Source organism: Pseudomonas libanensis, assembly GCF_001439685.1.
Classification (GTDB): domain Bacteria; phylum Pseudomonadota; class Gammaproteobacteria; order Pseudomonadales; family Pseudomonadaceae; genus Aquipseudomonas; species Aquipseudomonas libanensis.
In genome coordinates, this window is sequence record NZ_JYLH01000005.1 from 111420 (window position 1) to 226762 (window position 115343).

General features: G+C 60.4%; 104 protein-coding genes and 1 pseudogene (2 of these 105 cut by a window edge). 40 read left to right on the plus strand and 65 right to left on the minus strand.

What is annotated here, in order from left to right:
- Nucleotides 1–189 carry the 3' end of a COG3650 family protein gene (locus tag TU73_RS09805; RefSeq protein ID WP_057012020.1) on the plus strand. It extends 483 nt beyond the left edge of the window, so the window shows 189 of its 672 coding nt (coding positions 484–672); the start codon falls outside the window, past its left edge; it ends in the stop codon at nt 187–189.
- Between the two features lie 106 nt (nt 190–295).
- Nucleotides 296–1909, plus strand: a complete 1614-nt coding sequence (locus tag TU73_RS09810; protein ID WP_057012021.1) for an NAD(P)/FAD-dependent oxidoreductase — start codon at nt 296–298, stop codon at nt 1907–1909.
- A gap of 132 nt (nt 1910–2041) precedes the next feature.
- Here TU73_RS09810 and TU73_RS09815 read toward each other — a convergent pair whose 3' ends face one another.
- Entirely contained in the window at nt 2042–3136 is a 1095-nt protein-coding gene (locus TU73_RS09815) for a PLP-dependent cysteine synthase family protein (RefSeq protein WP_057012022.1), read from the minus strand.
- 216 nt (nt 3137–3352) lie between these two features.
- On the opposite strand from TU73_RS09815, the gene nhaA reads away from it, so the two are divergent.
- Nucleotides 3353–4528: a Na+/H+ antiporter NhaA gene (gene nhaA / locus TU73_RS09820; protein ID WP_057012023.1), complete on the plus strand. Its 1176-nt coding sequence runs from the start codon at nt 3353–3355 to the stop codon at nt 4526–4528.
- 75 nt (nt 4529–4603) lie between these two features.
- Here the strand turns inward: nhaA and TU73_RS09825 are convergent, their stop codons facing one another.
- The 6 genes from TU73_RS09825 to dinG all read right to left on the minus strand — a co-directional run bounded on the left by TU73_RS09825 (nt 4604) and on the right by dinG (nt 13074).
- Nucleotides 4604–5068, minus strand: coding sequence for an outer membrane lipoprotein (locus TU73_RS09825; RefSeq protein ID WP_003189251.1), 465 nt, complete (start codon nt 5066–5068; stop codon nt 4604–4606).
- A 265-nt stretch (nt 5069–5333) separates the two neighbouring features.
- Nucleotides 5334–5981, minus strand: coding sequence for a pyridoxamine 5'-phosphate oxidase (gene pdxH, locus TU73_RS09830; protein WP_043051583.1), 648 nt, complete (start codon nt 5979–5981; stop codon nt 5334–5336).
- Between the two features lie 27 nt (nt 5982–6008).
- Nucleotides 6009–7172 (minus strand): OmpA family protein, encoded by a 1164-nt coding sequence (locus tag TU73_RS09835; protein ID WP_057012024.1) that lies wholly within the window; start codon nt 7170–7172, stop codon nt 6009–6011.
- Between the two features lie 143 nt (nt 7173–7315).
- Nucleotides 7316–8461: a serine hydrolase domain-containing protein gene (locus TU73_RS09840; RefSeq protein ID WP_057012025.1), complete on the minus strand. Its 1146-nt coding sequence runs from the start codon at nt 8459–8461 to the stop codon at nt 7316–7318.
- Between the two features lie 82 nt (nt 8462–8543).
- On the minus strand, nt 8544–10841 hold the full coding sequence (locus TU73_RS09845; RefSeq protein ID WP_057012026.1) for a beta-galactosidase: 2298 nt from the start codon (nt 10839–10841) through the stop codon (nt 8544–8546).
- Between the two features lie 88 nt (nt 10842–10929).
- A complete protein-coding gene (gene dinG, locus TU73_RS09850; protein WP_057012027.1) occupies nt 10930–13074 on the minus strand; it encodes an ATP-dependent DNA helicase DinG in 2145 nt (714 codons plus the stop codon).
- A 99-nt stretch (nt 13075–13173) separates the two neighbouring features.
- On the opposite strand from dinG, the gene TU73_RS09855 reads away from it, so the two are divergent.
- Nucleotides 13174–13638, plus strand: a complete 465-nt coding sequence (locus TU73_RS09855; protein WP_057012028.1) for a CopD family protein — start codon at nt 13174–13176, stop codon at nt 13636–13638.
- A 160-nt stretch (nt 13639–13798) separates the two neighbouring features.
- On the opposite strand, the gene TU73_RS09860 is transcribed toward TU73_RS09855, so the two are convergent.
- A complete protein-coding gene (locus TU73_RS09860; protein WP_057012029.1) occupies nt 13799–14557 on the minus strand; it encodes a hypothetical protein in 759 nt (252 codons plus the stop codon).
- A 188-nt stretch (nt 14558–14745) separates the two neighbouring features.
- Here TU73_RS09860 and TU73_RS09865 point away from each other — a divergent pair, with 188 nt between their 5' ends.
- The 14 genes from TU73_RS09865 to pdeM all read left to right on the plus strand — a co-directional run bounded on the left by TU73_RS09865 (nt 14746) and on the right by pdeM (nt 29532).
- Nucleotides 14746–15243 (plus strand): DUF6231 family protein, encoded by a 498-nt coding sequence (locus TU73_RS09865; protein WP_057012030.1) that lies wholly within the window; start codon nt 14746–14748, stop codon nt 15241–15243.
- Between the two features lie 4 nt (nt 15244–15247).
- Nucleotides 15248–15718, plus strand: coding sequence for a YchJ family protein (locus TU73_RS09870; RefSeq protein ID WP_057012031.1), 471 nt, complete (start codon nt 15248–15250; stop codon nt 15716–15718).
- Between the two features lie 21 nt (nt 15719–15739).
- Nucleotides 15740–16222 carry an LEA/WHy family protein gene (locus TU73_RS09875; protein ID WP_056847422.1) on the plus strand — a complete coding sequence of 161 codons (483 nt, stop codon included), beginning with the start codon at nt 15740–15742 and terminating at the stop codon, nt 16220–16222.
- Complete coding sequence (locus tag TU73_RS09880; RefSeq protein WP_046071316.1) at nt 16219–16419, plus strand: SEC-C metal-binding domain-containing protein; 201 nt, start codon at nt 16219–16221, stop codon at nt 16417–16419. Before TU73_RS09875 ends, TU73_RS09880 begins: the two co-directional genes overlap by 4 nt.
- Before the next feature lie 220 nt (nt 16420–16639).
- Nucleotides 16640–19081, plus strand: a complete 2442-nt coding sequence (locus TU73_RS09885; protein ID WP_057012032.1) for a penicillin acylase family protein — start codon at nt 16640–16642, stop codon at nt 19079–19081.
- A gap of 200 nt (nt 19082–19281) precedes the next feature.
- Nucleotides 19282–20286 carry a ligase-associated DNA damage response exonuclease gene (locus TU73_RS09890; protein WP_057012033.1) on the plus strand — a complete coding sequence of 335 codons (1005 nt, stop codon included), beginning with the start codon at nt 19282–19284 and terminating at the stop codon, nt 20284–20286.
- Entirely contained in the window at nt 20283–21917 is a 1635-nt protein-coding gene (locus TU73_RS09895) for an ATP-dependent DNA ligase (RefSeq protein ID WP_057012034.1), read from the plus strand. Before TU73_RS09890 ends, TU73_RS09895 begins: the two co-directional genes overlap by 4 nt.
- A gap of 247 nt (nt 21918–22164) precedes the next feature.
- A complete protein-coding gene (locus tag TU73_RS09900; protein WP_043049645.1) occupies nt 22165–22944 on the plus strand; it encodes a transporter substrate-binding domain-containing protein in 780 nt (259 codons plus the stop codon).
- A gap of 57 nt (nt 22945–23001) precedes the next feature.
- Complete coding sequence (locus TU73_RS09905) at nt 23002–23730, plus strand: ABC transporter permease (protein WP_043049644.1); 729 nt, start codon at nt 23002–23004, stop codon at nt 23728–23730.
- Nucleotides 23727–24437, plus strand: a complete 711-nt coding sequence (locus TU73_RS09910) for an ABC transporter permease (RefSeq protein WP_057012035.1) — start codon at nt 23727–23729, stop codon at nt 24435–24437. The genes TU73_RS09905 and TU73_RS09910 overlap by 4 nt, the downstream gene beginning before the upstream one ends.
- Nucleotides 24438–24446: 9 nt before the next feature.
- On the plus strand, nt 24447–25565 hold the full coding sequence (locus tag TU73_RS09915; RefSeq protein WP_057012036.1) for a succinylglutamate desuccinylase/aspartoacylase family protein: 1119 nt from the start codon (nt 24447–24449) through the stop codon (nt 25563–25565).
- 14 nt (nt 25566–25579) lie between these two features.
- Nucleotides 25580–26344, plus strand: coding sequence for an ABC transporter ATP-binding protein (locus TU73_RS09920; RefSeq protein ID WP_046071308.1), 765 nt, complete (start codon nt 25580–25582; stop codon nt 26342–26344).
- A gap of 57 nt (nt 26345–26401) precedes the next feature.
- Nucleotides 26402–28882 carry a ligase-associated DNA damage response DEXH box helicase gene (locus tag TU73_RS09925; protein WP_057012037.1) on the plus strand — a complete coding sequence of 827 codons (2481 nt, stop codon included), beginning with the start codon at nt 26402–26404 and terminating at the stop codon, nt 28880–28882.
- The gene (pdeM, locus tag TU73_RS09930; protein WP_057012038.1) at nt 28882–29532 is read left to right on the plus strand and encodes a ligase-associated DNA damage response endonuclease PdeM; all 651 of its coding nucleotides are present in this window, start codon (nt 28882–28884) and stop codon (nt 29530–29532) included. The genes TU73_RS09925 and pdeM overlap by 1 nt, the downstream gene beginning before the upstream one ends.
- A 23-nt stretch (nt 29533–29555) precedes the next feature.
- Here pdeM and TU73_RS09935 read toward each other — a convergent pair whose 3' ends face one another.
- Nucleotides 29556–29753, minus strand: coding sequence for a hypothetical protein (locus TU73_RS09935; protein WP_057012039.1), 198 nt, complete (start codon nt 29751–29753; stop codon nt 29556–29558).
- 108 nt (nt 29754–29861) lie between these two features.
- Nucleotides 29862–30428, minus strand: coding sequence for a dCTP deaminase (gene dcd / locus TU73_RS09940; RefSeq protein ID WP_003189215.1), 567 nt, complete (start codon nt 30426–30428; stop codon nt 29862–29864).
- A 387-nt stretch (nt 30429–30815) separates the two neighbouring features.
- On the opposite strand from dcd, the gene TU73_RS09945 reads away from it, so the two are divergent.
- A complete protein-coding gene (locus TU73_RS09945; protein WP_002554837.1) occupies nt 30816–31025 on the plus strand; it encodes a cold-shock protein in 210 nt (69 codons plus the stop codon).
- Nucleotides 31026–31245: 220 nt separating this feature from the next.
- On the opposite strand, the gene rpoS is transcribed toward TU73_RS09945, so the two are convergent.
- The 8 genes from rpoS to TU73_RS09985 all read right to left on the minus strand — a co-directional run bounded on the left by rpoS (nt 31246) and on the right by TU73_RS09985 (nt 38368).
- Nucleotides 31246–32253 (minus strand): RNA polymerase sigma factor RpoS, encoded by a 1008-nt coding sequence (rpoS, locus tag TU73_RS09950; protein ID WP_057012040.1) that lies wholly within the window; start codon nt 32251–32253, stop codon nt 31246–31248.
- Nucleotides 32254–32358: 105 nt separating this feature from the next.
- A complete protein-coding gene (locus tag TU73_RS09955; protein ID WP_057012041.1) occupies nt 32359–33195 on the minus strand; it encodes a peptidoglycan DD-metalloendopeptidase family protein in 837 nt (278 codons plus the stop codon).
- A gap of 209 nt (nt 33196–33404) precedes the next feature.
- Entirely contained in the window at nt 33405–34040 is a 636-nt protein-coding gene (locus TU73_RS09960) for a protein-L-isoaspartate(D-aspartate) O-methyltransferase (protein ID WP_169850588.1), read from the minus strand.
- 41 nt (nt 34041–34081) lie between these two features.
- Entirely contained in the window at nt 34082–34831 is a 750-nt protein-coding gene (surE, locus tag TU73_RS09965; RefSeq protein ID WP_046071303.1) for a 5'/3'-nucleotidase SurE, read from the minus strand.
- On the minus strand, nt 34819–35877 hold the full coding sequence (truD, locus tag TU73_RS09970; RefSeq protein ID WP_057012042.1) for a tRNA pseudouridine(13) synthase TruD: 1059 nt from the start codon (nt 35875–35877) through the stop codon (nt 34819–34821). Before truD ends, surE begins: the two co-directional genes overlap by 13 nt.
- Nucleotides 35874–36347: a 2-C-methyl-D-erythritol 2,4-cyclodiphosphate synthase gene (gene ispF, locus TU73_RS09975; RefSeq protein ID WP_057012043.1), complete on the minus strand. Its 474-nt coding sequence runs from the start codon at nt 36345–36347 to the stop codon at nt 35874–35876. Before ispF ends, truD begins: the two co-directional genes overlap by 4 nt.
- A 54-nt stretch (nt 36348–36401) precedes the next feature.
- On the minus strand, nt 36402–37247 hold the full coding sequence (gene fghA / locus TU73_RS09980; RefSeq protein ID WP_057012044.1) for an S-formylglutathione hydrolase: 846 nt from the start codon (nt 37245–37247) through the stop codon (nt 36402–36404).
- 8 nt (nt 37248–37255) lie between these two features.
- Nucleotides 37256–38368 (minus strand): S-(hydroxymethyl)glutathione dehydrogenase/class III alcohol dehydrogenase, encoded by a 1113-nt coding sequence (locus TU73_RS09985; protein WP_057012045.1) that lies wholly within the window; start codon nt 38366–38368, stop codon nt 37256–37258.
- 109 nt (nt 38369–38477) lie between these two features.
- Between TU73_RS09985 and TU73_RS09990 the strand changes: the two genes are divergently transcribed.
- A complete protein-coding gene (locus TU73_RS09990) occupies nt 38478–39374 on the plus strand; it encodes a LysR substrate-binding domain-containing protein (protein ID WP_057012046.1) in 897 nt (298 codons plus the stop codon).
- A 69-nt stretch (nt 39375–39443) separates the two neighbouring features.
- Entirely contained in the window at nt 39444–42470 is a 3027-nt protein-coding gene (locus TU73_RS09995; protein ID WP_057012047.1) for a membrane-targeted effector domain-containing toxin, read from the plus strand.
- Nucleotides 42471–42473: 3 nt separating this feature from the next.
- On the opposite strand, the gene ispD is transcribed toward TU73_RS09995, so the two are convergent.
- From ispD to rpsB, 23 genes and pseudogenes are all read right to left on the minus strand, one after another.
- Entirely contained in the window at nt 42474–43184 is a 711-nt protein-coding gene (ispD, locus tag TU73_RS10000; RefSeq protein WP_057012048.1) for a 2-C-methyl-D-erythritol 4-phosphate cytidylyltransferase, read from the minus strand.
- Entirely contained in the window at nt 43181–43459 is a 279-nt protein-coding gene (gene ftsB, locus TU73_RS10005) for a cell division protein FtsB (RefSeq protein WP_003189195.1), read from the minus strand. The genes ispD and ftsB overlap by 4 nt, the downstream gene beginning before the upstream one ends.
- A gap of 171 nt (nt 43460–43630) precedes the next feature.
- Nucleotides 43631–44920 carry a phosphopyruvate hydratase gene (eno, locus tag TU73_RS10010; RefSeq protein ID WP_057012049.1) on the minus strand — a complete coding sequence of 430 codons (1290 nt, stop codon included), beginning with the start codon at nt 44918–44920 and terminating at the stop codon, nt 43631–43633.
- A gap of 156 nt (nt 44921–45076) precedes the next feature.
- Entirely contained in the window at nt 45077–45922 is an 846-nt protein-coding gene (gene kdsA, locus TU73_RS10015) for a 3-deoxy-8-phosphooctulonate synthase (RefSeq protein ID WP_003189190.1), read from the minus strand.
- Nucleotides 45923–45927: 5 nt separating this feature from the next.
- Nucleotides 45928–47559, minus strand: coding sequence for a CTP synthase (locus TU73_RS10020; RefSeq protein WP_046071295.1), 1632 nt, complete (start codon nt 47557–47559; stop codon nt 45928–45930).
- A gap of 273 nt (nt 47560–47832) precedes the next feature.
- A complete protein-coding gene (tilS, locus tag TU73_RS10025) occupies nt 47833–49152 on the minus strand; it encodes a tRNA lysidine(34) synthetase TilS (protein WP_057012050.1) in 1320 nt (439 codons plus the stop codon).
- 161 nt (nt 49153–49313) lie between these two features.
- Nucleotides 49314–50261 carry an acetyl-CoA carboxylase carboxyltransferase subunit alpha gene (locus TU73_RS10030; RefSeq protein ID WP_003189182.1) on the minus strand — a complete coding sequence of 316 codons (948 nt, stop codon included), beginning with the start codon at nt 50259–50261 and terminating at the stop codon, nt 49314–49316.
- Between the two features lie 128 nt (nt 50262–50389).
- Nucleotides 50390–53911, minus strand: a complete 3522-nt coding sequence (gene dnaE / locus TU73_RS10035) for a DNA polymerase III subunit alpha (protein WP_057012051.1) — start codon at nt 53909–53911, stop codon at nt 50390–50392.
- Nucleotides 53912–53987: 76 nt separating this feature from the next.
- Complete coding sequence (rnhB, locus tag TU73_RS10040) at nt 53988–54620, minus strand: ribonuclease HII (protein ID WP_046071292.1); 633 nt, start codon at nt 54618–54620, stop codon at nt 53988–53990.
- Complete coding sequence (gene lpxB, locus TU73_RS10045; RefSeq protein WP_057012052.1) at nt 54617–55756, minus strand: lipid-A-disaccharide synthase; 1140 nt, start codon at nt 55754–55756, stop codon at nt 54617–54619. The genes rnhB and lpxB overlap by 4 nt, the downstream gene beginning before the upstream one ends.
- A gap of 2 nt (nt 55757–55758) precedes the next feature.
- Nucleotides 55759–56535: an acyl-ACP--UDP-N-acetylglucosamine O-acyltransferase gene (gene lpxA, locus TU73_RS10050; protein WP_043049624.1), complete on the minus strand. Its 777-nt coding sequence runs from the start codon at nt 56533–56535 to the stop codon at nt 55759–55761.
- Nucleotides 56532–56972: a 3-hydroxyacyl-ACP dehydratase FabZ gene (fabZ, locus tag TU73_RS10055; protein ID WP_034118457.1), complete on the minus strand. Its 441-nt coding sequence runs from the start codon at nt 56970–56972 to the stop codon at nt 56532–56534. The genes lpxA and fabZ overlap by 4 nt, the downstream gene beginning before the upstream one ends.
- A 111-nt stretch (nt 56973–57083) precedes the next feature.
- Nucleotides 57084–58139: a UDP-3-O-(3-hydroxymyristoyl)glucosamine N-acyltransferase gene (lpxD, locus tag TU73_RS10060; protein WP_057012053.1), complete on the minus strand. Its 1056-nt coding sequence runs from the start codon at nt 58137–58139 to the stop codon at nt 57084–57086.
- Nucleotides 58140–58142: 3 nt separating this feature from the next.
- Nucleotides 58143–58646 (minus strand): OmpH/Skp family outer membrane protein, encoded by a 504-nt coding sequence (locus tag TU73_RS10065; RefSeq protein WP_003172279.1) that lies wholly within the window; start codon nt 58644–58646, stop codon nt 58143–58145.
- Nucleotides 58647–58691: 45 nt separating this feature from the next.
- Entirely contained in the window at nt 58692–61079 is a 2388-nt protein-coding gene (gene bamA, locus TU73_RS10070; protein WP_057012054.1) for an outer membrane protein assembly factor BamA, read from the minus strand.
- 74 nt (nt 61080–61153) lie between these two features.
- A pseudogene (gene rseP / locus TU73_RS10075) lies at nt 61154–62507 on the minus strand (sigma E protease regulator RseP).
- A 53-nt stretch (nt 62508–62560) separates the two neighbouring features.
- Nucleotides 62561–63751: a 1-deoxy-D-xylulose-5-phosphate reductoisomerase gene (ispC, locus tag TU73_RS10080; protein WP_057012055.1), complete on the minus strand. Its 1191-nt coding sequence runs from the start codon at nt 63749–63751 to the stop codon at nt 62561–62563.
- Nucleotides 63748–64554, minus strand: coding sequence for a phosphatidate cytidylyltransferase (locus TU73_RS10085; RefSeq protein ID WP_057012056.1), 807 nt, complete (start codon nt 64552–64554; stop codon nt 63748–63750). The genes ispC and TU73_RS10085 overlap by 4 nt, the downstream gene beginning before the upstream one ends.
- Nucleotides 64555–65310: a polyprenyl diphosphate synthase gene (gene uppS / locus TU73_RS10090; protein WP_005785713.1), complete on the minus strand. Its 756-nt coding sequence runs from the start codon at nt 65308–65310 to the stop codon at nt 64555–64557.
- A 17-nt stretch (nt 65311–65327) separates the two neighbouring features.
- The gene (gene frr, locus TU73_RS10095; RefSeq protein ID WP_057012057.1) at nt 65328–65885 is read right to left on the minus strand and encodes a ribosome recycling factor; all 558 of its coding nucleotides are present in this window, start codon (nt 65883–65885) and stop codon (nt 65328–65330) included.
- Nucleotides 65882–66625: a UMP kinase gene (pyrH, locus tag TU73_RS10100; protein WP_003189161.1), complete on the minus strand. Its 744-nt coding sequence runs from the start codon at nt 66623–66625 to the stop codon at nt 65882–65884. Before pyrH ends, frr begins: the two co-directional genes overlap by 4 nt.
- Before the next feature lie 212 nt (nt 66626–66837).
- Entirely contained in the window at nt 66838–67701 is an 864-nt protein-coding gene (gene tsf / locus TU73_RS10105; protein WP_003189160.1) for a translation elongation factor Ts, read from the minus strand.
- 191 nt (nt 67702–67892) lie between these two features.
- Nucleotides 67893–68630, minus strand: a complete 738-nt coding sequence (gene rpsB, locus TU73_RS10110; RefSeq protein WP_003219330.1) for a 30S ribosomal protein S2 — start codon at nt 68628–68630, stop codon at nt 67893–67895.
- A 387-nt stretch (nt 68631–69017) separates the two neighbouring features.
- On the opposite strand from rpsB, the gene map reads away from it, so the two are divergent.
- The 3 genes from map to dapC all read left to right on the plus strand — a co-directional run bounded on the left by map (nt 69018) and on the right by dapC (nt 73904).
- Complete coding sequence (map, locus tag TU73_RS10115) at nt 69018–69800, plus strand: type I methionyl aminopeptidase (protein ID WP_043049616.1); 783 nt, start codon at nt 69018–69020, stop codon at nt 69798–69800.
- A 65-nt stretch (nt 69801–69865) separates the two neighbouring features.
- Complete coding sequence (locus TU73_RS10120; RefSeq protein ID WP_057012058.1) at nt 69866–72568, plus strand: [protein-PII] uridylyltransferase; 2703 nt, start codon at nt 69866–69868, stop codon at nt 72566–72568.
- A 136-nt stretch (nt 72569–72704) separates the two neighbouring features.
- Complete coding sequence (gene dapC, locus TU73_RS10125) at nt 72705–73904, plus strand: succinyldiaminopimelate transaminase (RefSeq protein WP_057012059.1); 1200 nt, start codon at nt 72705–72707, stop codon at nt 73902–73904.
- Between the two features lie 14 nt (nt 73905–73918).
- Here the strand turns inward: dapC and TU73_RS10130 are convergent, their stop codons facing one another.
- Nucleotides 73919–75562, minus strand: a complete 1644-nt coding sequence (locus TU73_RS10130) for a Na+/H+ antiporter (protein WP_057012060.1) — start codon at nt 75560–75562, stop codon at nt 73919–73921.
- A 213-nt stretch (nt 75563–75775) separates the two neighbouring features.
- On the opposite strand from TU73_RS10130, the gene TU73_RS10135 reads away from it, so the two are divergent.
- The 4 genes from TU73_RS10135 to TU73_RS10150 all read left to right on the plus strand — a co-directional run bounded on the left by TU73_RS10135 (nt 75776) and on the right by TU73_RS10150 (nt 78887).
- On the plus strand, nt 75776–76138 hold the full coding sequence (locus TU73_RS10135) for an ArsC family reductase (protein WP_017529704.1): 363 nt from the start codon (nt 75776–75778) through the stop codon (nt 76136–76138).
- Between the two features lie 31 nt (nt 76139–76169).
- Nucleotides 76170–77204: a 2,3,4,5-tetrahydropyridine-2,6-dicarboxylate N-succinyltransferase gene (dapD, locus tag TU73_RS10140; protein ID WP_057012061.1), complete on the plus strand. Its 1035-nt coding sequence runs from the start codon at nt 76170–76172 to the stop codon at nt 77202–77204.
- 67 nt (nt 77205–77271) lie between these two features.
- On the plus strand, nt 77272–78477 hold the full coding sequence (locus TU73_RS10145; RefSeq protein ID WP_057012062.1) for an aminotransferase class V-fold PLP-dependent enzyme: 1206 nt from the start codon (nt 77272–77274) through the stop codon (nt 78475–78477).
- Nucleotides 78474–78887 carry a SufE family protein gene (locus TU73_RS10150; protein ID WP_057012063.1) on the plus strand — a complete coding sequence of 138 codons (414 nt, stop codon included), beginning with the start codon at nt 78474–78476 and terminating at the stop codon, nt 78885–78887. Before TU73_RS10145 ends, TU73_RS10150 begins: the two co-directional genes overlap by 4 nt.
- A 117-nt stretch (nt 78888–79004) precedes the next feature.
- Here TU73_RS10150 and tcdA read toward each other — a convergent pair whose 3' ends face one another.
- On the minus strand, nt 79005–79814 hold the full coding sequence (gene tcdA / locus TU73_RS10155; protein ID WP_414860418.1) for a tRNA cyclic N6-threonylcarbamoyladenosine(37) synthase TcdA: 810 nt from the start codon (nt 79812–79814) through the stop codon (nt 79005–79007).
- Nucleotides 79815–80031: 217 nt separating this feature from the next.
- On the opposite strand from tcdA, the gene TU73_RS10160 reads away from it, so the two are divergent.
- The 4 genes from TU73_RS10160 (at nt 80032) to TU73_RS10175 (ending at nt 85127) form a co-directional block, all read left to right on the plus strand.
- Entirely contained in the window at nt 80032–82623 is a 2592-nt protein-coding gene (locus tag TU73_RS10160; protein ID WP_057012065.1) for a glycosyltransferase, read from the plus strand.
- 111 nt (nt 82624–82734) lie between these two features.
- Nucleotides 82735–83886: a succinyl-diaminopimelate desuccinylase gene (gene dapE, locus TU73_RS10165; protein WP_057012066.1), complete on the plus strand. Its 1152-nt coding sequence runs from the start codon at nt 82735–82737 to the stop codon at nt 83884–83886.
- The gene (locus TU73_RS10170) at nt 83886–84695 is read left to right on the plus strand and encodes a putative RNA methyltransferase (RefSeq protein WP_057012067.1); all 810 of its coding nucleotides are present in this window, start codon (nt 83886–83888) and stop codon (nt 84693–84695) included. Before dapE ends, TU73_RS10170 begins: the two co-directional genes overlap by 1 nt.
- Before the next feature lie 54 nt (nt 84696–84749).
- Nucleotides 84750–85127, plus strand: coding sequence for a hypothetical protein (locus tag TU73_RS10175; RefSeq protein ID WP_057012068.1), 378 nt, complete (start codon nt 84750–84752; stop codon nt 85125–85127).
- 137 nt (nt 85128–85264) lie between these two features.
- Here TU73_RS10175 and TU73_RS10180 read toward each other — a convergent pair whose 3' ends face one another.
- Complete coding sequence (locus tag TU73_RS10180; RefSeq protein ID WP_003219353.1) at nt 85265–85474, minus strand: cold-shock protein; 210 nt, start codon at nt 85472–85474, stop codon at nt 85265–85267.
- Between the two features lie 180 nt (nt 85475–85654).
- Here TU73_RS10180 and plsB point away from each other — a divergent pair, with 180 nt between their 5' ends.
- The 3 genes from plsB to TU73_RS10195 are packed head-to-tail and all read left to right on the plus strand — an operon-like array spanning nt 85655 to nt 89344.
- Nucleotides 85655–88174 carry a glycerol-3-phosphate 1-O-acyltransferase PlsB gene (gene plsB / locus TU73_RS10185; protein ID WP_057012069.1) on the plus strand — a complete coding sequence of 840 codons (2520 nt, stop codon included), beginning with the start codon at nt 85655–85657 and terminating at the stop codon, nt 88172–88174.
- Nucleotides 88175–88225: 51 nt separating this feature from the next.
- A complete protein-coding gene (locus TU73_RS10190) occupies nt 88226–88627 on the plus strand; it encodes a YbaY family lipoprotein (RefSeq protein ID WP_057012070.1) in 402 nt (133 codons plus the stop codon).
- A gap of 27 nt (nt 88628–88654) precedes the next feature.
- Nucleotides 88655–89344: a DUF4197 domain-containing protein gene (locus TU73_RS10195; RefSeq protein WP_057012071.1), complete on the plus strand. Its 690-nt coding sequence runs from the start codon at nt 88655–88657 to the stop codon at nt 89342–89344.
- Between the two features lie 600 nt (nt 89345–89944).
- On the opposite strand, the gene TU73_RS10200 is transcribed toward TU73_RS10195, so the two are convergent.
- The 3 genes from TU73_RS10200 to TU73_RS10210 all read right to left on the minus strand — a co-directional run bounded on the left by TU73_RS10200 (nt 89945) and on the right by TU73_RS10210 (nt 94492).
- Nucleotides 89945–90181: a hypothetical protein gene (locus TU73_RS10200; protein WP_057012072.1), complete on the minus strand. Its 237-nt coding sequence runs from the start codon at nt 90179–90181 to the stop codon at nt 89945–89947.
- A 140-nt stretch (nt 90182–90321) separates the two neighbouring features.
- The gene (locus TU73_RS10205) at nt 90322–93387 is read right to left on the minus strand and encodes an efflux RND transporter permease subunit (RefSeq protein ID WP_057012073.1); all 3066 of its coding nucleotides are present in this window, start codon (nt 93385–93387) and stop codon (nt 90322–90324) included.
- Nucleotides 93388–93391: 4 nt separating this feature from the next.
- Nucleotides 93392–94492 carry an efflux RND transporter periplasmic adaptor subunit gene (locus TU73_RS10210; protein ID WP_056847444.1) on the minus strand — a complete coding sequence of 367 codons (1101 nt, stop codon included), beginning with the start codon at nt 94490–94492 and terminating at the stop codon, nt 93392–93394.
- Nucleotides 94493–94585: 93 nt separating this feature from the next.
- Between TU73_RS10210 and TU73_RS10215 the strand changes: the two genes are divergently transcribed.
- The gene (locus tag TU73_RS10215; RefSeq protein ID WP_057012074.1) at nt 94586–95221 is read left to right on the plus strand and encodes a TetR/AcrR family transcriptional regulator; all 636 of its coding nucleotides are present in this window, start codon (nt 94586–94588) and stop codon (nt 95219–95221) included.
- Nucleotides 95222–95260: 39 nt separating this feature from the next.
- Here the strand turns inward: TU73_RS10215 and TU73_RS10220 are convergent, their stop codons facing one another.
- Complete coding sequence (locus TU73_RS10220; RefSeq protein WP_057012075.1) at nt 95261–96043, minus strand: class I SAM-dependent methyltransferase; 783 nt, start codon at nt 96041–96043, stop codon at nt 95261–95263.
- A 96-nt stretch (nt 96044–96139) separates the two neighbouring features.
- On the opposite strand from TU73_RS10220, the gene TU73_RS10225 reads away from it, so the two are divergent.
- On the plus strand, nt 96140–96760 hold the full coding sequence (locus TU73_RS10225; protein WP_057012076.1) for a hypothetical protein: 621 nt from the start codon (nt 96140–96142) through the stop codon (nt 96758–96760).
- A 3-nt stretch (nt 96761–96763) separates the two neighbouring features.
- On the opposite strand, the gene TU73_RS10230 is transcribed toward TU73_RS10225, so the two are convergent.
- From TU73_RS10230 to ppc, 7 genes are all read right to left on the minus strand, one after another.
- Nucleotides 96764–97462 carry an extensin-like domain-containing protein gene (locus TU73_RS10230; RefSeq protein WP_057012077.1) on the minus strand — a complete coding sequence of 233 codons (699 nt, stop codon included), beginning with the start codon at nt 97460–97462 and terminating at the stop codon, nt 96764–96766.
- 3 nt (nt 97463–97465) lie between these two features.
- A complete protein-coding gene (locus tag TU73_RS10235) occupies nt 97466–98293 on the minus strand; it encodes an isocitrate lyase/PEP mutase family protein (RefSeq protein WP_057012078.1) in 828 nt (275 codons plus the stop codon).
- Between the two features lie 27 nt (nt 98294–98320).
- Complete coding sequence (locus tag TU73_RS10240; RefSeq protein WP_057012079.1) at nt 98321–99181, minus strand: DUF72 domain-containing protein; 861 nt, start codon at nt 99179–99181, stop codon at nt 98321–98323.
- Entirely contained in the window at nt 99181–99483 is a 303-nt protein-coding gene (locus TU73_RS10245) for a hypothetical protein (protein WP_057012080.1), read from the minus strand. Before TU73_RS10245 ends, TU73_RS10240 begins: the two co-directional genes overlap by 1 nt.
- 160 nt (nt 99484–99643) lie before the next feature.
- Nucleotides 99644–100330: a tRNA (adenosine(37)-N6)-threonylcarbamoyltransferase complex dimerization subunit type 1 TsaB gene (gene tsaB, locus TU73_RS10250; RefSeq protein WP_057012081.1), complete on the minus strand. Its 687-nt coding sequence runs from the start codon at nt 100328–100330 to the stop codon at nt 99644–99646.
- Nucleotides 100331–100420: 90 nt separating this feature from the next.
- Nucleotides 100421–101068: an adenylate kinase gene (gene adk / locus TU73_RS10255; protein WP_032893225.1), complete on the minus strand. Its 648-nt coding sequence runs from the start codon at nt 101066–101068 to the stop codon at nt 100421–100423.
- A gap of 280 nt (nt 101069–101348) precedes the next feature.
- A complete protein-coding gene (gene ppc, locus TU73_RS10260; protein WP_057012082.1) occupies nt 101349–103976 on the minus strand; it encodes a phosphoenolpyruvate carboxylase in 2628 nt (875 codons plus the stop codon).
- A gap of 196 nt (nt 103977–104172) precedes the next feature.
- On the opposite strand from ppc, the gene TU73_RS10265 reads away from it, so the two are divergent.
- The 3 genes from TU73_RS10265 to lptF all read left to right on the plus strand — a co-directional run bounded on the left by TU73_RS10265 (nt 104173) and on the right by lptF (nt 106065).
- Nucleotides 104173–104517, plus strand: a complete 345-nt coding sequence (locus tag TU73_RS10265) for a hypothetical protein (RefSeq protein WP_043050914.1) — start codon at nt 104173–104175, stop codon at nt 104515–104517.
- A gap of 280 nt (nt 104518–104797) precedes the next feature.
- Nucleotides 104798–105223: a DUF4398 domain-containing protein gene (locus tag TU73_RS10270; protein WP_043050915.1), complete on the plus strand. Its 426-nt coding sequence runs from the start codon at nt 104798–104800 to the stop codon at nt 105221–105223.
- A 56-nt stretch (nt 105224–105279) separates the two neighbouring features.
- On the plus strand, nt 105280–106065 hold the full coding sequence (gene lptF, locus TU73_RS10275; RefSeq protein ID WP_046071257.1) for a lipotoxin F family OmpA-related lipoprotein LptF: 786 nt from the start codon (nt 105280–105282) through the stop codon (nt 106063–106065).
- 408 nt (nt 106066–106473) lie between these two features.
- Here lptF and TU73_RS28215 read toward each other — a convergent pair whose 3' ends face one another.
- The 10 genes from TU73_RS28215 to cheB form a co-directional block, all read right to left on the minus strand.
- On the minus strand, nt 106474–106878 hold the full coding sequence (locus TU73_RS28215) for a type III secretion protein (protein ID WP_156421209.1): 405 nt from the start codon (nt 106876–106878) through the stop codon (nt 106474–106476).
- A gap of 124 nt (nt 106879–107002) precedes the next feature.
- The gene (locus TU73_RS10285; protein WP_043050917.1) at nt 107003–107329 is read right to left on the minus strand and encodes a PA3694 family proteiin; all 327 of its coding nucleotides are present in this window, start codon (nt 107327–107329) and stop codon (nt 107003–107005) included.
- A complete protein-coding gene (locus TU73_RS10290; protein WP_057012084.1) occupies nt 107326–108231 on the minus strand; it encodes an alpha/beta hydrolase in 906 nt (301 codons plus the stop codon). Before TU73_RS10290 ends, TU73_RS10285 begins: the two co-directional genes overlap by 4 nt.
- A gap of 44 nt (nt 108232–108275) precedes the next feature.
- On the minus strand, nt 108276–109553 hold the full coding sequence (locus TU73_RS10295) for a flavohemoglobin expression-modulating QEGLA motif protein (RefSeq protein WP_043050919.1): 1278 nt from the start codon (nt 109551–109553) through the stop codon (nt 108276–108278).
- Between the two features lie 21 nt (nt 109554–109574).
- Nucleotides 109575–110123, minus strand: coding sequence for a hypothetical protein (locus tag TU73_RS10300; protein WP_057012085.1), 549 nt, complete (start codon nt 110121–110123; stop codon nt 109575–109577).
- A gap of 16 nt (nt 110124–110139) precedes the next feature.
- Nucleotides 110140–110856 carry a TetR/AcrR family transcriptional regulator gene (locus tag TU73_RS10305; RefSeq protein ID WP_082642578.1) on the minus strand — a complete coding sequence of 239 codons (717 nt, stop codon included), beginning with the start codon at nt 110854–110856 and terminating at the stop codon, nt 110140–110142.
- 106 nt (nt 110857–110962) lie between these two features.
- Nucleotides 110963–112465, minus strand: coding sequence for a lysine--tRNA ligase (lysS, locus tag TU73_RS10310; protein WP_057012087.1), 1503 nt, complete (start codon nt 112463–112465; stop codon nt 110963–110965).
- A gap of 79 nt (nt 112466–112544) precedes the next feature.
- A protein-coding gene (prfB, locus tag TU73_RS10315; protein WP_108240705.1) for a peptide chain release factor 2 occupies nt 112545–113640 on the minus strand; the annotation gives its coding sequence in 2 pieces (ribosomal slippage) (nt 112545–113567 and nt 113569–113640; 1095 coding nt in all).
- Between the two features lie 237 nt (nt 113641–113877).
- Nucleotides 113878–114879 carry a diguanylate cyclase domain-containing protein gene (locus tag TU73_RS10325; protein WP_057012088.1) on the minus strand — a complete coding sequence of 334 codons (1002 nt, stop codon included), beginning with the start codon at nt 114877–114879 and terminating at the stop codon, nt 113878–113880.
- A 52-nt stretch (nt 114880–114931) separates the two neighbouring features.
- On the minus strand, nt 114932–115343 hold the end of the coding sequence (gene cheB, locus TU73_RS10330; protein ID WP_046071248.1) for a chemotaxis response regulator protein-glutamate methylesterase. Its footprint extends 599 nt past the window's final position; the window shows 412 of its 1011 coding nt (coding positions 600–1011); its start codon lies beyond the right edge, outside the window; the stop codon is at nt 114932–114934.

A 115343-nucleotide genomic window follows, 5' to 3' on the forward strand; every position in this document is an offset into this window, starting at 1 on the left:
GAACAGCTGGGCGACGGCCGCTTCAACCTGATGACCGAAGCCAATAACCAGCACATCGAACTGTGGGTGGCGCCCCAGCGCTGCGTCGACAGCGTGAGCGGCAGCCTGCAACACATGAGCGCCGAGTTGCGGGTCAACGGCCAGGTGCAGCGTGGTTGCGCAGCCTTTGGCGGCTCGCGGGACGACTGATTCGACCCTACGCTGTTTTAACCTGACGGAAAGTCGCCATTGGGGCTTATAATCGCCGGTTTGCAAAACAGCCGGCCTTCTCGCCCGCCGCCTACCGGATCCTGTCATGTTACGAATCACCGAACTCAAGCTGCCCATCGACCATCCCGAAGAAGACCTGCGGCCAGCCATCGTGCAGCGCCTGGGCATCGCCAGTGATGACCTGCTCGATTTCACCCTGTTCAAACGCAGCTACGATGCCCGTAAAAAATCGTCGGAGCTGTGCTTCATCTACACCATCGACTTGAACGTGAAGGGCGAAGCCGCCCTGCTGCTCAAGTTTGCCGACGACCGCAACGTCAACCCGGCCCCCGACATCAGCTACAAGGTGGTGGGCCAGGCGCCGGCAGATCTGGTCGAGCGGCCGATCGTGGTGGGGTTTGGTCCCTGCGGGATCTTCGCCGGGCTGCTGCTGGCACAGATGGGCTTCAAGCCGATCATCCTCGAGCGCGGCAAGGAAGTGCGCCAACGCACCAAGGACACCTGGGGCCTGTGGCGTAAAAGCGTGCTTAACCCCGAATCCAACGTGCAATTCGGTGAAGGCGGCGCCGGCACTTTCTCTGACGGCAAGCTGTACAGCCAGATCAAGGACCCGAAATTCCATGGCCGCAAGGTGCTGCACGAGTTCGTCAAGGCCGGCGCGCCGGAAGAGATCCTCTACGTCAGCAAGCCCCATATCGGCACCTTCCGCCTGACCGGCGTGGTGGAAAACATGCGCGAGCAGATCATCGCCCTCGGCGGTGAAGTGCGCTTCGGGCAACGCGTCACCGATGTGTTGATCGAAGAGGGGCAGTTGAACGGCGTGGTCGTCGACGGCGGCGAGCAGATTCTCTCCAGGCATGTAATTCTTGCCCTGGGCCACAGCGCACGTGACACCTTCCGCATGCTCCATGGCCGCGGCGTGTACATGGAGGCCAAGCCGTTCTCGGTGGGTTTCCGTATCGAACACCCGCAGTCGCTGATCGACGCCGCACGCCTGGGCAAGTACGCTGGCCACCCGAAACTGGGCGCAGCCGACTACAAGCTGGTGCACCACGCCAAGAACGGCCGTTCGGTCTATAGCTTCTGCATGTGCCCGGGCGGCACGGTGGTGGCCGCGACCTCGGAACCCAATCGCGTCGTTACCAACGGCATGAGCCAGTACTCGCGCAACGAGCGCAACGCCAACTCCGGCATTGTGGTCGGCATCACGCCCGACGTGGATTACCCGGGTGGCCCGTTGGCCGGTATCGAGTTGCAGGAGCGCCTGGAGTCCCACGCCTACATCCTCGGCGGCAGCAACTACGAGGCACCGGCGCAGTTGGTGGGCGATTTTATCGCCGGCAAACCGTCCACCGCCTTAGGCAGTGTGGAACCTTCCTACAAGCCCGGCGTATCCCTGGGCGACCTGGCCCTGGCCTTGCCGGACTTCGCCATCGAAGCCATCCGCGAAGCCTTGCCGGCGTTCGAGAAGCAGATCAAAGGGTATTCGCTGCACGATGCAGTGTTGACGGGGATCGAGACCCGCACGTCATCACCGTTGCGCATCACCCGCGATGAGTCGATGCAGAGCCTGAACGTAAAAGGCCTGTTTCCGGCCGGGGAAGGTGCGGGTTATGCCGGTGGGATCCTGTCGGCGGGTGTTGACGGGATTCGGATCGCCGAGGCGTTGGCGCGGGATATGCTGGGTATCGAAGCCTAAAGCACTCTGTCGGCAAGCATAAATCCAATGTGGGAGCTGGCTTGCCTGCGATACGGTGGTCCAGTCGATAAACTTGTCGACTGACATTCCGCTTTCGCAGGCAAGCCAGCTCCCACACTGTTTTGTAGGGTGTCAGATATTAGCGCGCATGATGTTACCGGGTAGCGGTTCACCCTGCTCGACACTCGCCCCAACCGCCGTGATCAGGCTCTGCAGCTCATAGCCCTGCCCCGCCAGCCATGCTTGATCGTAATAGGTTGTGGCATAGCGCTCACCGCCATCGCACAAGATCGCGACAATCGACCCCGACTCCCCCGCCGCTTTCATCTGTTGCGCCGCTATCAAGGCGCCGATCAGGTTGGTCCCGCTGGAACCGCCGACCCGTCGTCCCAAACGCCCAGCCAGGTAATGCATGGCCGCCAATGACAAGGCGTCTGGCACCTTGACCATTGCATCAATCACCGCTGGCAAAAACGAGGCTTCCACCCGCGGGCGACCAATCCCTTCGATCCGTGAGCCACACTCCAGGCGCAGGTTGGCGTCGCCGCTCTGGTAGAAGTCGAAGAACACCGAACGTTCGGCATCGGCACACAGCACGCGGGTGCAATGCTGGCGATAACGCACATAACGGCCCAGGGTCGCGGTAGTGCCGCCAGTGCCGGGGCTGGAAATCAACCAGCTGGGCTCCGGGTGCTGTTCAAAGCGCATCTGCTGGAAAATCGACTCGGCGATGTTGTTGTTCGCCCGCCAGTCGGTAGCACGTTCGGCATAGGTGAACTGGTCCATGAAATGACCGCCACCTTCCTTGGCCAGGCGCTCGGATTCAGCGTAGATCTGCGTCGGATCCTCAACCAGATGGCTCTTGCCACCATAAAAGGCGATCTGGGCGATCTTCTCCTGGGACGTGGTAGCAGGCATGACTGCGATGAACGGCAAGCCCAGCAGGCGAGCGAAGTAGGCTTCGGAGATCGCCGTGGAACCGCTCGATGCTTCAACCACCGGGGCGTCTGGCTTGAGCCAGCCATTGCACAGTGCGTACAGGAACAGTGAGCGGGCCAGACGATGTTTCAGGCTGCCGGTGGGGTGGCTGGACTCGTCCTTGAAGTACAACTCGATGCCTGGCAACCCCGGCAGCGGCAACGGAATCAAGTGGGTGTCGGCGCTCCGCTGGAAGTCCGCTTCAATGATGCGAATGGCTTCGCGGGCCCAGGTACGGTGGTCGCTCATGGTAGGTTCTCTAAAGGTTTTCAGCCTTGATCTTAAGATGTTTCCTACACTCCACACAGATACAGTACCGACTCAATTGGACACACACTTGCTAGTCTTTGGCGCGTCGACAACCCGGCCGGTTTCTTATAACAAATAAGAATATAACTTTTGTTTTAACAACTAACAGTACGGGTTAGGGTACCCACCTATTGAACCTGGAATGGAGAGCATCCCTTGCCTCTGCGTAGCACTTTCACCCGTTTCTTCCAGCTGGAAGCCGCCAGTGGCCTGTTGTTGATCGCCGCTGCCGCCTTGGCGCTGATCATTAACAACTCGCCGTTGTCGCACCTGTACAACGCCTTCCTCGAGACCCCAGTGGTCACGCAGGTGGGAGCGTTGAGCATCGCCAAGCCGGCGCTGCTGTGGATCAACGACGGCCTGATGGCCCTGTTCTTCCTGTTGATCGGCCTGGAGGTCAAGCGCGAACTTCTTGATGGCCACCTGTCCAAGCCTTCCCAAGTAGTACTGCCCGGCGCAGCAGCCATCGGCGGCATGGTGGTGCCGGCACTGATCTACTGGGCGCTGAACAAGGACAACCCCGCCGCCCTCGCCGGCTGGGCGATCCCCATGGCCACGGATATTGCGTTCGCCCTGGGTGTCCTGGCCCTGCTGGGCAAGCGCGTACCGGTGTCGCTGAAGCTGTTCCTGATGACCCTGGCAATCATTGACGACCTCGGTGCCATCATCGTCATTGCGCTGTTCTATTCCGCCGATTTGTCTGGCGCATCCCTGGCTGGCGCGGGGGCGTGCTTGATTGCCTTGATTGCGATGAACCGCCTGGGCGTGATCAAGCTTGGGCCGTACCTCATCGTTGGCTTGATCCTGTGGGTGTGCGTACTCAAGAGCGGTGTGCATGCCACGCTGGCCGGCGTGACCCTGGCGTTCTGCATTCCACTGCATACCAAAAATGCCGAAACCTCACCGCTGTTGACGCTGGAACACGCCCTGCACCCCTGGGTGGCCTACGCCATCCTGCCGCTCTTCGCATTCGCCAATGCTGGCGTCTCCCTCAGCGGCGTCAGCCTGGACAGCTTCACCCACCACGTGCCCATGGGCATCGCGGCCGGCCTGTTGATCGGCAAGACCGTCGGTGTGTTCGGCCTGACTTGGCTGGCGATCAAGACCGGTATCGCGTCACTGCCCAGCGGCGCCAACTGGGGCCAGGTGCTTGGGGTGGCGATCCTGTGCGGTATCGGCTTCACCATGAGCCTGTTTGTCGGCTCCCTGGCGTTTGTGCCGGGTGCCAGTGAGTTTGCTGGTGAGGACCGCATGGGCATTCTGACCGGGTCAATCCTGGCGGCCTTTATCGGGTACGCGGTGACGGCAATGGCGAGTCGCAAAAAAGCCTGACCCTCTGGGAAAACAGTATAAAAAAACCCCAACCGGTCACCCGGCTGGGGTTTTTCTTTGCCTGCTCGCCAGCGCTTAGCGAGTAACGCGGCTGGTACCGTCAACGGTCATGATGCGTACGCGGTCGCCGATGCGGAAGATTTCATTTTCCTGCACGGCTTGTACGTAGGCACGCATGCTGCCGTCGTCTTCGCGAACGGTGATTTCCACGCCCTGGGTACGGGTCAGGCCTTCTTCGGTGGCCGAGCCCAACAGGCCACCAGCGACCGCGCCGATCACCGCGGTGACGATGCTGCCACGGCCGCCACCGATGGCGCTGCCGCCAACGCCGCCGATGACTGCGCCTGCAGCGCCGCCGATTGGGGTCTTGGTGCCTTCGATTTTCACCGGACGCAGGGATTCGATGGTGCCCATGCGCACGGTCTGTACACGACGCGCCTCATCGCGAGAGTACGAATCGCCGGTCAGACTCGAGGCGCAGCCACCCAGGAGCAACGACAGGGTGGTAAAGCAGGCAACTAGTAAAACGGACTTACGCATAGCATCAACTCCAAAGGACAGGTATTCATTAAACGCTCTGGTTTGGCGCCTGTCACGGCAAGCCAGGCAAAAAATTGTTTTCATTCAGCCTGAGTACAGACTGCCAGCACCGGAAAACTCGACGAACGGTAACCACGGTTATGGCGCCGAACGATGCCATAACCTGTTTGATCAGTGTAGCCGCGCAGCCGAAAGCGCCGAGGTCTCTTGATCAGGGACTCCAGCGCAATAGCTTTGATTCAGGCGGGATGACGAAAGGTGACGCTCAGGGCGCCAGGCGCTCGCGGGACCATTGAGCCCCTTGCAGGCGATAGTTGAGGCGGTCATGCAGGCGGCTGGCGCGGCCTTGCCAGAACTCGATGCGCTCGGGCAGCAAACGGTACCCACCCCAATGCTCAGGGCAGTCGGGCTGGGTATCGCTGAAACGCTGTTCAGTGGCCTTGAGCAGTTCCTGCAGTTCCTCGCGGTCACGGATGACCTGGCTCTGCGGAGAAGCCCAAGCCCCCAGGCGGCTGCCCAAAGGACGCACCTGGTAATAGGCGTCCGACTCTTCAGGGGTGACCTTGACCACACGCCCTTCAATGCGCACCTGGCGTTCCAGGGTCGGCCAGAAGAAGGTCATGGCCGCGAACGGCCGCGCCGCGAGTTGTTCACCCTTGGCGCTTTGATAGTTGGTGAAGAAGGTAAAGCCCTGTGCATCCAGGCCCTTGAGCAACAGGATACGACAGTGCGGACGACCGTCCTGGTCGACCGTCGCCAGGGTCATGGCATTGGCCTCCACCGGTGGCTGTTCGGTTTTCACCGCATCGCCAAACCATTGGTGGAACAACGCAAACGGTTCATCCGGGGCCTGGGCCTCGCTCAAACCGTCCCGTGTGTAGTCACGGCGCATATCGGCCAGTGCCTGGGTCATGCGGCTTTATCCTCGTGGTTCAACGGCTCAGTTCTTCGCCTGGTCGTTCGAAGCGGGTGCAGCAGCCTTGGCTTTGGCGGCAGCGGGTTTCTTCGCAGCCGGTTTGGCCGCAGCCTTTTTAGCCGCGGGCTTGGCGGCAGCTTTCTTGGCCGGGGCCTTTTTGGCTGGCGCTTTTGCCTTTGCCGCGGGTGCCGGGGCTGGAACGTCCTGCACGGCCACCATTTCAGCAACAGGTGGGGTCTTGCCCGAGTTGTACTTGCTCAGCAGTGCCAACATCGTTGTACGCTGAGTGAACATGATTTCCATGCGACGATTCAGCGCACGGCCTTGATTGCTGTCGTTGGCGGCACGTGGCATAAGGTCGCCCATGCCACGCAGCATCAGGCGGTCCTGCTTCAAACCACTGAGGCTGAAAATCGAAGCAATCGACTGCGCACGCTCCTTGCTCAACGCCTGGCTCGCCGGCGCGCTGCCGGTGGCGTCGACGTGACCCAGGACCAGTACGGCGGTCTTTGGATCAGCCTCTACAGCCTTGGCCACACGGGTGAACGGGCCCAGGGTCACCGGCAGCAACATCGCCGGGCGCTTCGGGTTGTAGGAACCGTCGACCGGGGCAATCACCACCAGCACGTTGTCGCGACGTTCCAGTTGCAGGCTGCTGCCCTTGATGGCCTCCCGCAGGCGTGGCTCGTAGTCGTCCAGCCAGGCTTGGGTGATTTTCGGGTCAGGCATCTGCACGTTGGTTACGTCGACCTTGGCCAAGGGCTTTGGCTTGCTTTCGAACGGCCACCACCAGTGAGGCTCGGTGTTGGTCTTGGCGACCACAGGCGCCGCGTCCGACGTCGGGGTGGCGGCCTTGAGGTCGGCTTTCAGGTCAGCCTTGGCATCGGCGGCCTTCTCTTCAGCACTCTTGGTGGAGAACGGCCACCAGCTGTAACCGGTATCAGCCTTGGCGGCCGGAGCCGGTGCAGCAGCAGCGGCGACGGGCTCAACAGGCTTGGCGCCCGCGGCAGGCTTGGCATCGGGCTTGGCATCGGGCTTGGCGTCGGTTTGGGCCACTGCGTCCTTGGTCGCAGTCTTGTCCGATCCGAATGACCACCAATGCCCACCTTCGGCATCATTTTGTGGAGTTTGTGCGCAACCTGTAATAGTGAGGCACAGCGCCAGTGCCAAGGACTTGTTCGATAACATGAGATATCCACAAAATGAGAAAAAACCAGGGGGTCTCGTGACCCGTTAAACCGACGCTTAAAGAACATTCAAGTTACAACGTGTCGTTCAGCATCTTTCTTATACTTGCCTTTGTAACAAAAAATTGTGAAACAGCAAGGGGTTTATAGACAACCGGCCAATATTCCGACCAACTTCTGCGCACGCGGGTCCATAAGTACGTAGGGGCCCAGGGTATTAGTCACAAAACCGAATGCGACATCATGTTCAGGGTCGGCAAACCCGACTGAGCCGCCTGCCCCGGGATGCCCGAATGCGCGTGGCCCCAGGCCGAACGTGGCATTGGGCAACTGCGGTTGATCCAACATGCAGCCCAGGCCGAAGCGGGTTTGGGTCAATAAGGTTTTGTCCAGCCCGATACTGTGTTCACGGGTCAATTGTTCGAGCATGTCGCTTTCCAGCAAACTACCGTCCAACAACCCGCTATAAAACCCGGCCAGGCTGCGTGCATTACCATGACCATTAGCCGCGGGCTGCTGCATGCGTCGCCATTCAGGCTTGTTAGTGCTGGTCAGAATAGACGGTGGATTGGCAAATGCACGTGTGGTCATTGCCTCAGGTTCGCGCATCATTACTTGAAGTAACCGTTGTGCCGCTTCATCGCCCATATTGCCTTTACTGCGGGCTATATGGGCAACACGATAAAACTCTTCATCCGCCAGGCCCACATGAAAATCCAGCCCCAAGGGCCGTGCGACCCGCGCCACGATGGACTCCCCCGGCCCGCGCCCATCGGCACGGCGCAGCAATTCGCCGACCAGCCAACCGTAAGTGATCGCCTCATAGCCATGCCCCTCGCCCGGTGCCCACCAGGGAGCCTCGGCCGCCAGGGTATCGACCATCAATTGCCAGTCGTAGAGGGCCTCGGTAGGCAGCATTTCGCGGATGGCCGGCAGCCCGGCCTGGTGACAGAGCAACTGGCGCAGCGTAATCGCTTCCTTGCCCGCCGCGGCAAATTCCGGCCAGTAATCGGCCACAGGCGCATCGAGCTTGAGCTTACCTTCGGCGACCAGTTGCAGGGCGGTAACGGCCGTGAAGGTCTTGGTGCAGGAGAACAGGTTAACGATAGTGTCGCTGTGCCAGGCTTCGGCCCCGTCCTTGTCGGCAGTACCGGCCCACAGGTCGACGACGGTTTGCCCGCCGATCTGGATGCACAACCCGGCACCACGCTCCTGGGGGTCATCGAACAGTGCGGCGAAGGCTTCGCGTACCGCTTCGAACTGGAGCTCGTAATGACCCTGAATCTGCACCTAAGCCGCCTTTGAAAATACTGTAGGAAATGGTCGACATTGTTCCAGTCATTGTCGGTTTTGTGAACCCGTCAACGATGAATCAATGGCCATTTCCAGAGTGCCCACCGGCCTGTCCGGCGCCCTGCCCCGCGCCTTTGCCCGCCTGGGCGGATCGGCCACCTTCGTGCTCACGCACGGCACCGGCCGCCTTGGCTTTTTCGGCCGCCTTGCCCAATTGGTCGACTGCCGCAAGATTGCTTTTACGGACGCTGTCGACGAAGCCCTGGAACGGCACATCGGTGATGCCGACAAGGCCGAAGTGGCCGTTTTCGCCATCCAGCAGACGCCCTGTCACCGGCTGGTCGAGGTACTGGAACCAGTGCACGCCGACAATCGACGGCTCGGCCATGGCCTGCTTGAGAAAGGCGCTGTACGCCGTGCCGCGGTCTTCTTCGCGGGCCAGCTGTGTCACGCCGCCCCAGAACGGGCCACGGTCGGCGGAGCCAAAGTTGAATTCGGTGATCAGTACCGGTTTGTCCAATGCGCGCAGGGCGGCGAAGTCATAACCGTCCTGGGGCTTGAGGGTGTACATGTTAAAGCTCAACACGTCGCAATACTGTGCGCACGACGCCACCGCTTCCGGCGTGCTCACTGCAAAACGGCCGCCCAGCAACAGCTGGTTGGGCGCGTGCCACTTCAGCGAGTCAGAGAGGGTCTTGAAGTAGGCATCGGCGAACGTCTTCTGGAAATACTTGAAGTCGGCTTCGATTTCCGGGTGCTCCGGGTTGGGCATCGGTGGCTCGAAGCCTGGGTCTTCCATCAGCTCCCAGCCCGCCAAATGAATGCCCCAGGCTTTGGACAGGCCTTCTTCGTTGCGGTATTTGTCGCGCAGTTGCTTGAGGAAGGCGCGCTTGGCCGGCACATCGGTGGTCATGCGCAAGGTGCCGTAGGCCAGGGCGTAGCGGGACTTTGGATCGTCACCGGGACCTGCCCAGGCCAGCTCGTTGTCGGCAAAGAAGCCGATCAACCACGGGTCATCGCGGTGATCGCGCGCGGCGATGGCCACGGCGCGTTCGGTGGCCATGGCAAAGCGCGGGTCGAACGGGTCGGGCATGCCGCCCCACCAGTCAGTGCCGGTGCTGATGCTGGCGTAGTCACCCACAATCGACAGCGGCAAGGTGTACGGCACGCGGTCGGCCGTGGCCAGGTCCGCATCGCTCCAGTTGCCCACAGTGTTGAAACCCCAGGCTTGCAGGCGGTCGAGGGTGTGGGTAACCCAGCGCTTCTGGTCCAGACCTTCACCGCCATAAGTGCGTTGCAGGTTGGCGCCATAGAAATCGTACCAGCGGCCCGAGCCAAAGCCACGTCCTTCGCCGGCACCGTTGCCGCTGCGGTTGTCGCCGCTGCCGTAATACTTGTCGAAAGGTTCGCCGGCCTTGGGCAACGCCGCGAACATCCATTCACGCCCCGCCACGTAGGTCTGGCTGTTGTCCGGCGCCACGGTGTTGACACCCAGGGAATAGAACGGATGACCGTCGGGCGTCACCAGGTACCAGCGGCCGTCACGCTTCTCGGTGCGGAAAAAGCCGCTGGCGTCGAATGCCGGGCCTTTGTTCCAGCCGCCATATGGGTCCAGGGAGGATTTGTCTCGCTCGGCCAGCCAGGTCTTGAGCTGCTGCTGTTCCTTGGCGGCCAAAGCCTTGAGCTGGTCATCGCTGCTGACCTTTTCCGGCCAGCGCGCGCGGGTCGACTGACCATAGGCGTCGACCAATTCGCTATAGGCGGCCTTCAACACTGGCTCGCTGTCCTGCACGCCGAAGCGCTCCAGCAGGATGCTTTGGGCGGCGTTGGGCTTGATCATCGACAGGGTCACCGAGACCACTTGGCTGCGGTCGATCTCCCCGGCGCTGGCGGCCAGTAACACTCGCTGGCCGTCCACCGTCACCGGCATCGGCGGGCCCGCTTTCATGCCCTGGCTCAGCGGCGAGTTGGCTTGCAGCGGAACCAGCAGGGTTTGGGCCGGGCCGGCCGGCAGGTCGACGCGGCTGACCAGGGTCTTGCCGTCAGCGCTCTGCACCTTGATGTACAGGGTCAGCGCCCAGTTCATGGCGCTTTGGATACGCAGGCTCATGGCACTCGATTGCGACCAGTCCCACGCGCCGGTTTGCGGACTGAGCACCAGGCTCGGCTCAGTCGCCGGGTTGAAGGTGATGCGGCGCAGCACCTCGCCTTCGGGCGTTTGTTCAGCGTTGTATTGCGGCAGGCTGGCGTCCTGGGTCGCCACCTTGACCACATCGGCAGGCCGGACAAAGTTGAACAGCGTTTGTTGCCCCGCTGGTGCGGCCATCAACGGCGCAGCGAACAGTAAGGCAAACAGGGCGGGCAGCGTGCGAATCATACGAACAAGGTTCTCCCAGACGGCCGATGAATGGCCTGATGATAGTGATGAGATAGACCACGCAGTGGGCGAATTTGCCCACGGTGGCTTAAGAAATTTCGCGCCTGAACGGCGGCAAGGCATTGAGGATAGCCTTGCCATAGCGCTGGGTGACCAGGCGGCGGTCGAGCAAGGTGATGGTGCCCCGGTCTTCTTCGGTACGCAGCAAGCGCCCGCAGGCCTGCACCAGCTTCAGGGAAGCATCCGGCACCGAGATTTCCATGAACGGGTTACCGCCCCGGGCTTCGATCCATTCGGCCAGTGCGGCCTCGACCGGATCATCAGGCACCGAGAACGGGATCTTGGCGATTACCACGTGTTCGCAGTAGGCGCCGGGCAAGTCCACGCCTTCGGCAAAGCTGGCCAGACCAAACAGCACACTGGAATCACCGCCATCGACCCGCGCCTTGTGCTTGTTCAGGGTTTCCTGCTTGGACAGGTTGCCCTGGATAAACACCTGCTTGCGCCAGTCGCGGTCAAGGCCATCGAACACGTCCTGCATCTGTTTGCGCGACGAGAACAGCACCAGTGTGCCGCGGGAGCCTTCGACCAAGGACGGCAGGTCGCGAATGATAGCCGCGGTGTGCGCCGCCGCATCCCGAGGATCGGCCTTGAGGTCCGGCACCCGCAGCACACCAGCGTCGGCGTGATGAAAGGGGCTTGGCACCACGGCGGTGACGGCCTTTTTCGGCAGGCCGGCGCGCATGCGGAAACGGTCGAAGGTGCCCAGGGCGGTCAGCGTGGCCGAGGTCACCAGGCAGCCGTAGGCCACGTTCCACAGATTGCGGCGCAGCATTTCGGCGGCGAGGATCGGGCTGGCGTTGACCTCGATATCAAACAGCGCACCGCTTTCCGACAGGGTCAGCCAACGGGCCATCGGCGGGTTGTCTTCCGGGTCTTCGGCGGTGAAGGCGGTCCACAGCTCCCAGTTGCCCTGGGAGCGGGACAGCAGGCTGCCGAACAGCGGGTACCATTCTTCGGCCTGGTTGCTGGCGATGCCGATATTGACCTCGCCATCCATGCCTTCCTTGAGCAAATCGGTCAGGCGGGTGAACAGGTCGGTCAGGCGTGAAAAGCCCTTCTTCAACTCGATGCCCATTTCGCGCATGTGCTCGGGAATCATCCCACCGACAAAGCGATGGCGCGGGCGCTCACGGCCCTCGACGTCTTCACCGGGCTTGAAGTCTGCAACCTGTTCGCAGGCGCTGAACATGAACTGCTGCTGGGTCTTGATCTCACGCGCCAGTTCCGGCACCTGCTCGATCAGCTTGCCCAGGTCACCGGGCAGCGGATGCTGGGCCAGCAACTTGGTGAGGTTCTTGGCGGTGGTTTCCAGCCAGTCGGCGGTGGAACGCAGGCGTGTGTAATGGGCGAAGTGGCCGATGGCCTTGTCCGGCAGGTGGTGACCTTCGTCGAATACGTAGAGGGTGTCGCGCGGATCGGGCAACACGGCGCCGCCGCCCAGGGCCAGGTCGGCCAGCACCATGTCGTGGTTGGTGACGATGACGTCAACCTTGCCCATGCCTTCGCGGGCCTTGTAGAAGGCGCACTGGCCGAAGTTGGGGCAATGGCGGTTGGTGCACTGGCTGTGATCGGTGGTCAGGCGCGCCCAATCGGAATCTTCCAAGGCGGTGGGCCAGCTGTCGCGGTCGCCGTCCCATTTGTTGCCGGCCAGTTTCTCGATCATGCTGGTAAACAGCTTCTGGCTGGCCTCGTCCACCTCGATCTTGAAGCCTTCTTCTTCGAACAGCGATGCGGTGGCCGTTTGTGCATGGCCTTCCTGCAGCAATACGTCGAGCTTGGACAAGCACATGTAGCGGCCACGCCCCTTGGCCAGGGCGAAGGTAAAGCTCAGGCCGCTGTTGCGCATCAGGTCGGGCAGGTCTTTGTAGACAATCTGCTCTTGCAGGGCGACGGTGGCGGTGGCGATCACCAGGCGCTTGCCGGCGGCCTTGGCGGTGGGGATCGCGGCGAGGCTATAGGCCACGGTCTTGCCGGTACCGGTGCCGGCCTCGACAGCCACGACCGCGGGTTCGCCTGCGCGGCGACCTTCGTCGTCGGTGTCGATATCTCCGAGGACTTTCGCCACTTCGGCGATCATCAGGCGTTGGCCGTAGCGCGGTTTCAAGCTCTTGGCTTCGAGAAAACGCGAATAGGCGCCCTGGATCGTGGTTTTGAGTTCAGTGCTGATCATGGATAGTCGGGCGCAAAAAACGCTGGATAAATTTTCAGTGGTTCGGATCGGCCGCTATCATACCCCGCTAATTAATCCCGCGCAGAACGGAGTACCACAATGACCGCGTTTAGCTTCGCTTACACCCTGCATGTACTGGCTGCCCTGATCTGGGTCGGCGGTATGTTTTTCGCCTGGATGATCCTGCGCCCCGCCGCTGTGGCGGCCCTTGAGGGCCCCGCCCGACTCAAGCTGTGGGCGAATGTGTTTCAACGTTTTTTCGTATGGGTGTGGGTGACGGTGCTGGTTTTGCCGATCAGCGGCATAGGCCTTTTGCACCTGCGCTTCAACGGATTTGAGACTGCACCGCGCTATGTGCAAGTGATGATGGGTTTGTATCTGGTAATGACGGCGCTGTTTATCCGCATCCAGGCGTTGAAGTTCCCGGAGCTGCGCAAGGCGGTGGCGGCCGAAGATTGGCCGGCGGGCGCGGCTGCGCTGGGTCAGATCCGCAAATTGGTGGGCATTAATTTGATCGTTGGGTTGGTGGTGGTGGCGATTGCTTCGGCTCGACCGATGTTCTGAGGCGGCGCTTATATCGCTATCGGGGCTTAGGTATCTACACAACATCTTGGTCGGCTGTCAGGCCGCCATCGGGGGCAAGCCCCCTCCCACATTTTGGAATGCATTCCAAAATGTGGGAGGGGCGATTCGACTTGCCCGCAATAGCGTCAGACCAGGCGACTCATAGCCGCTGAATAGTCACAGACCCTGCAGGCCCAGCCGGCCCCGGCTGCCCTTCCAACCCGGCCCGGCCCTTGTCGCCGCCATCAGCACGGTACACCAGGCACCCCTTCGACTGCCCACCCTTCCCGGGCTTGCCCGCTATACCCGCCAAGCCGCCAGCACCACCGTCGACCCAGACCTTGATCTTGTCGCCGGGAAAGTCTTGCGGCAACTCCAGCCGCACACTCGCCCCCGAAGCACCCGGCAGGCCGTCGCCGCCGTTATCACCGTTGGCCCCGCGCCCAGCCGAACCCCACGTACATCCCGGGTCCTCGCCATTGGCACCATCGAGCCCCGCATACCCTTGGGCACCGGCACCGCCGCGGGCGTCCACGGACAATTCTTCAGCGCTAAGGTCGTTGATCCGCAAGATCAGGTCACGCCCGGCCTTGGCTGGTTTTTCATGGGTGCCGGGAGCCCCGCGTGAAGTGATCTGGCTACCGTGCTCCAGTTGCGCCTGGCGCACTTGAATTTGCAGTACGGTACTGCCGGGGACAATGGCGATGCGTGCGTCGCGACCCAGGTGCAGCTCATCCACCGTGACCTGGCTGATAGTGGACGGAATCAGCAAAGTGCCGTAGTCCGCCACCTCCAGGCGCTCCAGTTGCAGCACGCTGGTGCTGCTGGGCAGGCGCATCAACGAGTTGGTTTCGACACTGACGCTCTGGGCCAGGGCAACGGGGCTGACCAACAGGGCCAGCAGAAAAACCTTACGCATCATGGGGCTCCTGAGTGTTTTCAAATTTTTCTTTGGATGCACAGTAACGACTTCTACAGGCGATTTGCCAGTGAAGGATCAAAAAACTTCCAGTGAGACGGTTACTGCCAGATGGGTATCGACCGTCGCGCTCTAGGCCCACGCGCTCAGCCGCGCTAGTCTCTACGGTCTTGATGTGAGGATTTGCAATGACCGCTGGAATTTCTTCCCGTACGCCCCAGCAAGCCTTGGCTGCCTTGCTGGATCTTCAAGGGCCAAAGCGCCTGCTGCTAGTGGGTGCCAGCCAATTCCCGGCGCTGGATGCCTTTGCACAGGCCCATCCTGACACCCAGGTTTTCCGGGCAGCCCCAGGGCCGTTACCGCCGGAACTGGCGGCGCAGCGTTTTGACCTGGCGTTGGTGGTCGACTGCCTGGAGCACCTGTCAAAAGCGCAGGGCCTGACCTTGCTCGGCGGCATTCGCAACCTCAATGCCAGCCGCATTGCCGTGCTGGTCGACCTGGGCGCCTGCGACTGGAAGGAAACCGATTTCTTCTCCCTGGCCTTGCAAGCCGGCGAGCGCTTCCAGCGCGACGAGCAGGTCCTGACGCTGTTTACCTATGATCTGCTTGACTATAAACAGGTGCCGGACTGGCTCAACGCCCGCTTCTGGGCCAACCCGGAAAATTTCGGAAAGTATTGGTGGTAACCCGATGAGTACATCCATTTGCCCGTGCGGCAGCGGCAATCTGCTGGATGCCTGCTGCGGCCACTATCACGCCGGCCACCCGGCACCCTGCGCGAGCGCGTTGATGCGCTCGCGCTACAGCGCCTATGTGCTGGGCCTGGTCGATTACCTGATAGCCACTACCCTGCCCGCGCAACAGGCCGGGCTGAACCGTGACGCCATCGCCGCCTGGAGTGCCCAGAGCACCTGGTTGGGCCTTGAGGTGGAAAGCTCAGAAGTGTTCGGCGGCCAGCCGGAACACGCCTTCGTCACCTTTACCGCGCGCTGGCATGACAGCAGCGGCGAACACAGCCACCGTGAGCAATCATCTTTCGTACAGAATGATGGGCGCTGGTACTTCATCGACCCGACGGTGGTCGTGACGATCGGACGTAATGATGTATGTTTGTGTGGCAGTGGGCAGAAATTCAAGAAGTGTTGCTCCAGCTACCTCTAATCACTCGAAAGGGATAACGCCATGCTTCGGATGTACAGCTTGATGCTGGCGTTGACCCTGGGCCTCACCGGCTGCGCATCCTGGTTCGAAGACGATTCGCCTGCGCCCCACGTATCCCTGGTCAAGGTCGAAGTGGTGCGGGCCAAGCTGCTGGAGCAGAAGTTCAAGCTGTACTTTCGCGTGGACAACCGCGACGACGCCGACCTGACGGTGCGTGGCCTGGTCTATAAGATCAGCCTGGGCAACCTGCTGCTGACCGAGGGCGAGTCCAACGAATGGCTGACCGTACCGCCGCGCAGTCATAAGTTCTTCCGGGTTTCGGTACGCACCAACCTCTGGCCGCAGGTACGTGACGTGGTACAGATGCTGAAAAACCCCGACCAGCCGGTGCCTTATCGCCTGGAAGGCGAGTTGAAAACCGGATTATTCATCGGTAATGACGTGCAGGTCGCGCACAATGGCGAGATAATCCCCGGCGATTTTATTCCGGAGCAACATCGATGACTCAGCAACCCCATGTCCATGGTCCCGACTGCAACCACGATCATGAACACCATGACCACGACCACGGCCATGTCCACGGCCCGAACTGCGGCCACGCTCACCAGGAGCCCGTGCGCAATGCCTTGAAGGATGTGGGTCGTAACGATCCTTGCCCGTGCGGCAGCGCGAAGAAATTCAAGAAGTGCCATGGTGCATAAGCCACACTGAAGACCAAAATGTGGGAGGGGGCTTGCTCCCGATTGCAGTGTCAGCTACAGATGAGCTGACTGATTCACCGCAATCGGGAGCAAGCCCCCTCCCACATTGATTTGCACATAGCTTGAGCGCTCACGCAATTACACAACTCCTGCTTGCGTCGTATCGCCGCGCTCACTAACGTAGCGCCTTTACTGACGCTACCCCCGCAGGAGCTTTGCCATGGCCTCGCCAGCCCTCTTACAATTTCTTCCCCGGTTCGGCGTTGCCGCGGCAGTGGCCAGTGCCTTGGGCCTGGCCGGTTGCCAGCTCCAGAGCACCCAGGACACCCTTCCCCCCGTTGCAGGCGTGCAGCCGATCAAGGGCCTGGCACAGAATGTGTCGGTGCGCCGCAATGCCCAGGGCATGCCGCTGATCGAAAGCAACACCTTCCATGACGCACTGTTCAGCCTTGGGTATGTGCACGCCAGCGATCACATCACCCAGATGGTCACCCTGCGCCTGCTGGCCCAGGGTCGCCTGGCGGAAATGTCCGGGCCGCAAGTATTGGATGTCGACCGTTTCATGCGTGCGGTCAACCTCAAGAAAAGCGCCGGCGAGCTGTACAACGCTTCGTCGCCACGCCTCAAGCGTTTCTTTGAGGTGTATGCCCGGGGCATCAATGCCTACCTGTTCCGCTATCGCGACAAGCTGCCGGCGGACCTGGCCCAGAGCGGCTACAAACCGGAGTACTGGAAGCCGGAAGATTCGGCGCTGCTGTTCTGCCTGCTGAATTTCAGTCAGTCGGGCAACTTGCAGGAAGAAATTTCATCCCTGGTGCTGGCGCAAAAAGTCGGCATCGACAAACTCGCCTGGCTCACTCCGAGTGCGCCGGACGAAGCGATCCCGCAGGCAGAAGCCGACAAGCTCAAGGGCGTGAACCTGGGTCAGATCACCGGCCTCGCCGGGCTGGACACGGTCAGCCAGCAATTGAACAGCCTCAACGCGCTGGCGGTCACCACGTCAAGCAACTGGGCCATCGGTCCGCAACGCAGCCGCAGCGGCAAGAGCCTGTTGGCCAATGATATCGCGGCCCAACCGCAAGCGCCGTCACCGTGGGGCTACGTGCAGATTCGTGCACCGAAATACCAGGCCGTCGGGGCTTCGATCGCCGGCCTGCCGACCCTGCTGTCCGGCTTCAACGGCAAGGTTGCGTGGAGCATGAGCGCGGTCAAGGGTGACACCCAGGACCTGTTCCTGGAGAAGGTCAAGCGCCAGGGCAGCGCGTTGTACTACGAGAACAACGGCAAATGGCTGCCGGCTGGCGTGCGTAACGAAACCTTCTTCATCAAGGGTCAGCGCTCGATTCGCGAAGTGGTGTACGAAACACGCCACGGCGTGCTGCTCAACAGCAGCCAGGCGCTCACCAGCGGGCTTGGCCTGGCCTTGCAAACCGCCGATTTCAAGGACGACAAGAGCCTGGATGCGCTCTTCGACCTGTCCCGTGCGCAAAACGCCGGCAAGGCGTCGGATGCCACCCGTGAAATCCGCGCCATCGCGTTGAACATGATCTTCGCCGACGCCAGCAATATCGGCTGGCAGGTCACCGGCCGCTTCCCCAACCGCCGCGAAGGCGAAGGCCTGTTGCCGTCGCCGGGCTGGGATACGCGCTTTGACTGGGACGGCTACGCCGATGCGATGCTGCATCCCTACGACCAGGACCCGGCCCAAGGCTGGATCGGCACCGCCAACCAGCGTACTGCGCCGCGTGGCTACGGCATGCAGTTGTCCAACTCCTGGGACGCACCGGAACGCAGCGAACGCCTGGCGCAACTGGCCAATGCCGGCAAGCATGACAGCCGCAGCCTGATCGCCATGCAATACGACCAGACCACCACTTTCGCCGCCAAGCTCAAGGGCATGTTCCAGGCGCCAGGCATGGCCCAGCCGCTCAAGCAGGCCATCGAAGCCCTCCCGGCGGCGGATCGCGCCAAGGCTCGCGAAGCACTGGACCGCCTGCTGGCCTTCGATGGCCGTCTTGCGCCTGCTTCGGCTGACGCAGCGATCTACGAACTGTTCCTGCAGGAAAGTGCCAAACAGATCTTCCTCGACAAACTCGGCCCGCAGAACAGCGCCAGCTGGAACGCCTTCGTCAGTAATACCAGCCTGTCCTACTCGGCCATCGCCGATCATTTGCTGGGGCGTGAAGACAGCCCATTCTGGGATGACACGCGCACACCGCAAAAAGAAGACAAACCCGCGATCCTGGCCCGTACTCTTGCCGCAGCCATCAGCGCTGGCGACAGTCAATTGGGTGCCGACCACAAGGCCTGGCAGTGGGGCAAGCTGCACAGCACCACGTGGAAAAATACCAGCGGTCAGGTCATCCGCGGCCCCCTTGCCAGCGGTGGCGACCACAACACCCTGAACCCGGCGCCATACAGCTGGGGCCAGGATTTCAACACCACCCAGGTGCCGGCGCTGCGCATGATCATCGACTTCGGCCTGGCGGAACCGATGATGGGCCAGGGCGGCATCGGCCAATCCGGCAACCCGGCCAGCCCGAACTTTGCCAACGGCATCGACCCGTCGCTGAAGGCGCAGTACTTGAGTTTCCCGATGCAGCCGCAGAACTTTGAGAGGGTGTACGGGAAGGCCAGGCTGACCCTGACGCCCGGCAAGTAACCCGGTTTCCCCTGACGAAACCGGATAAACCTGTGGGAGCTGGCTTGCCTGCGATAGCGGTGTATCAGTCACTGAACGGCTGACTGGCACACCGCTATCGCAGGCAAGCCAGCTCCCACCTTTGCACGGCCTGCATTCAGATAGAACTTCTGCGCCCAGCCCCGCCTCATAAGTAACAAGCCCACCGCCCCGGCAACCCCATGGACCTCGTCATCGCCCGCCCTGAAGGCCTTTACTGCCCTGCCGGTGATTTTTATATCGACCCTTGGCGCCCAGTGGAACGTGCGGTCATTACCCACGCCCACGGCGACCATGCGCGCACCGGCAATCAGCATTACCTGGCCGCCGCGCCCGGCGAAGGTATCCTGCGCTGGCGCCTGGGCCAGGACATCAACCTGCAAACCCTGGCCTACGGCGAACGCCTGGTACATCACGGCGTGACCTTGAGCTTTCATCCGGCCGGGCATGTGCTCGGTTCGGCCCAGGTCCGCCTGGAATACCAGGGCGAAGTCTGGGTAGCCTCCGGCGACTACAAGGTTGAACCCGATGGCACCTGTGCGCCGTTTGAACCGGTGCGTTGCCATACCTTTATCACCGAATCCACGTTCGGCCTGCCGATCTACCGCTGGCAGCCCCAGGCGCAGATTTTCGCGGGGATCAACGACTGGTGGCGGGCCAATATCGCCAACGGCAAGGCGAGCGTGTTGTTCTGTTATTCCTTCGGCAAGGCCCAGCGCATTCTCCATGGCCTCGACGCCAGCATCGGCCCGATCCTCAGTCACGGCGCAGTCGAGCCCTTGAATCGGGTCTACCGTGAAGCCGGCGTCTACATTCCCGAGACGCTGTATGCCGGCGATTTCAAGAAGACCGACCCGCTGTTGCGCCAAGCACTGATCATCGCCCCGCCCTCCGCCGGCGGCAGCACCTGGATGCGCCGCTTCGGCGACTACAGCGACGCCTTCGCCAGTGGCTGGATGCGTCTGCGTGGTACCCGTCGGCGGCGTGGCGTGGACCGTGGCTTTGTGCTGTCGGACCACGCCGATTGGCCCGGGCTGTTGTGGGCCATCGAACAAACCGGTGCCGAACGGGTAATGGTGACCCACGGCTCGGTCGGCGTACTGGTGCGCCACCTGCGTGAAAAGGGCTTGGATGCCCAGGGTTTCAGCACCGAGTACGGTGATGACGAAGAAGAGGCTACGGCATGAAAGCCTTCGCCGAGTTGTACGCCAACCTCGACGCCACTACTTCCAGCAATGCCAAGCTCGCGGCGCTGCAGGCCTACTTTCTGCAAGCGCCGCCAGCAGATGCTGCATGGGCGGTGTACTTCCTCTCCGGTGGACGGCCGCGGCAACTGGTGCCCACGCGCTTGCTCAGGGATATGGCGACTGAGGCGGCGAACATCGAGCCGTGGTTGTTCGAAGAGAGCTACCAGTCCGTAGGCGACCTCGCCGAAACCATCTCCCTGCTGCTCCCCGAATCGACCTACAGCTCTGAAGACGGGCTTGCCGTGTGGCTGGAAGAAAAACTGCTGCCCCTGCGCGGTCTTTCGCCCATGGACCTTGCCGAGCGCCTGCCGGCGTTATGGGCGCAACTGGATCAACCGAGCCTGATGGTGTGCATCAAGTTGATCACCGGCAGCTTTCGTGTCGGCGTCTCCAAGCTGCTGGTTACCCGCGCCCTTGCCGCCATGGCCAATCTGGATAGCAAGCGCGTGGCCCAGCGGTTGGTGGGCTACACCGACTTGTCTAATCGCCCGACGGCCGAGGGTTATCTCAAGCTGATCGCTGCCGAATCGTCCGACGAGCATGCGCAACGAGGTGGGCAGCCGTATCCATTTTTTCTTGCCCATGGCTTGGCGCAACCGGTGGAGCAATTCGACACCCTGCTCGGCTCCCCCGCCGACTGGCAGGTGGAATGGAAGTTTGATGGCATTCGCGCGCAACTGGTCAAGCGCGAGGGGCGCCTGTGGATCTGGTCCCGGGGTGAAGAGTTGGTGACTGAGCGTTTCCCCGAGCTGCACAGCCTGGTGAGTGGCCTGCCCGACGGCACGGTGATCGATGGCGAAATCGTGGTATGGAAAGACTCGGTGCAACCCTTTGCATTGCTGCAACAGAGAATTGGCCGCAAGACCCTGAGCAAAAAAGTCCTGGAGGACGCGCCGGTTGCAGTGCTCGCCTATGACCTGCTGGAATTTCAGGGCGATGACTGGCGCAACCATATCCAGGCTGAGCGTCGCATACAGCTGGAGCGCGTGATCGCTGAGTGCAACCAACCCGTGTTGCTGCCCTCACCGTTGCTCGAGGGGCCGACCTGGGCAGCGTTGGCCGAGCAACGCGAGGCCTCGCGCAGCCTCGGTGTCGAGGGCATGATGCTCAAGGATCGCCAGGGCCTCTATGGCGTGGGCCGCACCAAGGATATGGGCCTGTGGTGGAAGTGGAAAGTCGACCCCTTCAGCGTCGACGCCGTGTTGATCTACGCCCAGCGCGGCCATGGCCGGCGCGCCAGCCTGTACAGCGACTACACGTTCGCGGTGTGGGATGGCCCGCCAGGCAGCGAACGCACCCTGGTGCCGTTCGCCAAGGCGTACTCCGGGTTGACCGACGAGGAAATGCGCAAGGTGGACGCCATCGTGCGCAAAACCACGGTGGAAAAATTCGGCCCGGTCAGCAGTGTGACGCCAAGCATGGTGTTCGAACTGGGCTTTGAGGGTATCGCCCTGTCCAAGCGGCACAAGAGCGGGATTGCGGTGCGGTTTCCGCGGATGTTGCGCTGGCGGCAGGACAAGACGGTGGAAGAGGCTGACAACCTCGCCACACTGCAGGACTTGCTGGCCTGACACTGAGCAATGTGGCAGGGGCTTGTCCCCTCCCACATTGGAATCTCCACACGACCTGAAATAGTGCGCTCATTTTCAGATGCCCATTTTCGGGCATCTCCTACACTCCGACTTGCCTTTTCCCACCTTTTAAAAAGCCCATCCGGAACTATGGTGCAGAAATTGCTACTTGTGATCCGTCTGACACCGCTCAGTAACAGTCCTAAACGCGCCAAAAGCGCTTATCTTGGTTTCCAGGGATTACCTAATGAAAAAAGCATTGCTGACCCTTTCTGCACTGGCTCTGTGCATGGCTGCTGGTGTTGCCAGCGCCAAGGAATACAAGGAACTGCGTTTTGGTGTCGACCCTTCCTACGCACCGTTCGAATCCAAAGCCGCCGACGGCAGCCTTGTGGGCTTCGATATCGACCTGGGCAATGCGATCTGTGCGGAGCTGAAGGTCAAGTGCAAGTGGGTCGAAAGCGACTTCGACGGCATGATTCCGGGTCTGAAAGCTAACAAGTTCGACGGTGTGATTTCGTCCATGACCGTGACGCCAGTGCGCGAGAAGGCGATCGACTTCTCCAGCGAATTGTTCTCCGGCCCGACTTCGCTGGTGTTCAAGAAAGGCGCAGGGTATTCGACACCTGAATCCCTCAAGGGCAAGTCCGTAGGCTACGAGCAAGGCACCATCCAGGAAGCCTACGCTAAAGCCGTGCTGGATAAAGCCGGTGTGACCACCAAGGCCTATGCCAACCAGGACCAGGTTTACGCTGACCTGACCTCCGGGCGCCTCGATGCTTCCGTGCAGGACATGCTGCAAGCTGAACTGGGCTTTCTCAAGTCGCCAGCCGGTGCCGGCTACGAAGTCAGCGCTGCCATCGACGATCCGTTGCTGCCGTCGAAAACCGCCATCGGTATCAAAAAAGGTAACACTGAGCTGAAGGCCCTTTTGGATAAAGGTATCAAAGCGTTACACGATGATGGCACCTACGCCACCATCCAGAAAAAACACTTTGGCGATCTGAACCTGTACAGCGGCAAATAATGCCTGGGGCGCCCTTCCTCGGGAGGGGCGCTTTTCTATCGCCATAGGTCCTGATTTATGTTCGAAGATCTGTTGCAAACCCTCGGGCTGGGCGCGTTCAGCTTGAAGGGTTTCGGCCCGCTGTTGCTGCAAGGCACCTGGATGACCCTCAAGTTGTCGGTGCTGTCCCTGGCCGTCAGCGTCTTGCTGGGCCTGCTCGGCGCCAGCGCCAAACTGTCCAGCCTGCCCTTCCTGCGCATTCCCGCCCAGCTCTACACCACGTTGATTCGCGGGGTGCCGGACCTGGTGCTGATGCTATTGATTTTCTACAGCCTGCAAACCTGGCTCAGCGGCTTTACCGACTTCATGGAATGGGAATACATCGAGATTGATCCGTTCAGCGCCGGGGTGATTACCCTGGGTTTTATCTACGGCGCCTATTTTACCGAAACATTCCGCGGCGCGATCCTCGCGGTGCCCCGCGGCCAGCTGGAAGCCGCCACCGCCTACGGGCTCAAGCGCGGCCAGCGGTTTCGCTACGTGACCTTCCCGCAGATGATGCGCTTTGCCCTGCCGGGTATTGGCAATAACTGGATGGTGATGCTCAAGGCCACCGCGCTGGTGTCGATCATCGGTCTGGCAGACTTGGTGAAAGCGGCCCAGGACGCGGGCAAGAGCACCTATCAACTGTTCTATTTCCTCGTACTCGCCGCGCTGATCTACCTGTTGATCACCAGCGCCTCCAATTTTGTCTTGCGCCGGCTTGAGCACCGCTACTCCGCAGGCGCCCGGGAGGCAGTGCGATGATCGAACTGTTGCAGCAATACTGGCGCCCCTTTCTTTACAGCGACGGCCAGCACATCACCGGCCTGGCCATGACGATGTGGTTGCTCAGCGCCGCCCTCGTCATCGGTTTCCTGGTGTCGATCCCGCTGTCCATCGCCCGCGTCTCGCGCAAGCGCCTGGTGCGTTGGCCGGTGCAGTTCTACACCTACCTGTTTCGCGGCACGCCGCTCTATATTCAGTTGCTGATCTGCTATACCGGCATCTACAGCCTCGCCGCAGTACGCGCACAACCGGTGCTGGACGCGTTCTTTCGCGATGCGATGAACTGCACCATCCTGGCGTTTGCGCTCAACACCTGCGCCTACACCACGGAGATTTTCGCCGGGGCGATCCGCAGCATGGCCCATGGCGAAGTCGAGGCGGCCAAGGCCTACGGCCTCAGCGGCTGGAAGCTGTACGCCTACGTGATCATGCCGTCGGCGCTGCGTCGCGCGTTGCCCTACTACAGCAACGAAGTGATCCTGATGCTGCACTCGACCACGGTGGCGTTTACCGCAACGATCCCGGACATCCTCAAGGTGGCACGGGACGCCAACTCCGCCACCTTCATGACCTTTCAATCGTTCGGCATCGCCGCGCTGATCTACCTCGCGGTGACCTTTGCCCTGGTCGGCCTGTTTCGCCTGGCGGAGCGCCGCTGGCTGGCCTTCCTCGGGCCGAGCCACTAAGGAGCCTGCATGCGACATCAGCAACATGACCTGATCGCGCCGGTGCCGGGCACGGCGCGGCAACTGCACAGTTTTCACTTCGGCCCGGAACAGGCCGTGGGCAAGGTTTATATCCAGTCCTCCCTGCATGCCGATGAACTGCCGGGCATGCTGGTGGCCTGGCACCTCAAGGCGCGCCTGGCAGAGCTGGCGGCAACCGGACGCTTGCGCAGCGAAATCGTACTGGTGCCTGTCGCCAATCCGGTGGGCCTCGAACAAGTGTTGATGGACATCCCCTTGGGCCGCTACGAACTGGAAAGCGGGCAGAATTTCAATCGTCTGTTTGTCGACCTCAGCGAAGCGGTCGGCGACCAAGTTGAAGAGCGCCTGGGCGATGATCCCCAACACAATATCCACTTGATCCGCACAGCCTTGTCCAACGCCCTGGCCGCGCAGACGCCCCAGACCCAGCTGCAATCCCAACGCCTGGTGCTGCAACGCCTGGCCTGTGATGCCGACTTGGTGCTCGACCTGCACTGCGACTTCGAAGCCGTGGCGCACCTGTACACCACGCCCCAGGGCTGGCCGCGAGTGGAACCCCTGGCGCGCTACCTCGGCTCGCAGGCCAGTTTGCTGGCCACCGACTCTGGCGGGCAATCCTTTGATGAGTGTTTCACCCTGGTGTGGTGGCAGTTGCAGCAACGCTTCGGCGAGCGCTTCCCGATCCCCATGGGCAGCTTGGCAGTGACCGTCGAGTTGCGCGGCCAAGGCGATGTCACCCATGGCCTCGCTGCGTCGGACTGCCAGGCCATCATCGATTACCTGATCCACTTCGGCGCCATCAGCGGCGACGTAGCGCCATTGCCCGCCCTGGCCTACCCGGCGACTCCATTGGCAGGTGTGGAACCGGTCATCTCCCCGGTGGGCGGCTTGCTGGTGTTCAGTGCCTTGCCGGGTGACTACCTGGAGGCCGGGCAGTTGGTCGCCGACATCATCGACCCCATTACCGACCGTGTGACACCCGTGCACTGTCAGCACGCGGGCCTGCTTTACGCCCGCTCACTACGCCGCATGGCCACTGCCGGAATGGTGATCGGCCATGTCGCCGGCACGCAGGCCTACCGCAGCGGCTATCTACTTTCGCCTTGAGGATGCACGCCACCATGTACAAACTGACCGTTGAAGGCCTGCATAAAAGCTATGGCGACAATGAAGTGCTCAAAGGCGTGTCGCTCAAGGCCAGGACCGGTGATGTGATCAGCCTGATCGGCGCCAGTGGCTCGGGCAAGAGCACCTTCCTGCGCTGTATCAACTTCCTGGAAACCCCCAACGATGGCGCCATGACCCTGGACGGCCAGACGATCCGCATGGTCAGCGACCGCCACGGTATGCGCGTAGCCGACGATGCCGAGCTGCAACGCCTGCGCACACGGTTGGCGATGGTATTCCAGCACTTCAACCTGTGGAGCCATATGAGCGTGCTGGAAAATATCACCATGGCCCCGCGCCGCGTGCTGGGGTGCAGCAAGAAAGACGCCGAAGACCGCGCCCGTCGCTACCTGGACAAGGTCGGGCTGCCGGCACGTGTAGCCGATCAATACCCGGCGTTCCTGTCCGGCGGCCAGCAACAGCGGGTAGCCATCGCCCGCGCTCTGGCCATGGAGCCGGAGGTGATGCTGTTCGATGAGCCCACCTCGGCCCTCGACCCGGAACTGGTGGGTGAAGTGTTGAAGGTGATCCAGGGCCTGGCCGAGGAAGGCCGCACCATGATTATGGTGACCCACGAGATGAGCTTTGCGCGCAAGGTCTCAAGCCAGGTGCTGTTCTTGCACAAGGGCCTGGTGGAAGAGCAAGGCACCCCGGAGGACGTGCTGGGCAATCCGAAAAGCGAGCGTTTGCAGCAATTTCTAAGTGGCAATTTGAAGTAAACCTTTGTGACGCCTGGAGGGTCTCTGCAATAGAGCCTCCAGAGCGTCCGCTGCCGCATGGCAAAAAACCACGATTTCGCAAAACAATGGTTTGCCGCCAAAGACTGGAAACCGTTCGCCTTTCAGAAACACGTATGGGCAGCGGTCAAGGCCGGCCAGTCGGGGTTGCTGCATGCCAGCACCGGCGCAGGTAAAACCTATGCCTTGTGGTTTGCCGCCCTCAACCGTTTCGCCATCACCCGCCCGCCCGCTACCGGAAAGCGCAAACCACCCGCTGAGCCGCTGACGGTGCTGTGGATCACGCCGATGCGTGCCTTGGCCGCCGACTCCGCACGCGCCCTGCAGGCACCGCTGGAGGCCCTGCAAATTCCCTGGAGCGTGGGCCTGCGTACTGGCGACACCAGCAGCAGTGAACGCGCACGCCAGACCCGCCGCCAACCCACCGCTCTGGTCACCACCCCGGAAAGCCTGACGCTGATGCTCGCACGGGCCGACAGCGAAACCAGCCTGGCGCACCTGCGCATGGTGATCGTGGATGAATGGCACGAGCTGATCGGCAATAAGCGCGGCGTGCAATTGCAACTGGCGCTGGCACGCTTGCGGCGCTGGCACCCTGAGCTGATGGTGTGGGGCATTTCGGCGACCTTGGGTAATCAGGCCCACGCGTTGGAGGTGCTGGTCCCACAGGGTGGCGGGGTCAATGTACAGGGGCAAACGGCCAAGGAGCTGAGGGTCGACACCTTGCTGCCGCCCGTCACCGAGCGCTTTCCCTGGGCCGGGCATATTGGCTTGAAGATGTTGCCGCAGGTGGTGGCACAGGTGGAGGCCAGCAGCAGTTGCCTGGTGTTTACCAATACCCGGGCGCAATCGGAGATCTGGTATCAGGCGATACTCGACGCCCGCCCGGATTGGGCAGGATTGATTGCCCTGCACCACGGCTCGTTATCCCGGGAAACCCGGGACTGGGTGGAGCGTGCCTTAAAAGACGGTCAGCTCAAGGCGGTGGTGTGTACCTCAAGCCTGGACCTGGGGGTAGACTTCCTGCCAGTGGAGCGGGTATTGCAGATCGGCTCTGCCAAAGGCGTGGCGCGGCTGATGCAGCGCGCCGGGCGCTCCGGCCATGCGCCCGGGCGGCCATCACGGGTGACGCTGGTGCCGACCCACAGCCTGGAGCTGGTGGAAGCCGCGGCGGCCCAGGAGGCGATTGCCCAACGGCGCATCGAAGCGCGGGAATCGCCGCACAAGCCGCTGGATGTGCTTGTACAACACCTGGTCAGCATGGCCCTGGGCGGCGGATTTACCCCAGATGCATTGCTGGCGGAAGTGCGCGGCGCCTGGGCCTATCGCGACCTCACCGACGCGGATTGGGCCTGGGCCCTGGGGTTCGTGCGCCACGGCGGCCTGTCACTCACCGCCTACCCGGATTACCGCCGTGTAGAGCCCGACGAGCACGGCATCTGGCGTGTCCCGGATGCACGCTTGGCGCGTCGCCATCGCATGAGCGTGGGGACCATCGTCAGCGATGCCAGTATCCAGCTGAAATTCTGGAGCAAAGGCGGCGGCGGCAAGCACCTGGGCAGTGTCGAGGAGGGCTTTATTGCCCGGCTCAAGCCCGGGGATGGCTTCTTGTTCGCCGGGCGCTTGCTGGAGTTGGTACGGGTGGAAAACATGACCGCCTATGTGCGCCGCAGTAACGCCAAAAAAGCCGCCGTGCCCCGCTGGAATGGCGGGCGCATGCCGCTTTCAAACGAGCTGGCCCAGGCGGTGATCGAGCGTTTTGACGCCGCGGCGCAGGGGCACTTCGAGGGCCCGGAGATGCAGGCGGTACAACCGTTGCTGCAAACCCAGCTGCGCTGGTCCGGCCTGCCGACACGCGAGAATTTGCTGGCTGAAAGCCTGCAATCGCGGGAGGGCTGGCACCTATTTCTCTATCCCTTCGCCGGGCGCCAGGTGCACTTGGGGTTGGCGAGCTTGCTGGCGTGGCGCGTCAGTCAACAGCAGCCGCTGACCTTTTCGATTGCCGTGAATGATTATGGCCTGGAGCTATTGAGCGCTACCGAGGTGCACTGGTCAAAGTTGCTGAATGCAGCATTGCTGAGCCCCGAGCACTTGCTCAACGACGTGGCCGCCAGCCTTAATGCCGGCGAGCTGGCCCTGCGCCGCTTTCGCGAGATTGCGCGGATCGCCGGGCTGGTATTTGCCGGCCATCCCGGCGCACCGAAGAGTACGCGGCAGGTGCAAGCGTCCAGCGGTCTGTTCTTTGAAGTGTTCAAGCAATATGACCCACAGAACCTGCTGCTGGCCCAGGCCGGGGAAGAAGTGCTGCGCGATGAGTTGGATATTCGTCGGCTGGAGCAGACCTTAAGCCATTTATCGGCGCTGAAGCTGGATCTGCACCTGGTCCAGCGGCCTACGCCCCTGGCCTTCCCGCTGCTGGTGGAACGTATGCGCGAGAGCATGAGTTCGGAAAAACTCTCGGAGCGCATTGCGCGGATGGTCAAGGACCTGGAAAAAGTCGCAGACAAAGGAACAGGTTGATGCATCGCGCACTGACATTGGAAGGCGAAGAGCTGTGGTTATTGGCGGCCAAGGCCGTGTACTGGCCCGCCCGTCAGTGCCTGCTGGTTGCCGATGCGCATTTTGGCAAGGCATCGGCCTACCGCAGCCTCGGGCAACCTGTGCCCCAGGGCACCACCACGGCCAATCTGGAACGCCTGGACAAACTGTTAGCGGCCCTGCCTTGCACACAGTTGATCTTTCTCGGTGACTTCCTCCACGGACCTGGCTCCCACGCCAGCGGCACCCTCAGCGCGATCCGAGCCTGGCGTGCACGCAATCCGACCCTGGTCATGACCCTGATTCGCGGCAATCACGATAAACGTGCGGGTGACCCGCCTATGGACTTGAGGATTGAGGTGGTGCCTGAGCCGCTGCTGATGGGCCCTTTCGCCCTGCAACATGAACCGGCCGACCATCCCACCCATCACGTACTGGCGGGACATGTGCACCCTGTGTATCACCTGCGCGGCAAAGGGCGCCAGCGTCTGCGCCTACCGTGCTTCCAGATCGGCCGACGGGTCAGCCTGCTGCCAGCGTTTGGCGCATTTACGGGCGGGTATGCCGTGGAGCAGGACGATGACCGCCAAATATTCGTGATCGGCGATCACGCGGTCTGGCCGATTCAGTGAAGTGCTGACCGGCCATCCAGATATCAGGCGACAGGTGCCGGTGGCGGCTCGTCTGGCAGGGTCGGCTCACCGGGTTCGGCGGGCTGTGGATAATCGGGTTCGGGCTGGCCGGGAATGCCGCCGGCATGGGCGGGATTGGCCATCAGGGACCAGGCCAGAACGCCAATCTGGTTGGGTTCAAGCCGGGCAAGTTCTGCGCTGATTCGCGGGTCGATCTTCATAAGGTACTCCTCAAGCGTGGCCCGGCGCGTTTTGCACGCGCCGAGGCAGTACACCTAGATAGAGTCACTTTATGCAGACTAATTCCCTTTACCAGCAGGAGCTTTCGATCAAGCGCGTGGAAGCGTAACGCCACGCTGGCCCTGATACTTGCCGGCGCGGTCTTTGTAGGACACTTCGCACGCTTCGTCGGACTGCAGGAACAGCATCTGCGCCACGCCTTCGTTGGCGTAGATTTTCGCCGGCAACGTCGTGGTGTTGGAGAATTCCAGGGTCACATGGCCTTCCCATTCCGGCTCAAGCGGCGTCACGTTGACAATAATGCCGCAGCGCGCGTAGGTGCTTTTACCCAGGCAGATGGTCAACACGTCACGGGGAATACGGAAGAACTCCACGGTACGCGCCAGGGCGAAGGAGTTTGGCGGGATGATGCACACGTCGCTCTTGACGTCGACAAAGCTCTTTTCATCGAAGTTCTTTGGGTCGACGATGGCCGAATTGATGTTGGTGAACACCTTGAATTCATCGGCGCACCGCACGTCGTAGCCATAGCTGGAAACCCCGTACGAAATCACCCGCTCGTCGCCTTCGCCACGAATCTGGCGCTCGACGAACGGCTCGATCATGCCGTGTTCCTGCGCCATGCGGCGAATCCACTTGTCCGATTTGATGCTCATGGCGGTGTCCTGAATAGCGAGGTAGAAAAAACTGTGGGCCATCTTACCGGGGCCGGCGTTGGGGTTCAAAGGCCGCAGGGGTTTTCTTGCTGAATGTGCTGCCGTCTGTACGCCGTAGCCAGCGGGGCCGGGTCCCGAATCGCTGCCAAGGGTGACGGTAAATACCACCGCCAGTCACGAAAATAGAGAAACCTTCGGAAATACCATTGGCACGTTCCGGAAAAAGGGTTAAGGTGGCGCCACTGTGCTGCTTGTGTCACTGAGAATCTCTACACGATATGTTGAATTTCGATCCAACCATCTCCAAGAATTTTTCCTGCTCTTTGCACTCAGTCTCGGCCAGGGCTTTTCCTGAGTCGCAGTTAACTTTGTCCAAGGAGATACACCATGTCTAATCGCCAAACTGGTACCGTTAAGTGGTTCAACGATGAAAAAGGCTTCGGCTTCATCACTCCACAATCCGGTGACGACCTGTTCGTTCACTTCAAAGCTATCCAATCCGACGGCTTCAAAAGCCTGAAAGAAGGCCAACAGGTTTCTTTCATCGCTACCCGCGGTCAGAAAGGCATGCAAGCTGAAGAAGTTCAAGTTATCTAACTTGTACTGACTTAGTCGAAAAAACCCCGCCCTCAAAAGCGGGGTTTTTTTATGCCTGGAATTTGGCACTAGTGCGAGCCTGATGCCTGGCACAAAAAAATGTGGGAGGGGGCTTGCTCCCGATTGCGGCAGCCCAGTCGATGCATCTGGCGACTGTTCCACTGTAATCGGGGGCAAGCCCCCTTCCACATTCAAGCGTTCAAGCGTTCAAGCAGGATCGTTATTGGAACAACGACTCGCTCGACAAGCCATTCTTCTCCAGGATCTCACGCAAGCGCTTGAGGCCCTCCACCTGGATCTGCCGCACCCGCTCACGGGTCAGGCCAATCTCCAGGCCCACATCTTCCAGGGTGCTGCTCTCATGGCCGCGCAGGCCGAAGCGGCGAATCACCACCTCACGCTGCTTGTCGGTGAGCTCCGACAGCCATTGGTCAATACTTTGGGAAAGATCATCGTCCTGCAACAGCTCACAAGGATCTGTCGGACGATCATCTGTCAGGGTGTCCAGCAGGGTTTTATCCGAATCCGGCCCCAGCGAGACATCAACCGAAGATACGCGCTCATTGAGGCCCAGCATGCGCTTGACCTCCCCTACCGGCTTTTCCAGCAGGTTGGCGATCTCTTCGGGTGAAGGTTCATGATCGAGTTTTTGCGTCAGCTCACGGGCCGCCCGCAGGTAGACGTTGAGCTCCTTGACCACGTGGATCGGCAACCGGATCGTGCGGGTCTGATTCATGATCGCCCGTTCGATGGTCTGGCGAATCCACCAGGTGGCATAGGTTGAAAAGCGGAAGCCCCGCTCAGGGTCGAACTTCTCCACCGCCCGGATCAAGCCCAGGTTACCTTCCTCGATCAGGTCCAGCAGCGACAGCCCACGATTGACATAGCGTCGGGCGATTTTCACCACCAGGCGCAGGTTGCTTTCAATCATGCGTTTACGCCCAGCCGGATCACCCTTTTGCGAAAGGCGCGCAAAATGGACTTCTTCTTCGGGGGTCAGCAGAGGGGAAAAACCGATTTCATTGAGGTACAGCTGGGTAGCATCGAGCGCCCGCGTGTAATCAATGTATTTGTGTTGCTTCAACGCGGTGGAGTTCTTGGATTTGGTGCGAACTGAAGGTGGTGTCGCTCCTTCATTATCTGACATCGAATCCATATCGATACCGGCCTCCATAAGGAGAACCTCATCGTCGATGTCAAACTCCGGCGCTTCTTTACTGAGAGCCATTGTTATAGTCCTTTGGTGAGTTCGACCTCAAGCTCAAGCGACGCCTTTATCCTTGGCAACGCTGGAGCCTGTTCCTTCTACGCTAGGAACAGGCTGTGCAACCTATCAACGACGGGGCAGGAATTGCAGCGGATCTACAGGTTTCCCTTGGCGGCGAATCTCAAAGTGCAGTTTCACCCGGTCTGTACCCGTTGAACCCATTTCGGCAATTGTCTGTCCGACCTTGACCTGCTGCCCCTCCCGAACCAACAGCCTGCGGTTATGACCGTAGGCACTGACGTAGGTATCACTGTGTTTGATGATGACCAGCTCGCCGTAGCCCCGCAAACCACTCCCGGCGTATACAACTGTCCCATCAGACGCAGCTAAAACAGGCTGTCCCAAATCCCCGGCGATATCAATGCCTTTATTCAAACTACCGTTTGAAGAGAATTTTCCAATCAACACTCCGTTTGAAGGCCACCCCCAACCTGTCGGCGCAGGCCCGGCAGGTGGCAATGGCGCGGGTGGCGACTTGCTCGCAACCGTAGGCGCAGCGCTGCCGGCCGGCCGGGTTATGACGGTGGTTTTGCTCGAAGACGATGGCGAGGAACCGGACTTTGTCACAACTGCCGTGGGTGCCGACCCGCTGCGACCATCGAAACGGATGGTTTGCCCCGGGTGTATGGTATAGGGCACAGGAATGTTGTTACGGGCGGCCAATGCCTTGTAGTCCCAGCCGTAGCGGAAGGCAATCGAAAACAGGGTGTCGCCTTTGCGCACCACGTATTGGCCGGTGGTCACCGTTGGTCTTTGCGGTGCGGCGTTGGTGCGGTCAACGACACGCGCACCGCCGGATGGCGTGCTCGAACAAGCCGCCAATAAGGAACTCAAGACAAGGCCAAGCACCAGTCGCTGAAAGCTTGTTTTACTCATTCGCTGCGCAGGACCTGTGAGACTCACCCGCCGCTCCCTTTGTGGTGGCTGAACATTAACGCCTGTATCAGGCTTGAAATATGACGCAAGTATAACTGGGCATTGGCCTTTTACTGGCACATGACTGAAACGAAAAATTCATCATGTTTAATACCGATCGCCAAGCATGTTGATTCAATAGACCCCGCCGTAAGACACATACCCGCCAACAGAATTCACTGTTTGCAAATAAATGATCAGGCCAGCGGACCATTGAGCAACGGCACGAAGCGCACCGCACCCAGCACATGCCGGGAAAAACCTTCGTCTTCACGGATGATAAGCATCAACTGTTGCACTTCGCCGGAGCCCACTGGGATGACCAGCCGCCCGCCAGGTGCCAATTGATCCAGCAAGGCTTGCGGAACATCAGTGGCCACTGCAGTGACGATGATACCGTTGTACGGCGCCAACGCCGGCCAGCCTTCCCAACCGTCGCCCCACCGGAACACCACGTTGCGCAGGTTCAGCTCGACCAGACGTTCCTTGGCCCGGTCCTGCAGCACCTTGATGCGCTCCACCGAAAACACCCGCTCCACCAGTTGCGACAGCACGGCCGTCTGGTAGCCGGAACCGGTACCAATCTCCAACACCTTGTCCAGCGGCCCCGCCGCCAGCAGCAGCTCGCTCATGCGCGCAACCATGTAGGGCTGGGAAATGGTCTGGTTATGGCCGATGGGCAACGCCGTATCTTCATAGGCGCGGTGCGCCAAGGCCTCATCGACAAACAGATGCCGCGGCGTACGCCGGATGACTTCCAGCACCTGGGCGTTGGACAGGCCTTCTTCATAAAGACGCTGGATCAATCGCTCCCGGGTGCGCTGGGAAGTCATGCCGATGCCACGGCGCAGCAGGTCGTCTTGTTCACGAGCCATCAACGCAGTCCCTCCAGCCAGCCATCGAGACCACTGAAGGCATCACTGAAGGTGCGATCAAACTGCAACGGGGTAATGGATACATAACCTTGCATCACCGCATGAAAGTCCGTCCCCTCGCCCCCATCCTCGGCATCACCGGCCGCGGCGATCCAATAGCCTTCCTTGCCCCGCGGATCGACCACCTTCAAGGGCGCCTTCGCACGGGCGCGATGGCCCAGGCGCGTCAACTGGATACCGCGGATATGGTCGAGGGGCAAGTTGGGGATATTGACGTTGAGCACAGTACGCGGCGGCAGGTCCAGGGAACCATGGGCCTCCACCAGCTTGCGTGCGAAATAGGCCGCCGTCGGCAGGTTATCCAACTGCCGCGAGGCAAAGGAAAAAGCGAACGCAGTGCGCCCGAGAAAGCGCCCCTCGAGAGCTGCCGCCACGGTGCCGGAATACAGCACGTCATCGCCCAGGTTGGCGCCCAGGTTGATACCCGAGACCACCAGGTCCGGCTGATGCTCCAGCAAGCTGTTGATCGCCAGGTGCACGCAGTCGGTGGGAGTACCGTTCACGCTGATAAAGCCATTGGCCAGGACCTGCGGGTGCAGCGGACGGTGGAGCGTCAGCGAACTGCTGGCGCCGCTCTTGTCCTGGTCGGGGGCAACCACCACGCACTCGGCATAATCTTGCAGCGCAGCATAGAGCGCGGCAAGACCGGGTGCGGTGGCACCGTCATCGTTTGATATCAGAATACGCATGGGCTGTCCGTCTGCCCCACCGGCACCAGATCAACAAGCTCGCGCACCAAGACAGTGGCGAAGCATCCGGCCGGCAGGACGAATTCCAATTGCAGAATGTCAGGCCCGGGATAATGCCACGTCAACCCGCCAATGGGCAGTCGCAGAATGCGACGTTCCTGGCTCATGCCCGCATTCACCAGCCAATCACGCAGGTCGGCTTCGCTGGCGGCGACAGATTGTTCCAGTTCATGTGTAAGACCTGTCGCTGGCGAATCACCTTCGCCCCATTGCGGACCGGTCGGATGCAAGTCCAGGATCGCCAGGCGCGGGTCGCTGCATTCAGCCTCCCCGGCCGGGAAAAAACTGCGACTGTCGGTAAACGCCAGCAGGTCACCCACCTGGGCACGTTGCCAGGAGCCGTCGGCGACACGCGCCGCCAAGACTTTGTTGAACAAGTAGCTACGGGCAGTGGACAGCAGCCGCGAGCGCACATTGCGTTGCTCCGGCAGGGCCTTGCGCGCCGCCCATTCGCGGGCATCCACCACATTGCCGCCATTGTGGCCGAAACGCTGGGCGCCAAAATAATTGGGTATGCCGTGCTGGGCAATCAACTGCAAACGTGCGTCGATGGCGGCGGTATCGCCGGCCAGTTGGGTCAGGCGCAAGGTAAAGCCATTGGCCGAATGCGCGCCACGCTGCAACTTGCGCTTATGACGGGTGGTTCTGAGGATCTTGAGGGTGTCGTTTTCCGCGCTGCTCAGGTCCGGGTCGGCCTTGCCGGGCAACTGCACACTGAACCACTGGCGGGTCAGGGCCTGACGGTCCTTGAGCCCGGCATAGCTGACGGTGCGCAACGGCACGCCGGCAGCCTTGGCGATACGCCGCGCGGCTTCTTCGGTATTCAGGCCGCGCTTTTCCACCCACAGCCACAGGTGCTCGCCCTCGCCCGTCAGCGGGATATCCAGCACCTCATCCACCTGGAAATCCTCAGCCGTCGCTTTCAGCACCGCGCTGCCCAAGGCCTCGCCGTAGGCCCGTGGGCCAAGCAGTTGCAGGTCGTTCATGCGCGCAGCAACAAGGCGACGGAGTGCACCGCGATGCCCTCTTCGCGACCGGTAAACCCGAGCTTTTCGGTGGTGGTGGCTTTCACGTTGACTTGATCCAATTCAATTTGCAGGTCCGCGGCAATCAGTGCGCGCATCGTCTCGATATGCGGGGCCATTTTCGGTGCCTGGGCCACGATGGTGTTATCCACATTGCCGACCTTCCAGCCCTTGGCGTGGATCAAGCCGACCACATGGCGCAGCAATACTCGGCTGTCCGCGCCCTTGAAACTGGGGTCGGTGTCCGGAAAGTGCTTGCCGATATCGCCCAACGCCGCCGCGCCGAGCAAGGCATCGCTCAAGGCATGCAAGACAACGTCGCCGTCGGAATGGGCCAGCAACCCATGATGGTGTGCAATGCGCACGCCGCCCAAGGTGATGAAATCGCCTTCAGCGAAACGGTGCACATCGTAGCCGTGGCCAATACGCATAAAAAAACGCCCCGATTTAATTCAGGGCGTGATTCTACCTACTTTTGCCTCACATTAACCGAGCAAAGCGCGAGCATGATGTCGCAAATGGTCTTCGATGAAGCTGGCGATAAAGAAGTAGCTGTGGTCGTAGCCGGGTTGCAGGCGCAATTCCAGCGGATGGTTGGCCGCCTTGGCCGCTTGCACCAGGGCCTGCGGCTTGAGCTGAGCCTCGAGGAAGTCGTCACGATCTCCCTGATCCACCAGCAGCGCCAGCTTTTGCGAGGCTTCGCTGATCAGCACACAGGCGTCCCATTCACGCCACTTCGAACGCTCTTCGCCGAGGTAACGGGAAAAGGCTTTCTGGCCCCACGGACAGTCCATCGGATTAGTGATCGGCGAAAACGCCGATACCGACTGGTATCGCCCCGGGTTACGCAGCGCACACACCAGCGCACCGTGCCCACCCATGGAATGACCGCTGATGCCGCGTTTTTCCGACGCCGGGAAATGCGCCTCCACCAGTGCCGGCAATTCCTGCACCACGTAGTCATGCATCCGATAGTGCTTGGCCCAGGGTTCCTGGGTGGCATTCAGATAGAAACCGGCACCGAGGCCGAAGTCCCAGGCGTTGTCCGGATCGTCCGGTACACCCGGACCACGAGGGCTGGTATCCGGTGCGACGATGATCAGGCCCAGCTCGGCAGCCATGCGCTGGGCGCCGGCCTTCTGCATGAAGTTTTCATCGGTGCAGGTCAAGCCGGACAGCCAGTACAGCACCGGCAACTTGCCACCCTGCTCCGCTTGCGGCGGCAGGTAGACGGCGAAGGTCATGTCGCAACCGAGCACGTCGGAATGATGCTTGTAGCGTTTATGCCAGCCGCCGAAGCTCTTCTGGCATGAAAGGTTTTCCAGACTCATGGCCGACCTCAGAAGTGGATGACGGTACGAATGCTCTTGCCTTCGTGCATCAGGTCAAACGCTTTGTTGATGTCTTCCAGGCCCATGGTGTGGGTAATAAAGGTATCCAGCGGAATTTCGCCGGTCTGGGCCATTTCCACATAGCTTGGCAATTCGGTACGCCCACGCACGCCGCCGAACGCCGAACCGCGCCAGACGCGCCCGGTGACCAGCTGGAACGGACGCGTGGAGATCTCCTGGCCAGCACCGGCCACACCGATGATCACCGATTCGCCCCAGCCCTTGTGGCAGCACTCGAGGGCCGCACGCATCAGCTGCACATTGCCGATGCACTCGAAGGAAAAGTCCACGCCGCCGTCAGTCAGGTCGACAATCACGTCCTGGATCGGGCGGTCGTAGTCTTTCGGGTTGATGCAATCGGTAGCGCCCAGTTGCCTGGCGATTTCGAACTTGGCCGGGTTGATATCGATGGCGATGATGCGCCCGGCCTTGGCCTTGACCGCACCAATCACAGCCGACAGGCCGATACCGCCGAGGCCGAAGATAGCTACGGTATCGCCAGGCTTGACCTTGGCGGTGTTGAGCACCGCGCCGATGCCGGTGGTGACGCCGCAACCGAGCAGGCAGACTTTTTCCAGTGGTGCTTCTTTAGGAATCTTGGCCACGGAGATTTCCGGCAACACGGTGTACTCGGAGAAGGTCGAGGTGCCCATGTAGTGGAAAATCGGTTGGCCCTTGTAGGAGAAACGCGTGGTGCCATCCGGCATCAGGCCTTTGCCTTGGGTAGAACGGATGGCCTGGCACAGGTTGGTCTTGCCCGACAGGCAGAATTTGCACTTGCCGCATTCCGGGGTGTACAGCGGAATCACATGATCGCCGACTGCGACCGATGTCACGCCTTCGCCGATGGCTTCCACCACTGCACCGCCTTCATGGCCAAGGATCGACGGGAAAATGCCTTCCGGGTCTGCGCCCGACAACGTATAGGCATCGGTATGGCACACGCCGGACGCCACCACCCGCAACAGCACCTCGCCGGCCTTGGGCATGGCGACATCCACTTCAACAATCTCAAGGGGTTTCTTGGCTTCGAAGGCTACGGCGGCACGGGACTTGATCATCCGGGTTTCTCCATCGGGTTGAAAATTAAGAGGTGCAGTGTAAAACATAGCCCAATGATGAATAATCCGGGCAAAAGCAAAACATTATTGCTGTACAGGGACAATCACAATGTTGGAGAACCGCTGGGAAGGCATCGATGAGTTCGTTGCGGTGGCCGAATGCAGCCAGTTCACGGCGGCAGCGGAGCGGCTGGGGGTATCGTCCTCCCATATCAGCCGGCAAGTGGCACGCCTGGAAGAACGCCTGCAAACCCGCCTTTTGTACCGCAGCACCCGCAAGGTGACGCTGACCGAAGCCGGACAGACCTTCCTGCAGCACTGCCAGCGCCTGCAGGACGGGCGCGAAGAAGCCTTGCGTGCAGTGGGCGACCTCGCCAGCGAACCCAAGGGCATGTTGCGCATGACCTGCGCCGTAGCGTACGGCGAGCGGTTTATCGTGCCCTTGGTCACCCGGTTCATGGCGCTGTACCCGCAGTTGCGCGTGGATATCGAGCTGACCAATCGCCCGCTGGACCTGGTCCATGAGGGGCTCGACCTGGCCATTCGCCTGGGGCGCCTGCAAGACTCGCGCATGGTCGCCAGCCGCCTGGCGCCGCGGCGCATGTACCTGTGTGCCTCGCCTTCCTACCTTGAACGTTATGGTCGGCCACATAGTCTGTCGGAACTGAGTCGACATAATTGCCTGATTGGCAGTTCGGATATCTGGCAACTGGCCCAGGACGGGCGGGAATTTTCCCAGCGCGTGCAGGGCAACTGGCGCTGCAACAGTGGGCAAGCGGTACTGGATGCTGTCTTGCTGGGCGTGGGTTTGTGCCAGTTGCCGGACTATTACGTGCTGGAGCATTTGCACAGCGGCGCGCTGGTGTCGTTGCTGGAGGCCCACCAACCGCCAAATACGGCGGTGTGGGCGCTGTATCCGCAGCAGCGGCATTTGTCGCCGAAGGTCAGGAAGCTGGTGGATTTTCTCAAAGACGGCTTGGGTGACCACCCCGTCTATCGAGCATAAACAGCTACCGCCCGCGCATTGCCTGGTTACCGGTAAATAGCCGTTTCCACTGCAAAACCAGGCAAGCCCATGACCTCCAATGCCCAACAACTCCAGCATATCAATCATTTTGTCCGTAAGGTCCTCGCCGACTTTCCGGTGCCCAGCGCTATCGCCGCCCAATTGCTTTGCGAGCATTTGCAACCGTTCAGCCAGGAACCGGTGGACCCGGACACCACGCTGCTGACCACCCTTGAATACAACATCGACAACCCCAACGCAGCCTACAGCGCACAGATCGTCCAATCCATGAGCCTGACCGAGGCCATGATCTGCAATGCACCCCACGCCCCTGGCGGCATAATCAACACCACGGGCTTTTCCACCACCGCGCCGTATTTCAATATCGTTGATGAATTACCGCGCCTGATGGATAACCGCATTGCGCAAATGTTCAACGAAGAGTTTATTACTTCCGGCTGGATCCCGCCCAGGCGGTATGAGGCGCTCTACCGGCAAAGCGAACCCCAGGTCTACGACCCGACCACCCAATTGGAGATCGCGCCTGCCGTTCTCAGAAAGGTCATTGACTCAAGCAACTTCGAACAAACCTACGACAAGGCCATCACACTGTTCTGGGGCGAGCATCGGGACAATTACACCACCCTGATGCGCATCGCGTTCACAAAGGCTTACCTCAATCAGTACGAGGAATTCACCCTCACCCAAGCAGAACGGCAATTGGCCGCCCGGGCGGCAGGTATCGGCATCGACAAGAACGCCAGCAACCTGACCCTTGAAGACTTCCAGGCGCCCTATTCACCCGACGCAAACCTGTCGGTGCGCATGCTGCGCATTCATCAATCCGAAGCCACCGACATCCTCACGATTACCGACAACCAGAGCCAGATCACCCTGCTATACATCCCGGGAAATTCCTCGCCCATCCACGGTTTCAATACCCCGACGGACATGCGCAATGCACTGGTGAAAGTGGCCAGGAACCCGACGCAGCGCAAAGCCCTGACCAACCACTTCGAACCCGACACGATCGACTCGGGCCTGCTCTACAGTGGTGTCGAGGAAGCATTGATCGGCATGGCGATGTACCCGGAATCTTCCAGCCCTCCCGGTTTTTTCAATAGTTTGTTGCACAACGGTTACTGGGACCCCGAGCAATACATCAATAACCCAATGTATCCGGCGCTCAGAAGTAACCCGTTTGCGTTTATCACGCGGCAGATCCGCGCTCGCATTGCAAAAATGGCGGCAAAAACCATTGTCTCGCCCTTGGATACGTTCAAGGCTGACACCCTCGACGCGTTGGAAAAAGCCTGCCTGCTGGCGATCCCCGTGGCGCTGACCATGGGCACGGCATTGCTGGCGGAGTTTTGCTTCGTGACCTCGGGCTTGGCCGGAATGGCTATCGGCGTCGATGACGTGCTCAAAGACAAACCCCACGCCGTTGAGCGCATCGTGTTCGGCGCCCTGAACGCGCTTCCGGTGGTTATCCACGGCATCAGCAAAGGCGTGAGCAGACTTGAGGCGTTGCGCCCTGCGCTTGGCCAGGCCACGCGTGCAGAGGAGGGTCAGATCAATGCCAGGGTCATCACTCAGGCCCCCGCGTCGGTCCAAACTGAAACTCGCCCCCTGGTCGCTACGACAGCCCCCAGCGGCTTGCAGACCATCAAGCTACAGGGCGAGACCTTCCTGACCTACAAACAACCGAATGACTGGGGCTTTTTTGAACTCTTTGTGAACAATCCAGAAGCCCCCGGGACGCTCCAATCCACTGGCCTCTATGCTATCCAGAGCAGCGACCTGCAATGGCGGCGTGCCGGCTTGGCCGGAGGTGGGGCATTTCGCAATGCCTGGCAACGGGTTTACAAACTGTTCGGCGGCACCGAGCAGTCGAGTTTCTTCATCGCCTACCAGATGCCAGCGCCGGTGCGCGAGACCCTGGTGCAGATGCTCACCGATACCAGCTCATTTTCGGAAGACTTCGAACCCTTCGGCGTGGGCGCACAATCGATCAAAAACGCCCGGGAACTGTTTTTTGAGAAAAGAAGCCAATTAAACCAGGATTCGGCGATCTTCTTTCACCACCTGCCCTATTCGCCCCTGCAGCCGGTACTCCCTCGCTTGAGCTTGAACGAAACACAGCAAAACATTATCGAGAAATTGCTACGTGCCAGTGACGGCCTCGTGATCGGCGAAAGCCACAGCGCCGAATCGAGCAAAGCCTTTCTGATCAACAACATGCAGCTACTCGCCAGCCAAGGCGTCAAGCGCATCTACTTCGAACACCTGCTGACGGATGTGCATATTCCGATGTTGAAGGCTTTTTACCGGTCGAAGAGCGCACCCATGGCCGAGGAGCTGACAAACTTCCTGAACGGGATCTACCCACTGGCCCGAAACCACTATTACTCATTCACAAACGTCGTGACCAAAGCCCGAGACGCCGGGATCAAGATCCAGCCGATCGACTGCACCGTAAGCTACATACTTCGCGATATGCGCGACAACGCGGGGACCCTGCGCCAGCAGATGATGAACTATTACGCCACCGAGGTGATTCAATGGATCCAGACTACCAAGCGCCAACCAGGTAAATGGGTCGCACTGGTGGGCGATACCCATACCAATACCTTCAAGGGCATCCCCGGGATTGCCGAACTCACTAGCAGCATCGGCCTGCGGATAGAAGATAGAGTGGGCGCCCAACCCTTGGGCATCGAAGTCGATCCGGGGCGCACAGCCAGCCTGGGACTCAATAAAGGGGAAGGTACGGTCAAGGCCAACCTGGTCTTGCGCGTTGATCCTGCTGCCTTGCAGCAATCAATGGAACCACAGCCCGGCCCTTCGCACAGTCGAGTAGTGAAGTCGGCCCAGACACTGCTGACACGGCCGGGCCAATTCATGCTCACCGAGGCTACCCACATTGACTATCGGTCCCGACGTGGGGACCTGCGCAGTTTCAGGATCAACAGCCAGGAGGGCCGCTACCTTATCAACGTGGCCGGCTGGCCTATTGATGAGAAGCCATTCGACAGCATTGAGGCATTGGTGAGCGAGCTGAAAACCCTGCCCGGGTTAGAGCAAGTCTACGGCTGAGGGTCAGGACGCGTGATAAGCCCGGCGCTGACGCAGCCATTCGAGGTCTTCGGGGCGGGTGACCTTGATGTTGTCCGCACGCCCTTCGATCAGGCGCGGCGCCTGGCCGGACCATTCCATCGCCGAAGCCTCGTCGGTGATCACCGCATCGGCTACCAGGCTGTCGGCCAAGGCGCGGTGCAAGGCCCCGAGGCGGAACATCTGCGGCGTATAAGCCTGCCAGATCAGGCTGCGGTCGATGGTTTCCACCACGCGGCCATGCTTGTCGACGCGCTTGAGCGTGTCGCGAGCCTGCACCGCCAGCAGACCGCCCACCGGGTCGTCCGCCAGTTCAGCCAAGAGTTTGTCAAGGTCATCACGGCCCAGGTTGGGCCGCGCAGCGTCGTGCACCAGCACCCAGTCGTCATCGCTGGCGCCCAGGGCATTAAGGTGCAGCAGCGCATTAAGCACCGAGCCCGAGCGCTCCGAGCCACCGTCCGCACGCTGGATACGCGGGTCAGTGGCGCACGCCAGGGTGGGCCAATAAGGGTCATCAACAGCGAGGCTGACCACCAGGCCCTTGAGCGATGGATGGCCGAGAAAACAGCCGAGGCTGTGTTCGAGAATAGTGCGCCCGCCCAGTTGCAGGTATTGCTTGGGACGGTCCGCAGCCATACGGGCACCAACGCCCGCGGCAGGAATCACGGCCCAGAAGGCCGGTAAATCACCGTTCATTGGGCCAACTGGTAGAGGGTCTCGCCCTCCTTGACCATGCCCAACTCATGGCGAGCCCGCTCTTCAACGGTCTCGGTACCTTTCTTCAGCTCAAGCACTTCGGCGTCGAGGACGCGGTTGCGCTCCAGCAGGCGTTCGTTTTCGGCACGCTGGTCGGCAATTTGCTGGGTCAGCTCTTCCACCTGCGCAAAGCTGCCATTACCGACCCATAGGCGGTACTGCAGGCCAGCCAGCAACAAGAGCAAGACGAGGAACAACCAATTGGGACTGCGCATCGAAATCCGGGTATCCAGTGAAAAAAGACAGTCATGCAAACCTTTTGCAGCAACTGATAGCACAAAGCCTGGATACACCAGGCTTGCGCTTGTCAGTCAGCAGATTAGCGCCGAAATTCACACTTTCGTGAGATTTCCGACGCAATCCGCCGACTTTTTACCATTTACTGCTTAGCCGCGAAACTCAGCGCGACCGTTGTACTTGGCTTTACCCGCCAATTGCTCTTCGATGCGCAGCAATTGGTTGTACTTGGAAACGCGATCGGAACGGCACAGGGAGCCCGTCTTGATCTGGCCCGCCGAAGTACCCACGGCCAGGTCGGCAATGGTGGAGTCTTCGGTTTCGCCGGAGCGGTGGGAGATCACCGCGGTGTAACCGGCGGCCTTGGCCATCTGGATGGCTTCCAGGGTTTCGGTCAGGGTGCCGATCTGGTTGAACTTGATCAGGATCGAGTTGGCGATCTTCTTGTCGATGCCCTCTTTCAGGATCTTGGTGTTGGTCACGAACAGGTCGTCGCCCACCAGCTGGATTTTCTCGCCGATTTTGTCGGTGAGGATTTTCCAGCCGTCCCAATCGGACTCGTCCAGGCCGTCTTCGATCGAAATGATCGGGTAGCGCTGGGTCAGGCCCTTGAGGTATTCAGCGAAACCTTCGGAGCTGAACACCTGGCCTTCGCCGGACAGGTTGTACTTGCCATCCTCAAAGAACTCGCTGGCAGCGCAGTCCAGAGCCAGGGTCACGTCGGTGCCCAGTTTATAGCCAGCGTTGGCCACCGCTTCGGAAATGACTTTCAGTGCGTCTTCGTTGGAGGCCAGGTTCGGTGCAAAACCACCTTCGTCACCCACGGCGGTGCTCAGGCCACGGGCCTTCAGTACAGCCTTGAGGTGATGGAAGATCTCGGTGCCCATGCGCAGGCCTTCGGAGAAGGACTTGGCGCCAACAGGCTGCACCATGAATTCCTGGATGTCGACGTTGTTATCAGCGTGCTCGCCACCGTTGATGATGTTCATCATCGGCACCGGCATCGAGTAGACGCCCGGGGTACCGTTCAGGTTGGCGATGTGTGCGTAGAGTGGCAGGTCCTGGTCCTGGGCGGCAGCCTTGGCGGCAGCCAGGGACACGGCGAGGATGGCGTTGGCGCCCAGGCTGCCTTTGTTTTCGGTGCCGTCGAGCTTGATCATCGCGTGGTCCAGGGCTTTCTGGTCCAGCGGGTCCTTGCCCAGCAACAGGTCACGAATCGGACCGTTGATGTTGGCTACAGCCTTGAGTACACCCTTGCCCAGGTAACGGCTCTTGTCGCCATCACGCAGTTCCAGCGCTTCGCGCGAACCGGTGGAGGCACCGGACGGTGCGCAGGCGCTGCCGATGATGCCGTTATCGAGAAGCACGTCGGCTTCGACGGTGGGGTTGCCACGGGAGTCGAGAACTTCACGACCTTTGATGTCGACGATTTTTGCCATTGTTGTAAACACTCCAAAGTTGACGAAAACGACGCAGCTGAAGGAAATCTTTGACCGACCGCAAGGGTGGAACAACGGGGCAGGCTTGCAGAGGGCAAGGCCCAGGCCCGTGGGCCTGAGCGTAAAGCGTGGGAAATTCTACCGGAGAAATGGCAGTTACGCGGTCTCTACCGTCGGAAAACTCTTGACCAGTTCGTCCAACTGCTTGAGCTGGGCCAGGAATGGCTCCAGCTTGTCCAGGCGCAGGGCGCATGGGCCGTCGCACTTGGCGTTGTCCGGGTCCGGGTGCGCTTCGAGGAACAGGCCGGCCAGGGACTGGCTCATGCCCGCCTTGGCCAGGTCGGTGACCTGGGCACGGCGACCGCCGGCAGAGTCCGAGCGACCACCGGGCATTTGCAGCGCGTGGGTCACGTCGAAGAATACCGGGTATTCGAACTGCTTCATGATGCCAAAACCGAGCATGTCCACCACGAGGTTGTTGTAGCCGAAGCTCGAACCACGCTCGCACAGGATCAACTGGTCGTTACCCGCTTCCACGCACTTGCTCAGGATATGTTTCATTTCCTGGGGTGCGAGGAACTGGGCTTTCTTGATATTGATCACAGCGCCGGTCTTGGCCATCGCGACCACAAGGTCGGTCTGGCGCGACAGGAAGGCCGGCAACTGGATGATGTCGCACACCTCGGCGACCACGGCAGCCTGCTCAGGCTCGTGGACGTCGGTGATGATCGGCACGCCGAAGGCTTGCTTGATGTCCTGGAAGATCCGCATGCCTTCTTCAAGGCCCGGGCCACGATAGGAGGTCACGGAGGAACGGTTGGCCTTGTCGAAGCTGGCCTTGAATACATAAGGGATACCCAGTTTCTGGGTAACCCGCACGTACTCTTCACAGACCTGCATCGCCATGTCGCGGCTTTCCAGCACATTCATGCCGCCGAACAGCACCATGGGCTTGTCGTTGGCAATCTCGATGTCGCCTACGCGAATGATCTTCTGGGCCATCAGGTTTACGCCTTCTTCTGATGTTGCGTCAGTGCTGCTTTGACGAAACCGCTGAACAACGGGTGACCGTCGCGCGGCGTCGAGGTGAACTCAGGGTGGAACTGGCAGGCCACGAACCACGGATGATCCGGCGCCTCGACCACTTCAACCAGCTTGCCATCACCGGAGCGACCGGAAATTTTCAGGCCAGCTTCTTTGATCTGCGGCAGCAGGTTGTTGTTCACTTCGTAGCGGTGACGGTGACGCTCGACGATCACGTCCTTGCCGTAGCAGTCGTGCACCAGAGAACCTGCTTCCAACAGGCAATCCTGTGCGCCAAGGCGCATGGTGCCGCCCAGGTCGGAGCTTTCGGTACGGGTTTCAACCGCGCCGGTGGCGTCTTCCCACTCGGTGATCAGGCCCACGACCGGGTGGCCGCTGCTGTGATCGAACTCGGTGGAGTTGGCGTCTTTCCAGCCCAGCACGTTGCGGGCGAACTCGATGACGGCCACTTGCATGCCCAGGCAGATGCCCAGGTACGGCACCTTGTTTTCACGGGCGTATTGCACCGCGGTGATCTTGCCTTCCACGCCACGCAGGCCGAAACCGCCGGGAACCAGGATCGCATCTACGCCTTCAAGCAGCGCGGTGCCCTGATTCTCGATGTCTTCGGAATCGATATAGCGCAGGTTGACCTTGGTACGGTTGCTGATACCGGCGTGGCTCATCGCTTCGATCAGCGACTTGTACGCATCCAGCAACTCCATGTACTTACCGACCATGGCGATGGTGACTTCATGCTCAGGGTTGAGCTTGGCGTCGACCACGGCTTCCCACTCGGACAGGTCCGCGCCATTGCACTGCAGGCCGAAACGCTCGACCACGAAATCATCCAGCCCCTGGGAATGCAGGATGCCCGGGATCTTGTAGATGGTGTCGGCGTCTTCGAGAGCGATCACCGCACGCTCTTCAACGTTGGTGAATTGCGCGATCTTGCGGCGCGAGGAAATGTCGATCGGGTGATCGGAGCGGCACACCAGCACGTCCGGCTGCAGGCCGATGGAACGCAGTTCCTTGACCGAGTGCTGGGTGGGCTTGGTCTTGGTTTCGCCGGCGGTGGCGATGTACGGCACCAGTGTCAGGTGCATCAGCATCGCGCGCTTGGCGCCGACTTCGAAGCGCAACTGGCGGATGGCTTCAAGGAACGGTTGGGATTCGATGTCACCCACGGTGCCGCCGATCTCGACCATCGCCACGTCGGCATCGCCTGCACCCTTGATGATGCGGCGCTTGATTTCGTCGGTGATGTGCGGGATCACCTGGATGGTTGCACCCAGGTAGTCACCACGGCGCTCCTTGCGCAGCACGTGCTCGTAGACACGGCCGGTGGTGAAGTTGTTGTTCTGGGTCATGGTCGTGCGGATGAACCGCTCGTAGTGGCCCAGGTCCAGGTCGGTCTCGGCGCCGTCGTGGGTGACGAACACTTCACCGTGCTGGAACGGGCTCATGGTGCCCGGGTCAACGTTGATGTACGGGTCCAGCTTGAGCATGGTGACCTTAAGTCCCCGCGCCTCCAGGATGGCCGCCAATGAAGCGGAGGCAATGCCTTTCCCCAATGAAGAAACAACACCGCCCGTGACGAATATGTAGCGCGTCATGAAAAACCCTAGAAGTCTGCGTTAAAGCGGTCCGAGCCGCCGGGGAAAGCGAAGGAAGGCCGAAGCCCCCGATCACCTGCATTAATCACAGTGCACCTTTCAAAAAAACCGCCGCGTTGTGACAGACCAGCAATGGAACACCGGTACGTTGATCGCTACACATTTTTTGGAATCGCCCAGCAAAGACTGCTTGGTAATCGGCAACTGCTGCGATTCAGTCGAATCCACAGAAGTTGTATCAAGAAGGGAGCGTAGTCTACCGGAAAGGCTCTATCAGCTCAAACCTTGATCGCAGGTCTGTGGCAACCAATGTAATTGCCAGTCATCCAGCGGGCTGGCCCAAAGCCCCGCAAGCGTCGGCACAGCCAGCAATTGCTCGCCCCGATAGACCAGCGGCAATCTGCCACGGACGAAGCCCGGCATACCACTTTCATTCAGCAGGCGCTTAAGATCACGCCGGCCTCGACCTGGCACTTCGACGATTTCGCCACCCTGGCGATAACGAATCGACAAAGGCCCTTCGGGAGCCTTGCCGGCAAACATCAGTTGGCCGTTCCCGGTTAACTCTAGTGGATTTCGCGGATCGGGCCAGCCCACCGGCGCGTCGGAAAATTCCGACCAAATGGTAGGCAGCCACCAAATGCGTTCGCCGCAACGATGAAGCTGACCGTCTGCCAGGCGCCATAACGGCTGTGCGTCCGCCTTGGCATCGCGCAGGGCGTACCAGTTGGCCCAGTGGTCACTGTCGGGCAGTCGAGTCAGCGGATTCAACCAGTGACGCAAGGCATTGCGCTGGCGAGCATCGGAAAGATCGCGCAACGGAGCAAGGGCCAGGGACGGCAAAGGCAACCACGAAAACGTTGAAGGCTGATCGGCGGCGGTCAGATCCATGTGCGCCAGCTCATCGAGCAGGCTCTGGGCTTCACTCAGGTGCTCGGCAGTGCGGGCCAGGCTCGAGACTGCCTGTGGCCAGCGTTGCGTCAGCGCTGGAAAGACCTGATGGCGCAGGTAATTACGCGAGAACCGTGGATCGCCGTTCGAAGGGTCTTCAATCCACTTCAATTGGTGTTCGTGGGTGTAGGCTTCCAGCGCTTCCCGGGAGACTGCCAGCAGTGGCCGCACCAAGTGCCCCGTCGCCAACGGGCGACACTCGGGCATCGCCGCCAACCCACGCACTCCGGCGCCGCGCAACAGGCGGAACAGCAGGGTTTCGGCCTGATCGTCGCGATGCTGGGCGGTGAGCAGCACCTCCCCTGCCCCGATCACCTCGGTAAACGCCTGGTAACGTGCGTTACGCGCGGCCCGCTCCTGGCTGGCACCGGGTTGCACCTGTACACGCAAGACCTGCAAAGGTATGCCCAGGCTGTCACATAACGCTTGGCAATGACTGGGCCAGGCGTCAGCGGCCGCTTGCAGGCCATGATGGACATGCACAGCGCTGATGGGCGGCAGGCTTTCGGTGTTTGCCAGGGAGGCCAGAAGGTGCAGCAGGACGGTGGAATCGAGGCCACCGGAGAATGCGATATGCCAGGCAGGTGCATTGCGCCAGGGGGCCAGGGTTTTCAGGAGTCTGGCGGGTAGAGCCGGTTTCATCAGATGTCACCGCCACAAATCTGGAATACATAGGCCGAGCATACACAAAGCAAATGTGGGAGGGGGCTTGCTCCCGATAGCGGTGGATCAGTCAGCAGATACAGTGACTGACACCCAGCAATCGGGGGCAAGCCCCCTCCCACATTGGTACTGCTGCGACTTTAGAGACCGTAGCTCATCAGGCGCTCATAACGACGAGCCAGCAGCGCTTCGTTATCGAGCTTCTTGAGCATCGCCAATTGCGAGCCCAATTCTGCACGGATGGTCGCAGCAGCGGCAGCCGGATCACGGTGGGCGCCGCCCAGTGGCTCGGCGATGACCTTGTCCACGATCCCCAGGCCCTTGAGGCGATCGGCGGTGATGCCCATGGCTTCAGCCGCATCCGGTGCCTTCTCTGCGGTTTTCCACAGGATCGAGGCGCAACCTTCCGGGGAGATCACCGCGTAGGTCGAGTATTGCAGCATGTTCAGCTGGTCGCAGACGCCGATGGCCAGTGCACCGCCGGAACCACCCTCACCGATCACGGTGGCGATGATCGGGGTTTTCAGGCGCGCCATGACTCGCAGGTTCCAGGCAATCGCTTCGCTCTGGTTACGCTCTTCGGCATCGATGCCCGGGTAGGCGCCCGGGGTGTCGATGAAGGTCAGGATCGGCATCTTGAAGCGCTCGGCCATTTCCATCAGGCGACACGCCTTGCGGTAGCCTTCCGGACGCGGCATGCCGAAGTTGCGGCGCACCTTCTCGCGCACTTCACGGCCTTTCTGGTGACCGATCACCATCACTGGCTGGTCGTCCAGGCGAGCGATACCGCCCACGATGGCTGCGTCATCGGAAAAATGGCGGTCGCCGTGCAGCTCGTCGAACTCGGTGAAGATGTGCTCGATGTAGTCCAGGGTGTACGGACGGCGCGGGTGGCGAGCCAGGCGCGCGATCTGCCAGCTGGTCAGCTTGCCGAAAATGTCTTCGGTGAGCGTGCTGCTCTTGTCTTGCAGGCGAGCGATCTCATCGCCGATATTCAGCGAATTGTCATTGCCGACCAGGCGCAGCTCTTCGATCTTGGCTTGCAGGTCAGCGATCGGCTGTTCGAAATCAAGAAAATTCGGGTTCATAAGCGTCCGTCTTGGGTCGACGGCCAAGGAGTGCCTGGCCAGCCGGTTGTCTATTCGCGCCCTACCTTAAGGGAGAGGCGCGTTTAGGTCGAGATTAAATGTTCAGCCGAGGTCAGGGGTGCTGACCGTCAACGGTATTGGAGGAAGACGTTGTCTCGCCCGAACTGGTCACGCAATGCTTGAATCAAGCCATCGGCGGGATCAATCCGCCACGTCTCGCCAAACTGCAACATGGCCTTGGCGTCGCTGCCGGTGTACTCCATGGTCACCGGGCACGCGCCGCGGTGACGTTTGAGCAGGTCACCCAACCAGCGTAGCTGATCGCCCTTGAGCGCTTCGGTCTTGACCTTCAGGCGCAGGCTCTCGGCGAGATTGGTACGGGCATCTTCCATGCTCATCACCCGCTTGACACGCAGGCGCAGGCCACCGGAGAAGTCATCATTGCTGACCTCCCCTTCCACCACCACCATGGCGTCGGTCTGCAGCAGCGACTGGGCGGAGTGAAACGCGTCGGCAAACAATGACGCTTCGATGCGGCCCGAGCGGTCATCGAGGGTGATGAAGCCCATCTTGTCGCCCTTCTTATTTTTCATCACCCGCAGGGCGATGATCATACCGGCGACGGTCTGGGTATCGCGCGCCGGTTTCAGGTCGATGATGCGCTGGCGGGCGAAACGCCGGATCTCGCCTTCGTATTCGTCAATCGGATGACCGGTCAGGTACAGGCCCAGGGTGTCTTTCTCCCCCTTGAGACGTTCCTTGAGCGTGAGCTCCTTGGCCTTGCGATGGTTGGCGTAGACATCGGCATCTTCTTCGACAAACAGCCCGCCAAACAGGTCGGCGTGGCCGCTGTCATGGGTGCGGGCGGTCTGTTCGGCGGCCTTGATTGCCTCCTCCATGGCGGTGAGCAGCACTGCACGGTTGCGATCGATATTGGCCTGGTAAGCCTTGGGCTCATCATGGAAATACGGGCCGAGCCGGTCGAGTGCGCCGCTGCGGATCAAGCCATCGAGGGTACGTTTGTTGATGCGCTTGAGGTCAACCCGTGCGCAAAAATCGAACAGGTCCTTGAACGGCCCGTCCTGGCGCGCCTCGGTGATGGCTTCCACCGGGCCTTCGCCCACGCCCTTGATCGCGCCGAGGCCATAGATGATGCGGCCTTCGTCGTTCACCGTGAACTTGAACTCCGAAGCGTTCACGTCCGGCGCGTCGAGGCGCAGCTTCATGGTGCGCACTTCCTCGATCAAGGTCACGACCTTGTCGGTGTTGTGCATATCCGCCGAGAGTACCGCCGCCATGAACGGCGCTGGGTAATGGGCTTTCAGCCAGGCGGTCTGGTATGACACCAGGCCGTAGGCGGCGGAGTGGGATTTGTTGAAGCCATAACCGGCGAATTTCTCCACCAGGTCGAAGATGTTACCCGCCAGATCGGCGTCGATATTGTTAGTTGCGCAGCCTTCAATGAAACCGCCACGCTGCTTGGCCATTTCCTCGGGCTTTTTCTTACCCATGGCGCGACGCAGCATGTCCGCTCCACCAAGGGTGTAGCCCGCCATCACCTGGGCGATCTGCATCACCTGTTCCTGGTACAGGATGATGCCGTAGGTCGGCGCCAATACGGGCTTGAGACCCTCGTACTGGTAGTCGGAGTGCGGGTACGCCAGTTCGGCGCGGCCGTGCTTACGGTTGATGAAGTCGTCCACCATGCCCGATTGCAGCGGGCCCGGACGGAACAGGGCCACCAGTGCGATCAAGTCTTCCAGGCAGTCGGGCTTAAGCTTTTTGATCAGCTCCTTCATGCCCCGGGATTCAAGCTGGAACACCGCCGTGGTTTCAGCTTTTTGCAACAGGCTGTAGGTCGGTTTGTCATCCAGCGGGATAAACGCGATATCCAGCGGTTCTTCGCCGACCTTGGCACGGTCGCGGTTGATGGTCTTGAGCGCCCAGTCGATGATGGTCAGGGTGCGCAGGCCGAGGAAGTCGAACTTCACCAGGCCGGCCGCCTCCACGTCATCCTTGTCGAACTGGGTCACCAGGCCGTCGCCTTCTTCATCGCAATAGATCGGCGAAAAGTCGGTCAGTTTGGTGGGCGCGATCACCACGCCACCGGCGTGCTTACCGACGTTACGCACCACGCCTTCAAGCTTGCGCGCCATCTCCCAGATTTCCGCGGCTTCTTCATCGACCTTGATGAAGTCGCGCAGGATCTCTTCCTGCTCGTAGGCTTTTTCCAGGGTCATGCCGACTTCGAACGGGATCATCTTCGACAGGCGATCCGCCAAACCGTAGGACTTGCCTTGCACCCGCGCCACGTCACGGATTACCGCCTTGGCGGCCATGGAACCGAAGGTGATGATCTGGCTTACCGCGTTGCGGCCATATTTCTCGGCCACGTACTCGATGACCCGATCGCGGCCGTCCATGCAGAAGTCGACGTCGAAGTCGGGCATGGATACCCGTTCCGGGTTCAGGAACCGTTCGAACAGCAGGTCATATTCCAGCGGGTCAAGATCGGTAATTTTCTGCACATAGGCCACCAGCGAGCCAGCGCCTGACCCCCGGCCCGGACCGACCGGCACGCCGTTGTTCTTGGCCCACTGGATAAAGTCCATCACGATCAGGAAGTAACCGGGGAACCCCATCTGGATGATGATATCCAGCTCGAAATTCAACCGGTCGACATACACCTGGCGCTTGGCTTCATAGTCTTCGGTGGTGTCCTTGGGCAGCAGGACGCTGAGGCGCTCTTCCAGGCCATCGAACGACACCTTGCGAAAGTACTCATCGATGGTCATGCCATCGGGAATCGGGAAGTTGGGCAGGAAGTGCTTGCCCAGCTTCACTTCAATGTTGCAGCGCTTGGCGATCTCGACGGAGTTTTCCAGGGCCTCAGGCAAATCGCTGAACAACTGCGCCATTTCTTCGGCGCTTTTGAGGTACTGCTCTTCGCTGTAGTTTTTCGAGCGGCGCGGGTCATCCAGGGCTCGGCCTTCGCCGATGCACACGCGGGTTTCGTGGGCCTCGAAATCTTCTTTCTTGATAAAGCGCACATCGTTGGTCGCCACCAGTGGCGCGCCCAGCTTGTCGGCCAGGGCCACGGCGGCATGCAGGTGCTCTTCATCATTGGGACGGTTGGTACGTTGGACTTCCAGGTAGAAACGGTCCGGAAAAACCTGCATCCACTCGCGGGCCAGCACTTCGGCTTCCTGGGGATTACCGCCCAGCAGCGCGATACCGATTTCGCCTTCCTTGGCCGCCGAGAGCATGATCACGCCTTCGCTGGCTTCGGCCACCCACTCGCGCTCGATAATAATCGAGCCGTTGCGCTGGCCGTCGATAAAACCACGGGAAATCAGCTCGGTAAGGTTGCGATAACCCACGCCGTTCATCGCCAGCAGGCTGATGCGGCTAAGGGGGTTATCCGGGTCTTTGTTGGACAGCCACAGGTCGACACCGCAGATCGGCTTGATGCCGGCGCCCATGGCATTCTTGTAGAACTTGACCAGGGAGCACATGTTGTTCTGATCGGTAACCGCCACCGCAGGCATGTTCATGCCCACCAGGGTTTTGACCAGTGGCTTGATTCGTACCAGGCCGTCGACCAGGGAGTATTCAGTGTGCAGGCGCAGGTGAACGAATGAAGCCGGCATAGTGATCCTGTCTTGATACATGGAAACAACAAGGCCCGGATTGTACCGGGCCTTGGTAAAAACATCAGCCTTGGCGCTAAACCTCGATCAGGCTCTCACGCGCCTCATAAGCCTGGCGCACCGGGGCAAAGGAACGACGATGGATAGGCGTTGGGCCGAGGCGGGCCAGGGCTTCCAGATGAACGGGCGTCGGATAGCCCTTATGCCCACCCATGCCATAGCCGGGGTAGATCAAATCGAACGCAGCCATTTCGCGGTCACGACTGACCTTGGCCAGGATCGACGCCGCAGCAATGGCCGGAACCTTGCCATCGCCCTGGACCACGGCTTCAGCGCGCATCGCCAGTTTCGGGCAACGGTTGCCGTCGATCATCGCCAATTTCGGGGTGATATGCAGGCCTTCCACCGCACGCTGCATGGCCAGCATGGTAGCGTGCAGGATGTTCAATTCGTCGATTTCTTCCACTTCTGCCCGGGCAATATGCCAGCTCAGGGCTTTCTCACAGATTTCGTCGAAGAGTTTTTCACGACGGGCTTCAGTAAGTTTTTTCGAATCATTGAGGCCCAGGATCGGACGGTTCGGGTCAAGGATCACCGCTGCCGTGACCACGGCACCGCACAACGGACCGCGCCCTACTTCGTCAACGCCGGCCACCAGCTCATGGGCTTGGGCAACCAGGCTGAAATCCAGGCCCATTTGCGTGATCATAAGGCTCCCTGTTTTTGGCCGATCAAGGTCAACACGGCGTCGGCCGCCTGGTTCGAGGCATCACGACGCAGGGTACGGTGAATATCGTCGAAACCACGGGTCTGCTCTTCGCCACCGTCGATCAAGGGTAGTAGAGTTTGCGCGAGCGCTTCGGGCGTTGCATTGTCCTGCAATAACTCCGGCACCAGCAGGCGCTGGGCCAGCAGGTTGGGCAGGGAGATGTAGGGGCTCTTGACCATGCGCTTGAGGATCCAGAAGGTCAGCGGCGCCAGGCGATAGGCCACGACCATGGGGCGCTTGTACAGCAAGGCTTCCAGGGTGGCAGTACCCGACGCGATCAGCACGGCATCGCAGGCTGCCAGGGCCAGGTGGGACTGGCCGTCGAGCAGGGTCAGCGGCAGGTCGCGACCTTCGAGCAAGGTTTCGATCTGCACGCGACGTTGCGGGCTGGCGCATGGCAATACAAAACGAACGCCCGGTTTTTGCGCTTGCAGACGTTCGGCGGCGTCAAAAAACAGCGCACCCAAGCGCCCGACTTCACCGCCACGACTGCCCGGCATCAACGCCACCAATGGGCCGTCGGGCAAGCCCAATTCGGCACGCGCCGCAGCACGGTCAGCGTGCAAGGGAATGGCATCGGCCAGGGTATGGCCGACAAACCGTACCGGCACGCCCTGCTCTTCGTAGAACCGCGCCTCGAATGGCAACAGGGTCAACATCAGGTCGCAGCCTTCGCGAATCTTCAACACGCGCTTCTGTCGCCACGCCCACACGGACGGGCTGACGTAGTGCACGGTCTTGATTCCAGCCTGACGCAGCTTGAGTTCGATATTGAGGGTGAAATCCGGTGCATCGATACCGATAAACACATCGGGCTTTTCTTCAATGAGCGTCTTGATCAGCAGTTTGCGACGAGCGAGAAGCTCGCGCAGGCGTCCCAATACCTCCACCAGGCCCATGACCGACAGACGCTCCATGGGAAAATAGGAGGCAAGCCCTTCGGCCTGCATCAAGGGGCCACCCACCCCGATAAATTCCACCGCGGGATGCTGGGCCTTGAGGGCACGCATCAGGCCAGCACCCAGGATATCGCCGGAAGCTTCACCGGCCACTAGCGCAATACGCAGGTTGGCCATGATCAGCGGGTGATGCCGCGAGTCGACGCCTGGATCGAGTCACGGAACACCGCGACTTCCGGGAACAGCGTAGCCGGCTCGGTCAGTTCGGTCAGGGCCTGCTCAACCGTCAGTCCTTGGCGGTAAACGGTCTTGTAGGCGCGGCGCAGGGCGTGGATCGCATCCTCGCTGAAACCTCGGCGGCGCATGCCTTCGAAGTTCATGCTACGGGCTTCGGCAGGATTGCCGAACACCGTAACGAATGCCGGAACATCTTTGCCGATCGCAGTGCCCATGCCGGAAAAGCTGTGGGCGCCGATATGACAATACTGATGCACAAGGGTGAATCCGGACAGGATCGCCCAGTCGTCAACGTGCACGTGGCCTGCCAGCGCGGTGTTATTGACCAGGATGCAATGGTTGCCGATCACGCTGTCATGGCCGATATGCGCATAGGCCATGACGAGGTTGTGATCACCCAAGGTGGTTTCGGCACGATCCTGCACAGTCCCGCGGTGAATGGTGACGCCTTCACGGATGATGTTGTGGTCACCGATTACCAGGCGTGTTTCTTCACCCTTGTACTTCATGTCCGGGGTGTCTTCGCCTACCGAAGAAAACTGGTAGATACGATTGTGTTTGCCAATGCGGGTCGGACCCTTGAGGATCACGTGCGGCCCGATGACAGTCCCCTCGCCGATTTCCACACCTGCGCCGACGATCGACCAAGGGCCGACCTCAACGTCGGCGGCCAGTACGGCCGACGGATCGATGATTGCGCGAGGGTCAATCAAACTCATAGTTTGCGTTCCGCACAGATGATCTCGGCAGAGCACACCGGCTTGCCATCTACCGAGGCCTGGCATTCGAACTTCCAGATCTGGCGCTTGCAGCTGATGAACTTGGCTTCCAGGATCAACTGGTCACCCGGAGTGACCGGGCTGCGAAAACGCAGTTTGTCGGAACCCACGAAATAGTAAAGCGTACCGTCGGCAGGCTTGAGGTCGAGCATTTTAAAACCAAGGATACCGGCAGCCTGGGCCATCGCCTCGATGATCAACACACCCGGCATGATTGGATGCGCAGGAAAGTGACCGTTGAAGAATGGTTCGTTGATGCTGACATTCTTGTAGGCACGAATGCGCTTTTCCTCGACGTTGAGGTCCACTACGCGATCCACCAGCAGGAACGGGTAACGGTGAGGCAGGTATTCGCGAATCTCGTTGATGTCCATCATTTCGGGGGGAAGCCTGTAATAAAGATTGGGGGCGGGCGGACTAAGCGCACGCCCCGCTAGCAAATCAAGGGAGCAGTCTAGCGGCTGTGCACACTTGATATGGAAATGGTATCAGCCTTCTGATGAAGCATTACCGCCAGGGGTCACGTCCCCAACACGCTTTTCCAGCTGTTTGATGCGTCGTGCCATGTCGTCGATCTTCCTCAACCGCGCCGCACTCTTGCGCCATTCAGCCGCAGGTTGCATGGCGGTACCGGAAGAATAGGCCCCAGGCTCGGTAATCGAGTGGGTCACCATGGTCATGCCGGTGATGAAGACGTTGTCGCAAATGTCGATATGCCCGACCAGCCCGACACCACCGGCGAGCATGCAATGCTTGCCGATCCTGGTGCTGCCGGAGATGCCCACGCAGGCCGCCATGGCGGTGTGATCGCCAATCTGTACGTTGTGGGCGATCTGGATCTGGTTATCGAGCTTCACGCCGTTGCCGATCACGGTATCGGCCAGGGCCCCGCGATCAACAGCGGTGTTCACGCCGATCTCCACATCGTCGCCGATCAATACGCCGCCGACCTGGGCGATCTTGTGCCAGACACCCTTGGAGTTGGCAAAACCGAACCCTTCACCGCCGATCACCGCACCCGACTGAATGACCACACGCTGACCAATACGCACATCGTGGTAGAGAGTCACACGGGGAGCCAGCCAGCCATCGGCACCGATTTCACAGCGCGCACCGATAAAGCAGTGGGCGCCCACGGTCACGCCTGCACCGATACGCGCGCCACTCTCGATCACGGCAAACGCACCAATGCTGGCCGAAGGGTCAACCTGGGCATCCGTGGCGATCACGGCTGATGGATGAATACCACCGGCCGCCTTAGGCTTTGGATCGAACAGGTGTGACGCCTTGGCGTACGACAGGTACGGGTCGGCCACCACCAACGCATCCCCGACAAAGCCTTCGGCGTCAGCGGCCTTCAGCAACACGGCTGCGGCCTGGCAATCGACCAGGTACTTACGGTATTGGGGGTTTGCAAGGAAGCTCAACTGAGCTGGGCCAGCCTCCTGCAAGGTGGCTAGCCCAGTGATTTCTTTCTCCGGGGAGCCACGCAAGGTGGCTCCCAGGAACTCGGCCAACTCGCCGAGCCTGATAGTCGCGGTCATGGGTTACTTCAGCTGGTTCATGCGCTCGATCACCTGGCGGGTGATGTCGTATTGAGGCTTGACGTCAATCACGGCGCCGCGCTCGAACACCAGGTCGAAGGCACCCTTCTTGATGACTTCTTCCACGGCGCTATCGAGCTTGGGCTTGAGCTGCTTGAGCATCTCACGGTCAGCCACAGCCTTGGCTTCGTTCAGCTCCTTGGACTGGAACTGGTAGTCACGGGCCTTTTGCTTGAATTCAAGCTCCAGACGCTCGCGCTCGCCTTGCTGCATCTTGTCGCCACCGGCTACCAGGCGATCCTGGATGCCCTTGGCGCTGCTTTCCAACGTTTTGAGCTTGGTCAGTTGCGGACCGAACTTCTTCTCTGCATCCACGGCGTACTTCTTGGCCGCGTCGGATTCCAGCAGGGCCATCTGATAGTTCAGTACGGCGATTTTCATTTCGGCGAAGGCCGGGGTGGTTACCAGCACAGTGGCCAGCAGGACCAATTGAGTCAACTTACGCACGATGTACTCCTACAGAATCCGTTGTCGTTATCTTAGGTCAGACGCTTAGAACGTCTGGCCGAGGGAGAATTGGAAAATCTGGGTTTCAGCGTTATCCGGTTTCTTGATCGGCATGGCCAGAGCAAAGCTCAACGGGCCCAGCGCCGTCACCCAGGTCACACCCACGCCCACGGAGCTCGCCAGGTTGCTGAGGCTCACGTCGTTGCATTGGGTGTTGGACCGCGAACCGTTCGGGTTGGTGATTTGTTCACACTTGGAGTCGAACACGTTACCCACGTCCCAGAAGACCGAGGTGCGCAGCGAACGCTGGTCCTTGACGAATGGCAGCGGGAACAGGATCTCTGCACCACCCTGGATCAGCACGTTACCACCGAATGGCAGCGGATCGTTGTCGTCGTCACGTCGAGTTCCGACGTTACCGGTGTCAGCAAAACCACGGCTTGGGGTACCACGCGGGCCCAAGGTGCTGTCCTTGAAGCCACGTACCGAGTTGAAACCACCTGCATAGTAGTTTTCATAGAACGGCAAGCCATCAGTGGAACCGTAACCGTCGCCATAACCCAGCTCAGTGTGCAGGCGCATGGTGTAGTTATCGCTCAACGGCTGGAACAGCTGGCCGCGGTAGTCGAGCTTGAAGAACGACAGATCGCTGCCCGGCGTGGTGACTTCTGCAGTCAGGCTTTGGGAATGGCCACGGGTTGCCAGCACACCTTTGTTCAGGGTCGACTCGGACCAGCCGGCAGACGCCTTGAAGTTCAGGAACTTGTCGCCTTCACGACGGGTGAAGTCAAAGATCTCATCCACGGTGTACACACCGGTCTTGATCTCATCCTGTTGCGCAGTGATGCCAAAGGTCAGACGCGAGGTCTCGCTGATCGGGTAACCGATGTTGGCGCCCACGCCCAGGCTGTCGATCGCATAGCTTGCAACGTCAACGTCGAGGTCTTTGTAGTCGGTGGTGCGGTAGAAGGCGTTGTAGCCCAGACTCACACCGTCAGCTGTCCAGTAGGGGTCGACATAACCGAAGTTATAGCGGCTCTGGTATTCGCTGCGGGTCAGGCCGATGGACACCTTGTTACCGGTACCGAGGAAGTTGTTCTGGGTGATCGAGCCACCGAGGATCAGGCCGGCACTCTGTGCGAAGCCGACGCTGGCGGTGATCGAACCCGAGGCTTGTTCTTCAACGGCGTAGTTCACGTCAACCTGGTCATCCACACCCGGTACGGCCGGGGTTTCGACGTTGACTTCCTTGAAGAAGCCCAGGCGCTCAAGACGGGTCTTGGACTGGTCGATCAGGTAGGTCGAAGCCCAGCCACCTTCCATCTGGCGCATCTCACGACGCAGCACTTCGTCGGCCGACTTGGTGTTGCCGCGGAAGTTGATGCGGTTGACGTAGGCACGCTTGCCCGGGTCGACGACGAAGGTGATGTCCACGGTGTGGTCTTCATCATTCGGGGTCGGCACACCGTTGACGTTGGCGAAGGTATAGCCTTCGTTACCCAGGCGACGGGTGATCAGTTCGGAGGTGGTGGTCATCAGCTTGCGCGAGAAGACCTGGTCCTTCTGCACCAGCAGCAGGGACTTGACCTGGTCTTCAGGGACTTTCAGGTCGCCGCTGAGCTTGACGTCACGAACCTTGTACTTCTCGCCTTCGTTGACGTTGACGGTGATATAGACGTGCTTCTTGTCCGGGGTGATGGACACCTGGGTCGAAGCAATGTCCATGTTGATGTAGCCACGGTCCAGGTAGTAGGAGCGCAGGCGTTCCAGGTCGCCGGAGAGTTTTTCACGGGCGTACTTGTCATCGTTCTTGAAGAACGACAACCAGTTGGTGGTCTTGAGTTCGAACAGGTCGACCAGGTCGTCATCAGCGAACTTGGTGTTGCCCACCACGTTGATGTGCTGGATGGCCGCCACGGTGCCTTCGTTGATGTTGACCTTGAGGCCCACACGGTTACGAGGCTGCGGGATCACTTCGGTTTCCACGGTCGCGGAGTAGCGGCCCTGAGCAACGTACTGGCGTTGCAGCTCGTTACGCACACCTTCAAGGGTAGCGCGCTGGAAGATCTCGCCCTCGGCCAGGCCGGATTGCTTGAGGCCCTTCATCAGGTCTTCAGTGGAGATGGCCTTGTTACCCTCGATCGCGATACTGGCGACGGAAGGTCGCTCGACGACCGTGATAACCAGGACGTTGCCTTCGCGACCCAGCTGGATATCTTGAAAGAACCCGGTTTTGAACAGCGCACGAGTGGATTCCACCAGGCGACGATCATCCGCCTGTTCCCCGACGTTCAACGGCAAGGCACCAAAGACGCTACCGGCGGATACCCGCTGGAGGCCGTTGACACGAATATCGGAGATAGTGAAGGACTCGGCGTGAACTTCGGCGATCATCAATACGGTGAGAACCGCAGTTAGCAGCAGACGTTTCATGAAGTCCTTTCTTATTCCAACTGGCAATAAACAAACTGCCGCAAAATGCGGCAGATTCGCAATTCAGCGAAGCGTTACAGTCGTCCCAGATCGTTGACCAGAGCTAACAACATCACTCCGACCACCAAACTGATACCGATCTGTATCCCCCAACCCTGCACCCGATCCGACAAGGGGCGACCACGCACCCACTCGACCAGATAAAACAACAGATGCCCCCCATCCAATACTGGAATGGGCAGCAAATTCAGAACCCCAAGGCTAATACTCAGATAAGCCAGGAAATTCAGGAAATCCGCGACACCCGACTGGGCAGAAGCGCCCGCCACTTTAGCAATGGTTATCGGTCCACTCAAGTTTTTTACCGAGAGCTCACCGAACAACATTTTCTTGAGGGATTCGAGGGTCAGCACGCTCATGGTCCAGGTGCGTTTCGCGCCCTCGCCAATCGCGGCCAAAGGCCCGAAGCTGACCTCTCGCACCATCGATGGCGGCCACTCGACACCTTTGACGCCGGCCCCCAGGTACCCCCCCGGCCGCCTTGGCCTCGCCACGAACCGACAAGGTCACAGGCACATCGATCTGAGCACCGTCTCGCTCAACTTTCAGCACAATCCTGGTATCAGGACGTACACGCACCAGGTCGACCACTTGCTGCCAGTCACCCAGCGCCTGGCCATCGAGGGCCAACAGGCGATCACCGGCTTTCAGGCCCGCGGCCTGGGCCGGGCCTTTCGGATCAAGCTCAGCCAGCACCGGCGGCAATGCCGGGCGCCAAGGGCGAATCCCCAGGGATTTGATCGGATCCGGCTCGTCGGCCCCCTTGAGCCAATGATCCAGCGCCAATGCCCGCGGGGTTTCGGCGCTGGAATCCTGGTCACGCACCACCACATTGACGGTGCCGCTTTCACCGAGGCGACGCACCAACTGCAAATTGACCGCGCCCCAACCCATGGTTGGCTCGCCATCAATGGAAACAATTTCCTGCCCAGCGATGAGGCCGGCCTTGGCCGCGATGCTGTCCGCCTCGACCGCGCCGATAACTGGACGCACCTGCTGGCTGCCTATCATGGCCAGCACCCAGAAGAACACCATCGCCAACAGGAAGTTGGCGATCGGGCCCGCTGCAACAATCGCGATACGCTGACGAACGGTCCTGCGATTGAACGATTGGTCCAACTGATCGGCGGGCACTTCGCCTTCACGCTCATCGAGCATCTTGACGTAGCCACCCAGCGGGATAGCGGCGATCACAAACTCGGTGCCACGGCGATCATGCCAGCGCAACAACGGCATGCCGAAACCGACGGAAAAGCGCAATACCTTGACGCCGCAACGACGCGCCACCCAGAAGTGGCCAAATTCGTGGAAGGTAACCAGCACACCCAGAGCAACCAGGGTGCCGACAATCATGTAGAGCGCACTCATCTAATTTCTCCGCATTTCAATCCAATGCCTGAAGGCTCGAACCCACCCACAGCCTAACGCGTATTGCGGCCCAGCCATTGTCCGGCCAGGGCTCGCGCCTTGGTATCCGCCTCAAACACGGCCCCCAGGTCATTCACCGCCACGACAGGCTCAAGACCCAGGACGTCCTCGATGATACTCGCGATCTGTGGAAAGCGGATGCGCCGTTCGAGAAACGCCGCCACGGCCACTTCATTGGCCGCATTCAGCATCGCCGGCGCTGTGCCGCCCGCCTCGGCCGCCTGCCGCGCCAGGCGCAGGCAGGGAAAGCGCTGCTCGTCCGGCGCTTCGAAGTCCAGGCGCGCCACTGCAAACAGATCCAGTGGCGCTACACCGGAGTCAATCCGTTGCGGCCAGGCCAAGGCGTTGGCGATCGGTGTACGCATATCCGGATTACCCAGCTGCGCCAACACCGAACCGTCCACATAATCGACCAGGGAATGGATCACGCTTTGCGGGTGAATCACCACTTCGACCTGGTCAGGCCGCGCATCGAACAACCAGCAAGCCTCGATCAACTCCAGACCCTTGTTCATCATGCTCGCCGAATCCACGGAGATTTTGCGCCCCATGGACCAGTTCGGGTGAGCGCAGGCCTGATCGGGCGACACATGTTCCAGCTCGGCCAACGGAGTCTGCCGGAATGGACCACCAGACGCCGTCAGCAGAATCCGGCGCACGCCGACCTGGCTCAAGCCACGGGCAAAATCCCCTGGCATGCACTGGAAAATTGCGTTGTGCTCGCTGTCGAGTGGCAGCAGCACCGCACCGCTCTTGCGCACCGCCTGCATAAAGAGCGCGCCGGACATGACCAGGGCTTCCTTATTGGCCAGCAGAATCTTCTTGCCGGCATCGACTGCAGCGAGGGTCGGGCGCAAACCCGCCGCGCCGACAATCGCCGCCACGACGGTATCAACCTGCGTATCGGCCGACACCTGGCACAGCCCCGCCTCACCCACCAGGACTTGCGTGGCCAGCCCGGCAGCCCGCAGGTCATCCTGAAGGCTACGGGCTGCCGCGGCCTCAGGCACCACGGCAAAGCGCGGCGCGTGGCGCACACACAAGGCCAGCAACTCGCTCAAGCGCGTGAAGCCGGTCAGGGCGAAAACCTGATAGCGATCAGGATGACGGGCAATGACGTCCAGGGTACTTAGCCCGACCGAGCCGGTCGCCCCCAGTACGGTGACCTGTTGCAGGCGGCTCACGAAGCGATCATCCACAGCAGCACGGCGAAGATCGGCAGCGCCGCAGTCAGGCTGTCGATACGATCCAGCACACCACCATGCCCCGGCAGCAGGTTACTGCTGTCCTTGATCCCGGCCTGGCGCTTGAACATGCTTTCGGTGAGGTCACCCACCACCGAGATGAACACGACGATAGCCGTGCCCAGCAAGGCCAGGAAAATCTCCTTCACCGACCAGCCGCGTACCACACCGACTACCAGCGTGATCAGCAGCGTCAATGCCAAGCCGCCGTATACGCCTTCCCAGCTTTTGCCGGGGCTGACGGCCGGGGCCAGCTTGCGCTTGCCGAAGGCACGGCCGGAGAAGTAGGCGCCAATATCTGCGCCCCACACCAGCACCATCACCGCCAGGATCAATTCGTTACCGAGGGGGTAACGCTTGATTTCCACCAGCCCTTGCCAGGCCGGGAGCAGGATCAGCAGGCCAATCACCAGCTTGCAGGCCACGCTCGACCATTGACTACTGGTGCGCGGGTAAGTCAGCACCAGGAATGTCGCCAACGCCCACCACAGCACTGCAGCACCCAGTACCCAAGGCGCAATGTCCGGCAGGATGTACATCAGGAACAACAGCACTGCGACTACTGCCGCATACGCCATACGCGGCAATTGGCTGCTGAAACCCGCCAGGCGCGCCCACTCCCAGGCTCCCAGCGTCACGACCAGGCCGATAAACAGCGCAAAGCCGGAACCTTCAAGCAGGAAAAAACCACACAAGGCAATCGGCAGCAGGATCAGCGCCGTGATGATTCGTTGTTTTAACATTTAAACCCGGGCTCCAGCTTCGATCTGTTCGCTCGTTTTACCGAAGCGACGTTGACGGGAAGCGAAATCAGCCAGCGCATTACGCATGGCATCGTGTTTGAAGTCCGGCCAGAACAGGTCGGAGAAGTACAACTCGGTGTATGCCAGCTGCCACAGCAGGAAATTGCTGATGCGATGCTCGCCACCGGTACGAATGCACAAGTCCGGCAACGGCAGGTCGCCAGTCACCAGGCAGGTTTGCAACAGTTCAGGCGTGATGTCGTCCGGTCGCAGGTGACCGGCCTGCACTTCGCGGGCCAGCCGCTGCGCTGCCTGGGCGATATCCCACTGACCACCGTAGTTGGCTGCGATCTGCAGCACAAAGCGGTTACTGCCTGCGGTAATAGCCTCGGCTTCGCGCATGGCGGCTTGCAGTTCCGGGTGGAACCGCGAGCGGTCACCAATGATGCGCAGACTGATGTTGTTGTCATTGAGGCGCTTAGCCTCTCGACGCAGCGCCTTGAAGAACAGGTCCATCAAGGCGCTGACTTCATCGGCGGGCCGCTGCCAGTTTTCACTGGAGAAGGCGAACAAGGTCAACACTTCGACCTTGGCCTCAGCGCATACCTCAATCACCGCCCTTACCGCGTCAACACCCGCTTTATGCCCGGCAACACCCGGCATAAAGCGTTTTTTCGCCCAGCGATTATTCCCATCCATGATGATCGCGACATGGCGCGGCACCACGGAGGGCACAGTCTGCTTGGTCTTTTCCATGAAGGCGTCCTGACCCCTTATACGGCCATCAGGTCCTTTTCTTTTTCTTCGGTCGCCTTGGTGATCTGGGCTTCCGCGTCCTTGGTCAGCTTGTCGATATCAGCGACGGCACGACGCTCTTCGTCTTCGCTGATTTCCTTGTCCTTGACCAGCTTCTTCAGGTCACCCAATGCATCGCGGCGGATGTTGCGCACGGCGACGCGTGCATCTTCAGCGGCACTGCGTGCCTGCTTGGTGAAGCCTTTACGGGTTTCTTCGGTCAGGGCAGGCATGGAGATCAGCAACAACTCGCCCAGGTTGGTCGGGTTGAGGTTCAGGCCGGCGCTCTGGATCGCTTTGTCCACAGCAGCAAGCATGTTGCGCTCGAAGGCCACGACTTGCAGGGTGCGCGAATCTTTTACGGTAATGTTGGCCACTTGGGTGATGGACGTGTCTGCGCCGTAGTACGGCACCATCACGCTACCCAGAATGCTGGGGTGAGCCTTGCCTGTACGAATCTGACCAAATGCATGGTTCAGGGAGTCCAGGGATTTTTGCATACGCGCCTGGGCGTCTTTCTTGATTTCATTGATCATTGTTGGCCTTCCTCGATCAGAGTCCCTTCTGCGCCGCCGTGTACGATGTTCAGCAGGGCGCCGGGCTTGTTCATGTTAAATACGCGCAACGGCATCTTGTGGTCGCGGCACAGGCAGATAGCCGTCAGGTCCATCACACCCAGCTTGCGATCCAGCACTTCATCGTAGGTCAGATGATCGAACTTCTCGGCATGCGGGTCTTTGAATGGGTCTGCAGTGTATACGCCGTCTACCTTGGTCGCCTTCAGCACCACGTCGGCATCGATTTCGATCGCGCGCAGGCACGCAGCCGAGTCGGTGGTGAAGAATGGGTTACCAGTGCCGGCAGCAAAGATCACCACTTCCTTGGAATTCAGGTGGCGCATGGCTTTGCGTCGATCATAGTGATCAGTCACGCCAACCATGGAAATAGCCGACATCACGATGGCCGAGATGTTGGCGCGCTCCAGGGCGTCGCGCATGGCCAGGGCGTTCATCACAGTGGCCAGCATGCCCATGTGGTCGCCAGTGACCCGATCCATGCCAGCCGCACTCAGCGCCGCACCGCGGAACAGGTTGCCACCACCAATCACCAGGCCGACCTGCACACCGATACCGACCAGTTGGCCGACTTCCAGCGCCATGCGATCAAGCACCTTGGGGTCGATCCCGAACTCTTCCGAGCCCATCAGGGCCTCGCCGCTGAGCTTGAGTAGAATGCGTTTATAGCGAGCCTGATAACCACTGCCCTGCTGAGCCATTGCGAATCTCTCCTGCGGCGTATTTTTTTAAAAAATTCTTGGCGAGCCGTTTACGGCTTGCGTTCACTCTAGCTGGACGCTATCACAGCGCCATCAGAACACGGCTTTGTAAGCCAGTTCCGAGAGGAAACCAAATAAAATTGGTCTTCCCATTTGAAAAGAGGCTGCGCGCGTGAGCGGGCAGCCTCTTTCGGCGACAGTCTTAAACTGTCTTATTGCTTGGCGGCAGCCAGCTGGGCAGCAACTTCTTCAGCGAAGTTGTCGACCGGCTTCTCGATGCCTTCGCCTACTTTGAAGTAAGTGAAGGAAACGATTTCAGCACCAGCTTTCTTGGCCAGCTCGCCAACCTTGATTTCAGGGTTCTTGACGAACGCCTGCTCAACCAGGCTTGCTTCAGCCAGGAACTTGCTGATACGGCCTTTGATCATGTTTTCAACGATGTTCTCTGGCTTGCCGGCGATCTTGTCGGCGTTGAGGCTCAGAAACACAGCTTTTTCACGTTCGATTGCGTCGGCAGACACTTCCGAAGGCAGCAGGAACTCAGGGTTGCTTGCAGCAACGTGCATTGCGATGTCTTTAGCCAGCTCAACGTCGCCGCCTTTCAGAACAACTGCAACACCGATCTTGTTGCCGTGCAGGTAACCACCAACCACATCACCTTCAACGCGAACCAGGCGACGGATGTTGACGTTTTCGCCAACCTTGCCGACCAGTACCAGGCGATCAGCTTCTTGAGCTTCGATCAGCGGGGCGGCGTCAGTCATTTTCTCGGCGAACGCTTTTTCAACGCTGGCAGCAACGAATGCCTTGAAGTCGTCCTGCAGAGCCAGGAAGTCGGTCTGGGAGTTCACTTCCAGCAGAACGGCGGACTTGCCGTCTTCTTTCAGAGCGATAGCGCCTTCAGCAGCCACGTTGCCTGCTTTCTTGGCAGCCTTGATGGCGCCGGAAGCACGCATGTCATCAATGGCTTTTTCGATGTCGCCGCCGGCCTTGGTCAAGGCCTTTTTGCAATCCATCATGCCTTCGCCGGTACGCTCACGCAGTTCTTTAACCAACGCTGCAGTAATCTCTGCCATTTCAAAATCCTCTTGGATAGGTTTTCAACCATTCCACCCGATCAAACGGGCGATCAATTCTTCCCGAATCTCCGTTGTAGGCCGCTGCACGTTACAAATAATGTAGCTGCGCTGCCGACAAATGGTTTTCGAGGTGGCAAAAAGGGGGCCAAGCCCCCTTTTTGCTTACTGAGTCAACGCCAGGGCGTCAGTTACTCAGCGGCAGCTACCGGAGCTTCTTCAACGAACTGCTCGGTACCACCAGCAACGTGGTTGCGGCCACGGATTACAGCGTCAGCCATCGAACCCATGTACAGCTGGATAGCGCGGATTGCGTCATCGTTGCCTGGGATGATGTAGTCAACGCCTTCCGGGCTGCTGTTGGTATCGACTACGCCGATAACCGGGATGCCCAGCTTGTTGGCTTCGGTGATCGCGATGCGCTCGTGATCAACGTCGATAACGAACAGTGCGTCAGGCAGACCGCCCATGTCCTTGATACCACCCAGGGAACGATCGAGCTTTTCCAGGTCACGAGTGCGCATCAGCGCTTCTTTCTTGGTCAGCTTGGCGAAAGTACCGTCTTCGGCCTGCACTTCAAGGTCACGCAGACGCTTGATGGAAGCACGGATGGTTTTGAAGTTGGTCAGCATGCCGCCCAACCAGCGGTGATCGACGTACGGCGAACCGCAACGTGCTGCTTCTTCAGCAACGATCTTGCCAGCGGAACGCTTGGTGCCGACGAACAGGATCTTGTTTTTGCCCTGGGCCAGGCGCTCTACGAAAGTCAGCGCTTCGTTGAACATTGGCAGGGTTTTTTCAAGGTTGATAATGTGGATCTTGTTACGCGCGCCGAAAATGTACTTACCCATTTTCGGGTTCCAGTAACGGGTCTGGTGACCGAAGTGCACACCGGCCTTCAGCATATCGCGCATGTTGACTTGGGACATGATAGTTCCTTAATAAGTCGGGTTTGGCCTCCACGTATCCCAATGACCAACCAGCGGCATCAAGGCCTCCGGCACCCAGGTCATCGTGTCGACACGTGTGTGGATTTAAGCTTCGCGGGGTATCCCCGGAAAGCGGCGCATTTTATACCACAGCATCGACAAAAACGGAACCCGCAATCACATTTGCCCCCGCTGCCTTTAGCCAAACCCTTGAATAGAGCCACCCTGGCGCTACCTTGATAGAGAGAAGCGATCACCAGACGCTCATGATTTGACACCATCGTCTGTTAGAATCGCGTTTTTTGGGACTTGCGCGAACGCTTCACCCCTTTGTCGCGCCCCCTTGAACCGTATTGATTTCAGCGCGTCGCGCTAGAGAGAGCCTGTATGACCGTTACCTTGAAAACCGCCGAAGACATCGCAGGCATGCGCGTTGCCGGCAAACTGGCTGCCGACGTGCTGGAAATGATTGCCGAACACGTCAAGCCCGGTGTCACCACCGAAGCGCTGGACCGTATCTGCCACGACTATATAGTCAACGTGCAAAAGGCCATCCCTGCCCCGCTGAACTACAAAGGCTTCCCCAAGTCGATCTGCACCTCGATCAACCACGTGGTCTGCCACGGGATTCCCGGTGACAAGCCGCTGAAGGATGGCGACACCCTGAACATCGACGTCACCGTGATCAAGGATGGCTACCACGGCGACACCAGCCGCATGTTCCACGTCGGCAACGTGCCGGTGTGGGCCGAGCGCCTGTCCCAGGTCACCCAGGAATGCATGTACAAGGCCATCGAGATCGTCAAGCCTGGCTGCCGCCTGGGTGACATCGGCGAAGTGATCCAGAAGCACGCGGAAAAGAACGGGTTCTCGGTCGTGCGCGAATTCTGTGGCCACGGCATCGGCAAGGTGTTCCACGAAGAACCGCAGATCCTGCACTACGGCAAGGCCGGCACCGGCATGGAACTCAAGGCCGGCATGACCTTCACCATCGAGCCGATGATCAACCAGGGCAAGGCCGACACCAAGGTGCTGGGCGACGGCTGGACCGCCATCACCAAGGACCGCAAGCTCTCGGCCCAGTGGGAACACACGCTGCTGGTCACCGACACCGGCTACGAGATCTTCACCCTGCGCGCCGACGACACAATCCCTCGCGTCTCTGCGTAAAAAGCTGTGTTGGTTTTCCCACGCCGTGCTGTGACTGACTATTAGATAGAAAGGAAAGCCGATCGATGCCCCAGGTGGATCCCGAACTCTTCGACCGCGGCCAGTTCCAGGCCGAGCTGGCACTGAAGGCGAGCCCCATCGCCGCCTTCAAGAAGGCCATCCGTCAAGCCCGCGAGGTGCTCGACGCGCGCTTTCGCAGCGGTCGGGACATCCGTCGCCTGATCGAGGATCGCGCCTGGTTCGTCGATAACATCCTGCAAAAGGCCTGGGAACAGTTCAGCTGGAGTGCAAACGCCGATATCGCCCTGGTGGCGGTCGGCGGCTACGGTCGCGGCGAACTGCACCCCTACTCCGACATCGATCTGCTGATCCTGCTGGACAACGCCGACCATGAGATCTTTCGCGATTCCATCGAGCGTTTTCTGACGTTGCTGTGGGACATCGGCCTGGAGGTCGGCCAGAGTGTGCGCTCGGTGGCCGAGTGCGCCGAAGAAGCCCGCGCCGACCTGACGGTGATCACCAACCTGATGGAAAGCCGCACCATCGCCGGCCCCGAGCGCCTGCGCCAACGCATGCTCGAAGTCACCAGCACTGCACACATGTGGCCGAGCAAGGATTTCTTCCTGGCCAAGCGCGCCGAACAGAAGGCGCGGCACCACAAGTACAACGACACCGAGTACAACCTGGAACCCAACGTCAAAGGCTCCCCGGGCGGACTGCGGGATATCCAGACGATTTTGTGGGTGGCGCGCCGCCAATATGGCACGCTGAACCTGCGCGCCCTGGCCGGCGAGGGCTTCCTGGTGGAAAGCGAAAACACCTTGCTGGCCTCGTCCCAGGAGTTCCTGTGGAAGGTGCGCTACGCCCTGCACATGCTTGCCGGGCGTTCCGAAGACCGCCTGCTGTTCGATCACCAGCGCGCCATCGCCACCCTGCTGGGTTTTGAAGGCGAAGACGCGAAGACCAGCATCGAAAGCTTCATGCAGCAGTATTACCGGGTGGTCATGAGCATCGCCCAGCTCAGTGACCTGATTATCCAGCACTTCGAAGAGGTGATTCTGGCTCCCGAAGACGAAGCGCCGCCACAGCCGATCAATGCGCGCTTCCAGCTGCACGATGGCTATATCGAGGCACGCAACGACAACGTGTTCCGCCGCACTCCGTTCGCCATGCTGGAAATCTTCGTGCTGATGGCCCAGCAGCCGGACATCAAAGGCGTGCGCGCCGACACCATTCGCCTGCTGCGGGAAAACCGCCACCTGATCGACGACGAATTTCGCAACGACATCCGCAACACCAGCCTGTTCATCGAGCTGTTCAAGTGCCGCATCGGCATCCACCGCAACCTGCGGCGCATGAACCGCTACGGCATTCTCGGGCGCTATCTGCCGGAGTTCGGCTTTATCGTCGGGCAAATGCAACACGATCTGTTCCACATCTATACCGTCGACGCCCACACCCTGAACCTGATCAAGCATCTACGTAAGTTGCAGTACACCCAGGTGTCAGAGAAATTCCCTCTGGCCAGTAAGCTGATGGCCAAGCTGCCCAAGCCCGAGCTGATCTACCTGGCCGGCCTGTATCACGACATCGGCAAGGGCCGGCATGGCGACCACTCGGAAATCGGCGCGGTGGACGCCGAAGCCTTCTGCCAGCGCCACCAGCTGCCCCTGTGGGACAGCCGCCTGATTGTCTGGCTGGTGCAAAACCACCTGGTGATGTCGACCACTGCCCAGCGCAAGGATTTATCCGACCCGCAGGTGATCCACGATTTCGCGGGAGTCGTCGGCGATGAAACCCGCCTCGACTACCTGTATGTGCTGACGGTCTCCGACATCAACGCCACCAACCCCACACTGTGGAACTCCTGGCGTGCCAGCCTGTTGCGCCAGTTGTACACCGAGACCAAGCGCGCCCTGCGCCGCGGCCTGGAGAACCCGGTGGATCGTGAAGAACAGATCCGTCGCACCCAGAGCGCGGCCCTGGATATCCTGGTGCGCGGTGGCAACGACCCGGACGACGTCGAGCAACTATGGTCGCAACTGGGTGACGATTACTTCCTGCGTCACACCGCCGGCGACGTGGCCTGGCACAGCGACGCGATCCTGCAGCAACCCGCCGATGGCGGCCCTTTGGTGCTGATCAAGGAAACCACCCAGCGCGAATTCGAAGGCGGCACGCAGATCTTCATCTACGCGCCGGACCAGCACGATTTCTTCGCCGTGACCGTGGCCGCCATGGACCAGCTCAACCTGAACATCCATGACGCCCGGGTCATCACCTCCAGCAGCCAGTTCACCCTCGACACCTACATCGTGCTCGACACCGACGGCGACTCGATTGGCGACAACCCGGCGCGGGTGAAAAAGATCCGCGAGGGCCTGACCGAAGCCCTGCGCAACCCTGACGATTACCCGACCATCATCCAACGCCGGGTGCCGCGCCAGCTCAAGCATTTTGCCTTTGCGCCCCAGGTGACCATTTCCAACGATGCCCAGCGCCCGGTAACGGTGCTGGAGCTCAGCGCGCCAGATCGCCCGGGGTTGCTGGCACGCATCGGCGGGATCTTCCTGGAATTCGACCTCTCATTGCAGAACGCCAAGATTGCGACTCTCGGCGAACGGGTGGAAGACGTGTTCTTTATTACTGATGCCGACAACCAGCCACTGTCCGACCCGGAGCTGTGCCGACGCTTGCAGGACGCCATCGTCCAGCAATTGAGCGTGACCCAGGAACCCGGTGTTGAGCTGACCAGACTGACTATTTGAATTCTTAACTTTGTGAACACGAGTCATGTGGGAGCTGGCTTGCCTGCGATGCAGACACCTCGGCCCGTCCGATCGACAGCAGATCGCAGGCAAGCCAGCTCCCACAGGGTCCGCGCTCACCGTGATAGAGGCTTATATGAACAACGCCCTTAACCAGTTGCAGCCCTACCCCTTCGAGAAACTACGCGCCCTGCTCGGCAGCGTGACGCCGAACCCGGACAAACGCCCGATCGCGCTGTCCATCGGCGAGCCCAAGCACACGTCGCCAGCATTCGTTGCCGAGGCATTGAGCAACAATCTCGACCAGATGGCGGTGTACCCCACCACCCTGGGTATCCCGGCACTGCGCGAAGCCATCGGTGCCTGGTGCGAACGCCGCTTCAACGTGCCTAAGGGCTGGTTGGACCCGGCGCGTAACATCCTGCCGGTCAACGGCACCCGTGAAGCCCTGTTCGCCTTCACCCAGACCGTGGTCAACCGCGGCGATGATGCGCTGGTGGTCAGCCCGAACCCGTTCTACCAAATATACGAAGGCGCTGCGTTCCTGGCCGGCGCCAAGCCGCACTACCTGCCGTGCCTGGATGCCAACGGCTTCAATCCGGATTTCGAGGCAGTTCCGCCGGATATCTGGAAACGCTGCCAGGTCCTGTTCCTGTGCTCGCCAGGCAACCCGACCGGCGCGCTGATCCCGGTGGGCACCCTGAAAAAACTCATCGCCCTGGCCGACGAACATGACTTCGTGATCGCCGCCGACGAGTGCTACAGCGAGCTGTACTTCGACGAACAAACCCCGCCGCCGGGCCTGCTCAGTGCCTGCGTCGAACTGGGGCGCCAGGACTTCAAGCGTTGCGTGGTGTTCCACAGCCTGTCCAAGCGTTCCAATCTGCCGGGCCTGCGTTCGGGCTTTGTGGCCGGCGATGCCGACATTCTCAAGAGCTTCCTGCTGTACCGCACCTACCACGGCTGCGCGATGCCGGTGCAAACCCAACTGGCGAGCATTGCCGCCTGGCAGGACGAAGCCCACGTACAGGCCAACCGTGACCTGTATCGAGAGAAGTTCGACGCGGTGCTGGAAATCCTCGAACCCGTGATGGATGTGCAGAGCCCGGACGGCGGTTTTTATTTGTGGCCGAACGTGAATGGTGACGATGCCGCCTTCTGCCGCGATTTGTTCGTAGAGGAACACGTGACCGTGGTGCCGGGCTCTTACCTGTCGCGGGAAGTGGATGGCGTCAACCCAGGCGCCGGGCGTGTGCGCATGGCGTTGGTGGCACCGCTAGCTGAATGCGTGGAAGCGGCCGAGCGGATTCGCGACTTTATCCAACGGCGCCGATAAAGGCAGCCCATGGGTCACTTCATGTGACCCAGGTTCGCCTCACTCATATCCAATTCTGCCAGCACTTCCCTCAAAACGTCATCGCCAATCTGGTGATGGCGGCTCAAACTATATAGCTCCAGGCGTTGTGCACGCAGGGCCTTGAGCCGCAGTTTGCGCTCCAGCTGATCCATCTGTTGCGCCAGCGCCTGGGCTTCGGCCGAATCATTGAAGACCTCCAGTTGGTGGCGGTATTCCGACATCAGCCGGGCCTTCAGCTCCGTAGCCAATGCAGCCTGGGCCGCATCCGACGGTTCGGCCTCTGCGGGCTCCTCGGCCTCGAGCGCATGAATTGCCGCCACCGCAGTCTTTTTCCATGCCTCACGCACCTCGTTATGGCGCTTTTCATCCGGGCTCTTTTCTACACCGCGCAACAGCAGCGGCAGCGCAATGCAGGCAGCAACCAGCGACAACAGAATCACCCCCGCCGCAATAAAGATCAGCAAGTCGCGCTCAGGAAACTGCTGCCCAGGCGCCAACAGCAGCGGCACCGACATGACGCCGGCCAAGGTCACCGCCCCGCGGACACCGCCGACGGTCAACAACCAGCAGGAACGGGCAGTTGGCACCAGGGTGAGCGCACTTTTCCCACGCAACCTTCGGAGCAGGCCCGACAGGCGCCAAATGCTTTGCACCCAGATAAAACGTAATACCACCAGCACCAGGAAGATCGCCACCACATCCAGGCAGCGATACAACAGGGTGGGCCACAGCGTGGTTTCGTGACTCACCACCGCCTTGATGATGTCCGGCAGTTGCAAGCCGAGCAGCAGGAAAATCAGGCCGTTGAAGGCAAATTCCAGCAACGACCAGACACTGCGATTGAGCAAGCGCGTACTGGTCTGGCGTGGCAGCAGGTCCAGCCAGCTCTGCATCATGCCCGCCGCCACCGCCGACAAAATGCCCGAAGCGCCCAGGCGCTCGGCCAGCACGTAGGCAGCAAAGGGCAGCAACAGCATGAACACCACATGGGTCGCCGGATCATCCCAGCCCCGCGCGATCATCCAGGCACGCAGGCGACCAACCAGCCAGCTCAACGCCACGCCAACCGCCAGGCCGCCCACGGCGACCAACACAAACGTCAGACTGGCATCCGCCAAGGAAAACACCCCGGTCAACGCCGCCGCCAGGGCGAACTTGAAGGTCACCAGGCCCGAGGCGTCGTTCATCAGCGCCTCGCCTTGGAGCATATGCATCAATGGCTTGGGCAAACGGTTCTGGGAAATGGCCGACACTGCCACAGCATCCGTCGGTGATAAAACTGCTGCCAGGGCGAAGGCCACCGGCAACGGAATCGTCGGCAATATCCAGTGAATGAAATACCCGGCGCCGACCACGGTGAACAACACCAGCCCTACCGCCAGCGTCAGGATCGGCCCGCGCAGACGCCACAATTCGCGCTTGGGCATGCGCCAGCCATCCGAAAACAGCAGCGGCGGCAGAAACAGAAACAGGAACAGCTCCGGGTCCAGGGCCACATGCAGCCCCAGCGTGGGCCAGGCCAACAAGGCTCCGGCGGCAATCTGCACCAGCGGCAGGGGCAGAGGAATGACACGCCCGACAAGGCGCGAAACGCTGACCAGCATCAGCAGGATAAGAACGGTATAGGCGGTTTGCATAACGCGGGTTTCCCGGGAAATCGACTTGCAACGACACACGTGAGGCAACAACTGGCCGTTGAAGTGCCATATTACCCGGCTATGTTACCCGCTCATGCCACGTGCAGGCTTTTGCACAAAAGTCGCAGAGTGTTGACGAGCGGCGCCGAAACTCGCTGGTCGTGGCATAATCCGTGACCTTTCATTTTCGTACGTCCAAAGGGGGGCAATTCCTTGACCGCTTCAAGCAAAACCTTGCACCTTTTCGGCATCAAAGCCTGCGACACCATGAAAAAGGCGCGCACCTGGCTCGATGAGCACGCGGTGAGCTATGAGTTCCATGACTACAAAACGGCCGGTATCGACCGCGAACACTTGACCCAATGGTGCAACGAGCACGGTTGGCAGGTGGTTTTGAACCGTGCGGGCACCACCTTTCGCAAACTCGAAGACGAACGCAAAGCCGATCTCGATCAGTCGAAAGCCATTGAATTGATGCTCGCACAACCCTCGATGATCAAGCGCCCGGTGCTCGATCTCGGCGACAGAACCCTGATTGGCTTCAAGCCAGAAAGTTATTCGGCGGCCCTCAAGTAGGCCAGCCTTCCATTTTTGTAGAGGTAACAGCATGTCCAATTCCCTGTTCAGCCTGGGCTTCGGCGTCGGCACTCAGAACCGCCAAGGTGCTTGGCTGGAAGTGTTTTACGCACAACCGTTGCTCAACCCGTCGGCCGAGATCGTTGCCGCCATTGCGCCGATCCTGGGTTACACCGATGGCAACCAGGCGATCACGTTCACCATCAGCCAAGCGCTGCAACTGGCCGATGCACTCAAGAACGTTGACGCCACCCAAGCCGCGCTGCTGAATCGCCTGGCTGAAAGCCACACCCCACTGGTTGCCACACTGCTGGCCGAAGACGCCGCGCTGACCTCCACGCCTGAGGCCTACCTCAAGCTGCACCTGCTGTCCCATCGCCTGGTCAAGCCTCACGGGCTGAACCTGGTCGGCGTGTTCCCGCAGTTGCCGAACGTGGCCTGGACCAGCCAGGGTGCCATCGATATCAACGAGCTGGCCGAACGCCAACTCGAAGCGCGCCTGCGTGGTGAGCTGCTGGAAGTGTTCTCGGTGGACAAGTTCCCGAAAATGACCGACTACGTAGTACCGGCCGGCGTGCGTATCGCCGATGCCGCGCGTATCCGCCTGGGCGCCTACGTGGGCGAAGGCACCACGGTGATGCACGAAGGCTTCGTCAACTTCAACGCCGGCACCGAAGGCCCGGGCATGATCGAAGGCCGTGTATCGGCCGGTGTGTTCGTCGGCAAAGGCTCGGACCTGGGCGGCGGTTGCTCCACCATGGGCACCCTGTCGGGCGGCGGCAATATCGTGATCAAGGTGGGCGAAGGCTGCCTGATTGGCGCCAACGCCGGTACCGGTATCCCGTTGGGCGATCGCAACACCGTGGAATCGGGCCTGTACATCACCGCCGGCACCAAGGTTGCCCTGCTTGACGAGCAGAACCACCTGGTCAAGGTGGTCAAGGCGCGTGAATTGGCCGGCCAGCCGGACCTGCTGTTCCGCCGCAACTCCGAGACCGGTGCCGTGGAGTGCAAAACCCACAAATCGGCCATCGAACTGAACGAAGCGCTGCACGCTCACAACTAAGCAGCCACTCGATGCCACTAGCGGGCCGCACCTTCGGGGCGGCCCGCTTATACGAGTCTTGATCACCATGCTTGTGCCCTCCCCCTGGCGCGCCGATTTCCCGGCCATCGCCACCCTGCAACGGCAGGACCAGACCTACCTGGACAACGCCGCCACCACGCAAAAACCCCAGGCCCTGCTGGACGCGATCAGCCATTACTACGCCAATGGCGCCGCCAATGTGCACCGCGCCCAACATTTGCCCGGCGCCCATGCGACCCAGGCCTTTGAAGACAGTCGCAGCAAGGTCGCGCAGTGGTTGAACGCAGGTGACAGCGGGCAGATCGTGTTCACCCACGGAGCGACCTCTGCGCTGAATCTCCTGGCCTATGGCCTGGAGCACTTATTCAATGCGGGCGATGAGATTGTCGTCAGTGCCCTGGAACACCACGCCAACCTGTTGCCCTGGCAGCAACTGGCCAAGCGTCGCGCGCTCACACTGGTGGTACTGCCCCTGGGTGATGACGGAGTGATCGATCTTGCGGCCGCCGCCGACTTGATCGGCCCGCGCACGCGCCTGCTCGCCGTAAGCCAGTTATCCAACGTGCTCGGCGCCTGGCAGCCGTTGGAAGCCTTACTGGCGATGGCCAAAGCAAACGGCGCCTTGACCGCGGTGGATGGCGCCCAAGGCATCGTCCATGGCCGCCACGATGTTCAGGCCTTGGGCTGCGACTTCTATGTATTTTCCAGCCACAAACTCTACGGCCCGGATGGCGTAGGCGTGCTATTTGGCCGCAATGAAGCCCTGCACCACCTGCGTCATTGGCAATTCGGCGGCGAGATGGTGCAACAGGCGGATTACCAGAGCGCCAGTTTCCGCCCCGCGCCCTTGGGCTTCGAGGCTGGCACGCCGCCGATTGCCAGCGTGATCGGCTTGGGGGCGACCCTCGATTACCTGAGTTCCCTGGATCAGCCCGCCGTTATCGCCCATGAAGCGGCGTTGCACGACTACCTGTTACGTGGGCTCAAGGCACGCAATGGCGTACGCGTACTCGGATCGCCGCACGTGGCGCTGGTCAGCTTTGTGGTGGACGGCGTGCACAATGCCGACCTCGCCCATCTCCTGACCGAGCAAGGCATTGCCGTGCGCGCCGGTCATCATTGCGCCATGCCATTGCTCAAGGCGATGCAGTTGTCCGGGGCCATTCGCGTCTCCATCGCGCTGTACAACGATTCCGATGACCTGGAGCGCTTGTTTGAAGCGCTGGACCAGGCGCTGGACATGTTGCGATGAACTTGCCAGTGGACGCGATGGCCGCGCTGGAGGCATTCCAGGCCGTCGGCAGTTGGGAACAGCGCGCGCGGATGCTGATGCAATGGGGCGAACGCTTGCCCGTCTTGGCTGATGACGAAAAGGTCGACGCCAACCTGGTGCAAGGTTGTGAAAGCCTAGTGTGGTTGGTGGGCCGCCTGCAGGACGGTCATTGGCAGTTTGCCGCCAGCGGCGAGGCGCGCATGATCCGTGGGTTGGTAGCGTTGCTGCTGGCGCGGGTCAATGGGTTGTCGGCTGATCAATTGCAAGCGGTCGACCTGCCTGGCTGGTTCAATCAACTGGGCCTGTCGCGCCAATTATCGCCATCGCGCAGCAATGGCTTGAATGCCGTACTGCAACGCATGCGAGACCTGACGCGTACACAGAAATAATGTGGGAGCTGGCTTGCCTGCGATGGCGGCGAATCAGTCAGTATTTTCAGTGGCTGACACACCGCTATCGCAGGCAAGCCAGCTCCCACAATTTGGATCTATGTTCGGCAGTGAGATTTAGCTGGGTTTGATGCGCTCTGAGGGACGGCGCACTCCCGCCACAATCTTATCCACCGCCTTGGTCGCCGCGACCATGCCGAACGAAGCGGTCACCATCATCACCGCGCCAAACCCTCCAGCGCAGTCCAGCTTGACCCCATCCCCGACAAAACTCTTCTGCAAACAGATACTGCCATCGGGTTTGGGATAGCGCAGCTGCTCGGTGGAGAACACGCAGGGCACGCTGTAATGGCGGGTCACCGTGCGCGAAAAGCCATAGTCGCGGCGCAGGGTGGAGCGCACTTTCGAGGCCAGGGGGTCATTAAAGGTACGGTTCAGGTCGCACACCTGGATCAACGTCGGGTCAATCTGCCCGCCGGCGCCGCCGGTGGTGATGATCTGGATCTTGCGGCGCTTGCACCAGGCGATCAGCGCCGCCTTGGCGTTGACGGCGTCGATGCAGTCGATCACGCAGTCGATGTTCGGGGTGATGTACTCGGCCATGGTGTCGCGAGTGACGAAATCCGCCACGGCATGCACGGTGCAATCCGGGTTGATGCCTCGCAGGCGCTCGGCCATTACCTCGACCTTGGGCTTGCCCACGGTGCTGTCCAGGGCATGCAGCTGCCGGTTGCTATTGCTGACACAGACGTCGTCCAGGTCAAACAGTGAAATCTCGCCCACCCCGCAACGGGCAATAGCTTCCGCCGCCCAGGAGCCCACGCCGCCGACGCCGACAATTGCCACATGGGCCGCTTTCAAGCGTTCCAGGCCCTCAATGCCGTACAAGCGGGCGACGCCTGCAAACCGCGGATCTTCTGTACTCATGATCATTACCCCAAAAACCGGCGCGCATTATGGACTACAGAGCGACAAGTTCGAAGCTTCCAGCTACAAGTAAAGAACTTAGGTGAACTTTCGCAGACTAACGTCCGGCTTTTCCTTGTCTGCTATACGCTCAGGGAGGGGCCGGTGTAGGATGCGCGCCGTTCGGCGTAGGCCGACACCTCTTTTCGTTCCACACCTTTTGGAACCCGAAATCGCCATGTCATCGCGTAAATTTGGACTCAACCTGGTGGTAGTGCTGGCAATTGCCGCGCTGTTCACCGGCTTCTGGGCGCTGATCAACCGCCCGGTCACTACCCCCAACTGGCCTGAACAGATCTCCGGGTTTTCCTACTCGCCGTTCCAGCAGGGCCAGTACCCGCAGAAGAACCAGTTCCCCACTGACGAACAGATGCGTCAAGACCTGGCGATCATGAGCAAGCTGACGGACAACATCCGTACCTACTCGGTCGACGGCACCCTGGGTGACATCCCCAAGCTGGCCGAAGAGTTCGGCCTGCGCGTGACCTTGGGGATCTGGATCAGCCCGGATCTTGAACGCAACGAGCGTGAAATCCAGCGCGCCATCGAAATCGCCAACACCTCGCGCAGTGTTGTACGCGTGGTGGTCGGCAACGAAGCGTTGTTCCGTGAAGAAATCACCGCCGAAGACCTGATCGTACTGCTGGACCGCGTACGCGCCGCCGTGAAAGTGCCGGTGACCACTTCCGAGCAATGGCACATCTGGGAAAAGAACCCGCAACTGGCCAAGCACGTTGACCTGATTGCCGCGCACATCCTGCCATTCTGGGAATACATCCCGATGGACAAGGCCGGCCAATACGTGATCGACCGCGCCAAAGACCTGAAGAAAGCCTTCCCGAAAAAACCGCTGCTGCTGTCGGAAGTTGGCTGGCCGAGCAACGGCCGTATGCGCGGTGGCAATGAATCGTCCCCGGCCGACCAGGCGATTTACCTGCGCACGCTGGTGAACAAGCTCAATCGCCAGGGTTACAACTACTTCGTGATCGAAGCCTTTGACCAGCCTTGGAAGGTCAGCGACGAAGGTTCGGCGGGCGCCTACTGGGGCGTGTTCAACGCCGCACGCCAGCAGAAATTCAATTTTGAAGGCCCGGTGGTAGCGATCCCGCAATGGCGCGTGCTGGCCATCGGCTCGGTGGTGCTTGCATTGCTGTCCCTGACCCTGTTGATGATCGACGGTTCGGCCCTGCGCCAGCGTGGTCGTACCTTCCTGACCTTTATCGCGTTCCTGTGTGGGTCGGTGCTGGTCTGGATCGGCTACGACTACAGCCAGCAATACAGCACCTGGTTCAGCGTCACCGTGGGCATCCTCCTCGCTCTGGGCGCCCTCGGTGTGTTTATCGTGTTGCTGACCGAAGCCCACGAACTGGCAGAAGCGGTGTGGACCCACAAGCGTCGGCGTGAATTCCTGCCGGTGATCGGGGATTCGCACTACCGCCCGAAAGTGTCGATCCATGTGCCGTGCTACAACGAGCCGCCGGAGATGGTCAAACAGACCCTCGACGCCCTGGCCGCCCTCGATTACCCGGACTACGAAGTCCTGATCATCGACAACAACACCAAGGACCCTGCGGTGTGGGAACCGGTGCGTGACTACTGCGAAACCCTGGGCCCGCGCTTCAAGTTCTTCCACGTCGCCCCTCTGGCTGGTTTCAAGGGTGGCGCGCTGAACTACCTGATCCCGCACACCGCCAAGGACGCCGAAGTGATCGCAGTGATCGACTCGGACTACTGCGTGTCGCCGAACTGGCTCAAGCACATGGTGCCGCACTTCGCCGACCCGAAAATCGCCGTGGTGCAGTCGCCCCAGGATTACCGCGACCAGAACGAAAGCACCTTCAAGAAGCTCTGCTACGCCGAATACAAGGGTTTCTTCCATATCGGCATGGTCACCCGCAACGACCGCGACGCGATCATCCAGCACGGCACCATGACCATGACCCGGCGCTCAGTGCTTGAAGAACTGGGATGGGCCGACTGGTGCATCTGTGAAGACGCCGAACTGGGCCTGCGCGTGTTCGAGAAAGGCCTGTCAGCGGCTTATTACCACGACAGCTACGGCAAGGGCCTGATGCCGGATACCTTTATCGACTTCAAGAAACAGCGTTTCCGCTGGGCCTATGGTGCGATCCAGATCATCAAGCGTCATACCGCCAGCCTGTTGCGCGGCAAGGACACCGAGCTGACCCGTGGCCAGCGCTACCACTTCCTCGCCGGCTGGCTGCCGTGGGTGGCCGATGGCATGAACATCTTCTTTACCGTCGGCGCGCTGTTGTGGTCGGCGGCAATGATCATCGTGCCGACGCGGGTCGACCCGCCGTTGCTGATTTTCGCCATCCCGCCCTTGGCGTTGTTTGTGTTCAAGGTCGGCAAGATCATCTTCCTCTACCGTCGTGCGGTAGGTGTGAACTTGAAAGATGCGTTCTGCGCGGCGCTGGCTGGGTTGGCGCTGTCCCACACCATCGCCAAGGCGGTGCTGTATGGCTTCTTCACCACCAGTATTCCGTTCTTTCGTACGCCGAAAAACGCGGATAACCACGGCTTCTGGGTGGCGATCTCCGAAGCCCGCGAAGAAATGTTCATCATGCTACTGCTGTGGGGCGCGGCGCTGGGGATCTACCTGGTGCAGGGTTTGCCTAGCAATGACATACGCTTCTGGGTAGTGATGCTGCTGGTGCAATCGCTGCCGTACGTAGCGGCGCTGATCATGGCGTTCCTGTCGTCGCTGCCCAAGCCGGCACCGAAGGCAGAGTCTGTGCCTGCGGTGTAAAAACTTGCGCGATGCACTAAACGGCGGCCTCTGGCCGCCGTTTTGCTATAAGATAACGGCCCTTTTGTGTGCCCGCCCCGCTCTTCCAAATACGCTTTCCGGAGTTTCCCCATGACGGCCCATGCCGACCTTTCGCCGACCCTTCAACTTGCCATCGACCTGATCCGTCGCCCATCGGTCACGCCGGTCGATGCCGATTGCCAGAAGCTGATGATGCAGCGCCTGGGCGACGCCGGTTTTGCACTTGAACCGATGCGCATCTTCGACGTGGACAACTTCTGGGCCACCCACGGCAAGCATGAGGGCCCGGTGTTGTGCTTCGCCGGTCACACCGACGTAGTACCGACCGGCCCGGTGCAGGCCTGGCAGAACGACCCGTTCGATGCGTTGATCGATGAAAATGGCATGCTCTGCGGGCGTGGCGCGGCGGACATGAAAGGCAGCCTGGCGGCGATGCTGGTGGCGGCGGAACGCTTCGTCAGCGACTACCCGGACCACAAGGGTTCGGTGGCCTTCCTGATCACCAGCGATGAAGAAGGCCCGGCACACCACGGCACCAAGGCCGTGATCGAACGCCTGGCGGCACGCAAGGAGCGCCTGGACTGGTGCATCGTCGGCGAACCGTCGAGCACCACCCTGGTGGGCGACGTGGTCAAGAATGGCCGTCGCGGCTCCCTCGGCGCCACCCTGACCGTACGCGGTGTACAGGGCCACGTGGCCTACCCGCACCTGGCGAAGAACCCGATCCACCTCGCCGCGCCGGCCCTGGCGGAACTCGCTGCCGAGCACTGGGATGACGGCAACACCTTCTTCCCGCCGACCAGCTTCCAGATTTCCAACCTCAATTCCGGTACCGGCGCCACCAACGTGATCCCCGGTGACCTGACGGCGGTGTTCAACTTCCGCTTCTCCACCGAATCCACCGTCGAGGGCCTGCAACAACGGGTCGCGGCGATCCTGGATAAACATGGCCTGGACTGGCACGTGGACTGGGCGCTGTCGGGCCTGCCGTTCCTCACCGAGCCGGGGGCTCTGTTGGATGCGGTATCCGCCAGCATCAAGGCGATCACCGGGCGTGAGACCAAGGCGTCCACCAGCGGCGGTACCTCCGATGGGCGCTTTATTGCCACCCTGGGTACCCAAGTGGTCGAACTGGGCCCGGTCAACGCGACGATCCACCAGGTCAACGAGCGCATTCTCGCCAGCGACCTGGATGTACTGACCGAAATCTATTACCAGACCCTGATCAAGTTGCTCGCCTGATGCTTGCCTGCCCGATTTGCAGCGCACCGCTCAACGCAGTGGACAATGGCGTGGCCTGCCCGGCCGGGCACCGTTTCGACCGCGCGCGCCAGGGTTACCTGAACCTGTTGCCGGTGCAGCACAAGAACAGCCGCGACCCGGGCGACAACCTGGCCATGGTCGAGGCACGCCGCGACTTCCTTAACGCCGGGCACTATGCGCCAGTGGCCAGGCGCCTGGCCGAACTGGCCGCCGAGCGCGCACCGCAGCGCTGGGTGGACATTGGCTGCGGCGAGGGCTACTACACCGCGCAAATCGCCCAGGCTCTGCCCGGTGCCGATGGCTATGCGCTGGATATCTCCAAGGAAGCGGTCAAGCGCGCCTGCAAACGCAGCCCGGCACTGACCTGGTTGATCGCCAGCATGGCCCGCGTGCCCTTGGCCGACGCCAGCTGCCAGTTCCTCGCCAGTGTGTTCAGCCCCCTGGACTGGCAAGAGGCCAAGCGCCTGCTCAGCCCCGGCGGCGGCTTGATGAAAGTCGGCCCCACCAGCGGCCATTTGATGGAACTGCGCGAACGCCTGTATGACGAAGTGCGCGAATACACCGACGACAAACACCTGGCCCTGGTTCCGGACGGCATGAGCCTTGCGCACAGTGAAACCCTGGAGTTCACCCTGAGCCTGGCCGCCCCCAAGGACCGCGCCAACCTGCTGGCGATGACGCCCCACGGCTGGCGCGCCAGTGCCGAGCGTCGCAGCGAGGTGATCGAGGCGGTTGAGCCGCTGCTGGTCACTGTGTCGATGCGCTACGATTATTTCGTGCTTCAATAACCGCCTTTCAAGCATCCGCGAATGGATTTTCGAATCCCGCAACGAGGAACATCCATGCGCCAACCCGATATTGAGATTTACCTGAAAGACGCCGACGTCGATCACAAGGCCATCGCCGCCTGGCTCGGCGCCGCCCTGGGCCCGTGCACCGAGTGGGTCCAGAAAGGCCAGACCTACAAGTGCAAGGCCGGCAGCGTGCCGGTCACCTGGCTGCCGAAAGCCGTCGGCAAGTGGAACAGCCTGTACCTGGAAAGCGACCAGACCCCGTGGGAAGACGACATCGCCTGCGCCCGCGCTGCGTTCGCCGCGCTGAACGTCGAAGTGCGCTGTGCACCGGGGACGTGGGTTGAGGAGGAGGGTGAGGAAAGTGCCGACACCTGGATTCGCATCAGCGTAGACGGTGAAGAACAAATCACTTGGAAAACAGCCTGACAGCGGATTGCTAACCCAATCAATGTGGGAGCTGGCTTGCCTGCGATGCAGACACCTTGGTCTATCAGTCAGACCACAGTGATGCTATCGCAGGCAAGCCAGCTCCCACAATTGATTGGGTTAGCAAAACAAAGTTGTTACAGGCCCACCACATCCTCCGCCTGCAAGCCCTTCTCACCCGTCACCACGGCATACTCCACCTGCTGGCCCTCGGCCAACGAACGGTGGCCTTCACCTCGAATGGCGCGATAGTGCACAAACACATCCTTGCCATCTTCACGCTGGATAAAGCCGTAGCCCTTTGCATCGTTGAACCACTTCACATTGCCGGTTTCGCGCGTTGCCATCAGTTCACTCCCACTTGGTTTTTATTGTTGAGTCGTTGCATTGAACTGCCGAGTATAAGACAGGCTCAAAAACCATCAACTCAAGTTTACATCGCTGCTTTTTTGCCGATTTTCGGCGAATACGGCACACTACCCGCCCGAGCGCCTGCTCGGTTTTTTTCCACTTGAAGCAGTTCGCCTATGACCCGCTCCCCGTTCCGCCGTCTGGTGTTTGGCACCTTGCGCCGACTGTTGTACCTCTGGGTTCGCTCGGAGACGATCAACCAGTCGTCCCTAACCCTTAACCTGGACCGCAGCCGGCCGGTTTTCTACGTCCTGCAATCACCCTCCCTCACCGAGTTGGCCGTGGTCGATGCCGAGTGCACCAAGGCCGGCCTGCCGCGCCCGGTGCTGCCGGTCTCGGTGGGGCCGCTGCTGGAGCCCGCGGCGTTTTTCTACCTCACGCCGGATCCGGACTGGCTCGGCCGCCAGGACAAGCGCGGTACGCCGCCTGCCCTGACGCGCCTGGTCAACACCCTCACCGCGCACGCCGAAGAGAATGCACAAATCATTCCGGTCAGCGTGTTCTGGGGCCAATCCCCCGAAAGCGAGTCCAGCCCGTGGAAGCTGTTATTCGCCGATAGCTGGGCGGTCACCGGGCGCCTACGCCGGTTGTTGAGCATCCTGATCCTGGGGCGCAAGACCCGCGTGCAATTCTCCGCGCCCATCAACCTGCGTGAATTGATCGAGCACAATAAAGGCCACGAACGCACCGTGCGCATGGCCCAGCGCATCCTGCGTGTGCACTTTCGTAACCTGAAGACGGCGGTGATCGGTCCCGATCTGTCCCACCGTCGTAATCTGGTGAAGGGCCTGGTCAATATGCCGCTGGTACGCCAAGCCATCCTGGATGAGGCCGAACGCGAAAAGATCTCCCCGGAAAAAGCCAAGGGCCTGGCTCTGCGCTATGGCAACGAGATTGCCTCGGACTACACCTATACCGCGATCCGCTTCCTGGAAGTGGTACTGAGCTGGTTCTGGAACAAGATCTACGACGGCATCAAGGTCAACAACATCGAAGGCGTGCAGAAGGTCGCCCAAGGCTACGAGGTGATCTACGTACCTTGCCACCGCAGCCATATCGACTACCTGCTGCTGTCTTACCTGCTGTTCAAGAATGGCCTGACCCCGCCGCACATCGCCGCCGGGATCAACCTCAACATGCCGGTGATCGGCAGCCTGCTGCGCCGTGGCGGGGCGTTTTTCATGCGCCGCACCTTCAAGGGCAACCCGCTGTACACCTCAGTGTTCAATGAATACCTGCATACCCTGTTCACCAAGGGTTTCCCGGTGGAGTATTTCGTCGAAGGCGGCCGTTCGCGCACTGGGCGCATGCTGCAACCGAAAACCGGGATGCTGGCGATTACCCTGCGCAGCTTCCTGCGCTCCTCGCGCATGCCGATCGTGTTCGTGCCGGTGTATATCGGCTATGAGCGTGTGCTCGAAGGCCGCACCTACCTGGGCGAACTGCGTGGCGCGAGCAAGAAGAAAGAATCGATCTTCGATATTTTCAAAGTGGTCGGCGCCCTCAAGCAGCGCTTTGGCCAAGTGGCGGTCAACTTTGGCGAACCGATCAAGCTGGCCGAATTCCTCGACGCCGAGCAACCGGATTGGCGCGCCCAGGAACTGGGCCCGAACTACAAGCCGGCCTGGCTCAACGAAACCACCAACCGCCTCGGCGAGCAGGTGGCGCGGCACTTGAACGAAGCTGCAGCGATCAACCCGGTGAACCTGGTGGCCCTGGCACTGCTGTCGACCACCCGCCTGGCCCTGGATGAGCAAGCCATGGCGCGCCAGTTGGACCTGTACCTGGCGCTGTTGCGCCGCGTGCCCTACTCGCCCCATACCACCCTGCCGGAAGGCGATGGCCTGGCGCTGATCAAGCACGTCAAGGACATGAAGCTGCTGTCGGAACAGAGCGACGCCCTGGGCAAGATCGTCTACCTGGACGAACAGAACGCCGTCCTGATGACCTACTACCGCAACAACGTGCTGCACATTTTTGCCCTGCCGGCGTTGCTCGCGAGCTTCTTCCAGAGCAGCTCGCGGATGAGCCGCGAACAGATCCTGCGCTACACCCGCGCACTCTACCCGTACCTGCAATCGGAGCTGTTCATCCGCTGGTCGCTGGAGGAGTTGGACACAGTGGTCGACCAATGGCTGGACGCGTTCGTCGAACAAGGCCTGCTGCGCTTCGAAAACAACGTGTACCTGCGCCCGGCCCCGAGTTCGAGGCAGTTTGTGCTGCTGACGCTACTGTCCAAGAGCATCGCCCAGACCCTGCAGCGCTTCTACATGGCGATCTCGCTGCTACTCAACAGTGGCCAGAACAGCATCAGCGCCGAAGAGTTGGAAGACCTGTGCACGATCATGGCCCAGCGCCTGTCGATCCTGCACGGCCTCAACGCCCCGGAATTCTTCGACAAGAGTCTTTTCCGACATTTCATCCAGACGTTGCTGGAGCAAGATGTGCTGCGCCGCGATGAAGCGGGCAAACTGAGCTATCACGACCTGCTTGGCGAGCTGGCCGAAGGCGCGGCGAAACGCGTGCTGCCGGCCGATATCCGCCTGTCGATCCGCCAGGTCGCCTTGCACCGCGTGGATGGCGCCGCCGAGACACCGGCCGAAGCGGATGCGGTGCCCCCTACAGAAAGCCGCTAGATTGACTGAGGCGCCGGGCGGATTCCGGCGCCGTTGAAAAGGAGCTGCACCATGAAAAAGATCATCCTCCTTGGCCTGACAGCCCTGCTCGGAGCCTGCCACTCGATGACGCCAACCCCGAAGGCCAGCCTCGACGGCGAAGTGTTCTACCTGCAACGCATTGCCTTGCCGCCTGCCGCCACACTGAGCGTCAGCCTGCAAGACGTGTCCCTGATGGACGCTCCGGCCGTGACCCTCGCCGAACAGAAAGGCCCGGTCAAAGGCCAGGTGCCGCTGCCGTTTCACCTGAGCTATGACCCGGCCCAGGTCAAGCCCGGCCACACCTACTCGGTGAGCGCTCGCATCGAGCTGGACGGCAAGCTACTGTTTATCACCACCGAGCGGCACGCCGTGCAGCTCAATGGCCAGGATCCCCAACCGCTGCGCCTGCGGGTTGATGCGGTCGCACGCTGATCATTCCCACGTCATAAGGAAGCGCCCATGCTTCGTAAAACTCTTCGCCTTACCGCCCTGTGCGCCGGACTGATGTTCGGTGCCAACGCCATGGCCCTGGATCTCGGTAGCCTGTCCCAGGGCGACGCCAGCGGTGGCCTCAAGGATGCCCTGACTCAGGGTGCGCAGATCGCCGTGAAGCAACTGGGTAAACCCGGTGGTTTCAGCGACAACCCGCAAGTGAAAATCGGCCTGCCGGGCAAGCTCGGCAAAGTCGCCGACAAGCTGAAAATGTTTGGCATGGGTGACCAGGTCACGCAGCTGGAAACCAGCATGAACGCGGCGGCTGAAACCGCCGTGACCCAGGCCCAGCCGATTCTGGTCAACGCCGTGAAGAAGATGAGTGTGACCGACGCCAAGGGCATCCTCAGCGGTGGCCAGGACTCCGCCACTCAATACCTGAACAAAAGCAGCCGAGAGGAAATCCGCGCCAAGTTCCTGCCCATCGTCAAAGCCGCCACCGACAAGGTCGGCGTGGCCCAGCAGTACAACGCCCTGGCCGGCAAGGCCGCAGCTTTCGGCGCCGTGGATGCCAAGAGCGCCAACGTTGAAAACTACGTGACCGAGCAAGCCCTGGATGGTTTGTTCAAAATGATTGCGCAACAGGAAGAGACTATTCGCAAGAACCCGGCTTCTGCAGCCACCAGTCTGGCGAAAAAGGTGTTTGGGGCGCTGTGACCCTCAACTGCACCTGTTTACCACTGCGCCAAGGCCGCTTCTTACGGCCTTGGCGCAGTTGTTTCAGGTAACGCCTACTAATGGCTCAACGAAAAAGCGGGTACAAGGGTCTGTGGGGCGAGTGATAGCCGCTGACCGGTAGGTGATGCTGGTACGTCGTCAGGGGTCGGGTGTGGCTGAAGTGGGGACGGTGATGGCCCGAAGCCCCTTCATCAGGCCTGTAGGGTCGGGTGGTGCCAACGTCATCACGAGGAAAATGATTACCTAGCAAAGCCCCGAGAAACGCCCCTTTGAAAGCTGCAATGGCATTAAAAAACGACATGTAGAACTCCATATACTCATTGAAAACGACCTGGCCGCCAGATGGCGATGCCAAGTCTTCTGCCTGTCCATCAGGCATTTCTGAGTCGGGGAAACAGGCGCAGGCGTTCCAACTGAGCTGCGGGGGTTTGCATCAGCATGTGAATCAGAGCGCTGGGATCAATGAATAACCAGCCAACAGCCTGGGCCTTGGAGCATTGCTTGACCGTAAACGGCAAACACTTCGCGGGGCGCGAAGTGTTTGCGCTTACCCAACGACAAAAAGTGACAAAGGCTCACTCAATGCACTGGGCGTCCCAATTGGGTGTTGCTATTGGCATTGGAATTGGCGTTGGCAATGCTGTTGTTGATTGTGATATTGCCCTTAGGCTGTGAATGATCATATTTGAAGGACGCGAGCGCCTCAGTCAGCTCGCGCCGGCTGACTGAGTCATGATGCAAATGTTTTTGAGGTAGCCCCCCTCCCAGCAGCATGCCGATCCCGGTATAAAAGTTACCCAATGCTTGTAGTAGCATCTCAGTTCCACCTCTATGAATGTTCTGGAAACTTGATCCTGGCGATTAAATCGACTGGATAAATACCTGCCTGACAGGTAACCATATGTGGCAAGCGTGAAAAAAAGGTTCCCGCCCGGCTTACCAAAACATTCGCAGATTTACACCCCATCCTTCCTGATTCTGAACCATGCCGCGTAGAGCGCCGGCAAGAACAACAGTGTCAACGCCGTCGCCACAATCAATCCGCCCATGATCGCCACGGCCATCGGCCCGAAGAACACGCTACGCGACAGCGGAATCATCGCCAGCACGGCCGCAAGGGCCGTCAGCACGATGGGCCGGAAGCGTCGGACGGTGGCTTCGATAATCGCCTGCCAGGGCGCCAGGCCGGCCTTGATGTCCTGCTCGATCTGGTCGACCAGGATCACCGAGTTGCGCATGATCATCCCCGACAAGGCGATGGTGCCGAGCATGGCGACAAAACCGAAGGGTTGGCGGAATACCAGCAGAAACAGGGTGACGCCAATCAGCCCCAGCGGCGCAGTAAGGAAGACCATCGCCGTGCGTGAAAAGCTGCGCAACTGCAGCATCAGTAACGTCAGCACCACCACAATAAACAGCGGCACGCCCGCCTTCACCGAGTTCTGCCCACGGGCGGAGTCTTCAACCGTGCCACCCACGTCCAGCAGGTAGCCGTCCGGCAGTTCGGCGCGCACCTGTGCGAGGGTCGGCAGGATCTGCTGGACCAGTGTCGCCGGTTGTTCCTTGCCGTAGATATCGGCGCGCACGGTCACCGTCGGCAGGCGGTTGCGGTGCCAGATAATGCCCTCTTCAAAACCATACTCGAGGGTGGCGATTTGCGAGAGCGCCACGCTTTTACCATTGTCGGTAGGCACCGCCAGGCTTGGCAGCAGCGACAACTCGGTACGCTCATGGACAGTGCCGCGCAGGAGGATTTCGATCAGTTCATTGTCCTCCCGGTATTGGCTGACACTGGAACCGGTCAAGGAACTCTGCAGGAATTTCGACAGGTTGGCGGTGCTCACGCCGAGGGCACGCGCACGGTCCTGGTCGATGTTCAGGTAGACGATTTTGCTCGGTTCTTCCCAATCCAGGTGTACGTTGACCACATGGGCGTTTTCGCGAACCTTGGCCGCCACTTTGCGGGCCAGGGCGCGAACTTCTTCAATGTGCTCGCCAGTCACGCGAAATTGCACCGGGTAACCCACGGGCGGGCCGTTCTCCAGGCGGGTGACCCGCGAGCGCAGGTCGGGGAATTGCTCGTTGAGGGTTTCGATCAGCCAGGTGCGCAGGCTTTCACGTTCCTCAATGGTGTTAGCCAGCACCACGAATTGCGCAAAGCTGGCGGCCGGCAATTGCTGGTCCAAAGGCAGGTAAAAGCGCGGCGAACCTGTGCCCACATAAGCCACGTAGTTATTGATGCCGGCGTGCTCCTTGAGCAACGACTCCAGGCGCTTGACCTGGTCGGCGGTGTTGCTCAGGGAGGCGCCTTCGGCCAATTTCAGATCGACCATCAGCTCCAGGCGCCCGGAGGCCGGGAAGAACTGTTGTGGCACGAAGCGGAACAACGCAACCGAGCCGATGAACAGCAGCAAGGTCAGGACGATGACCGTCTTACGCCGACGTACGCACCACTCCACCAAACGTCTTACGCGCTGGTAGAAAGGCGTGCCGTAGGGATCAGGACCATCGACGCCATGCTTGGCCGCATGAATCTTTGCCAGGTCCGGCAAGAGCTTTTCGCCCAGGTAGGGTACAAACACCACGGCGGCTACCCAGGACGCCAGCAAGGCGATGGTCACCACCTGGAAGATCGAACGGGTGTATTCGCCAGTGCTCGATTGCGCGGTAGCAATCGGCAGGAAGCCCGCCGCCGTGATCAACGTACCGGTGAGCATGGGGAACGCGGTGCTGGTCCAGGCGAAGCTGGCGGCCTTGAGGCGGTCGTAGCCCTGCTCCATTTTGATCGCCATCATTTCCACGGCGATGATCGCGTCATCCACCAGCAAGCCCAGGGCCAGGACCAAGGCGCCGAGGGAAATCTTGTGCAGGCCGATGCCGAGGTAATACATGGTGGCAAAGGTCATCGCCAGTACCAGCGGAATCGCCAGCGCAACCACCATGCCGGTACGCACACCGAGGGAGAAAAAACTCACCAGCAATACAATCGCCAATGCCTCGGCCAGTACCTGGACAAATTCGCCAACGCTGGTCTTCACCGCGGCCGGCTGGTCTGACACCTTGCGCAGCTCCATGCCTGCTGGAAGGTTCTTCTGCAAGCGTGCGAATTCACCTTCCAGGGCTTTGCCCAGTACCAGGATATCCCCACCGTCGCGCATGGCCACCGCCAGGCCGATGGCGTCTGCGCCCATATAACGCATGCGCGGTGCCGGAGGGTCATTGAAGCCACGGTGGATATCGGCCACATCACCGATGCGGAAGGTGCGATCCCCCACACGGATCGGGAAGTTGCGGATTTCCTCCACGGTTTTGAAATTGCCCGATACCCGCAACTGCACGCGCTCGCTCGGGGTTTCAAAGAAACCGGCGGTCGAGACCGCATTTTGTTCCTGCAACGCCTGCTGTACCGCGGCCAATGGCAACCCGAGGGTGGCGAGCTTGAGGTTGGACAGCTCGATCCAGATCTTCTCGTCCTGCAGGCCAAGCAGCTCGACCTTGCCCACGTCCGGTACCCGTTGCAGTTGAATCTGGATGCGGTCGGCGTAGTCCTTGAGCACGGCATAGTCAAAGCCGTCGCCGGTCAGCGCATAGATGTTGCCGAAAGTGGTGCCGAATTCATCGTTGAAAAACGGTCCCTGGATGTCAGGCGGCAAGGTCTGGCGGATGTCGCTGATTTTCTTGCGCACCTGGTACCACAGCTCAGGAATCCGTGCCGAAGGCATCGAATCGCGAGCCATGAAGGTCACCTGTGATTCACCGGGGCGCGAGAAGGACACGATGCGCTCGTACTCACCGGTCTCCATCAGTTTTTTCTCGATGCGCTCGGTGACCTGGCGCGACACTTCCTGGGCCGTGGCACCGGGCCAGTTGGTCTTGATCACCATGGCCTTGAAGGTAAAGGGCGGGTCTTCGCTTTGCCCCAGCTTGGTGTAGGACAAGGTGCCGACCACCGCCAGCAGGATCATCAGGAACAGCACGATCTGGCGATTACGCAACGCCCATTCGGAGAGATTGAAACCCATGGGACTACTCCTTGGCCGCCAGATTCACCACACGGTTGGAGCGATCCACCGGGCGCACTTGCTGACCCTCATGGAGCACATGCACGCCTGCGGCAACCACCCAGTCGGTGGGGGTCAAGCCTTCCAGTACCGGCACGGTTTTTTCACCGAAGGCGCCAATGCGCACCGGGGTGCGCTCAAGCGTGTTGTCCGGCTGTACGCGCCAGACGTAGGACGCGCCATTCTCGGCGCTGAGGGCAGACAGTGGCACCGACAGTGGAATGACACCGTCAGCTTGTATGAACACACGGGCACTTTGGCCCAGCTCGGCGGGGACTTTGCCACCCGTGAAGGCCACGCGAGCGGCGAAGGTGCGTGATTTCGGGTCGGCGGCAGGTGACAGCTCACGAATGCGCCCGGCGAAACGTTGATCCGGCTGGCTCCACAATTCCACCGACACCGCTTGGCCAATCTTGAAACGGCCAAAGCCATGCTCGGGCAGGCTGATCAACACCTCACGCTCGCCATCGGTGGCCAGGGTGAACAGGGTCTGGCCAGCGGAAACCACTTGGCCTACTTCCACTGCACGCTTGGCGACCACCCCGTCCTGGGGGGCACGCAGCACGGCGTAGCCGGCCTGGTTGCTCGAGACCTCGTGCTCGGCCTTGATCTGCTTAAGGCGTGCTTCACCCGCCCGGTAGAGGTTTTCGGAATTGTCGTACTGCGAGCGGCTGACCATCTGACGATCCATCAGGGTCTTGTAGCGATCACGCTCTGCACGCACCAGGCTCAGGTTAGCCTCGGCGGCGGCCACTTGGGCACGGGTGGCTTCCAGTTGCAGGCGCACATCCTGGGGGTCGAGTTCGGCGAGCGGCTGGTTGGCCTTGACCCGCTCCCCCTCCTCCACCAGGCGCTTGCTGACTTTGCCACCGATGCGAAAGGCCAGGTCCGGTTCATAACGGGCACGCACCTCGCCGGGGTAGCTGTCCATCGCCTGCGCGGAGGGTTGCGGTTGTACCACCATGGCTGGGCGGACGCTGGTTTGGGTCGCTTCTTCATGGCCGCAGGCGGCCAACAGGAAGACCAGGCTGACAGGCAAAGCAAGGGGCAGGACGGCGCTGCGCATGCTGAAGGACCTTTCGCAAATAGAGCTGGGAATAATTATACTGGCCGGTATGTTATTAATACCAAACTCGCCAGTCCAGTATTAAAGGTAAAAATGTCCGACAATCCTGTGAACACCGCCAGCCCCGGGCGTCCCAAGGACATGGCAAAACGCCAGGCAATCCTCGAAGCGGCGAAATCCCTGTTCTTGAGCAAGGGTTATGCGAACACCAGCATGGATGCCGTCGCCCTGGCGGCCGGCGTATCGAAACTCACCGTCTACAGCCACTTCACCGACAAGGAGACGCTATTCACCGCCGCGGTGGTGGCCAAGTGTGAAGAGCAATTGCCGGTGATGTACTTCGAGCTACCTGCTGGCATGCCCGTCGAGACTGTGCTGCTGAACATCGCCCGGGGCTTCCATCGGCTGATCAATAGCGAGGAGTCGGTGAACCTGCATCGCCTGATGATGACCACCGGCAGTCAGGACGTGAAACTCTCACAGATCTTCTTTGCAGCCGGGCCCATGCGCATGCTCCAAGGCATGGAGCGCCTGCTCGGCAAGATTGACCAGAGCGGTGCCCTGCGCATCGATAAACCATTCAAGGCAGCCGAACACTTCTTTTGCCTGCTCAAGGGCACGGCGAATTTTCGCTTGTTGTATGGCTGCGGCGGGCAACTGAGCGCCGTAGAGGCCGAGGAACATGTGCAGGAGGTGGTGAGGTTGTTTATGCGCGCGTTCAGGCCCTGACCCCATCGTTCCCACGCCCCTGCGTGGGAACGACCAGCCTCAGGATTTCAGGGCTTTTTTAGCATAGATGTCATAGCGGCTGGATTTACCATCCAATGCATGGCTCGGCTTCGGCCCGTCAATGCAAGGCGCCTTGCGCGGGCGCTTGACCACCACGCGGTGGCTGGCCAGCGCCAGGGCAGCCGCGAGCAATGCCGGTGCATCCGGGTCATCGCCTACCAGCGGCCGGAACAGGCGCATTTCCTTCTTCACTAGGGCAGTTTTCTCACGGTGCGGAAACATCGGATCCAGGTAGATCACCTGCGGTGGCTCACCTTCCCAATTGAGCATCACGTCGATGGAGTTGCCCTTGAGCAGTTGCATGCGCGCCACAATCGGTGCCACTTCAACATCTTGCGCAGCGCGTGCCAGGCCGTCTTCGAGCAAGGCGCCGATCAATGGCTGGCGCTCGATCAGGCTCATCTCGCACCCCAGGCTGGCGAGTACGAACGCGTCCTTGCCCAAGCCAGCCGTGGCGTCCAGCACCCGGGGCCGCACGCCTTGGGCGATGCCCACGGCCTTGGCGATCATTTGCCCGCTGCCACCGCCATATAGACGCCGGTGCGCCGCGCCACCCTCGATAAAGTCGACCCGCACGGGCCCCGGCACATCAGGCCCAAGCTGTTGCAGTTGCAGGCCCTGCTCCCCGACTTGCAGGGCAAAATCCGCATCCGCCACCTGCAGGGGCAAGCCCAACAGCGCAGCCCACTGCTCGGCGCAGGCCTGGAACCTGTCGGCCAACGCCTCGACCTGGATGCGGCTGGCCGCTGGTTGTTCGCTCATCAATCGCTACGCTCGAAAATATTAAGGATCGGCCAAAAACGGCCGATAAAAACAACAGTCAGGTATTTTGCCAGAGCTGAGCGACGACCGAGAAAAATGTCAGACATTCTTCCTCTAACCATCGGTGTACTGCCGACCCACAACCACTACGGCCTGCGCAATACCCAAGCGCTGGCCGGGGTGAGTCATGTGTGGCAGGACTTCTTCGCCCGGGCATTGGCCGAGCAGCTCGGTGAAACATCCGACGCGCTCGCCGCCAAGGCGCCCGCACCGCTGGACCCAGCGGTTGAGCCCAGTGAAGGCGCCGACCTGTTGTCGCAGATCCTCACCCAACGCGAGTGCGAGGTCAAAGACACCGAGATCGCGCCACCCGAGCCGCTGTTCCTGCCGATAGCCGAATTCGAAACCGAGCTACTGCCACCGGCAGCGACACCGTTCCCGGAAGACGAAATCATCGCCCAGCAGCGCCTGCAGGATTTCGACAGTGGCTGGGTACGCCCGATTGTCCTGAACGCCGGCCAACCGCTGCCAGCGCCAGGCCCGGCGCCGCAGCCACGCCCACTGCATTTGCCGATTGCCGAGTTCGAACTGGACCTGTTGCCGCCGGCTGCTGCGCCGTACCCTGAAGAAGAGCTCGTGGCACAACAAAAGGCCTTGGATTTCGACTACTACTGGGCACGCCCGCTGGTTACCCAAAACCTGCGCCTGGCCGCTTAAACCTCAGCGACACACCCACCAGCGTCCCATATCCAGATGAAAATGGTTGCGATGCGCCGCGTTGTAGTCCGGGCTCAATACCACGTTGAAATCACCACAAGCGCCATCGCGTACCTGGCGCAGGAAACGCGCACTGTCACCCTCCCCCGGCCAGTCCTTGAGCACGCTGATGCTGCGCCCATCCGCCAGGCGAAAACCGGCGATGTCCAGGGCATTGGCCGAGGCGTGCTGGCTAAGTCGCCCTTCGGCTCGGTTGTAGACATTGCGACAGGCAAAGCTGCCCAAATGCTCGACGCGGCTCACCCGCTGGCCAAAAATCGCCCGGGCCGCCGGTTGCAGGCTGTGACGCTCGAACAAGGCAAACGCCACGGCCAGCGGGCAACTGGCGAGAAAGCTGCTGCTCAAGGCCACGTCAGCGCCCTGTACCCGCAAGATATTGCGCAAGGGGCACGCCGCATCGGCCGCGGTGTCCGCCTGGCGACTTACCCGCAGGCCGGAGGTTTGCAATACCTGGTCACACAGCGCCGGATCGTCCTGCAAACGGCTAAGCTTGTAGCGCGTCAGCAGGTTCGGGCTGGCGCGCACATCCAAAGGTGCCCAGGGATTCCATTCAGCCGGCATCGGCACCCAGCCCCGCCAGACTCCCAGCGCGAACGCGCACGCCAACAATAGCAACGCACCCAACACTTTTATCCCGCCCACGGCTCAGCCCTTGAAGAATTGAGTGGCCTGGGCATAAGACATCGAACGCTCGGTAAAGGTGAATGTGCCCTGTTCATGGACTTCCCGCGCAGCGCGATAGAACTCGCCATACGCCGCCAACGCCATGGCCGAACCGACGCTGATGCGCTTGACGCCCATCGCGCTCAACTGCGCCACGCTGAGCTTAAGTCCACCGGACATCAACACATTCACGGGTTTGGGCGCCACCGCCTTGACCATCGCCAGCACCTCTTCGGCGCTGCGCAAGCCCGGGGCATAAAGCACGTCGGCACCGGCTTCGGCAAAGGCCTGCAGGCGCCGGAGGGTATCGGGCAGGTCCAGATGACCGTGCAGGAGGTTTTCTGCGCGGGCAGTCAAGGTGAAGGGGAATGGCAAACTGCGGGCAGCGGCGACGGCGGCCTCCACACGTTCAACCGCCAGATCGAAGGGATAGATCGGGTCTACGGCAATGCCCGTGGCATCTTCGATGGAGCCACCAACAATCCCGCTGGCCGCCGCCCGCAAGATGGTCTGGGCGCAGCCTTCGGGGGTATCACTGAAGCCGTTTTCCAAGTCCGCCGCGACCGGCAGGGTGGTGGCGTTGGCGATCATCGCAGCATTGAGCAGGGTGTCCTCGAGGGTCAGGGCGCCCTCCGCATCCGGCCGCCCCAGGCTGAATGCATAACCCGCGCTGGTGGTGGCCAGCGCCTCGAAGCCCAGGCTGGCGAGCATGATCGCCGAGCCCGCATCCCAGGGGTTGGGCATCACAAACGCACGGTCACGCTCATGCAGGGCCTTGAAGGTTTCGGCGCGTAGGGTTTGGGCATCCATGACTGACTCCTGGCGAGAAAAGGAGCCTTAGAGTAACCCCAGTTGCTCCGCTTCGGGCGCTCGATGCAAGGTGGGCAGCGGCGGCAAGCCGGGCAGGCGCGCCATCAGCTTGGCGTGAAAGCGCAGGGCCAGTTGTGCGGCGAGGCGGTTATCCGAGGTGTGCAGGAACATGTAGGGCGTACGCCCCTCTTCGATCCAGCTGGCGATCTTTTCCACCCACGGGATCAGGAACGGGTCGTTGGCCTCAAGCTGCGGATGGCCGATAAAACGCACCTGGGGAAACTGGGTCAGCGCCGCCGGGCGCGGTGGCACCCTGGGCTTTCTTGCCTGGGCATGCAGCACCGCCGCCGAAGTGGAGGTACAGCTGAACAGGGCACGGGGATCCAGGCAGATGCGCTCGACGCCACGGTCACGCAAAAGGCGGTTGAGCATGCGTTCGGCGTCGCCTTTGGCGAAGAACTGCTCATGCCTGACTTCCACGGCCAGCGGACGATCAATGCCATCAAGGAACCCGGCCAGCTCAGCGAGGCGCTGCGGTGTAAAACCCTTGGAAAGTTGCAGCCACAGCGGCGAAACGCGCGCTCCCAAAGGACTCATTAGCCCGACAAAACTTTCGGCAGCCGGCAATTGCTCACGCAAATCGCCGGCGTGGCTGATATCACCGGGGAATTTGGCGGTGAAGCGAAAGTCATCGGGCATGATGTCAGCCCAGCGCTGTACCGTGGCGGCCGAGGGGCGAGCATAGAATGTGGTATTGCCTTCAACAGCGTTGAAGACTTGGGAGTAGAGCCCAAGGTAATCGCCGGAACGAGCATCCAGGGGATACAGGTATTCGCGCCAGGCGTTTTCACTCCAGGATGGGCAGCCGATGTAGTAAGGCAACCCCATCAGATATGGATATCGAGACCCAGAACTTCCATATCCCACTCGACAAAACCGGCAGTGGTCAGGTAACTGGCCAAGGCGGTGGCAACGCTTTTGCTCATGGAGCGGGGGAAGACCATGTCTTGCTGACGGGCGGGAACGCCGCTGGTACGGGCGCCGCCAGCACTTTGGGTGCGGGAGGGCGACTCAGAGTGGACTTCGATGAAGTCCGGCGAATCCTCGACCGAATCATCTACCGTCACGTTCGCCTTGCGCGGCTTACGCTTGAGTGGGTAGGACTGTGAGGAAAAACCGTCTATACGCATACATGCAGACTCGGTATCAATGATGGCAATTTAGCGGCACTTTCCGTAGTGCGCAAATGCTCTGGTGATAACTAGAACACATAATTCGTAAAAGGTTTAAAAACTGCGGCAAATTCTGACGATTGGCGAAATTTGCCACCCAATGCCTGCATTCTTGACGTCAAATAATTCCGCGTTCGGCCTTGGTCTGCGCCACTTTATCGCGCAGGTAAACCGGTGCCGCCTGATCTGCCGCAATGGCCTCGCCGCGCTCGAATGCGAACCGTGCCAATGCCAGCAAATCTTCGGCATGGGGCAACATCGCAGCGTCCCGTCCTGCCAACTGCACCTTGATGCGTTCGCCATAACCCCAGCCCGTGCCGGCACCAAACCAATCTCCACTGGCGTCATCCGGTAATGTCACCGCCTGCGGCGCCTGTACCGCTTCCACACCCACCAGACGCATTTCGCCGGCGGTCTCGCGGTAGCAACCCCAATAGACTTCATCCATGCGCGCATCAATCGCCGCCGCCACTTGCGTGGCACCATGTTCACGCAATGCGCGCTGGGCCAGCACGGCGAGGTTGGACACCGGCAGTACCGGACGCTCCAATGCAAAGGCCAGGCCCTGCACCACGCCGATGGCAATACGCACACCGGTAAAGGCACCGGGGCCACGACCGAAGGCGATGGCATCCACACATGCCAGGGTGGTGCCGGCGTCTTCAAGCAACTGCTTGATCATCGGCAACAGCTTCTGCGCATGCAGGCGCGGGATCACCTCGTAGTGGCTCGTTACCTTGCCATCGTGCAGCAAGGCAACGGAGCAAGCTTCAGTCGCGGTGTCCAGGGCCAGCAGGGTGCTCATCGGTGTAGGTGTCCAAGTCGGAAAAAAGTGCGCCAGTATAAACAACAACGGCCCGCAAGCGGGCCGTTGTACGTAAAGCCGATAACTGGATCAGCTCAATGCTTGCAGCACCTTGGCGGTGATGGCTTCTACCGAGCCCACGCCAGGGATATGGCTGTACTTCGGCTTGCCTTGGGCTGCGGACAGCTTCTGGTAGAAATCCACCAGCGGCTTGGTCTGGGAGTGGTAGACCGACAGGCGATGACGCACGGTTTCTTCGGTGTCGTCTTTACGCTGCACCAGGTCTTCGCCGGTGACATCGTCCTTGCCTTCCACTTTCGGCGGGTTGTAAACGATGTGGTAAACGCGGCCCGAGCCTTCGTGGACACGGCGGCCAGCAATACGCTGGACAATTTCTTCATCTTCAACCGCGATTTCGACCACGGCATCCAGCTCCACACCCGCCTTCACCAGGGCTTCAGCCTGGGGAATGGTGCGTGGGAAACCGTCGAACAGGAAACCGTTCTTGCAATCGTCCTGGCTGATGCGTTCCTTGACCAGGTTGATAATCAGGTCATCGGAGACCAGGCCGCCGCTATCCATCACACTCTTGGCGATCAGGCCCAGCTCGGTGCCAGCCTTGACGGCCGCACGCAGCATGTCGCCGGTGGAGATTTGTGGAATGCCGAATTTTTCAGTGATGAACTTTGCCTGAGTACCTTTACCGGCCCCGGGAGCTCCCAGCAGAATGACGCGCATCGATGTGCTCCTCAATTTTTTATAGAGATGACGCTCGGATTCGCCGCGTGGGGCCAATCTCGTAAAAATGTGGTTCCAGGCCGATCAAACGGCCAAAGGCTGATCAAGATACACAGCAGGCCCTTACCATACAAGCCGCCAAAAGTAGGAGAAACCCACGCCCGGCATGCGTCAGCGACGGGGTGTGCCTGAGCGCAACCCGCCCCCTCAAACGATGACCGCCCTTTTCAGGGCGGTCATCGGGGTTTATCCGCAAGCCGTTGAGAACACGCAAGAAACCTCAACCGGTGTTGCGCAAACCGGCGGCAATACCGGCGACGGACACCAGCAGCGCCTGTTCCAGAGGGCTGTCTTGCGCCGCCTCCTGTTGACGCGAACGTGCCAGTAACTCGGCCTGCAACAAGTGCAAAGGGTCGAGGTAGGTGTTGCGAAGACGGATGAACTCCAGGGTGTCGGGGCTATGGGCCAGCAGCTGAGACTGCCCGGTCAGGCCAAGCACCACGCCACACGCCTGCGACAATAGGTCGCGTAAGTGCGCACCCAATGGCAACAGGTCCGCCTGCACCAGGCGCTCATCATATAGACGGGCAATATCGGCATCCGCCTTGGCCAGCACCATTTCCAGCATGTCGATGCGCGTGCGGAAGAACGGCCACTGCTCGCGCATCTGCCCCAGCAACTCGCCTTCACCGCGCTCCAGCGCTTTGCTCAGTGCCGCTTCCCAGCCGAGCCAGGCGGGCAGCATCAGGCGCGTTTGGGTCCAGCCAAAGATCCACGGGATGGCCCGCAAGCTTTCAATCCCGCCCGCACGGCGTTTGGCCGGACGACTGCCCAGGGGCAAACGGCCCAACTCCTGCTCCGGCGTGGACTGGCGGAAATACTCGACGAACTGCGGATTTTCCCGCACTACGGCACGGTAAGCGCTGACACCGTCTGCCGCCAGTTCGTCCATCAGATGACGCCAGGCAGGCTCGGGAGGCGGTGGCGGTAACAGGGTCGCTTCCAGCACAGCGGCCAGGTAGAGGTTGAGGTTTTGCTCGGCGATATCCGGCAGGCCGAATTTGAAGCGAATCATCTCACCCTGCTCAGTGGTACGGAAACGCCCCGCCACCGAGCCTGGCGGCTGCGACAGGATGGCCGCGTGCGCCGGGCCGCCACCACGGCCGACGGTGCCCCCGCGGCCATGGAACAACAGCAGCTCCACCTGTTGCTCGCGACAGATATCCACCAGGCGTTCCTGCGCCCGGTACTGCGCCCAGGCGGCGGCCGTGGTGCCGGCGTCCTTGGCCGAATCCGAGTAGCCAATCATCACTTCCTGCGGGCCCTGCAAGCGCGCGCGATAACCCGGCAGCTGCAGCAGGCGCTCCATCACCGGCCCGGCATTGTCCAGGTCGGCCAGGGTCTCGAACAACGGCACTACGCGCATCGGCCGTTGAACGCCCGACTCTTTTAACAGCAGCTGCACCGCCAGCACATCCGACGCGGCACCCGCCATGGAGATGACATACGAACCCAATGATGCCGCCGGTGCGGCGGCGATTTCCTTGCAGGTATTCAACACCTCGGCGGTGTCCGCCGACGGTTTGAAGTAGCCCGGCAGCAACGGCCGACGATTGGCCAGCTCCTGGGTCAAGAACTTGATGCGTGCGTCTTCGTCCCAGTCTTCATAACGCCCCAGGCCCAGGTAATCGGTGATTTCAGTCATGGCCGCCGAGTGACGGCTGGAATCCTGACGCACATCCAGGCGCACCAGGAACAGGCCGAACGTCACGGCCCGGCGCAGGCAATCGAGCAGCGGGCCATCGGCGATCACGCCCATGCCGCATTCGTGCAGGGACTGGTAGCACAGCTCCAGCGGGTCCAGCAGGTCGCGGTTGTTCTGCAACACCTCAGCGGGTGCCGGGGTGGTGCTGGTCAACGAGGTGTGGGCCCACTGGCGCGTGGCGCGCAGGCGTTCACGCAACTGCTTGAGCAAGGCACGATAGGGTTCGACGCTGTCGCCGACTTTGGCGTGCAACGCCGGGCTGGCCTGCTGCATCGACAGCTCGGAGGCCAGGTGATCGATGTCGCGCAGATACAAGTCCGCCGCCATCCAACGCGCCAGCAACAGCACTTCGCGGGTGACCGGCGCGGTGACATTCGGGTTGCCGTCACGGTCACCGCCCATCCACGAGGCAAAGCGAATCGGCGCAGCCTCCAGGGGCAGGCGCAGGCCGGTGGCGGCATGCAGGGCCTGGTCGGCCTTGCGCAGGTAATTGGGAATGGCGTGCCACAGCGAATGCTCGATCACCGCAAAGCCCCATTTGGCTTCGTCTACCGGGGTGGGCCGCACGCGACGGATTTCTTCGGTATGCCAGGCTTCGGCGATCAGTCGTTGCAGGCGTGTGCGGATCTGCTCGCGCTCGGCACTGGTGAGGTCGCGGTGATCCTGCAAGGCCAGTTGCGCGGCGATGGCATCGTATTTCTGGATCAGGGTACGGCGGGCCACTTCGGTGGGGTGGGCGGTGAGCACCAGCTCGATGTCCAACCGCGCCAATTGCCGGGCCAGGGACTCATTGCTGTGCCCCTCGCCTTGCAGGCGCGCCAGCAACTCCGGCAAGACCCGGGATTCGAACGGCGCGGGTTGCGATTCATCGCGCCGATGAATCAACTGATATTGCTCGGCAATGTTGGCCAGGTTGAGGAACTGGTTGAAGGCCCGCGCCACGGGCAGCAATTCGTCTTCCTGCAACTGGTTGAGACGGGTGCTCAGTTCATCACCGGCGCCGCGGCGGTCGGCCTTGGCACCTTTGCGGATCTGCTCGATCTTATCGAGGAAATCATCGCCGTACTGCTCTCGAATGGTGTTGCCCAACAGCTCACCCAGCAGGTGAACATCCTCACGCAAGCGTGCATCGATATCACTCATCAGCCAATCTCCAGCCAGAAATCCGGGACGCGCAGGTGTTCCAGAGTGCCGCCCGCGTCGGTATCTGACAAGGCCGAACGCAAACGACTTTAAACCTTGTGGCTGACAGCTAGTCTCAAGAGTGAGCCGCCACGTTATCCACACCGGCGGCTGGTCACTCATCACCGCCTGCCATCGCAGGCTTATTGAGGTTGCCATGAAGATTCGAGAACTGCCCCAGCACTGGGAAGAAACCGCCAAGGGTCGCCTGACCCAGACTGAATACGCGATTCATCTGGATGTGGAGTCCGCGGCACGCTTGGCTGCCCTTGCCGAGATGTATCCCAAGCGCCACACCGAGGAATTGCTCGGCGAGCTGATCGGTGCCGCCCTGGAAGAGCTGGAAGCCAGCTTCCCCTATATCAAGGGCCAGCAGGTGATTGCCACCGACGAGGAAGGTGACCCGCTGTATGAAGACGTTGGGCCCACCCCACGTTTTCTGACCCTGTCGCGCCGTTATCTGCATGATCTGTCAGCCAGTGCCGACGAACAAAAGCACTGATAAACGTCCACAATGCCTATCTGAATCAAGTAATCCGGGCCTCTTAGAGGCTCGGCGTACCTGTGCGAGCGCTGAAAGTTCCATATTTAAACTCTGACCGATCAGTCAGATATTTTTTTAGGCAAATCGCCATCTTCTCTGAACTTTTGAAAAAAGCCGCCGGTCACAGCCAGTAAGCCATCACTTGGAACGGTCGTTTGAAACTGGCGTCATGTGCTTTATCGCCGGGGCCGCAATCGATACGCCAGGATGGATTTTGATGTTTTTCAGGAGTTATCCAATGGAGTTGAAGACGATGAACACCAGCACTGCCAAATCCTCGTTTAACCACCTGCGCGGGCTCAAATTGGCCGCGCTGGCTATCGGCACCAGCTTCGTTCTCGCGGGCTGCGCCGGCAACCCTCCAACCGAGCAGTACGCCGTGACTCAATCGGCTGTCAACAGCGCCGTGAGTGCCGGCGGCACCGAGTATGCCGCCGTGGAAATGAAGGCGGCCCAGGACAAGCTCAAGGAAGCTGAACTGGCCATGCACGACAAGAACTACGACAAGGCTCGTATGTTGGCCGAGCAAGCCGAGTGGGACGCTCGCGTCGCCGAGCGTAAAGCCCAGGCTGCCAAGGCTGAACAGGCGGTGAAGGATTCCCAGAAGGCTGTTGAAGAGCTGCGTAAGGAAGGCATGCGCCCGGCTGCTATCCAGCAGAAGTAAGCCGCAGCCCCTTGACTGCATCGCACCTGATATCGAATTGAAAGGACGACACGACTATGCGCAAACAACTGATGATCCCTGCCCTGCTGGCGATGAGCGTTGCCTTGGCGGCCTGCTCCACCCCGCCGAACGCGAACCTGGAAAATGCACGGACCAACTTCTCGGCCCTGCAAACCAACCCGCAAGCCACCAAGCTGGCAGCCCTGGAAACCAAAGACGCCAGCGAATGGCTGGACAAGGCTGACAAGGCGTACCGCGACAAGGAAGACGAGAAGAAGGTCGACCAACTCGCCTACCTGACCAACCAGCGCGTTGAAGTCGCCAAGGACACCATCGCCCTGCGCGAGAACGAAGCCAAGCTGAAAAACGCCGGCGACGAACGCGCCCGCGCCCTGCTGGACGCCCGCGATGCGCAGATCAAGCAACTGCAAAACAGCTTGAACGCCAAGCAGACCGACCGTGGCACCCTGGTGACTTTCGGTGACGTGCTGTTTGCCACCAACAAGTCCGACCTGAAATCCAGCGGCTTGGTGAACATCACCAAGCTGGCTCAGTTCCTGCGCGATAACCCGGACCGTAAAGTCATCGTTGAAGGCTACACCGACAGCACCGGTTCGGACTCGTACAACCAGAGCCTGTCCGAGCGCCGTGCCGCTTCCGTGCAACGTGCACTGGCTCAACAAGGCGTGGACATCTCGCGTATCGTGACCCAGGGCTACGGCAAGGAATACCCGGTTGCCGACAACGGCAGCGTGTCTGGCCGAGCCATGAACCGTCGCGTTGAAGTCACCATCTCCAACGATAACCAGCCGGTCAAGCCACGGTCTTCCGTTGCTTATTGATCGTTGACGCTGGATAAAAAAACCCACCTTATGGTGGGTTTTTTTTGATCAGGAATACTTGATCGTGCGATCTGTATCTTCATCTGGCGGCGTTATCATTGCTCCACTACGGGAGGTATCGGCCAAATCGTCCGCCCAATTGTTACGCGCCTGCTCTTGCGCGTTTTGCCGCTCCAATGCCTGATGTGCCCTGGCCATGGCCACCATGTTGTGTATCGCATCAATATTAATCACTGCTTCCCGGCCCCGCTCCGTGTAAAAGTTATATGCCCTCTGTGGCTATTTACACAAAACGGTTCCAGATAATTTCGTCACATGCGAGCTTCTGCGTGAAGCCAGGGGATCAATCCGATTCGTCTCTGCACGCATGGAAACCCGCCCATAAGCGGCGGGTTCAACAACCATCAATCAGTAGTTGACCGGACCCTGGCTAGGGGCCCCACCTGCCTGGATCTGGCCACCACCTTGCGTGGCATCCTGACCGCCTTCACCACCTTGGCCGACCTGGGCAAGCAGCTGTTTCAGCTTTTCGAGCAGCTCCTCAAGGCTATCGCCGCCTCCAGCCCCCTGAGCGCCTGCGCCCCCTTGTGAGCCACCGGCCCCTTGACTGCCGCCTCCACCCTGCCCGCCTTGGGCCCCCTCGGCAAGCTTGCTGTCAATTTGATCCCTGAGGTTTTGAATCTGCTGAGCAGGGCTTTGCTGCGCCTCTCCGACATTGCCCTGATTGCCCTGATTGCCTGCGCTCTGTACGCCACTGACACCACCCATAATTGCATGCTCCAGATTAATGAATACGAGGAACTGATCGGCCAAGCCAATCAGTCCACAATCTGTGGCAAGCACGCCAAAGTGGTTCCAGCCTGTAACGGTTCGCAGCAGTCTTAAATGACTAATCGGCATCTATAAGGGAGTTTTCCCACAGAGGCGATGCAGCGCCTCACTGTTGCAACTGCGGGGTTTCCTGCCCCATGCAACGAACGGCCTGCTTCTTGTTGTTCACCAGTACACCGCTCAAGCCTTTCTGTTCGGTATCAAACATCACCAACACACCGTCGACGCACTGCGCCACTTGCGCGGCGGGCGTCAGGGATATTTTGTAATCCTCACCCGGCAAGGTCTTGAGCATGGTGAAGTCGCTGAGCAGCAACGCATCCTCCGGCTTGGCGAAATGCAGATAACCGTAGTACCACAGGCAGCCGACGGTGCCGATGATGGTGCCGATACCGGTGAGGATCAGCGGGATCATGTTGCGTTCTTCACTCATTGCGGGCTCTCTGATGGATCAACTTTAGGCGTTGGATAATTCGGGATTTCGCCCAGGCGACGCAGGCCATTGAAATGCTGTGGATCTTCCAAGTAACGCAGCATCACGGTTTGCCAGGTCTTGTCGGCAAAAGTCTGCACATGGCCGCCACGGGTCAGTTGCAGCACCCTTGGCGGTGGGGCCGCCTGATACAGGCGCAGCCCATTGGACACCGGGACGATCGGGTCATCCAGGCTGTGAAACAGCAGTTTTGGTACGCCGGTCAACTGGGGCATGGTGTTGATCGCACTGTCGGCGTCGGGCACCAACCAAGACAAGGGAACCTGGAACGGCCAGGTTAACCATGAAGTGCTCAGGGCGAATTGTCCTACGTCACGATAACTGGCCGGCACACCGTCCAGCACCAAGGCCTTGAGTTGGCTTTGACGCTCCGGATGGGCTGCCAGGTAATGCACGGCCAGTGCGCCGCCCAGGCTTTGGCCCAACACAATCAGCGGCTGGCCTTGGGTTTGGGGCGCCTTGTCGATCCAGCTGAACGCGGCGTCGATATCCTGATAGATCGCTGGCAACGACGGCTTGCCTTGCGAGAGTCCATAGCCGCGATAGTCCAGCAGCAGCACTTGATAGCCTTGCTCGGGCAACCACCAACTGCCACCCAGGTGCCAGGACAGGTTACCGCCGTTGCCGTGCAGGTGCAGCACCGTGCCCTTGAGCGGCACATCGGGTTTGGCCGGCAGCCACCAGGCGTGGAGCTTGATGCCGTCGGCGGTGGTGATGGTGACGTCGCGGTAGTGCAGGCGGGCTTTTTCCGGCGTAAACGGCAGGCCGGGTTCGGGGTAGAACAGCAAGGAGCTGCAGCCATTGAGTGTAAGTAGCAGGCATAGAATGCCGAGGATTCTCATCCGTTGAAACCTCGCTAACAAATATGAAGTCCCTTGGAGACCCCCTAAAGGATATTGGAGTAATCCGCCTCGATCCGGTCCAGGCTCAGGTGGTTGAGGAAGTTGGAGAAACACATCCACGCCGCCAGCGCGTTCATGTCACGAAACTGATCCGGCAGGTACTTGGGCGGTACCACCAGGCCTTCGTCGACCAATTGGCGCAGGGTACGCATGTCTTCCAGGGTGGTCTTGCCGCAGAACAGCAATGGCACTTGTTCCAGCTTGCCTTTACGCACAGCAAGCTGGATGTAGTTGTAGACCATGATGAAGCCCTTGAGGTAGGACAAATCCTTGGTAAACGGCAGGCCGGTCGGCACCGAGCCACGGAACACCCGGCTGGCGTTGCCATAGCTCTCAGCCATTTCAAAGCCTTGCTCGCGGAAGAACTCGAACACCTGCAGGAAGTCCGCGCCCTCCTCCACCATGTGGATGGCGCGGGTACGGTTGGTCAACTTGCGCAGACGGCTGGGGTAGGAAGCAAACGTGATGATTTCCATCAGGATCGCCAGGCCTTCCTGGGTCACGGTGGATGACGGCGGCCCCTTGGACAGGAATGTGCAGATTGGCTGGTTCTGGCCATTGAGGGTGGTGCCCACATGCACCAGCCCTTCATGCACTTCCAGGGCGCGCACGTCGCGATCGTTGAACATCGCGTCGGCACGGATCTTGATGTAGTCGGCGCCGGCTGCCGCATCGGCGACGATCCCGTCAGACTCGAACACCCGAATGGTTTCCTCCGCTTCACCAAACACCTTGTTCAAGCGGGTTTGCAACAGGCTGACCGCATCCTTGGCCGTGAGGGTCTTGGCTTCGTCTTTGAGGTCGCCACGGCCATCAATATTGTTCAGGTAGTCGGACAGCATCAGGCCCAGGTCCGCCAGGGTCGGGTCGCCGGCGTGGAAGGCATCCGAAGCGGCGCCATACAGCTCCTGTGAGATCAGGCCGAAATCCTCGGTGCCGCGTGCTTCGAGCATGCGCACAACCATGCGGTATTCGCGGCACATGCGGCGCATGATCTGCCCCACCGGGCTGAACTGCCCCAGGCGACGGGTGATGTCGCGCTCGATGTTCTGAAACTCCAGCTTGACCGCACTGGAGTCGAACGACAGCGGCCGGTTCAGGTAGTAATCGCGGTCCACGGCAGGCATGGCCTTGCCCTTGGCCTTGAGAAACCCCTGGCGGATATTCTCGTCCCATTTCACCGCGTCGAGGACGCGGATCGGTGTTTGCGCCAGCACAATGCGATCGGACAAGGTGCGTATCGTCTGCTGGTATTCGTCCACCCGGAGCTTCCTCTTTAAACGTTATTTACCCACGCGCCGGTAGCGCACGGCTTCAACGAACACATCGGCATTGGCCGGGTCATCCAGGTAGGCAAACACCTGGTCCATGGGGCTATCCACCAGCACACCGGCGCCTTCGACGGTGTCTACAGTGCTGCCGTGCAAGGCCTGCTGGCCAATGGCTTGGTGGATCTGTTCGAGGTCGAGGTTGTAGACCACCAGTTCGTGCTTTTCATCAAACTCAAAGCCCGCCAGGATGAAATGCCCGCCCAGTCTTGCAGGCAGCGGCGCCGACATATACCAGCGGCTGCCGTGGCGCGAGACGCTAAACAGATACTCATCGCGCTGGCCCGGCTTGGCTTCAGGGTAGCTCACCGCTTTATAACGATGCTCGCCGGCCCGGGTGATCTGCAGGTTGAGCGGCTCGCCCCACGCATTCCTGCTGGCCCACTTGCCTAGCAGAGCCTCTGGCGCGGCTTCAGCCGTTGGCAATGGTTCCTTGAAAGTCACCAGGCAACCGCTGAGCAACAGGACCAACAAGGCGATTACCGCGACGCGCCAGACTGTCATTGGACATCCCCCGGTGTCAGACCGAAGCCAGCACCAAATGCATGTAACGCTTGAGGATTTCAAGCATTTCTTCCCCGGTCAGCGGCTCCGCGCCACCAAGCAGGCCCTGATATTCCATCCGACTGATAATAGCCGTCAACACTTTGGCATCCTGTTGCGGCTCACGGGAGCCCAATACCTGGAAAAACTGCCCGGTGCCCTGCAACAGGATCTGCTGGTGGGAACGCACCAGCTCGGCCAGGCGCGGGTTTAACAGCGCCTCTTGGCGAAAGGCCTGTTCGGCCATCAGGTATTCGCGACGGTTGGTCAGTTGGCGCAGCACGTAGTCGGCGGTCAGCCGGGCGATGTCATCGGCCAGTTGCGAACGCGACTGTGGGCTGCCATCGCCATAGGCAACCATCTCGCGCAGCAAGCCCTCGTTGCGCACCCACAGCTTGCCCATGAACGCGGCGCTGCGTTCGACGTACTGGGCGAAGGTGTCGGTAAGCAGGTCGTCGATATCCTTGAAATAGTAGGTAGTGGCCGAGAGCGGCACGCCGGCCTCCGCGGCCACGGCCCGATGGCGCACGGCGCGTACGCCTTCGCGCACCACGATGCGCATGGCCGCATCGAGAATGTCCTGGCGGCGTTGCTCGCTGCCCCGGCGACTGGCCTTGCGGCCTTGGTACTGAACGCTTTCAGCCACGGCGGCAGCAATGCCGGCGGCACCTTCTTGAGCCATTACGCGGTTCACCAAACACATCCTTGAATAGATCAAAACCTGGCGCTGTTCGCTTGACGCTTGAATACGCCACATAAAAAAGCCGCCTTATAAAAGGCGGCTTCGGTTTTCGCTACGGTTACGCTTGTGGCCGCATGTGCGGGAACAGGATCACGTCGCGGATCGACGGCGAGTTGGTCAACAACATCACCAGCCGGTCGATACCGATGCCTTCACCGGCGGTGGGCGGCATGCCGTATTCCAGGGCCCGTACAAAGTCGGCGTCGTAGTGCATGGCTTCGTCATCGCCGGCGTCCTTGTCGGCCACCTGGGCCATGAAGCGCTCGGCCTGATCTTCCGCGTCGTTAAGCTCGGAGTAGGCGTTGGCGATTTCACGGCCACCAATGAACAGTTCGAAACGGTCGGTGACGTTCGGGTTGTCGTCGTTGCGACGGGCCAGCGGCGACACTTCGAACGGGTACTGGGTAATGAAGTGCGGCTGTTCCAACTTGTGCTCCACCAGTTCTTCGAAAATCATCACCTGCAACTTGCCCAGGCCTTCGAAACCCAGCACCTTGGCCCCGGCTTTCTTGGCGATGGCGCGGGCCTTGTCGATGTCATTCAGGTCGTCGGCCGTCAGCTCAGGGTTGTACTTGAGGATCGAGTCGAACACCGACAGACGCACAAACGGCTCGCCGAAGTGGAACACCTTGTCGCCGTACGGCACGTCGGTGCTGCCCAGGACCAGCTGTGCCAGCTCGCGGAACAGTTCTTCGGTGAGGTCCATGTTGTCTTCGTAGTCGGCGTAGGCCTGGTAGAACTCCAACATGGTGAATTCAGGGTTGTGACGGGTCGAGACACCTTCGTTACGGAAGTTGCGGTTGATCTCGAACACTTTCTCGAAACCGCCGACAACCAGGCGCTTGAGGTACAGCTCAGGCGCGATGCGCAGGAACATTTCCATGTCCAGGGCGTTATGGTGGGTTTCGAACGGCTTGGCTGCGGCACCACCTGGGATGGTTTGCAGCATCGGCGTTTCCACTTCGAGGAAGTCACGCTGCATCAGGAAGCTGCGGATGTGCGCAATGACTTGCGAACGCACGCGGAACGTCTGGCGCACGTCTTCGTTGACGATCAGGTCGACATAGCGCTGGCGATAACGCTGCTCGGTGTCGGTCAGGCCGTGGTGTTTGTCCGGCAGCGGACGCAGGGACTTGGTCAGCAGGCGCACGCTGGTCATCTCGACGTACAGGTCGCCCTTGCCGGAACGGGCCAGGGTGCCCTCGGCGGCGATGATGTCGCCCATGTCCCAGGTTTTCACCGAGGCCAGGGTTTCTTCAGAAAGGGTCTTGCGGTTGACGTAGACCTGGATACGCCCGGTCATGTCCTGGATCACCATGAACGAGCCACGGTTGAGCATGATGCGACCTGCCACCTTGACCGGGATCGCAGCCTCTGCCAGCTCTTCCTTGGTCTTGTCCGCGTACTGCTTCTGCAAGGCATCGCAGTAGTTGTCGCGGCGGAAGTCGTTGGGGAAGGCGTTACCCTTGGCGCGCTCGGCAGCAAGCTTTTCCTTGCGCAAGGCGATCAGGGCATTTTCTTCCTGTTGCAGGGCTTGCGGGTCGAGTTGTTGGTCGCTCATGTCTTTAAATATTCCATCAGGTTCGTTGCCCCCAGCCTTCGGCGGGGGATCGCGGGCAAGCCCGCTCCCACAGAGGGTGTTAGAGGCCGGATTTGAGGCTGGCTTCCAGGTATTCGTCGATATCGCCGTCGAGTACCTTGTCACAGTCGCTACGTTCGATATTGGTGCGCAGATCCTTGATCCGCGACGCATCGAGCACGTACGAACGGATCTGGTGACCCCAGCCGATATCCGACTTGGTGTCTTCCAGCGCCTGGGAAGCGGCATTGCGCTTCTGCATTTCCTGCTCGTACAACTTGGCCCGCAGCATTTTCATGGCGGTGTCCTTGTTGGCATGCTGGGAACGCTCGTTCTGGCAGCTGACCACGGTGTTGGTCGGTACGTGGGTGATACGTACGGCCGAGTCAGTGGTGTTTACGTGCTGGCCACCGGCACCGGAGGAACGGTAGGTATCGATGCGCAGGTCGGCCGGGTTGATCTCGATTTCCACCTTGTCGTCGATTTCGGGCGAGACGAACACTGCGGAAAATGAGGTGTGCCGACGGTTGCCGGAGTCGAACGGGCTCTTGCGCACCAAGCGGTGCACGCCGATCTCGGTACGCAGCCAGCCAAAGGCGTATTCACCCTTGATGTGCACGGTCGCGCCCTTGATACCGGCGACTTCACCGGCGGACAGTTCCATGATGGTCGCGTCGAAACCACGCTTGTCGGCCCAGCGCAGGTACATGCGCAACAGGATGTTGGCCCAGTCCTGGGCCTCGGTGCCGCCGGAACCGGCCTGGATGTCCAGGTAGGCGTTGTTCGGGTCCATTTCATGGCTGAACATGCGGCGGAACTCAAGCTTAGCGAGGTTTTCCTCAAGACGGGCCAGCTCGGCGACGACATCGCCCACTGCGCCTTCGTCGTTTTCCTCGACGGCCATGTCCAGCAGGTCACGGCAATCACCCAGGCCGGTGTTCAGTTCATCGAGGGTATCGACGATCTGCGCCAGCGCAGAGCGCTCGCGCCCCAGCTCCTGGGCGTATTCAGGTTTGTTCCAGACGCTCGGATCTTCAAGCTCGCGATTGACCTCGGTCAGACGCTCATGCTTTTGATCGTAGTCAAAGATACCCCCGAATAGTTTCGGAGCGCTCGGACAGGTCCTTGATGGTGTTAAGGATCGGGTTGATTTCCATGGCGGGCAGCACTCGTTGGCGAACTTTTGAAAGCCGGCGAGTATAACGGCAAACGGCTGGAAACGGCAGCCCGCTTGGCCGAAAAGGCGGGGGTTTGTACAGGATCCGCAGCAGAATACAAATCAAATGTGGGAGCTGGCTTGCCTGCGATAGCGGTGTGTCCGTCACAGAAGTATCGACTGATACACCGCTATCGCAGGCAAGCCAGCTCCCACAGGGGGTGGGTGGCGCGTGTGGCTACTCGATACCCACCTGATTACGCCCATTATGCTTGGCCGTATACAGCCCCTTGTCCGCCGCCATGATCAACTGCCGGCAATCCGTGCCCTGTACCGGTGTCATGGTCGACAAGCCGATACTGATGGTCAGGCTCGAACCTTCCACCGGCGCATTGTGCGGGATTTTCAACGCGGCCACCGCCATGCGCAGTTTTTCCGCCACCAGCCGCGCACCGCCCGGGGAGGTATTGGGCAGCACCAGGGCGAACTCTTCACCGCCGTAGCGCGCCGGCAGGTCCGAAGGGCGGCTGCTGGCATCGCGGATGGCTTCGGCGACTTTGCGCAGGGCTTCGTCGCCTTCGACGTGACCGAAGCTGTCGTTGAAGGTCTTGAAGAAATCCACGTCGATCATCAACAGCGACAGTTGGGTCTGATCGCGCATGGCGCGGCGCCATTCCAGTTCAAGGTACTCGTCGAAGTGGCGGCGGTTGGACAACCCGGTCAGGCCGTCGGAATGCATCAGGCGTTGCAGCACCAGGTTGGTGTCGAGCAGCTGTTGCTGGCTGACCCGCAGTGCGCGGTAAGCGGCATCGCGCTGCAACAGGGTCATGTAGGATCGCGAGTGGTAGCGGATGCGGGCCACCAGCTCGATGTTGTCCGGCAGCTTGACCAGGTAGTCGTTGGCCCCGGCGGCAAAGGCCGCGCTCTTGATCAGCGGGTCTTCCTTGGTGGACAGCACGATGATCGGGATATTCGCGGTGGCCGGGTGATTGCGGTATTCGCGCACCAGGGTCAGACCGTCGAGGCCCGGCATCACCAGGTCTTGCAGGATCACCGTCGGCTTGATGCGGATCGCCTGGGCAATCGCCTGGTGCGGGTCGGCGCAAAAGTGGAAGTCGATGTTATCTTCATGGGCCAGGCCACGCCGAACGGCTTCGCCGATCATGGCCTGGTCGTCGACCAGCAACACCATGGCGGCGTTTTCGTCGGTCTTGAAGTCGTCGAGCTGTAAATCATTCATGTGCAATCACCTGAATTACTACCTGCAAGCCAGCACGGCGGGAGATTTTTGTTCATTTCGCAAAGACCTCCAGCAATCGGGGCGCAATTCTATCCAGTGGGCGAATTTCAACAGCGGCGTCGATCGCCGCTGCCGCTTTGGGCATGCCATACACCGCCGAACTCTGCTGGTCCTGGGCGATGGTCAAATATCCTTGTTCCCGCATCAACTTGAGGCCCTGGGCGCCATCGCGCCCCATACCGGTCAGCAAGACGCCGACGGCATCGCCGTTCCAGTGACTGGCGACGCTTTCGAAAAATACGTCGATGGAAGGCCGGTAGATCTCGTTCACCGGCTCTGCCGTATAGGCTAGCGTGCCATTTTTCAACAAGCGAATATGGTGGTTGGTACCGGCCAGCAATACCACGCCGGTTTGCGGCGGCTCGCCTTCACAGGCCAGGCGTACCGGCAGGCCGGAGGCGCTG

Bases quoted from the DNA above. Each gene is read 5' to 3' on its own strand.
- TU73_RS09810 (WP_057012021.1), top strand. From the start codon at position 296: ATGTTACGAATCACCGAACTCAAGCTGCCCATCGACCATCCCGAAGAA.
- TU73_RS09815 (WP_057012022.1), bottom strand. From the start codon at position 3,136: ATGAGCGACCACCGTACCTGGGCCCGCGAAGCCATTCGCATCATTGAA.
- TU73_RS09825 (WP_003189251.1), bottom strand. From the start codon at position 5,068: ATGCGTAAGTCCGTTTTACTAGTTGCCTGCTTTACCACCCTGTCGTTG.
- pdxH (WP_043051583.1), bottom strand. From the start codon at position 5,981: ATGACCCAGGCACTGGCCGATATGCGCCGTGACTACACACGGGACGGT.
- TU73_RS09835 (WP_057012024.1), bottom strand. From the start codon at position 7,172: ATGTTATCGAACAAGTCCTTGGCACTGGCGCTGTGCCTCACTATTACA.
- TU73_RS09845 (WP_057012026.1), bottom strand. From the start codon at position 10,841: ATGATTCGCACGCTGCCCGCCCTGTTTGCCTTACTGTTCGCTGCGCCG.
- dinG (WP_057012027.1), bottom strand. From the start codon at position 13,074: ATGATCAGCACTGAACTCAAAACCACGATCCAGGGCGCCTATTCGCGT.
- TU73_RS09855 (WP_057012028.1), top strand. From the start codon at position 13,174: ATGACCGCGTTTAGCTTCGCTTACACCCTGCATGTACTGGCTGCCCTG.
- TU73_RS09860 (WP_057012029.1), bottom strand. From the start codon at position 14,557: ATGCGTAAGGTTTTTCTGCTGGCCCTGTTGGTCAGCCCCGTTGCCCTG.
- TU73_RS09865 (WP_057012030.1), top strand. From the start codon at position 14,746: ATGACCGCTGGAATTTCTTCCCGTACGCCCCAGCAAGCCTTGGCTGCC.
- TU73_RS09870 (WP_057012031.1), top strand. From the start codon at position 15,248: ATGAGTACATCCATTTGCCCGTGCGGCAGCGGCAATCTGCTGGATGCC.
- TU73_RS09875 (WP_056847422.1), top strand. From the start codon at position 15,740: ATGCTTCGGATGTACAGCTTGATGCTGGCGTTGACCCTGGGCCTCACC.
- TU73_RS09880 (WP_046071316.1), top strand. From the start codon at position 16,219: ATGACTCAGCAACCCCATGTCCATGGTCCCGACTGCAACCACGATCAT.
- TU73_RS09885 (WP_057012032.1), top strand. From the start codon at position 16,640: ATGGCCTCGCCAGCCCTCTTACAATTTCTTCCCCGGTTCGGCGTTGCC.
- TU73_RS09890 (WP_057012033.1), top strand. From the start codon at position 19,282: ATGGACCTCGTCATCGCCCGCCCTGAAGGCCTTTACTGCCCTGCCGGT.
- TU73_RS09895 (WP_057012034.1), top strand. From the start codon at position 20,283: ATGAAAGCCTTCGCCGAGTTGTACGCCAACCTCGACGCCACTACTTCC.
- TU73_RS09900 (WP_043049645.1), top strand. From the start codon at position 22,165: ATGAAAAAAGCATTGCTGACCCTTTCTGCACTGGCTCTGTGCATGGCT.
- TU73_RS09905 (WP_043049644.1), top strand. From the start codon at position 23,002: ATGTTCGAAGATCTGTTGCAAACCCTCGGGCTGGGCGCGTTCAGCTTG.
- TU73_RS09910 (WP_057012035.1), top strand. From the start codon at position 23,727: ATGATCGAACTGTTGCAGCAATACTGGCGCCCCTTTCTTTACAGCGAC.
- TU73_RS09915 (WP_057012036.1), top strand. From the start codon at position 24,447: ATGCGACATCAGCAACATGACCTGATCGCGCCGGTGCCGGGCACGGCG.
- TU73_RS09920 (WP_046071308.1), top strand. From the start codon at position 25,580: ATGTACAAACTGACCGTTGAAGGCCTGCATAAAAGCTATGGCGACAAT.
- TU73_RS09925 (WP_057012037.1), top strand. From the start codon at position 26,402: ATGGCAAAAAACCACGATTTCGCAAAACAATGGTTTGCCGCCAAAGAC.
- pdeM (WP_057012038.1), top strand. From the start codon at position 28,882: ATGCATCGCGCACTGACATTGGAAGGCGAAGAGCTGTGGTTATTGGCG.
- TU73_RS09935 (WP_057012039.1), bottom strand. From the start codon at position 29,753: ATGAAGATCGACCCGCGAATCAGCGCAGAACTTGCCCGGCTTGAACCC.
- dcd (WP_003189215.1), bottom strand. From the start codon at position 30,428: ATGAGCATCAAATCGGACAAGTGGATTCGCCGCATGGCGCAGGAACAC.
- TU73_RS09945 (WP_002554837.1), top strand. From the start codon at position 30,816: ATGTCTAATCGCCAAACTGGTACCGTTAAGTGGTTCAACGATGAAAAA.
- rpoS (WP_057012040.1), bottom strand. From the start codon at position 32,253: ATGGCTCTCAGTAAAGAAGCGCCGGAGTTTGACATCGACGATGAGGTT.
- TU73_RS09960 (WP_169850588.1), bottom strand. From the start codon at position 34,040: ATGACTTCCCAGCGCACCCGGGAGCGATTGATCCAGCGTCTTTATGAA.
- surE (WP_046071303.1), bottom strand. From the start codon at position 34,831: ATGCGTATTCTGATATCAAACGATGACGGTGCCACCGCACCCGGTCTT.
- truD (WP_057012042.1), bottom strand. From the start codon at position 35,877: ATGAACGACCTGCAACTGCTTGGCCCACGGGCCTACGGCGAGGCCTTG.
- ispF (WP_057012043.1), bottom strand. From the start codon at position 36,347: ATGCGTATTGGCCACGGCTACGATGTGCACCGTTTCGCTGAAGGCGAT.
- fghA (WP_057012044.1), bottom strand. From the start codon at position 37,247: ATGAGTCTGGAAAACCTTTCATGCCAGAAGAGCTTCGGCGGCTGGCAT.
- TU73_RS09985 (WP_057012045.1), bottom strand. From the start codon at position 38,368: ATGATCAAGTCCCGTGCCGCCGTAGCCTTCGAAGCCAAGAAACCCCTT.
- TU73_RS09990 (WP_057012046.1), top strand. From the start codon at position 38,478: ATGTTGGAGAACCGCTGGGAAGGCATCGATGAGTTCGTTGCGGTGGCC.
- TU73_RS09995 (WP_057012047.1), top strand. From the start codon at position 39,444: ATGACCTCCAATGCCCAACAACTCCAGCATATCAATCATTTTGTCCGT.
- ispD (WP_057012048.1), bottom strand. From the start codon at position 43,184: ATGAACGGTGATTTACCGGCCTTCTGGGCCGTGATTCCTGCCGCGGGC.
- ftsB (WP_003189195.1), bottom strand. From the start codon at position 43,459: ATGCGCAGTCCCAATTGGTTGTTCCTCGTCTTGCTCTTGTTGCTGGCT.
- eno (WP_057012049.1), bottom strand. From the start codon at position 44,920: ATGGCAAAAATCGTCGACATCAAAGGTCGTGAAGTTCTCGACTCCCGT.
- kdsA (WP_003189190.1), bottom strand. From the start codon at position 45,922: ATGGCCCAGAAGATCATTCGCGTAGGCGACATCGAGATTGCCAACGAC.
- TU73_RS10020 (WP_046071295.1), bottom strand. From the start codon at position 47,559: ATGACGCGCTACATATTCGTCACGGGCGGTGTTGTTTCTTCATTGGGG.
- tilS (WP_057012050.1), bottom strand. From the start codon at position 49,152: ATGAAACCGGCTCTACCCGCCAGACTCCTGAAAACCCTGGCCCCCTGG.
- TU73_RS10030 (WP_003189182.1), bottom strand. From the start codon at position 50,261: ATGAACCCGAATTTTCTTGATTTCGAACAGCCGATCGCTGACCTGCAA.
- dnaE (WP_057012051.1), bottom strand. From the start codon at position 53,911: ATGCCGGCTTCATTCGTTCACCTGCGCCTGCACACTGAATACTCCCTG.
- rnhB (WP_046071292.1), bottom strand. From the start codon at position 54,620: ATGATCACGCAAATGGGCCTGGATTTCAGCCTGGTTGCCCAAGCCCAT.
- lpxB (WP_057012052.1), bottom strand. From the start codon at position 55,756: ATGGCCAACCTGCGTATTGCGCTAGTGGCCGGTGAAGCTTCCGGCGAT.
- lpxA (WP_043049624.1), bottom strand. From the start codon at position 56,535: ATGAGTTTGATTGACCCTCGCGCAATCATCGATCCGTCGGCCGTACTG.
- fabZ (WP_034118457.1), bottom strand. From the start codon at position 56,972: ATGATGGACATCAACGAGATTCGCGAATACCTGCCTCACCGTTACCCG.
- lpxD (WP_057012053.1), bottom strand. From the start codon at position 58,139: ATGACCGCGACTATCAGGCTCGGCGAGTTGGCCGAGTTCCTGGGAGCC.
- bamA (WP_057012054.1), bottom strand. From the start codon at position 61,079: ATGAAACGTCTGCTGCTAACTGCGGTTCTCACCGTATTGATGATCGCC.
- TU73_RS10085 (WP_057012056.1), bottom strand. From the start codon at position 64,554: ATGTTAAAACAACGAATCATCACGGCGCTGATCCTGCTGCCGATTGCC.
- uppS (WP_005785713.1), bottom strand. From the start codon at position 65,310: ATGGAAAAGACCAAGCAGACTGTGCCCTCCGTGGTGCCGCGCCATGTC.
- frr (WP_057012057.1), bottom strand. From the start codon at position 65,885: ATGATCAATGAAATCAAGAAAGACGCCCAGGCGCGTATGCAAAAATCC.
- pyrH (WP_003189161.1), bottom strand. From the start codon at position 66,625: ATGGCTCAGCAGGGCAGTGGTTATCAGGCTCGCTATAAACGCATTCTA.
- tsf (WP_003189160.1), bottom strand. From the start codon at position 67,701: ATGGCAGAGATTACTGCAGCGTTGGTTAAAGAACTGCGTGAGCGTACC.
- rpsB (WP_003219330.1), bottom strand. From the start codon at position 68,630: ATGTCCCAAGTCAACATGCGCGATATGCTGAAGGCCGGTGTGCACTTC.
- map (WP_043049616.1), top strand. From the start codon at position 69,018: ATGACCGTTACCTTGAAAACCGCCGAAGACATCGCAGGCATGCGCGTT.
- TU73_RS10120 (WP_057012058.1), top strand. From the start codon at position 69,866: ATGCCCCAGGTGGATCCCGAACTCTTCGACCGCGGCCAGTTCCAGGCC.
- dapC (WP_057012059.1), top strand. From the start codon at position 72,705: ATGAACAACGCCCTTAACCAGTTGCAGCCCTACCCCTTCGAGAAACTA.
- TU73_RS10130 (WP_057012060.1), bottom strand. From the start codon at position 75,562: ATGCAAACCGCCTATACCGTTCTTATCCTGCTGATGCTGGTCAGCGTT.
- dapD (WP_057012061.1), top strand. From the start codon at position 76,170: ATGTCCAATTCCCTGTTCAGCCTGGGCTTCGGCGTCGGCACTCAGAAC.
- TU73_RS10145 (WP_057012062.1), top strand. From the start codon at position 77,272: ATGCTTGTGCCCTCCCCCTGGCGCGCCGATTTCCCGGCCATCGCCACC.
- TU73_RS10150 (WP_057012063.1), top strand. From the start codon at position 78,474: ATGAACTTGCCAGTGGACGCGATGGCCGCGCTGGAGGCATTCCAGGCC.
- tcdA (WP_414860418.1), bottom strand. From the start codon at position 79,814: ATGAGTACAGAAGATCCGCGGTTTGCAGGCGTCGCCCGCTTGTACGGC.
- TU73_RS10160 (WP_057012065.1), top strand. From the start codon at position 80,032: ATGTCATCGCGTAAATTTGGACTCAACCTGGTGGTAGTGCTGGCAATT.
- dapE (WP_057012066.1), top strand. From the start codon at position 82,735: ATGACGGCCCATGCCGACCTTTCGCCGACCCTTCAACTTGCCATCGAC.
- TU73_RS10170 (WP_057012067.1), top strand. From the start codon at position 83,886: ATGCTTGCCTGCCCGATTTGCAGCGCACCGCTCAACGCAGTGGACAAT.
- TU73_RS10175 (WP_057012068.1), top strand. From the start codon at position 84,750: ATGCGCCAACCCGATATTGAGATTTACCTGAAAGACGCCGACGTCGAT.
- TU73_RS10180 (WP_003219353.1), bottom strand. From the start codon at position 85,474: ATGGCAACGCGCGAAACCGGCAATGTGAAGTGGTTCAACGATGCAAAG.
- plsB (WP_057012069.1), top strand. From the start codon at position 85,655: ATGACCCGCTCCCCGTTCCGCCGTCTGGTGTTTGGCACCTTGCGCCGA.
- TU73_RS10190 (WP_057012070.1), top strand. From the start codon at position 88,226: ATGAAAAAGATCATCCTCCTTGGCCTGACAGCCCTGCTCGGAGCCTGC.
- TU73_RS10195 (WP_057012071.1), top strand. From the start codon at position 88,655: ATGCTTCGTAAAACTCTTCGCCTTACCGCCCTGTGCGCCGGACTGATG.
- TU73_RS10200 (WP_057012072.1), bottom strand. From the start codon at position 90,181: ATGCTACTACAAGCATTGGGTAACTTTTATACCGGGATCGGCATGCTG.
- TU73_RS10205 (WP_057012073.1), bottom strand. From the start codon at position 93,387: ATGGGTTTCAATCTCTCCGAATGGGCGTTGCGTAATCGCCAGATCGTG.
- TU73_RS10210 (WP_056847444.1), bottom strand. From the start codon at position 94,492: ATGCGCAGCGCCGTCCTGCCCCTTGCTTTGCCTGTCAGCCTGGTCTTC.
- TU73_RS10215 (WP_057012074.1), top strand. From the start codon at position 94,586: ATGTCCGACAATCCTGTGAACACCGCCAGCCCCGGGCGTCCCAAGGAC.
- TU73_RS10220 (WP_057012075.1), bottom strand. From the start codon at position 96,043: ATGAGCGAACAACCAGCGGCCAGCCGCATCCAGGTCGAGGCGTTGGCC.
- TU73_RS10225 (WP_057012076.1), top strand. From the start codon at position 96,140: ATGTCAGACATTCTTCCTCTAACCATCGGTGTACTGCCGACCCACAAC.
- TU73_RS10235 (WP_057012078.1), bottom strand. From the start codon at position 98,293: ATGGATGCCCAAACCCTACGCGCCGAAACCTTCAAGGCCCTGCATGAG.
- TU73_RS10240 (WP_057012079.1), bottom strand. From the start codon at position 99,181: ATGGGGTTGCCTTACTACATCGGCTGCCCATCCTGGAGTGAAAACGCC.
- TU73_RS10245 (WP_057012080.1), bottom strand. From the start codon at position 99,483: ATGCGTATAGACGGTTTTTCCTCACAGTCCTACCCACTCAAGCGTAAG.
- tsaB (WP_057012081.1), bottom strand. From the start codon at position 100,330: ATGAGCACCCTGCTGGCCCTGGACACCGCGACTGAAGCTTGCTCCGTT.
- adk (WP_032893225.1), bottom strand. From the start codon at position 101,068: ATGCGCGTCATTCTGCTGGGAGCTCCCGGGGCCGGTAAAGGTACTCAG.
- ppc (WP_057012082.1), bottom strand. From the start codon at position 103,976: ATGAGTGATATCGATGCACGCTTGCGTGAGGATGTTCACCTGCTGGGT.
- TU73_RS10265 (WP_043050914.1), top strand. From the start codon at position 104,173: ATGAAGATTCGAGAACTGCCCCAGCACTGGGAAGAAACCGCCAAGGGT.
- TU73_RS10270 (WP_043050915.1), top strand. From the start codon at position 104,798: ATGGAGTTGAAGACGATGAACACCAGCACTGCCAAATCCTCGTTTAAC.
- lptF (WP_046071257.1), top strand. From the start codon at position 105,280: ATGCGCAAACAACTGATGATCCCTGCCCTGCTGGCGATGAGCGTTGCC.
- TU73_RS10285 (WP_043050917.1), bottom strand. From the start codon at position 107,329: ATGAGTGAAGAACGCAACATGATCCCGCTGATCCTCACCGGTATCGGC.
- TU73_RS10290 (WP_057012084.1), bottom strand. From the start codon at position 108,231: ATGAGAATCCTCGGCATTCTATGCCTGCTACTTACACTCAATGGCTGC.
- TU73_RS10300 (WP_057012085.1), bottom strand. From the start codon at position 110,123: ATGACAGTCTGGCGCGTCGCGGTAATCGCCTTGTTGGTCCTGTTGCTC.
- lysS (WP_057012087.1), bottom strand. From the start codon at position 112,465: ATGAGCGACCAACAACTCGACCCGCAAGCCCTGCAACAGGAAGAAAAT.
- TU73_RS10325 (WP_057012088.1), bottom strand. From the start codon at position 114,879: ATGAATGATTTACAGCTCGACGACTTCAAGACCGACGAAAACGCCGCC.